Here is a 115,343-nt window from a genome sequence, read left to right as displayed (position 1 = left end):
ACCTTAGGAAAACAACTTGCTACACTTCATCAAAAAACGAATTCTTACTTCGGTTTACAAAAAGACAATTTTATTGGAAGTCTCAAACAACCTAACAAACCAACTAATTCTTGGAACACTTTTTACGTTAACAAAAGACTATTACCACAACTGCAACTAGCTCAAAAAAACGGTTTAATTTCTAAAAATGAATGTCCTCCAATTAATATTATGCTTGAAAATTTTCACCCTTTGTTTCAAAATATAAAACCTTCACTTTTACATGGTGACTTATGGGGTGGGAATTATTTAATTTCTAAAAATGGTACTCCTTTCCTTATTGATCCGGCTATATATTTTGGGCATTCAGAAGTTGATATTGCAATGACTAAACTTTTTGGTGGATTCTCTGAAAACTTCTACAATGCATATCATGATAGCATTCCTACCGATGAATTCACTTCCAATCGTATAGAAATTTATCAGTTATATTATCTCTTAATTCACCTTAATTTATTTGGACGCTCCTATTACAACTCGGTAATTACTATTCTTAAAAAATATTTCTAAGTAATGTTAAAAAGCATGTTAACAATCCTTAAGGTTTGCAAAAAAATGCCTGTTTTTATAACTTAAAAAGCGTATTTTTGCACTTTCAAAACACAACTATAACATTTACATAATGATTCATTTCTTTGGAAACACAAATAGCAAAGTTTTTGCTGTTCAAACAACAAAAGAATTATCAACGGACACCATCTCAAAGTTAGTATGGTTATTTGGCAACCAGCCTAAAATAGAGCAAGCATCATTGGATGCTTTTTTTGTTGGACCTCGTGCCGCTATGATTACGCCCTGGAGTACCAACGCGGTAGAAATCACTCAAAATATGGGGATTGAAGACATCATCAGAATTGAGGAATTCGAAGCTGTTTCTGAAGATTTCAAAGATTTTGATCCGATGATTTCTGAAAAATTCAACGGCTTAAATCAAGAATCATTCACAATAGATATCAAGCCAGAACCTATTCTGGATATTGAAGATATCGCGGCTTACAACATTCAGGAAGGACTTTCTTTAAGTGATGAAGAAGTAGCTTACTTAGAAGGTGTTTCTGAAAAAATTGGTCGCCCGTTAACCGACTCTGAAGTATTCGGTTTCTCACAAGTAAACAGTGAGCACTGTCGTCACAAAATTTTTAACGGAACATTTATTATTGATGGTGAAGAAAAACCGACATCATTATTTAAAATGATTCGTAAAACGTCTGAAACCAATCCTAACGATATCGTTTCAGCATATAAAGACAACGTTGCTTTTGTAAAGGGACCTGTTGTTGAGCAATTCGCTCCTAAAACTGCTGACAAGCCCGATTTTTACGAAACTAAAGAATTTGAATCTGTTATTTCATTAAAAGCGGAAACGCACAACTTCCCAACTACTGTAGAGCCATTTAATGGTGCTGCAACAGGATCGGGAGGTGAAATTCGTGATCGTTTAGCAGGTGGTAAAGGCTCGTTACCTTTAGCTGGTACTGCGGTTTATATGACATCTTACTCGCGTCTGGAAGAAAACCGTCCTTGGGAACAGGCTATGGACGAGCGCAAGTGGTTATACCAAACGCCAATGGATATCTTAATTAAAGCGTCTAATGGTGCTTCAGATTTTGGTAACAAATTCGGTCAGCCATTAATCTGTGGTTCTGTCCTAACATTCGAGCACGAAGAAGATGCCAGAAAATTAGGTTTCGATAAAGTCATTATGCAAGCCGGAGGTATTGGGTATGGTAAAGCTGAACAAGCTTTAAAAGACACCCCTAAAACTGGTGACAAAGTAGTTATCCTTGGTGGTGAAAACTACCGTATTGGTATGGGTGGTGCTGCGGTATCATCGGCTGATACAGGAGAATTTGAATCAGGTATCGAATTAAACGCGGTACAACGTTCGAATCCTGAAATGCAAAAACGTGCTGCCAATGCAGTTCGTGGTATGGTTGAAAGCGATGAAAACTACATTGTTTCTATTCACGATCACGGTGCGGGTGGACACTTAAACTGTTTATCTGAATTAGTTGAAGAAACTGGTGGACACATCGATTTAGATAAATTACCTGTAGGAGACCCTACACTATCTGACAAGGAAATTATCGGTAACGAATCTCAGGAACGTATGGGATTAGTTATTGCCGAAAAACATATTGAAACATTACAAAAAATTGCCGATCGTGAGCGTTCACCAATGTATACTGTTGGTGATGTAACCGGTAATCACCGTTTCACATTTGAATCTAAAACCAATGGGCATAAACCAATGGATTTAGCCATGGATGATATGTTTGGAAGTTCTCCAAAAACATTCATGTACGATAAAAAAGTAGCTCGCAATTACGCCGATGTTGCTTACAATAAAGAAAACTTCTACAATTATTTAGACCAGTTATTACAATTAGAGGCTGTCGCTTCTAAAGATTGGTTAACCAATAAAGTAGACCGTTGTGTTGGTGGAAAAGTAGCAAAACAACAATGTGTTGGTCCATTACAAATTCCATTAAACAATGTTGGTGTGATGGCCTTAGATTTTAAAGGCAAAGAAGGTATCGCAACGTCTATCGGTCACTCACCTGTTTCTGGATTAATCAATCCGGTGGCAGGAAGTAGAAACTCGATTACTGAAGCCTTAACCAACATTATTTGGGCGCCTTTAAAAGACGGATTACAAAATGTATCGTTATCGGCAAACTGGATGTGGCCTTGTAAAAATGAAGGTGAAGATGCACGTTTATACGAAGCTGTTGAAGCGGTTTCAGAATTCGCCATCGATTTAGGTATCAACGTTCCTACCGGAAAGGATTCCTTATCCATGAAGCAAAAATACCCTAACGAAGAGGTTATTGCTCCTGGTACGGTAATTATTTCGGCTGCTGCAAACTGTATCGATATTAATAAAGTGGTTGAGCCTGTATTCCAAAAAGGAGCTGGTGATGTGTATTATATCAACCTATCTCAAGACAACTTTAAATTAGGCGGAAGTTCATTTGCTCAGGTGGTTAACAAAATTGGTAATGATACGCCAAATGTTCAATCTGCTGCTTACGTTAAAAACGTATTCAACACCATTCAACAATTAATTCTTGACGGACAAATTGTTGCAGGACACGATGTAGCTTCTGGTGGTTTAATTACTACCTTATTAGAGTTATGTTTTGCTGACAACAATTTAGGTGCAGAATTAGATATTACCGCTTTAGCTGAAAACGATTCGTTTAAAGTGTTGTTTGCTGAAAATGCTGGTTTAGTGATTCAGTCGAAAGATGCTTCAATCGAAACGGCGTTATCTGCTGCCAATATTGATTTCTTCAACATTGGTAAAGTAACAGAAAGCGACACGCTAAGCGTGATTAATAATACTGATGCATTTACTATGACCATCTCTAAATTAAGAGATATGTGGTACAAAACATCATTCTTATTAGATCAAAAACAAACGGCTAACGGTTTAGCACAAGACCGTTACGACAATTATAAAAATCAGCCATTACAGTACACCTTCCCAAGTCACTTTACAGGGAAACTTCCTGTAATCGATGCAAGTAAGCCAAGACCGAAAGCAGCGATTTTACGTGAAAAAGGAAGTAACTCCGAGCGTGAAATGGCAAACGCGATGTACTTAGCTGGATTTGATGTAAAAGACGTGCACATGACCGATTTAATTTCTGGTCGTGAAACCCTTGAAGACATACAGTTCTTAGGCGCTGTTGGTGGATTCTCAAACTCAGACGTTTTAGGTTCTGCTAAAGGTTGGGCCGGAGCTATCAAATACAACGAAAAAGCGAATGAAGTGATTAAAAATTTCTTCAAACGTGAAGATACGTTATCGGTTGGTATTTGTAACGGTTGTCAGTTATGGATGGAATTAGAATTAATTAACCCTGAGCATGATGTTCATGGTAAAATGGTTCATAATGATTCTCATAAACACGAAAGTTCATTTACTTCTGTAACTATTCAGGAAAACAATTCTGCAATGTTATCAAGTTTAGCAGGAAGTACTTTAGGAGTTTGGATTTCTCACGGTGAAGGTAAATTTAACTTACCAAAATCTGAAGACCAATACAACATTGTTGGTACATACGCTTACGCGGAATACCCACACAACCCTAATGGTTCAGATTACAACACCGCTATGCTATGTGATGCAACAGGTCGTCACTTAGTAACGATGCCACACATTGAGCGTTCTACATTCCAATGGAACTGGGCACACTACCCAAGCAACAGACAAGACGAAGTTTCGCCTTGGGTTGAAGCTTTTGTGAATGCCAGAGAGTGGATTGAAAATAAAAAGTAATCTTTATATTTATAGTAAAAAATACTGAGGATTAACATAAAACACATACTTGTCTTAACCTATTTATTATTTTTCTGTGTTTCTATTCAAGCACAGAACAATTACTCTTTTGAAAGATTTAAAACAAAATTAAACCAATTACCCTCAGAAAAAGAGAAATTACAATATGTTGTTAATTATTTTGAAAAGGACTCTACTTCTATTGAAAAAGAGAGCTCTAAACTAGTTTATAGTTTTAGGAATATTGCTATTAAAAACAAAAAGTGGAATCAGGCACTTTTTCTTAACAACAAGCTAACAGAGTATTATATTTTTGAGGTATTTGATAACGACAACGCTCTAAAACTATCTAAAGAATTTTACTCTAATTTATACCATTGTAATCAACCTAAAGACATTGCTAATTTTTATATTAATTATGCAGAAGCGGCAACGTATAAACAGGAATTTAATACATCTTTAAATATTTTAAACGAATGTATTGAAGCTTTAAAAACATCTAAAGACACTAGCTTACAAGAATATGGTTATGCTTATTTAAAAGCTGGTGAAAACAGTGGTAAGGTCAATAATATTTCAGAAAGTGCGTCCTATTTTAAAAAGGCTAGTGAGATTTTTACGCAACAAAAAGACACGCTATATTTCTTATGGACTCAAAATGGATTAAGCACCTTATTTAGTAGTAATGGTTTATATGAAGAAGCTGAAAAAGCCAGAAAACCTATTTACAATTTGGGTCATAATACAAAGCATAAACCTGTTGTTGCAATGGCGCATTTAAGAGCTGCAATAGATGCCTACTTACAAGAACAAGAACCTGTAGAGCTTCATCATATAAAACAAGCCTTAGTAAACTCTAAATTATTACCCAAAACAGATATTAGCAAAATTGTTACAATACTTACAAATGCTTATGCTGTTGGTACTTTTGCTAGGCAAGATCAGTTACAAAAATCAGATCAAATTTTGGCACAACTACAAAGAGATAGTAGTTATATTAATAACACGCCTTTTTTAAAAACCTATTTCACTTTTGGTAAAGCACATAACGATTTAAAGCATTGTAATACAAAAACAGCAGAAAAAGCTATATTACAATTGCTGCCAGAATTAAAACAAGCCGAGGAAGTTTTAAATATATTACAAGCGCATCATACTTTAGCTACTATTTATGAGCAACAACAGGAAAATAAAAAAGCACTTACGTACTACAAATCTTACTTGCATATTAAGGACTCTTTAAACAAAAGTGCATCAAAAAAGAGATTTGCCTATGTGCAAACTCAATTTGAAGTCGAGAAAAAAGACTTAGAAATAGAAAAGCAACAAAAAAACATATTATTGCTTTCTGCTCAAAACAAAGTTAAAAATCAGGGGATTATTTTTGGAGCCATTTTTTTAATAGCTCTTTTTACTATTTTTTATTTATGGAGATCTCGTAAGTTTACTAAACACAAAATGAAACTCCAAAAAAACTTTGCTCAAGATTTAATAAGTAATGTTGAAGCAGAACGCAAGCGTATTTCTAGCGAATTACATGATAGTATTGGTCAAAATTTACTTCTCATTAAAAACAAAGTAATTTTAAACCCAGAATCGCCAAAAGACACAACATTAATAGACCATACTATAGATGAAGTTAGACATATGTCTCAACATTTGCATCCGTTTCAATTTGAAAAGTTAGGATTAATTGCATCGATAAAAAACACGGTTGAAAACTTTCAAAAAAACTCCAATATTTTTTATTCAGAAGATATAGATATACAAGATTTAAACATCTCAAAGGATAAAGAAATATTTATTTATCGTATGATTCAAGAATGTTTAAATAATGTTGAAAAACACTCACAAGCTAAAGCCTGTAATGTTATGGTCAAAGAAGCAGAGAAATATGTATTATTTCAAATAAAAGATAATGGTATTGGTTTCGACCTTACCGAAAACAGCCAACTTTTAAATAGTCTTGGGATGAAAACCCTAAAAGAGCGCGCACAAATTATACAAGCACAATTAAGTATAAATTCAGAAAAAGGAAAAGGTACAACCATTCAAATACAAGTTCCCAAAAAATAAGTTATGCCTACAACTATTTTATTAGCCGACGACCACCCTTTATTATTAAATGGCACCAAAGAGTTTTTAGAAAAAAAAGAATATCATGTAATCGCAACAGCTATTGATGGAAATGACGCTTATTTAAAAATCCTAAACTTAAAACCAAATATAGCCATTCTGGACTTCGATATGCCTAAACTTAATGGCCTTGAAGTTGCTATTGAAATAAAAAAAAACGAATTACCCACAAAGGTGGTTATCTTAACCTTACACAAACAAGAATCTATTTTAAACGAAATAGGCCATTGTATTCATGGATACATTACTAAAGATAGTGCCTTAGAAGAATTAGAGCTATGCCTTGAAACCCTAAAAAAAGGCAACACGTTTATCGGTAATAAATTAAAGAGCAGTATCCATTTTGATACCGATGACAAAAACAACATTGAACAATTATCGGTAACCGAAATAAAAATCTTAAAATACCTCAACAAAAACCTTAACAGCACACAAATAGCCGAGGAGTTATTTATTTCTAAACGCACCGTTGAAAAGCACCGTAGTAACATTATAAAAAAACTACAAATAGACTCTAGCAAACAAAACGCCCTAATTATTTGGTTAAAAAATCACCCAGAAGTTTTTAACTAATACTTTACACAATACGTAGGTCTACGTATTGATTTTAAGACAAAACTTTCACTCCTTTGCAGTTATAGTCTATTAAAGGCTATTAAAATAGAAGGGGTAGCTATTTAAAAAGGTCAAGTATAATACTTGGCCTTTTTTAGTTTCAATACGTAGGTCTACGTATTGATAATGGTTAGTAGCATAAGTAATTTTACACACCAAATAGAACTTAAATTATAACTTATGAAAAAATTACTACCCTTTATTCTTACACTAATGCTATGCCAAATAGGATTCTCACAAACCACCTACTACGTAGATGTCTCACGTCCTGACAATACAGGCAATGGTCTCTCTTGGGCTACAGCAAAAAAAGACTTACAAAACGCCTTAGATCTAACCGTGGATGGCGATGAGGTACGCGTAGCCTCGGGCACCTATCATCCCAATTCAGCACCAGGTACTACACTTACAAACCCTACCGAGTTTTATTTTTGGATGAACACAAACATAAATCTTAAAGGAAGTTATGACCCTAGTACCGACACCCAAGATTTCAGCAATCCTTCCATTCTCTCTGGAGATTTAGGCACTACCAACACGGTACACGTATTAGTAACTACCAACCTCAACAATACTGCACTGGTAGAGGGTTTTAACATAACAGGCGGAGCTGCCGTACATAACTCAGGGAGCGTAACCATTGGTGGGCATACATTACAATATAGAGAAGGTGGTGGTATGTATAATGCTTCGTCTTCCCCTAACTTAGTCAATGTAACTTTTTATAACAATTCTGCATTATATTATGGAGGTGGAATATATAACGCCTCATCTTCCCCAAACCTAGTCAATGTAGCCTTTTATAACAATTCTTCATCAAGTTGGGGAGGTGGAATGTTCAATGCCTCATCTTCACCTAACTTAGTCAATGTAACCTTTGTTAATAATTCTGCTAATTATGGTGGTGGGATGTATAATAATAACTCATCAAATGCATCATTATTCAACACAGTTTTATATGCTAATGGTGATGATATTTATAATGTTAGTGGCTTTAGCTTTAGCGCCAACAACTTTAGTGAAAATTTTACAGGTACAGGTTTTACCCAACTTACCACTAACCCTTTTGTAGACAGTAGCGACCCTATTGGCGCCGATGGTATTTGGAATACCGCAGATGATGGCTTATACCCTGCCAATGGTAGCGTACTTATAAATGCTGGAGACAATAGTTTTAATACAGAAGCAACCGATATTACAGGCAACCCAAGAGTTTTATTTAATACTATTGATGCTGGAGCGTATGAAGTTTTTAATCTACAACCCGATGCCAATAACATTTTATACGTTAACAAAAATGCAAGTGGAGGCGATGGTAGTGGAAATTCATGGGCAAACGCCGTAACCGAATTAGCCGAAGCTTCACTTTGGGCAAATAGCATACAAGATATGGCTTGGCAAACTACACCTTTACAAATTTGGGTCGCTACAGGTACGTACACACCAGGAACAGAACAAACAGACAGCTTTACCATTCCTAGCAACGTTATTGTTCTTGGTGGCTTTAATGGTACAGAAACCACTACAGATGAACGCAACTGGGCAGAAAACCCAACCATTTTAAGTGGTGATTTAAACAATAGCCAAACCGCGAATGAAGGTGACAGCCATACCATTGTCACCATGCTAGGAGATAATGCCGAAATAAACGGCTTTTTCATACAATGGAGCTTTGCCGATGATGGCACCGATCACTCACAACCAGATATTGGACGTTCTGGTGCTGGAGTCTATAACAATGGCGACAACCGCATTTACAATTGTACCTTAAGAAGTAACGTAGCAGATACAACAGACGACCCTGAAATTGGTACTGGTGCTGGTTTGGTATCGTTTGGTGGCACACTAGACATTATAAATTGTCTTTTTAACTCAAATACCGCTTCAGCTAATGGTGGTGCTATGTCTGCTGAAAGCGGCACTATAAATATTATTAACTGTACTATTGCCAATAATAACGCCAACAAAGGTGGTGGTGTCCATTTTTATAATGGTAATATAAACACTACTAATACAATTTTCACCAATAACAACGGAACTAATGGTAACATAAATGATGATGGTGGCGCTGGTACAGGAACCGCCAACTATTGTTTGTTCTATAATGCAACTACTGGAAATGATGGTAACCTACCACCTAATATTACTGGAAACAATAATATAGAAAACACTGATCCGATTTATACTAATGGGTACCAAATAGTATACAGCTCACTTGCTACAGATGCTGGCGATAATACCGCCAACCCCTTATCACTAGACCTAAATGCTCAAAATAGAATATCTAATACAACCATAGATATTGGCGCTTATGAGTTTCAAAACAATTTACAACCTGATGCTAATAACATTATTTACGTAAACAAAAATGTAAGTGGCGGCAATGAGATAGGCAACTCTTGGACAAATGCTGTACCAGAATTAGCCGATGCCTTACTTTGGGCAAGTAGCTTACAAGATACAGCTTGGGAAACTACGCCTTTACAAATCTGGGTAGCTGGTGGAACCTATAACCCAAAATATAGCCCAGAAGACGGTGTTAATTTTGGAACAGATCAAGGCAGAGAAAATGCTTTTTTAATGGTCGCAAATGTACAACTATACGGTGGCTTCGCAGGTAATGAAACTTCTTTAGCTGATCGCGATTTAAGCATCACTACCAATACTACAGTTTTAAGTGGCGATATTAATGGTAACGATGCGTTAATTAGCCCTGCACCTATTGCTGGTAATCCTTACACATCAACTTCTATAGCAGATAACACCTACCATGTAGTCATGGGAGCTGGTAATGTAGGTGAAGGTATTATAGATGGCTTTACGATTACTGGAGGAAATACCATAAGCAACCATGATCCTTATTATATTAATGGTTATTATTTTATTAGGAGTGCTGGAGGCGGTATTTATCTTCGAGGTTCTAACCTTAAACTTAAAAATATCATCGTATACGGAAACAATGCGGATACTTATGGTGCAGGAATAATGCTTTTAGAGAGTACCCCATCATTATTGAATGTAAACATTAATCGAAACACCTGTAATAGTCAAGGAGGAGGTTTATTCATTAATCTTAATTCTTTTCCTAATTTAACCAATGTAAGTATTACTAATAATACTGCTACGACCGGAAGCGGAGTTTATACTAGGAACTCATCACCAAGTTTTAACAACTGTATTATTTGGGGAGAGATTTACAATGATAACTCTTCACCTACCTACACAAATAGTCTTATAGAAGGAAATACCGATACTAGTAACGGTAATATTAATGCCACAGGACTAACAGAAACAGATATTTTTACCGACCCTACAAATGGTGATTTTAGTTTAATAAGTGATAGTCCTGCCGTTAATGCAGGTAACAACACAGCTTATACAAATGCTGGTGGAGATTTAATTAACGATACCGATTTAGCTGGTAACCCTAGAATTTTTGATACCACAATTGATGTTGGAGCTTACGAAGCGCAAGGTCTTTGTTCCGATTTAGGAGGAAGCGACATTGCATATGTAGATAATACGGCTACCGGAAATAATAATGGCACGAGTTGGGCCAACGCCTTTACCGATTTAGAAACCGCATTATCCTTACAAGACTGCGGCTTTACTGGTGAAATACGAGTAGCTGGTGGGCAAACGTTTAAACCATCGGCTTCACGTTTATGTACCAGTGGATGTACAAGCCCTAGAGATTATTATTTTTTAATCCACGAAGATATACAACTTAAAGGAAGTTATGATGTAAGTACAAACACTCAAGATTATAGCAACCCAACAACTTTAAGTGGCGATATTGGTAATACAGGTGATACAAGCGACAATACGTCACATGTTGTTGTAACCACCAACCTTACCAACGCTGCAAGTTTAGATGGTTTTATCATAACTAATGGAAATGCAAATTTAAATGTATATCCAACTATTAATACTATCCAAATCGAAAGTTACAGAGGTGGTGGAATGCATAATAATAATAATTCTTCCCCAACGATTACCAATACCACCTTTTTTAATAATTTTGCTAGTAGTTTAGGCGGTGGGATGTATAATAATTCTTCTTCTTCCCCTAATATTACCAATGTAAGCTTTGTTAATAATTCTTCTAGTAGTTTTGGCGGTGGGATGTATAATAATTTTTCTTCTTCCCCTAGTATTACCAATGTAAGCTTTGTTAATAATTCAGCTACTAATGGTGGTGGGATGCATAATAATAATAATTCTTCCCCAACGATTACCAATAGCACCTTTGTTAATAATTCTGCTAGTAATAGTAATGGAGGTGGCATATATAATAGTTCCTCAAATGCATCACTATTCAACACAGTTTTATATGCTAATGGCAATGATATTTATATTAATGGATCTAGCAGTCTTGATGGTTCTAGCGCCAACAATTTTAGTGAAACTTCTTATCTTCTAGGAAACCAAGGGGTAAGCTTTACCCAAATTACAGATGACCCATTTGTAGATAGCAGTAACCCTATTGGCGCCGATGGTATTTGGAATACCGCAGACGATGGTTTATATCCTGCCAATGGTAGCGTACTTATAAATGCAGGCGATAATAGTTTTAATACAGAAGCAACCGATATTACAGGAAACCTCAGAGTTTTTGATGGCACTATAGATGTTGGGGCTTATGAACAAAATCCGTGTTTGAATGTAGGTTCTATAATTTATGTAGACCAAGATGCTACTAGTGGAGCTAACGACGGTAGCTCTTGGGCAAATGCATTTACCAGTTTAGAAACCGCATTATCTTTACAAGACTGTGGCTTTACAGGCGAAATACGTGTGGCTGGTGGGCAAACGTTTAAACCATCGGCATCACGTTTGTGCAGTGACTGTAGCGACGATAGAAGTTATTATTTTTTAATACATGAAGATATTCAATTAAAAGGTAGTTTTATAGTAGGTACAGACACCCAAGACCATAGTAACTCAACCATTTTAAGTGGCGATATTGGTACTCTAAACGACAATAGCGATAACATCTACCATGTTGTTATTACCATCAACCTAACTAATGCTGCAACTATTGACGGTTTTACCATTACTAATGGGCATGCCAATTATACTAATTTTACTGTAAATGGAATTATTTTTTCAGGTAATGGTGGTGGTATGTATAACAACTACTCCTCACCTAGTATAATCAATAGCACGTTTTCTAATAATTCTTCTCCTAGAGGTGGTGGGATGTTCAATCGCTACTCATACCCTAGCATATCCAATAGCACGTTTTCTAATAATTCTGCTACCTCCAGTTTTGGTGGTGGGATGTATAACAACTACTCCTCACCTAGTATAACCAATAGCACGTTTTCTAATAATTCTTCTGTCTATTATGGTGGTGCTATGTACAATCGCTACTCAGACCCTAGCATATCCAATAGCACGTTTTCTAATAATTATGCTATCTATTTTGGTGGTGGGATGCATAACAACTACTCCTCACCTAGTATAACCAATAGCACGTTTTCTAATAATTATGCCAATGTTGGTAGTGGCATATATAATGATGGTACTTCAAACCCTGTACTTTATAATACGGTTTTGTATAATAATACTGGTAACGATATTTCTAATCACACCAATTCTTCTATTAATAACAATAGTTCCAACAACTTTAGCGAAACCTCTTATCTTTTAGGAAACCAAGGGGTAAGCTTTACCCAACTTAGCACAGACCCATTTGTAGATAGCAGCAACCCTATTGGCGCCGATGGTGTTTGGAATACCGCAGACGATGGCTTATATCCGGCTAACGGTAGTGTACTTATAAATGCAGGCGATAATAGTTTTAATACAGAAAGCACAGATATTACTGGTAACCCTAGAATTTTTGATACCACAATTGATGTTGGAGCTTATGAATTACAATCAACCTTAAGTAATAACTCTGCTAATAAAACAAATAATGAGTTCGTGGTTTACCCTAACCCAACAACCCATATGCTGTATATTCAAACTAATCTTAAACAATTTAGTTATGAATTATACAACATACAAGGGCAAAAAATTATGGCCTCTAAACAAGCTGTAAATACCATTAACACCTCACAGTTAGCTACTGGTGTTTATGTATTAAAGCTAAACAGTGGCAACAAAACACAGAGTATAAAGGTGATTAAGAAGTAAAGAAAAAATCATCAACTTAATTATCTTAAAAGGTCAAGATTGTATTCTTGGCCTTTTTTAGTTTCAATACGTAGACCTACGTATTGATAATAACTAGTAGCATAAGTAATTTAGCACTCCAAACTATTTTAATAAACACCAAAATGACTTATCTTACTCTACTAAACCGTCTTTTTTTAAAAAAGCAATACCTTTTTACATTGGTTTGTTTTGCTTTTATGCAACTCTCTTATGGGCAAGTTATTCCCTTAAACCTCAACAAACATTTTAGTCAAGCCAATGTTGTTGTCGAAGGAGAAATCACCAACTCCCAAAGCTATTGGGACACAGATAAAAAAAACATCTATACTAGTTACACACTAAGCTTAGCTCAAGTTTTAAAGGGTAATATTAACCAAGAGCAAATACAAATTGTGGTACTTGGTGGCGAAGTTAATGGGCAGTTTTTAATGGCATCACATACACTTAAACTAAATATACATGACAAAGGTGTGTTTACGTTAAAACCACTAATATCGGCAAAAGCCAACCCTAACTTTCCTGTTAATCAACAATTTCAAAGTTATGCCGGAGCGCAATCAGCATTTAAATACAGTCCTGTAAATAATAGTGTAAAAGGACTTTTTAATCAATTTCAATCAAGAGAGGCATTTTACAACACATTAAGGCAAACTTTTACACAAGCTTCTCCCCTATTACAAAGAACAACCGCTTCAACGCAAAACCAAAGCTCCAATATAACTTCTGTAACACCTAATACAGTAAGAGCTGGTGCTGGTGATATCATTACTATTTCAGGATCTAGTTTTGGCGCGACACCTGGTACGGTAACCTTTTCTAACGCCAACGATGCTGGTGCCTCACAAGTTGTCGCCTTAAGCTCACAAATAAGCTCTTGGACCGATACCTCTATAGAAGTAGAAGTTCCTTACGGTGCAGGAACTGGTAACGTATATGTAATTACAGATGGAGGCAGCAACACATTCTCAACACCATTAAACATTACATACAACTTGATGAATGTAAGCGCTGATAATAATATGGCGTATTTATTAAATCATATTGCTCAAAATAGTAGCGATGGATATGTTTGGCAAATGGAAAACAGTTTTTATAATAACTCTGCTGCTAGAGAAACTTTTATAAAATCTTTTAATTTATGGCGTTGCCAATCTGATATTAACTGGCAACTAGGAAGTACAACTACAGTAAATGAAAATGCTAATGACGATATAAACATCATTCGTTTTGCCAATTCTGGAGAAATGAATAGTACGACCTTAGGGCAATGCCTTACAAGAGGATCTTATTGCTACCCTGTTGGAGAACCAGATAATAGAAATTACTTTATTGTTGAATTAGACATTCGTTTTAATCCAGATTTCGACTGGAATTATGGCCCTGGTAACCCAACATCTAGTCAAGTTGACTTTGAAAGTGTTGCTTCTCATGAGTTGGGTCACGGTCACAACCATGGTCATGTAATAGACAATACCGCTATGATGCATTACAGTATTGCTGCAGGACAAGTAAAAAGAACTCTTAATCAAAATGATATAGATGGTGCTAATTACATGATGAGTATTAACACACAAGCAACTAGTGGTTGTTATGATACAATGATACCGTTCGGCTCTAACCCTATTGTATATGTCAACGCTAACCAAACTACTGGAAATAACGATGGTAGCTCATGGAGCAATGCCTATACTAGTCTTCAATTAGCACTACAAAATATGCCCTGTGATAACAGTCAGGAAATCTGGGTAGCTGCAGGTACTTACACACCAGGAACAGAACAAACAGACAGTTTTACCATTCCTAGCAACGTTACCGTTCTTGGAGGTTTTAATGGCACAGAAACCACTGCCGATGAACGCAACTGGGCAGAAAACCCAACCATTTTAAGTGGTGATTTAAACAATAGCCAAACCGAGAATGAAGGCGACAGCCATACCATTGTCACCATGCTTGGTGATAACGCCGAAATTAACGGCTTTTTTATACAATGGGGCTTTGCCGATGACAGCTCCGATAACTCACAACCAGCCATTGGTCGCTCTGGTGCTGGTGTATATAATAATGGCGATAACCGTATTTATAATTGTGCCATAAGAAGCAACATTGCCGATACTCCAGACGATCCTGAAATAGGTATTGGCGCTGGGTTAATATCGTTTGGTGGTACACTAGACATTATAAATTGTCTTTTTAACTCAAATACAGCTTCTGCCAATGGTGGAGCTATGTCTGCTGAAAGCGGTACCATAAATATTATTAACTGTACCATTGCCAATAATAACGCCAACAAAGGTGGTGGTGTCCATTTTTATAATGGTAGTATAAACGCTACTAATACAATTTTCACCAATAACAGCGGCACCAACGGTAATATAAATGACGATGGTGGCGCTGGTACTGGAACTGCCAGCTATTGTTTGTTCTATAATACAACTACTGGAAATGATGGTAATCTACCACCTAATATTACTGGAAACAATAATATAGAAAATACAGATCCAATCTATACTAACGGATATGAAATAAATTACGATTCACCTGCTGCCGATGCTGGCGATAACACCGCCAACCCTTTATCACTAGACCTAAACGCTCAAAATAGAATATCTAACACCACCATAGATATTGGCGCTTATGAGTTTCAAAGTTCTTGTGAAGGGCTTAATGTAAATGAAATAATCTATGTAGATGCCAATGCTACAGGCACTAATGATGGTACTGATTGGACAAACGCATTTACCGATTTAGAAGTCGCATTGTCCTTACAAGAATGTGGCCTTACTGGTGAAATTCGTGTCGCTGGCGGACAAACCTTTACACCATCAACATCTCGTTTATGTACTAATAATTGCGACAGTCCTAGAGATTATTATTTTTTAATTCATGAAAATATACAACTAAAAGGTAGTTATATAGTAGGTACAGATACTCAAGATTATAGCAACCCAACCATTTTAAGTGGTGATATAGGTAATTTAAATGATACTAGCGATAACACTTATCATGTTATTGTTACTAACCATCTAAATAGCACCAATGTTATTGATGGGTTTATAATCACAGATGGTCATGCAAATGGTAGCGACACCTTCGTTATTAATGAGCATAATATTTATAAAGACCGAGGAGCTGGCATGTATAACAACACCTCTTCTCCAACTATATATAACACAATTTTTTCTGAAAACACATCTCTATTAGAAGGAGGTGGGATATACAATTTCCTTTCAAACCCTAGTATTTATAACGCTGTTTTTTCAGAAAATGTAACCGGTATTGCTGGTGGTGGGATGTACAACAACTACTCTTATCCAAACATTTACAATGCTACCTTTTCTAAAAACTCGGCAGATTATGGTGGAGGTATCTACAATCAAAACAACTCCAACTCTACAATTTATAATACAGTATTACATAATAATACTCCTACTGATATTTACAATGATGTGACTTCTTTTATTACAGCCAGTAGTGCTAATAATTTTAGTGAAACCTCATACCTAGTTGGCAATAGCTTTACCCAACTTACAACAAGCCCTTTTGTAGATAGTAATAACCCTATTGGCGCCGATGGTATTTGGAATACCACAGACGATGGCTTATATCCAGCTAACGGTAGCGTACTTATAAATGCAGGCGACAATAGTTTTAATACAGAAAGCACAGATATTACTGGTAACCCTAGAATTTTTGATTCCACAATTGATGTTGGAGCTTACGAAGTGCAAACAATATTAAGCACAGAAAATGTTAGTACTACAGAGTTTATGGTTTATCCTAACCCAACAACCCATATGCTGTATATTCAAACTAATCTTAAACAATTTAGCTACGAGTTGTACAACATACAAGGGCAAAAAATTATGGCCTCTAAACAAACTGTAAATACTATTAACACCTCACAGTTAGCTACTGGTGTTTATGTATTAAAACTAAACAGTGGCAACAAAACACAAAGTATAAAGGTGATTAAGAAGTAAAAACGAAATCATCACATAAATTAGCTTAAAAGGTCAAGATTGTATTCTTGACCTTTTCAACATAGAAGTCTAATTAAAGTTAATCCCTTTCAAAAAATGAAAAGACTATTATTAATTACCGTATTGGGTTGTAGTGTTTACTATGGTTATTCTCAACAAAATACGTTAACATCAGGTGGCAATGCTTCTGGCACTAATGGAAAAATAAGTTATTCTATTGGAGAAATAACCTATCAACATGCTTCAACTGCCGATGGTAGTATTAACCAAGGCATGCAACAACCCTATGCTTTTGAAACGTTAGGAAAGGACGACCCAAATATAGCTTTAGAAATGGTGGCATACCCCAACCCAACAACTAACACATTACAATTAAAAACAACATACAATCCTAGCGAATTATCGTTTAAACTATTTGACCTTAACGGTAGACTACTACTAACTAAAAAGTTTACCTCACAAGCTATCACAGTAAACATGAGTACACTTACACAAGCTACGTATATTTTAAACATTTACAAAAACAACCACCAACTAGAATCTTATAAAATCATAAAAAAATAAACATCATGAAACAATTAGCTACGCTTTTTCTATTACTTACGGTGATTTCAATTCACGCGCAAACACCCGAAAAAATGAGTTACCAAACCGTTGTTTGGGATGCCGATAACACCCTATTAGCCAATACAACAGTTGGTATACAGTTAAGTATTTTACAAGGTAATGCATCTGGTACTGCTGTATATATAGAAACACATACCCCAACAACAAACCAAAACGGGTTAGTTAGTTTAGAAATTGGTACTGGGACAATAACCTCTGGAAATATAACTACTATAGATTGGAACAACGGCCCTTACTTTATAAAAACCGAAACCGATATTACAGGAGGTACAAACTATACCATTACTACAACCAACCAACTTTTAAGCGTCCCTTATGCCTTACATGCTAAAACGGCCACAACGGTAACCACACCAACCCTCATGGAACCTTATATTTTAGGTACAACTTTTCATACTGATGATGGAACATATCAGTATGGAGGACTAACAGGTTGGCAAGCAGCCAACGAAGTTTGCAAACTTGCCTATCCTAATGAGCCTTACGCAAGAGCTTTTACAGCAGAGCAAATAACACAAGCTATTATTCTTGGTAATTATTCCTCTAATACAAATTATGATAATGTCCCGTTTTGGGTTATTACATCCTCTATAACTAAAGGAGTGTTTGATGGATCTGGCTTTAATAACTCCCAAAACCTATCTGAAAATGCAGGAGATGTTTCTCGGGGGGTTAGAGGTATCATTAAATTTAACTATACAAGCATAGGAAATGGTGGAGGTCCAACCATACCACGTTTTTTTAATGTAGAACAAGATATTATGAATAATAATTCTATACCTTGTCTTTGTGGTACTTATGTACCTGCTAATTAAACGAGGTGTTCTATAAAACATAAAGGTCAAGATTGTATTCTTGGCCTTTTTTATGAATTATAAAGACATGAAACTAAAGAAACGTATAGGTAATTTTAAAAGTATGTGCATCGCCTAATGGCAGGTTATTAAAGTGCCTATATTTTTCTAAAAGATACCCCATACTAATTCTACTTTTAGTAAAGGTTTTTATCATGTAAATCCGAAATTCTCTAGAGTTTGCATAACGTTCGCCCCTAGCTGGGTCTTTTAAAAAATACCAAGTGTAACCTGTATCTACCTGCCAATGTTTTAATTTAAATATATCTAAATCGTAAAGTACCCCAAACGAATAAGTAGTACGAATATAATTTTCATTTTTTAAGCCATCGTAAATAAAATTTCGCCATTCTACTTTTCCTAATTGGTTGGCTTTTAAACCCTCTATGATTTTTGTTTTAAGACCTATACCTAACCACGGACGCAACTCTAAACCATTACTTATTTCTTCATCAAAAATATATTGAGTTGTAAAACCGCCTAATAAAGACCAAGCATTGTATTTATATGTAGCAGATCCGCTAGCATTTATACGACTCCAACTTGGGTGATCGAAAATTTGCTTATACGACACGCTTGCATCATAATTAAACCCCATGTCGTCTTTAAAAGTTTTAGCTACAGTAAGATCTAAAAAGAGATCATCCGTTTGAGAAAAACTAAGTAATGGAAAGAAAATAAAAATAATGATAAAGAGGTTTTTCCCCATAATAAAGTGGCTTGGAAATAGGTTTTAAAGTTTTCGACAAAGTACAATGCCTAGAATATAACTATCGTAAGCGTTCCATCGTAAATCGTAACTAAAAGATAAACCAACTTCCCATTTTTCGGAAATTTCTATACCATACTCGTAAGTAAATCTATTTAAAAATAGTGTTTCTTCTTTTTCAAATTCTGCTCCTGCACCCAATAAAATGGTATGATGTCCTAACCTTCTGCCTAGCATTACAGCTGGCGCAATAGGATAGCTACGTTCTATAATTTCTTCATCGCTATCTAAGTTTTCTTTTACGGCAAACTTTTCAATAATAATATCGGTATGTAAACCAACACTCCATTTTTTGGAAAACACATAATCGTAATCTAAGCTAAAACCAGGCAAGGTTATCCATTTGGAACCTGCATCTTTTACACCACTCGATATATTAACATGAGTTAAAGCAACTCCTACTTTATGAAAAGGAATGTCCTCACTGCCGTGCTCCTCATGTTCTTGGGCAACAGTTTGTGTTCCTATTAGGCACAACGTAAAAAGTAATAGGTGTTTTAATATGTTCATGGTTATACCATTTAAAAAATTCTATATTATTTAGGAAACAGAAGAATTAAAACGGCTCTAAACCCTAAATCAGCATCTTGACCATCTGGTGCATTAAGATTAAACCTTGGGCCTACTGCAAAAGAGATTTTTTGTTTGCCAAAACTTGAAAGGCCACTAAAAGTAGGGTTTAACCAAACAGTACTTGTATCGGCTTCCCAGTTTTGTGTCCATTCCATATTAAAACCTACACCGCCACCACTAGACCAGTTGTAAGTAAAAAAGGGCTGTAAGAACATTTGATTAACATCTGCTCGATCATCATCTCCAGCAAAACTCCATATTTGATTTACTAACGCTCCAAAAGTTATTCCTTTAGCTTGTTTTAAAAGAACCGACGTAGGGCCAGCACCAAATTTTTTTAGTAGTTAAAAAATCGTCCGTCCCGGTTGGAAATAATAAGGCTGGTCCAACACCCCAAGTAAGCCCATTTTTTGAAGCTTTAGGGCTAAAAAAGCCACTAACAACAGCATCACTTAAGCCACTTTCGTTAGTGCCTTGTCCTGTAATATTATATTGTGAAATAACCGGTAAAACAACACGTCCTATAAGGTTCCATTTTTCGTTAATACTAATAGGAAGTACTGGTTGAATGTTTAACGTATAACGTGTTCCATTGTTATCACCAATGCCGAAATCGATATTATTTTGAAATGGTAAACTAATTAATGAAGCTACTGGGTTTGCCAACTTTTTGGCTAATTCTTCATCAGAATGTTGTGCCTGAGCTGTTGTAGCAAATAGTACAACAAATAAAAGTAATAGTTTTTCATATTTAGGATTTTAGGTAAATGCGATTTATTTTCTATTGTTAGAAAATCAAAGATAAGTGTTTTTATAAAAAGGTTGTTTTTACTCGTACTGATTTTCACTATTTTAAATTTCAAAAAATAAAACGTTCTTCTAAAAAATAAAGGGTAAAAAAAGTCGGGATGACAGGATTCGAACCTGCGACCTCACGGCCCCCAGCCGTACGCGCTAACCGGACTGCGCTACATCCCGAAATATAGTAACTAAGAAGAAAGCAAAAATATAATTTTAATTAAAAAAGTTCCTATAAATAATTATAATTTCATTATCGCAAAAATATACGACTGATTATCAGTATAACACAAATAAACCACCGTGTTATTATTAATATTTAAAAATCTTGTGTAATTTTATGCTTTTCTTATCTACAATTTTCTTAGACATCCAAATGACAGAAATTACCAGACTTTTCGATTTTCCATATTATCAACTGGACACACACAATCTAGATAAATCTTTAGTTACAAAATATAACGGGAAGTGGGTAGCGACTTCCACCAAAGAATATATTGATAAAGCGAATGCTTTAAGCCGGGCCCTACTTAAATTAGGCGTAAAAAAGAATGATAGGATCGCTGTTATTTCGTCTACCAATCGTACGGAATGGAATATTGTTGACATAGGCGTTTTACAACTAGGAGCGCAAAATATTCCTATTTATCCTACTATTTCGGCAGAAGATTATGAATATGTATTAAATCACAGTGAATCTACATATTGCTTTGTTTCTGATGAGGAAGTTTTAGAAAAAGTTAACCAAGTTAAGGGTAAAACAAAACTAAAAGAGGTTTACTCTTTTAACCATATTGAAGGCTGCAAACACTATTCAGAATTATTCGAACTTGGTAAAGACAGCGACAACCAAAAAGACGTACAAGCTAGAATGGATGCTGTAAATCCAGATGATTTAGCAACTATTATTTATACTTCTGGAACTACAGGAAGACCTAAAGGTGTTATGTTATCTCACTGGAACATAGTCAGTAATGCTTTAGATTCTTCTGAAAGACTTCCAGACATTAGCACCGACACCAGAGTATTAAGCTTTCTACCTATATGCCATATTTTTGAGCGTATGCTTATTTATTTATATCAATACGCTGGAGCATCGGTATATTATGCCGAAGGTTTAGATAAAATTGGTGATAATGCCAAAGAAATTAAACCTCATTTAATGAGTGTTGTCCCTAGACTTTTAGAGAAAGTTTATGATAAAATTATGGCCAAAGCCGAAGAACTCTCAGGTATAAAACACAAATTATTCTTTTGGGCTGTAGAGCTTGGTGAACAATGGGAACCTTACAAGAAAAATGGACGTTGTTATAACTTCAAACTAAAAATTGCTAGAAAACTCATTTTTAGTAAATGGCAAGAAGCATTAGGCGGACAATTACACACTATGGTTTCTGGTAGTGCTCCATTACAATCAAGGCTAACTAGAATTTTCTGTGCTGCAGGTATGCAAATTATGGAAGGTTACGGACTTACAGAAACCTCGCCTGTTATATCTGTTGGCATGTATAAAAACAACATGTTTAAAGTAGGAACCGTAGGAAAACCTATTAAAAATGTTGGCGTAAAAATAGCCGATGATGGCGAAATTTTAATAAAAGGCCCTAACGTTATGATGGGCTATTATAAAGATCCTGAAAAAACGGCTAGTATTATGACTGGTGAATACTTTCATACTGGTGATAAAGGAGAAATTGATAAAGAAGGGTTCCTTAAAATTACAGGACGTAAAAAAGAAATGTTTAAAACCTCTGGTGGAAAATACGTTATTCCTACCTTGTTAGAGAACGAACTTAAACAATCGCGCTTCATAGAGCAAGTTATGGTAATTGGTGAAGGTGAAAAAATGCCAGGAGCTTTTATTCAGCCTAATTTTGAGTTTGTTAGCGAATGGATTGATCGTAAAAAGAAATCTATTGGACATACGCCAGAAGAGATTTGTGCTGCCGAGGATGTTATTAATCGTATTCAAAAAGAAGTCGACAAATGCAACGCCAAATTTGGCAAGTGGGAACAAATAAAACGTTTTGAACTTACACCTACTGTTTGGTCTATAGATAGCGGTCATCTTACGCCTACCATGAAAATGAAACGTAACGTTATTAAGTCTATTCATAAAGATCTTTACGATAAAATTTATAATTAAATAAAAAAAGCGTTTCATTTAAAATGAAACGCTTTTTTACTAACTATTACAATTAAATTATTTAACCATTAGTTTTTTAGTAGATATCTCTCCCCCATTTTGTAAAGTCACAAAATACATTCCAGATGGAATTTTATTAAGTGCTATTTCTAATTTTGTAGATGTTACGTTATTTGTTGTTTGAGTAAAAATAATTTTACCAGTAGTATCAAAAACCTTTACATCAACAGATTGGTTTACATAATTACTTAAGTTTAAAGTCACCTGACCATCAGTTGTTGGATTAGGATATATTGTCCAATCACCTAATGGCTTAGACTGTTTCTTCTTTAAAGCTGTCGTAGCCATTCTAGATGCAGTTGTTTGATCGTTTGGACATCCCCAAGACACTACATATTCCCATTGTGTACGTTGACCACTACCACAAGACACGCTAATATCTGAAGAGACATTAAACGTTACAGTATCTCCTGTACTTACCACACTTACCTCTGAAAGGTTTGTTGAGCTAGGACTATTACTGTTAAATAATACTGTTGTTCCATCAGAATCTAAAATTCTTAGCTCATCGTAATATGTCTCAATACTTCCTGCTGTAAAATCTATGTGAACAGGAGAACCATCATCACTAGTATAAGAAAATTGTGTGTTTTCATAATTTCCGTAACAGTATGTTTCAATAGATTCATTGCCACAAGGCACAAAACAGTTCACATCATAATTCAATGATACATATCCATTTGTGCTACAACTATTACTCGAGTCTGATTGAATCATTAAAGAAATGGTATCTCCTGTGCTTGTAAAGGTTAATCCTTCTAAACTTCCATAGTCTCCATAGCCATTATATAACTCGGTAACTCCATCAGAATCTAAAACTATAAATTCATCCCAATTTCTTTCTACATAACCTGAATTAACAACAACCTCTAAAGGAAGCCCATCAGAACTCGTATAGGTAAACATAGTTGTATCATTATCGGTATAACAATACTCATTTTTTACAGCAGTTCCACAGTCTACAAGTACTGGTGCTGTATCTACACAAGATACATTAAGAGTATAATTGCCTTCTGAGTTATCTCCAGTCACATAGATATAATATAACTCGCCTACTTCTGCATCAAAACTTAATTTTGAATTTAAGCCTGAACCTGAATCGTTGTCGGCGTTAACACATACCAAGGCATCACAAGTCCCTGTAAACAGTCCTAAACGTGTATCAAATCCTGAACCATCTGTATCTATAGTTACTTTAGTATATGGATCGTTGGTTTGATAAGTATACCAAACACCTCCTGATTGACCTAAGTTGTTAAAGTCGCAAATTATTCCTTCATTTACTGGTGCTCCAACAGTATTTCCTGTTATAGTTTCATCACAACTTACCATTGTTGCTTCATAACAAGGATTGGCCATTGTAGTAAAGCTGTATTCCATACAACCTTCTGCTCCTCCATTTCCATTGTATGGACTTACGGTAACATAATACGTCGTGCTATAATCAAAAGCACCACCATAGTAATTTGTGACATTACCTATATCTTGATTATCCAAAACATCGTTACCTCCAGAGGTCGTTCCAATAGATAGATAATAACCCTCTACAATACCTGTAGCTCCCAACCATGATATCTCTGTGTTTATTGAAACATCTTCTACACCATTTTCTGGCCATACGGTTGCAACACAAGACGGTGCCGTATTACAAGTTATACTATCACAAGCTCCAAGCATATCGCCATGCTCCAAATGATTGTCGACAGCATTAGCAGACACACAAAGTGTCGAATAATTTCCTTCATCATCAACATGACAAATTAAAACTTTGCCATTGTTAGCATTATTACTACAAACTGCATCTACAACTAAAACAGAAAAACTTTCATTTACAACCGTATTAGCATCTGACACTTCTACAGTATAATCTGTCTGCTCTGTAGGACATACTGTTATAGTATGGGTAGTTTCTCCTGTGCTCCACAATACATTGTACACTCCAGATCCTCCCTCTACATTTACAGCAAGTTCTACACACTCGGCTGGCTCATAACCTTGATAAACCGTATGGCAAGCCTTCGATGCAGTTACACTCAAAGGAACATAGCATAATGAGTCTTCAATATTAATTTGATGACCAGAGTCTCCAGAACCTAGAAGATTATCTCCATTATCATATATTTCATAAGATACTTCACCTGGCCAATAACCGCCTCCATTCCAAACAGTAGTTATGTTGGAGCCATCGGTTACAGGGAAATAAACAGCAAAAGAGTACCCACCACCTTGATTACCATAAAGTTGCACATTATCTAGTACAACAACACCATCAACCAAAACGTCAATAGTATTACCATTCCATCCATCTCCATAAGAGTCAATCATTACCAACTTAAAATCGCATTGATTTTGTGCAGTTGTTACAAACGAAAATGCTGTGCTTAAAATAGCAAAGCATAACAAAGTAATTTTTTTCATAAAATAAAAGTTTAGTTATTAGTTTTAACAATGTCTCACAATGGCTTAAAAAATGTATCCATCATGCTTTAAATTGCTTTCTCTTTTTTTGAAATTCCGTATTGGGGAGTTGGGAAGTTTCTGGATGTAAGTAGGGCATCCTTTGTAACGGTAAAAATAGAATGTTAGGCTAAATGCAGTAAAAATCAAACTACTGCAAAACTACTAAAACTGTTTTTTTAGCTAATTTTTTCGATAAACTAACCTCTCCTGTAATTATTATATCGTTGAAATACATATTTTTCTGATAAAAAATAATACACCTTAATAAGGTATTTTCTTCATAAAGACTCACACTTATATCAAAATCACAACAAAACACAATTCAAAAAGTTCATTTTGTAATAATAAACGTCCTTTTTTGTTAAATTATCATTATTTATTATGCGTGCATAATAAATTTTAGTATATTTGATGAGATTAAATTTTTTAAATGAAAGACAAAACCATCGACTATGTTCTGCGTACCACATGGTTAGCAGTAAATAAAATGTATAACGAGGAAGCTTCTAAGTTTGATAGCACCATGGCAACTGGATTTACCTTACTTAATATAGATCCTGAAAAAGGCACACCATCAACATCGTTAGGTCCAAAAATGGGAATGGAAGCTACATCGCTATCTAGAATTTTGAAAACCATGGAAACAAGGGGTTTAATAGAACGTAAACCCAATCCTGAAGATGGTCGCGGGGTTTTAATTCACCTCACCGAATTTGGACGTGAAAAACGCGCTTATTCTCGTGAAAAGGTACTCACGTTTAACGAAACAATTCGTGATAACATTTCAGAAGAAAAATTAAACCACTTCTATGAAGTTGCCGAACTAATAAACGAGATGATTTCAAATAAAAAAATATATAACCAAGATAAATAACAATATATATAATGAGTAAACGAATTATTAATAAAGTAGCTGTTATCGGATCTGGAATAATGGGGAGCGGTATAGCTTGTCATTTTGCCAATATTGGTGTAGAAGTATTACTGCTGGACATTGTACCACGTGAACTAACCGATACCGAAAAAGCAAAAGGGTTAACTCTAGAAGATAAAGCTGTTAGAAACCGACTGGTAAACAACGCACTACAATCAGCATTAAAATCGAAACCTTCTCCTATTTATCATCAAAAATTTGCAAATAGAATTACTACAGGGAATTTAGAAGATGATATTGCTAAAGTCGCCAAAGTGGATTGGATTATTGAAGTGGTTGTAGAACGCTTAGACATTAAAAAACAAGTCTTCGAAAACCTAGATAAACATCGTAAAGAAGGGACTTTAATTACATCGAACACATCTGGTATTCCTATTAAGTTTATGAGTGAAGGTCGAAGCAACGATTTCCAGAAGCATTTCTGTGGAACACATTTCTTCAACCCTGCACGTTACTTAAAATTATTCGAAATTATTCCTGGACCTAAAACATCTCAAGATGTTCTAGATTTCTTGAATGGCTATGGCGAACAATTCTTAGGAAAAACCTCGGTTGTTGCCAAAGACACACCAGCATTTATTGGTAACCGTATTGGTATTTTTGGTATTCAATCCTTATTTCATCAAGTAAAAGATTTAGGGTTAACCATTGAAGAAGTCGATAAATTAACTGGTCCTGTTATCGGACGACCAAAATCGGCTACTTTTAGAACAGTCGATGTCGTTGGGTTAGACACCTTGGTACATGTTGCCAATGGTATTTACGACAATTGTCCAGATGACGAAGCCCACGATTTATTTAAACTTCCAGACTTTATCAATACCATGATGGAAAACAAATGGTTAGGAAGTAAAACAGGACAAGGATTTTATAAAAAAATTAAAGGTGACAATGGTAAAAGTGAAATACTATCGCTTGACCTAGACACTCTAGAATATAGAAAGAAGAAAAAAGCCTCGTTCGCCACTTTAGAATTAACTAAAACGGTCGATAAGGTTATAGACCGCTTCCCTATTCTAGTAGGCGGAAAAGACAAGGCGGGTGATTTTTATCGTAAAAATTTCTCCGCAATGTTTGCTTATGTATCCAATAGAATCCCAGAAATAACTAATGAGCTTTACAAAATAGACGATGCCATGAAAGCTGGTTTTGGTTGGGAACACGGACCATTCCAGATTTGGGATGCCATTGGTGTTGAAAAAGGCTTGGATATTATGAAAGCCGAAGGCTACGAACCAGCAGCTTGGGTTAACGAGATGTTGGCTTCGGGTAGTAAATCTTTCTACACCGTAAAAGATGGAGCAACCTATTTCTACGATATTCCATCAAAAACACAAACCAAAGTACCAGGACAAGATGCTTTCATTATTTTAGATAACATTAGAAAATCTAAAGAAGTCTTTAAAAACTCTGGTGTTGTTATCGAAGATTTAGGCGATGGCATTTTAAACTGCGAATTCCAAAGTAAAATGAACACCATTGGCGGCGATGTGCTATCTGGATTAAACAAAGCAGTAGATTTAGCCGAAAAAGATTTTCAAGGTTTGGTTATAGGAAACCAAGCGGCAAACTTTTCGGTAGGTGCCAACATTGGTATGATTTTCATGATGGCTGTCGAGCAAGAATATGACGAACTCAATATGGCCATTAAAATGTTCCAAGACACCATGATGCGTATGCGCTACTCGGCTATTCCAACAGTAGCTGCACCACACGGTATGGCGCTTGGTGGTGGTTGCGAATTATCGCTTCACGCCGACAAAGTGGTTGCTGCTGCAGAAACTTATATTGGGCTTGTAGAATTTGGTGTTGGTGTTATTCCTGGCGGTGGCGGTTCCAAAGAAATGGCATTAAGAGCTTCAGATCAATTTCATAAAGGCGATGTAAAACTCAATGTCTTACAAGAATATTTTATGACCATTGGTATGGCAAAAGTATCGACTTCGGCTTACGAAGCCTTCGATCTTGGCCTTCTTCAAAAAGGTAAAGATATAGTTGTTGTTAATAAAGACCGACAAATAGCCACAGCAAAAGCTTATGCTAAATTAATGGCAGAACAAGGCTATACAAAACCTATAAGACGTAAAGATGTTAAAGTTTTAGGTAAACAGGCGTTAGGAATGTTCTTAGTAGGAACAGATTCTATGGAAGCTAGCCATTACATTAGTGAACACGACCAAAAAATCGCTAATAAACTAGCCTATGTTATGGCTGGTGGCGATTTAAGTGAACCAACAAATGTTAGCGAACAATATTTATTAGACCTAGAACGCGAAGCCTTTTTAAGTCTTTGTACCGAACGTAAAACGTTAGAGCGCATTCAACATATGTTGAAAACAGGAAAACCACTTCGCAACTAGTTGCGAATAGTATTAAGACATTAGTATTGAGTAGTTAGAACATTATGCATAAAATAGAAGATTTAAAAATATGGAAAAAGTCAATTAAATTGGCTAAAACTGTATACCTAATAACTTCTGAATTACCTTCTGATGAAAAATACGGATTAAATTCTCAAATAAAACGAAGTGCTATTTCCATTCCTTCAAATATTGCCGAAGGTGCAGGTAGAAATTCGAATAAAGAATTTAAATATTTTTTAAGTGTTGCAAATGGTTCTGCTTACGAACTTCAAACGCAACTTATCTTATCAATTGAATTAAATTTAATAGCTAAAGAAAAAGTAAACCCAGTAATTGAATTATGTATTGAAATACAAAAAATGAATTATTCCTTTCAACAAAAACTATAATTATAATGTCTCAATACTAAAATCTAAATACTCAATACTAAAAAAAATGAAAAACGCATATATAGTAAAAGCATACAGAACAGCTGTTGGAAAAGCTCCAAAAGGACTGTTTCGTTTTAAAAGAACCGATGAATTGGCAGCCGAAACCATCAAACACATGATGAAAGAACTGCCAAATCTTGACCCCAAACGTATAGACGACGTTATCGTGGGTAATGCCATGCCAGAAGGTGCACAAGGTCTTAATATGGGACGTTTAATCTCCCTTATGGGACTAGATATTGTAGATGTTCCTGGTGTGACCGTAAATCGTTTCTGTTCTTCTGGAATTGAAACCATAGCTATGGCTTCAGCAAAAATACAAGCAGGTATGGCCGACTGTATTATTGCTGGTGGTGCCGAAAGTATGAGTGCTGTACCCATGACAGGCTTTAAACCCGAGTTAAATTACGATACTGTAAAAGCTGGCCACGAAGATTACTATTGGGGTATGGGTAATACCGCCGAAGCTGTCGCCAACCAATTTAAAGTCTCTCGTGAAGATCAAGACGAATTTGCTTACAACTCCCATATGAAAGCCTTAAAGGCACAAGCCGAAGATCGTTTTCAAGATCAAATTGTTCCTATAGAGGTCGAACAAACCTACATAGACAACAACGGTAAAAAAGCTACAAAAACCTATACTGTAAATAAAGACGAAGGCCCACGAAAAGGCACTAATAAAGAAGCTTTAGCAAAACTGCGCCCTGTATTTGCACAAGGCGGAAGTGTTACCGCAGGAAACTCCTCACAAATGAGTGATGGTGCTGCTTTTGTAATGGTGATGAGCGAAGATATGGTAAAAGAATTAGGCCTTGAGCCTATTGCTCGCTTGGTAAGTTATGCCGCTGCTGGTGTACCGCCTCGCATTATGGGAATTGGCCCAGTAAAGGCCATACCAAAAGCCTTGGCGCAAGCCAATATAAAACAAAACGATTTAGAGCTTATCGAATTAAATGAAGCTTTTGCTTCGCAATCGTTAGCCGTTATTCGTGAGTTGGACTTAAACCCAGATATTATAAACGTAAACGGTGGTGCTATTGCACTTGGTCATCCGTTAGGCTGTACAGGAACCAAACTATCTGTACAACTGTTTGATGAGATGCGCAAACGCAATATGACGGGTAAATATGGTGCCGTAACCATGTGTGTAGGTACTGGACAAGGTGCTTGTGGAATTTTTGAATTTTTAAATTAGAATTGAGATATGAGATTTGAGTAATGAGACATCCAAAACATCTCAATACTCAATACTAACTACTAAAAACCTATTATTTATAATGGAAACAGAAAAAAAAGATATTTTGCGCGGCGGACAGTTCTTAGTAAAAGAAACCAACTGCGAAGACGTATTCACTCCTGAAGATTTTTCAGAAGAACAACAAATGATGCGCGACTCGGTTATTGAATTTAACGACCGAAAAATAATTGCCAACAGAGAGCGTTTTGAAAATAAAGACTATGCTTTTACCGAAGAATGTATGAGAGAAGCCGGAGAAATGGGCTTTTTAAGTGTCGCTGTTCCTGAAGAATATGGCGGCATGGGAATGGGCTTTGTTTCAACCATGTTGGTATGCGATTATATCTCTAGTGGAACGGGATCGTTTAGTACGGCTTTTGGTGCACACACAGGAATTGGCACAATGCCTATTACACTTTATGGTACCGAAGAGCAAAAACAAAAATACGTTCCAAAACTAGCTTCTGGCGAATGGTTTGGCGCATACTGTTTAACCGAACCTGGCGCTGGTAGCGATGCGAATTCAGGAAAAACAACAGCAAAATTATCTGATGATGGTAAACACTACCTCATCAACGGACAAAAAATGTGGATTTCCAATGCAGGTTTCTGTAATATGTTTATCGTTTTTGCGCGTATTGAAGACGATAAATACATTACTGGCTTTATTGTAGAAAACAATCCTGAAAATGGTATTACTTTAGGTGAAGAAGAACATAAATTAGGTATTCGCGCTAGTTCTACACGTCAAGTATTCTTTAACGACACCAAAGTACCTGTTGAAAATATGTTATCGGAACGCGGTAATGGTTTTAAGATTGCTATGAATGCTTTAAACGTGGGACGTATTAAATTAGCTGCAGCTTGTCTGGATTCGCAACGTCGTATTACCACAACAGGTGTGCAATATGCTAATGAGCGTAAACAGTTTAAAACCCCAATTTCAGAATTTGGTGCCATAAAATCAAAAATAGCCGAAATGGCGACCAATGCTTATGTTGGCGAATCGGCAAGTTATCGTGCTGCAAAAAATATTGAAGACCGCATTGCTATTCGTTTAGCAGAAGGTAATAGCCATCAAGAAGCCGAACTAAAAGGTGTAGAAGAATATGCTATTGAATGTTCTATTTTAAAAGTAGCTGTTTCAGAAGATGTTCAAAATTGTGCCGATGAAGGTATTCAAATTTTTGGCGGTATGGGCTTCTCTGAAGATACCCCAATGGAAGCTGCTTGGCGTGATGCTCGTATTGCAAGAATTTACGAAGGTACTAACGAAATTAACCGCATGCTTTCGGTAGGTATGCTTGTTAAAAAAGCTATGAAAGGTCACGTTGATTTACTAGGTCCAGCCATGGCTGTAAAAGATGAATTAATGGGTATTCCTTCTTTTGATATTCCAGATTATTCTGAATTGTTTACAGAAGAAAAAGACATGATTGCCAAACTTAAAAAAGTATTCTTGATGGTTGCTGGTGCTGCTGTTCAAAAATACGGTCAAGACTTAGAAGAACATCAACAATTAATGATGGCGGCTTCAAATATCTTGATAGAAATTTACATGGCTGAATCGGCTATTTTAAGAACCGAAAAGAATGCCAAACGTTTTGGTGAAGACAAGCAAAAAGAGCAAATTGCTATGGCAAAATTATATTTATTTAATGCTGTAGAAACGGTAAAAAAGAACGGTATGGAAGGCATTATTTCCTTCTCTGAAGGCGATGAGCAAAAAATGATGCTTATGGGCTTAAAGCGTTTTACAAAATATACAAATTTCCCTAATGTAGTAGACTTACGAAACACTATTGCAGAAAAAGTTAAAGCAGAAAATAAATACTGCTTTTAGTTAATTTTAAGTTTAGTTAGTTTGATAGTTAGACATCCACTTTTTAATTGTTAAAAGTGGATGTTTTTTTTATCGAATACTATGTTTAACGCGTTCTTCTTTGGTAACCTCAGAAAGATTTATAGCTGTTTCTATTAAGGCTAAATGAGAATATGCTTGAGGAAAATTACCTAGAAGGCGTTTAGTTTTAAAATCGATATCCTCGCTAAACAGTCCTAAATGATTACTGTAAGACAGGAGTTTATCAAACATTGCTTTAGCTTTTTGCACTTCACCTATTTTATACAAACTATTTATAAACCAAAACGTACAAATGGTAAACGATGATGATGGCAACCCAAAATCATCCTGATTTTTATAACGATATAATAATCCGTCGTTACAAAGTTCGCGCTCTATAGCATTAACCGTACTTATATATTTTGGGTCGCGTCCATCTATAAAACCATAGGGTTCCATGAGTAACACAGACGCATCTAAGTCTTTAGAGCCATACGATTGGGTAAATGCTTTAACCTCATCGTTCCAGGCATGTTCCATAATATCTTCTCTTATATCGCTTTCAAGACTTTTCCATTTAGTACTTTTTCTTGTTTTCCCTAAAAGATCGGCTACTTTTATAGCTTTATCTACTGCTACCCAACACAACACTTTAGAGAATGTAAAGTGTCTATCTTCTGCTCGAAATTCCCAGATACCTTTATCGGCTTCTTTCCAGTGTTTATTTACAACCCAAACAATACCTTTGGTAATAGTCCAAAGTTCTTCTGTATTTTCTACATCGAGTGTAAAGGTCTTGAATTGCTGGTGGATGACATCCATTAAAATACCATAGATATCGTTTTGCTTTTGTTTATAAGCAGCATTTCCTACGCGTACCGGGCTAGAATTTTTATAACCTTTTAAATGATCGAGTGTGTGCTCTGTTAATTTCTTTTCTTTATTAATTCCATACATAATTTGGAGTTTTTCATCCTTGTGTGGAATAAGGTCTATAATAAAATTAAGATACCGTTTAGCTATATTTTTGTGCCCTAATTGCGACACCACTTTTATAACCATAGAAGCATCTCTAATCCAACAAAAACGATAATCCCAATTACGTACTTCGCCTATAGTTTCTGGCAAAGATGTTGTTGCTGCTGCTAAAACAGCTCCCGATTTATCGTAAGTAAGTAACTTTAATGTTAAAGCGCTTCGTATAATTTCGGTATTATAAAGATTATATTTTGGGGTTCTATCTACCCAATTTAACCAATAGACTTTGGTACGTTCGTGTTCTAAAAAGATATTTTCTACGGTTGTTTCAAATACTTTTTCGTTATAACCTAACAAAAAATAGCCGTCTGATGTTAACTCGATTTCATCGCCATTTACAACACCTTGTTTATCAAAGTTAGTGTAGAGAAAAATTGTATCAAACTTATCGCCATAGGTTAAACTAACAATAAAGTTATCTTTTACATAGGTATTTGTTTCCCCTTTTGCATACTCTAATTTTGGTGAGTAGTTTATTTTAAACTTAGGATTTCCCGATATATATTTTACATATCTAATTAATTCTGGCGGTGCTTGATAGCTTCCATTAGCTTTATAGTAACGCGGCATAAAATCGTGTACTTCAAACACATCTTCACCATGACTAAATCTAGTAACAAGTATCGTGGTGTTTTCTATATAAAACTGAGAGATTTTATAAGTATCATCTACTATAAAACCAAAACTACCTCCTTTTTCTTCATCTAAAATTTTTGCAAAAACCGATGAGGAATCAAACTCTGGCAAACACGCCCACTCTATCGTACCTGTTTTAGAAACTAAAGCACAAGTTCGGCAATTACCAACAATACCATAATGTAAATTATCTATCAAATTTCTTAAGTTTTAGGGTTAGGAAATTAATTTTCATTAAATTAACAAAAATCCAAACGGTAATACAAAATATAGTATATGAATAAAACCATAATTGTTTCAAACAGACTGCCTTTACAAGTAAAATTAGAAGACGATAACCTTAATATAAAACCTAGTGTTGGTGGTTTGGCAACAGGCATGAAATCTGTACACGCAGAAGGAAATGGCATTTGGATTGGGTGGTCTGGACTTACCAAAGAGGAATTAAACGAAAACCTAACGGAACAAGTAAATAAGGCCGTTGCAAAAGAAAAGTGTGCTACGGTACCACTTACTCAAAACGATATAGATAACTATTATCTTGGTTTTAGTAATAAAACACTTTGGCCTTTATTTCATTATTTTTCTGAATATACTGTTTTTGAAAGCGAACAATGGGAAACCTATAAAAAGGTAAATCAAAAATTTGCCGATGTTGTTTTAAAACATATAAACGATGGCGATACCGTTTGGGTACACGATTACCAACTATTATTATTACCAAAGCTTATAAAAGATAAAAAGCCTAATACTACAATTGGGTTCTTTTTACATATTCCCTATCCATCTTACGAAATTTTTAGAACCTTTCCTTGGCGTGAAGAATTATTGCACGGTATGCTGGGATCGGATTTAATAGGGTTTCATACTTACGACTACGAACGGCATTTTTTAAGTTCGGTAAAGCGTATTTTAAGATTAGATGTCAAGTTTAATGAGGTTTCATACTTAGACAGAATTGTAAAGGTAGACTCCTTTCCTATGGGAATAGACTACAAAAAATTTGAAAATGCAGCACTAAAACACACTAATCAAGAAGATAATGAAAAATCCGAATTACAACGCAGGTTAGATGATCATATTCAATCTGGATCTGATGCCAAAATGATACTTTCTATAGATAGAATGGATTACACTAAAGGCATTCCTAACCGCATTCGTGCTTTCGAATATTTTTTAAATAAATACCCACAATTTAAAGAAAAAGTCCGTTTAATTATGTTAGCCGTTCCGTCGCGTTCCGACGTACCACAATACCAGAAACTAAAACGAGAAACCGACGAGCTTGTTGGGCGAATTAACGGGCAATTTGCCACCGTAAGTTGGACTCCTATTTGGTACTTTTATCGCTCGATGCCTTTTGAGAATCTTATCGATTTATATACCTCGTCTGATATTGCCTTAATTACCCCCATTAGAGACGGTATGAATTTGGTTGCCAAAGAATATGTTGCCACAAGAACCAATCAAGATGGTGTGCTTATTTTAAGTGAAATGGCTGGTGCTTCAAAAGAAATGAACGAAGCACTTTTAATAAACCCCAATAACTTTGCTGAAATAGCAGACACGGTAAAATATGCGCTAGAAATGTCTCTTGACGAGCAAAAAAATAGGTTAGAAATACTTCAAAAACGCTTAAAACGATATAGTGTTGAAAAATGGGCCGAAGAGTTTTTAAAATCGCTTAACAACACAAAACAACTAGATGCCGTAATAGTTGCCGAAAAAATGGCAGGAACTAACGAAACAAAAATGCTCTCAGATTTTAAAAAATCGAAACGTAAACTTCTTTTATTAGATTACGACGGCACGCTGTCTGGTTTTAAAAACAACCCAAAAGATGCCAAACCAGATCAAGAACTTTTTAAGTTGTTAGATAATTTAAATGCACTTGAAAATACCGATGTGGTTATTATAAGCGGAAGAGATCGTGAAACTTTTGAAACTTGGTATGGACATAAGGACTATAACCTTATTACAGACCATGGTGTGTGGTTAAAATCGAAAACATCTGATTGGGATATGCTAGAACGCCTTAAAACCGGGTGGATGGATAATATTCGTCCTATTTTAGAAACATTTGTAGATAGAACACCAGGAACATTCATTGAAAAGAAAAAATACTCGCTAGCTTGGCATTATCGTAAAGCCGATCCCGAATTAGCACAAATTCGTACCATGGAACTAAATACGGTACTTACCAGCTTAATTTCTAATAACGATTTAACAGTGTTAAAAGGCAACAAGGTTATAGAAATAAAAAGTAGTAGTGTAAATAAAGGACGTGCAGCCTCTAGATGGATGGCAAAATCTGATTACGATTTTACCTTTGCTATTGGAGACGATTGGACCGATGAGTATATGTTTGAAGAGCTTCCTAAATCAGCTTACACCATTAAAGTTGGCTTTAAAAAAACACAAGCCAAGTATTATGTTAAAAATACAGAAGCTGTTAGAGACTTATTAAGTAAATTTGTAAATGCCTAAATACCTTTAATTTTTATGAAATACATTCTTTTTCTTTCAGTAATACTTTTTAGTTCTTTTAGTCAAGCACAATTATTAGGTGAAAAAAAATCGTTCACAAAACAAGACACACTTCGTGGTACTATAACACCAGAACGAGAATGGTGGGATTTAACTTATTATCATTTAGATGTAGACGTATTTCCAGAAGAAAAAACAATTTCAGGAAAAAATACCATTACCTATAAAGTGTTAGCACCTCATCAGGTCATGCAAATAGATTTACAAGAACCTATGCAACTTACCCAAGCCATACAAAATGGCAAAGAATTACCGATTAAGCATGAAGGCAACGCCCACTTTATTACTTTAATTAAAAACCAAAAAGTAGGCGATATAAATACTATTCAAGTCACCTATAACGGATCACCTCGAGAAGCTGTTAATGCACCTTGGGACGGTGGATTTTCTTGGAAAAAAGATGAAAACGGGAATCATTTTATAGCCACATCCAATCAAGGTTTAGGTGCTAGCGTTTGGTGGCCTTGTAAAGACCACATGTACGATGAAGTTGATAGTATGGATATGAGTGTAACGGTTCCTAAAGGGCTAACCAATGTTTCTAATGGTAGATTAAAAAGCAAAATTGAACATAAAAACACGACAACATTTAATTGGACCGTAAAAAACCCTATAAATAATTATGGCGTTAACATAAATATTGGCGATTACACTAACTTTTCTGAAGTTTACAAAGGTGAAAAAGGAAAACTCGATATGGATTATTGGGTGCTAAGTTATAATTTAGACAAGGCAAAACAACAATTTAAACAAGCGCCTAAAATGATGGAAGCTTTCGAGCATTGGTTTGGGCCATATCCGTTTTACGAAGATAGTTTTAAACTTGTAGAAGTCCCTTATTTAGGCATGGAACACCAAAGCTCTGTTACTTATGGGAACAAATACCTTAATGGCTATTTAGGCCGTGATTTATCGGGAACTGGCTGGGGATTAAAATTTGACTTTCTTATTATACATGAAGCTGGTCATGAATGGTTTGCGAACAATATTACAAACATAGATATTGCCGATATGTGGGTACATGAAGGCTTTACAACTTACTCCGAAAGTCTCTTTTTAGAATATTATTATGGGAAAAAAGCGGCATCAGAATATCTTATTGGTCTAAGACAAATTATTAAAAACGATATTCCTATAATTGGCCCCTACAATGTTAACAAAGAAGGCTCTGGTGATATGTATTGCAAAGGTGCTAATATGATACATACCTTACGTCAACTTGTTGAAGATGATGATACATGGCGAGCTATTTTACGAGGTTTAAATAAAGATTTCTACCATCAAACAGTTAGTACACAACAAATTGAAGATTACTTAAGCAAAAAGACAGACATTGATTTAACCGAATTTTTTAATCAATACTTAAGAACCACCAAAATTCCAACATTAGAGTACACCATTAAGAATAACACCCTAAAATATCGTTGGACAAACATTGTAGATGGTTTTGATATGCCAATAAAGGTTACAATAGATCATAAAAAACAATGGCTATATCCTGAGGACAACTGGAAAACCACAGCTATAAAAGGTAATACTATTCTTGTTGATGACAATTTTTATGTTAAAAAGAAAGAAATTTAAATAGAAGTCTTCTATTCCATACGCTTTAAAGCGTTTATATTTTCTATTTTAACATGTTTGCCTTTGGTAGAAATTAATCCGTCTTTTTTGAATTGTGATAAAATTCTAATGGCAGACTCGGTTGCTGTTCCAACAATATTGGCATAATCTTCTCTGGATAAAACGATATTAAGTAAGCCTTCATCATCTTCTCCAAAATTATCTTGTAAATATAATAAGGTTTCTGCCAAGCGTTGTTTAACCGATTTTTGTGCCATATCAACAATCACATTATCGGCTAGTTTTAAATCATCGGCCATTTCTTTAAGCATATCCATAGAAAAGTTTACATTGTTCTTTAAGTCATGAACAATTTCACTTTTTGGAATAAAACACACCTCCATATCGTTTACAGCAATAGCGCTTAAATTGGTCGTATCATCAGAAATTAAAGAACGCTGTCCTAGTAAATCTCCTTTAGTAACCAATTTTACAATTTGGTCTTTTCCATTGGTGCTTAATTTAGATAATTTACAAACACCATCCTTAATACAATATACACCGTTTACATTTTCGCCTTCTTCAAAAATCACTTCGCCTTTCTTAATGGTTTTCGTGGTTTTACATCCCGACAACCTTACAAGATCCTCTTTATGAAGGGCTTTTAAAGAATTAAATTGTCTAATAATACATTGTTCACATTTACTCATACCTATACAAATTACCTGCTGTGTAAAAATAATTAATAGCTGACAATTATCATATTTTTTATTAACTTATATGACAAAATTTGCCATTAGGTATTTATGAGCAAATAATTATGAAGCAAACTACTTGTTTTCATTGTGGCGATTCCTGTACAACAGACCACATTATTTTTGACAACAAAGATTTTTGTTGCCACGGCTGTAAAACAGTTTATGACATTTTCTCTGAAAATGATTTAACTTGTTACTACGACTTACAACAATCGCCAGGAGCAACACCTAAAGACATTCAAGGTAAATATGATTTTCTTACCAACGAAAACATTATTGAAAAGCTTACCGAGTTTAACGATGGAAACAATCAAATTGTTACGCTTACAATACCTCATATTCATTGTAGTTCCTGTATTTGGATTTTAGAAAACCTTAATAAACTCAACCCTAACATAACAGCATCTCAAGTTAACTTTGGTAAAAAAACCTTACGAGTTACTTACAAATCCAAAGAAATATCGCTTAAAGAACTTGTACTTCTATTAAATAGAATTGGTTACGAGCCCTACATTTCGCTAGAAGACTTTAATACAGGAAAAAATAAAGTAAATCGCAGATTAATATACAAACTAGGTGTTTCAGGTTTTGCTTTTGGCAATGTTATGTTTCTGTCTTTTCCAGAATATTTCGAGGTTGAAGAGTTTTGGCTAGATCAATATAAAAATGTGTTTAGATGGCTTATGTTTGCCTTCTCCTTACCTGTGGTATTTTATGCGGCACAAGATTATTTTATTTCGGCTTACAAAGGGCTAAAATCTAAATTATTAAACATAGACATTCCTATCGCTTTAGGAATTTTAGTCTTATTTATAAGAAGTACTATTGAAATTGTTTTTGATCTTGGCACGGGCTTTTTCGACAGCCTAACAGGCTTAGTCTTTTTTCTACTTTTAGGAAAGTTTTTCCAACAACGCACCTATAATTTCTTATCGTTTGAGCGTGATTACAAATCGTATTTTCCAATTGCTGTCACCAAAATAGATTACAATAAGGAAATTCCTATTCAGGTTTACGACATAAAAAAAGGCGATCGTTTATTAATAAGAAATGAAGAACTTATCCCTGTTGATGGTATTCTTATAAACGGCAACGCCAATATTGATTATAGTTTTGTAACAGGCGAATCTGAAGCTATTAAAAAAACATCTGGTGACAAACTTTTTGCTGGTGGTAAACAAACTGCTGGCAGTATAGAAATGGAAGCTTTAAATGCTGTCGAGCAAAGTTATCTTACTCAGCTATGGAGCAACGATATTTTTAATAAAAATAAAGAAGATGGTTTTACATCGTTAACCAATGCTATTAGCAAACGATTTACAGTAGCTGTTTTAAGTATTGCTACACTTGCCACAGCATATTGGCTGGTTGTAGATGCTTCTAAAGCAATAAATGTATTTACTGCTGTGTTAATTATTGCTTGCCCTTGTGCCATTGCACTTTCTGCACCTTTTACTTTAGGCAACCTATTACGTATTTTTGGTAAGTTAAAATTTTACTTAAAAAATGCTTCGGTAATAGAACAGTTAGCTAAAATTGATACTATTATTTTTGATAAAACAGGAACGATAACCTCTAATAAAGAAAGTAAAGCAGCTTATATTGGTGAAACATTATCTACTGAAGAAGAAGCTTTATTAACAAGCACTTTAAGGCATTCTAATCATCCATTAAGTCGATCGTTATATGATATCCTTCAAAAAAATGATATCGTTTCTTTAAATCATTTCGAAGAACATTTAGGGCAAGGTATTTATGGAACCTCTAATAGCAACTCTATTAAAATTGGATCTGCTAATTATGTTGGAAAATCACAACAAGATACCGAACTACACACAGCTGTTCATATTAGTACCAACAATGCCTATAAAGGAAAGTTTACCTTTTATAACTCCTACAGAAAAGGGTTATCTAAACTATTTAAGACCTTAAAAAAAGACTTTGATTTAGCCATATTGTCTGGTGATAACGATAGTGAATTAGAAAACTTAAAAAAGTTATTACCATCTAAAACCAAGCTTATTTTTAATCAAAAGCCTAACGATAAATTAGAATATATTAAACACCACCAAAACAACGGCGCTAATGTTCTTATGGTTGGCGATGGTTTAAACGATGCAGGAGCCCTAGCACAGAGTGATGTTGGAATAGCCATTTCAGAAAACATTAATGTCTTCTCTCCTGCTTGCGATGCCATTTTAGATGCTTCAAAATTTGACCAATTACATAATTATATAAAAGCCTCAAAAACAGCTATCAAAATTATTAAATGGAGTTTTGTATGCTCATTTATTTATAATGTTATTGGACTTTACTTTGCCATTACAGGACAACTAATGCCAGTAATTGCAGCCATACTAATGCCTTTAAGCTCTATTAGCATTGTAATTTTTACAACCATAGCAACCAATGTATTAGGACGCCGATTAAAATGAAAAAAAAAAATCAAACATGACAAATATCATCTTTTAAGAAACTATCTGAAAGTATTTTTGAACTATAACTTCAATTAGGTATGAGTGTTATTTACGTATTACTTACAATAAGCATAATCATTGCTGTATTATTCTTTATTGCTTTTATAAAAGCTGTTAAATCTGGACAATACGATGATGATTACACACCTTCTGTGCGCATACTATTCGAAGACGAATTGGTTAAAACTAAACCTAACAAAACCATTAAAAAACAAAAGTCTAATTAACTATTATGGAAGTACAACAATTTTATTACGACAACAAGATTGTTAAAAAATTCTTATACGCCACCATTATTTGGGGTGTTGTAGGAATGGCTGTCGGCTTACTCTTAGCCTTTATGTTCTTGTTCCCTAACCTTACCGATGGTATTTCGTGGTTAAGCTTTGGTCGTTTAAGACCTTTACACACAAATGCCGTAATTTTTGCCTTTGTAGGTAATGCCATTTTTGCTGGAGTATATTACTCCTCCCAACGCTTATTAAAAGCTAGAATGTTTAGTGATGCGTTAAGTAACATTAACTTTTGGGGATGGCAATTAATTATTGTTGGTGCGGCTATATCGCTACCACTAGGCTTTACTACAAGTAAAGAATATGCCGAGCTAGAATGGCCTTTCGATATTGCTATAGCAGTTGTTTGGGTTGCTTTTGGGTGGAACTTAATTGGTACCATTTTAAAACGCCGTCAACGCCATATGTACGTAGCTATTTGGTTTTACTTAGCCACTTTTGTTACCGTTGCGGTACTTCATATTTTTAATAGTTTAGAGCTTCCTGTAAGCGCTATGAAAAGCTACTCGGTTTATGCTGGAGTGCAAGATGCATTAGTGCAATGGTGGTATGGCCATAATGCAGTGGCTTTCTTTTTAACCACACCTTTCTTAGGATTAATGTACTATTTTGTTCCTAAGGCAGCAGATAGACCTATTTATTCCTATAGACTATCCATTGTACACTTTTGGTCATTAATCTTTATCTATATCTGGGCTGGTCCTCACCATTTATTGTACACTGCATTACCCGAATGGGCACAAAATTTAGGGGTAGCATTCTCTGTCATGTTATTAATGCCATCTTGGGGTGGTATGATTAACGGATTGTTAACGCTTCGTGGTGCTTGGGATAAAGTACGTGTAGATCCTGTATTAAAATTTATGGTGGTTGCTATTACTGGATATGGTATGGCTACTTTTGAAGGCCCAATGCTGTCTCTTAAAAACGTCAATGCTATTGGCCATTTTACAGATTGGATTATTGCACACGTACACGTAGGGGCATTAGCATGGAATGGCTTCCTAGCTTTTGGTATGATATATTGGTTAGTACCAAGATTGTTTAAAACCAAACTGTTCTCTACTAAACTAGCCAATTTTCACTTCTGGATTGGAACATTAGGTATTATCATGTATGCGCTACCTATGTATGTTGCTGGATTTACACAAGCTAGTATGTGGAAACAATTTAACCCAGACGGAACATTGGTATATGGAAACTTCTTAGAAACGGTATCTGAAATTATTCCAATGTACTGGATGAGAGCCATTGGTGGTTCACTTTATATTGTTGGTATGTTTATCCTTGCCTACAACATTATTGTTACCATTAAAAATGGAAGCAAAGTTAATGACGAACTTGCCGAAGCTCCTGCATTACAACGTGTGTCTAAAAGACGCATTGCTGGCGAAGGGTTTCACACATGGTTAGAACGTAAACCAATACAATTAACCATATTAGCCACAATTACAATCCTTATCGGTGGAATTATTCAAATTATTCCAACTATTATAGTAAAATCTAATGTTCCAACCATAGCGAGCGTAAAACCATATACTCCTCTAGAGCTAGAAGGTCGTGATATATACATCCGCGAAGGTTGTGTAAGCTGTCACTCGCAAATGATTCGGCCTTTTAGAAGTGAGGTAGAACGTTATGGCGATTACTCTAAAGCTGGCGAATTTGTTTACGATCACCCTTTCCTTTGGGGAAGTAAACGTACGGGACCAGACTTACACCGAGTTGGTGGTAAATACTCCGACAACTGGCACTTAAATCATATGTATGATCCACAAAGTACCTCATCAGGTTCTATCATGCCTGCATACCAATGGTTAATTAGAAATGAATTAGACAAGTCTATGACAGAAGCTAAAATGGAAACCATGGTGAAGTTAGGTGTTCCTTATACTGAAGAAGACATTGCTAATGCACAACAAAGTATGTTAGAACAAGGGACTCAAATTGAGAAAAATTTATATACAGACCCAGATTTTGCTGAAAGTTACGAAGCCGATAAAAAAGCCGCTGGCAGTGAATTTGTTGAAATGCGAAATAGAGAAATTACAGCATTAATAGCTTACTTACAACGTCTTGGAACAGACATTAAAGTACAAGAATTAGAAGATCAATTAACAACACAAAACCAATAAGTCATGCTCAAATTTGTAAAAAATCATTTAGAGAGTATTACAGGTATAGAAATATATCCTTTAATCTCCTTACTTATATTCTTTCTCTTTTTTGTAGCCCTTTTTTGGTGGGTTGTAACAGCAAAAAAAGATTATATCGATACAGTAAGTAACTTACCATTAGATAATAAAAACGACTAATACTATGAGACAATATTTTCCATCCTGGCTAAGAGTTCCACTGGTGTTTTTTGCCATTGCAGCATTAGCCGAATACGTAATAGATTCTGGCGATAAACCCGCCTTTATAGAGCATCCAATGGTAGGTTTATTTTTACTACTAGTACTACTTATTTTAATTGCTATTGAAGGTATTGTAGGCGCCATGGACAATGTGCTTTACCAAAGTTTAGATGAAGAAGCTAAAGCGAGGTATGTTGCACAAAAAAACAAAACACCTAAGTTCATTAAATGGATTCAAGATACTTATAAAAAGTCTTTAGGATCCAAACCTATCGAAGAAGAACACGAAATTATTCTCGATCATAATTACGATGGTATTAAGGAACTAGATAATTCGCTTCCACCATGGTGGTTATACAGTTTCTATGCATCGATAATATTTGCAGCCGTGTATTTATTAAAATATCACGTGTTTAATGGAGATAGCCAATACGACGAATTAGAACAAGAATACGCCGAAGCTAAAATAGCTATCGAAGAATATAAAAAAACAGCTAAAGATTTAGTTGATTTTACCACTGTAGAAGTTCTTACCGATGTCTCAGACCTAAAAGCTGGTGAAGCCATTTTTACCACAAATTGTGTGGCTTGCCATAAAGCAGATGGCGGCGGTGGTATTGGTCCAAACCTAACCGACGAATATTGGATTTTAGGTGGCGGAATAAAAAATGTGTTTAAAACAGTTTCTGAAGGTGGTCGTGACGGAAAAGGTATGATTGCCTGGAAACAAAATTTAAAACCCTCTGAAATTGCGCAAGTAGCTAGTTATGTGTTAACATTTCAAGGCACTACACCTGCCGAACCAAAAGAAGCCGAAGGAGATCTTTGGGTGACAGAAAACACAACTCCTGAAGAAACAGGTACTCCAGAAAACGCTACAGAAGCAACTGTTGAAACAGACTCAACAACTGTAAATTAGCCCTCTTTAAATGAGCAAACAGACCGAAAATAACGAAAACTTTAGAGATTCTATTGGTACAATTACCGATGAAGGTAAACGTGCATGGATATTTCCTAAAAAACCAAGTGGTAAATATTACGAACGTCGAAAAATAGTAAGCTACTTTTTATTGGCATTCTTATTTGCTGCACCCTTCATTAAAATTAATGGTAATCAGTTTTTAATGTTTAACGTGCTAGAGCGCCGTTTCAATATTTTTGGGTTTCCGTTTTGGCCACAAGATTTTCATCTGTTTGTCATTTCAATGATTATTGGGGTTGTTTTTATTACGTTATTCACTGTTGGTTTTGGTCGTATTTTCTGCGGTTGGATTTGTCCACAAACCATTTTTATGGAAATGGTTTTTAGACGTATTGAATACTGGATAGATGGCGATAGAAACAAACAACGTAAATTAGCACGCCAAAAATGGGATGCCGAAAAAATAAGAAAACGCCTTTTAAAATGGTTTATCTTTTTGGTTATTTCGTTTCTCATTGCTAATATATTTTTAGCCTACTTAATTGGTAGCGATAAGTTAATCCAATATATAACCGATGGTCCAGCAAATCATTTAAGTACGCTTTTTCCGTTGCTAATTTTCACAGGTGTTTTCTACTTTATATTTGCTTGGTTTAGAGAGCAAGTTTGTATTATCGCATGTCCTTACGGAAGGTTACAAGGGGTGCTTTTAGATAATAAATCGGTTATTGTAGCATACGACCATAAACGCGGTGAAGGCAAAAATGGACGAAAAAAATTCCGTAAAAATGAAGATCGCGAAGCACTAGGACACGGCGATTGTATAGACTGCCTACAATGTGTACACGTTTGCCCTACAGGAATAGATATTCGTAACGGAACGCAACTAGAGTGTGTAAACTGTACAGCCTGTATAGATGAGTGCGATCATATTATGGAAAGCATTAATTTACCAAAAGGATTAATTAGATATGCTAGCGAAAACGAAATAGAAAAGAAAGAAAAATTCAAGCTTACCGCTAGAATGAAAGGTTATATTGCTGTTCTTACTATTTTAATAGGCATTTTAACCGGCATGTTACTATTAAGAAATGATGTTGAAGCTAGAGTTTTACGACTACCTGGCCAACTTTACGAACGTAAAGACAACAATATGATTAGCAATGTATTCACCTACAAATTAGTTAATAAAACAACTAAAGAAATAGATAACGTAAGCTTTAAACTTAGAAATTTTGATGGGGAGATTAAACTTGTTTCTACAATAGACGACTTTATAGTACCAAAGCAAGGTATTGCTGAAGGCACCTTATTTATAGAAATAAAGAAAACCGATTTAAAAGGCGATAAAAACAAGCTAACCATCGATGTGTATAGCCACGACAAAATTATTGAAACCACAACCGTTAACTTTTTAGGCCCAAGAAGTTACCATTAAAAACAAAATGCTATGAAATTTAATTGGGGAACAGGAATTGTATTGGCTTTTATAGGCTTTATAAGCTTTATCATGTACTTTGTTATAACCATGAGTACAAACGAAAAATACAATCACGATTTAGTAACCGAAGATTATTACAAACAAGAACTTCAGTTGCAAAATAACATTGATAGCGAACAAAACTCAAAAAAGTTAAAAGAAGATATTACTTGGGAAAAATCTGAAGAAGGAATTACCATAACTTTCCCTAAAGACCTTGATATTTCAAACATAACAGGAAAAGTGTTCCTATATAGACCATCTAACAAACAATTTGACTTCGAAACACCTATTTCTTTGTCAAACCACAATTTGCTCATACCTGACAACCGTTTGTTGGATGGTCGTTGGAACATTATTATAGATTGGCAATATAATAAAATACCCTACCGCTACAAAAAAGAAATTATATACTAAACATGCTTTGGTCTGCATTCATATTAGGTCTATTAGGCAGTTTTCATTGTGTTGGTATGTGCGGACCAATTGCTTTTATGCTTCCTGTAGATAGAAGCAACTCCATAAAAAAAGTCAGTCAAATTACAACTTACCACATAGGAAGGCTTTTGGCTTACAGCACTATTGGTTTATTTTTTGGACTTATTGGCAGAAACCTTTACATTTTTGGATTACAACAACAACTATCCATAATAATAGGTGTTTTAATGATTATTATTGCAGTGCTTCCCTATAAAACTATAAGTAAGTACAACGCTTCAAAACCATTACACAAACTTATATCTAAAGTAAAGAGTAAACTAGGTATGGCTTTAAAAAGAAAAACGGCCGACACCTTTTTTACTATTGGTTTTCTTAATGGATTTTTACCTTGCGGCTTAGTTTATATGGCTGTTTTTGGCAGTTTAGTAAGTAGTACGGTTACCGAAGGCGTTTTATATATGACACTTTTTGGCATAGGCACAATTCCTTTAATGACATCGGCTATTTACTTAGGTAAATTTTTAAACTCCAAAATAAAACAACGCATACAAAAGGCCATTCCCGTTTTTGTTGTTATTATAGGAATTCTATTTATTTTACGAGGCTTAGGATTAGGCATTCCTTACCTCTCTCCTGCTCCAGCTGTTGAAATGGTTTCAGGCAATGTAAATTGCCATTAAAAATTAATCTAATAATCTGTAGAAACAAATCTGTTTTGGGCTTAAAATAATATCTTTGTTACTATAGGTTATTTTAAATATGAAACACATTTTACTACTTACCGATTTTTCTAAAAGTGCAACTAATGCTATGGATTATGCATTGGCTTTTTTTAAAGCTGAAAAATGCCATTTTCATGTAATGTACGTTCATAAATCCAATAGTTTTACAATGGACGACTTAATGAGTAGCTCTAAAAAAAATGTATACGATGCTATTCTAAAAGATGAAAAACAACAATTAGAAGCTTATAAAACCCAATTACAAAACACTTATAATCAACATCAATTTTCAACAATAATTGATTACGATAACCTATTAAGCGCTATTAAACAAACGATAGATAGTAAATCTATTGATTTAATTATTGCAGGCTACGATGGTGCCACCAGCCTTTTTGAAGTCGTTTTTGGTTCCAATACACTTCAAATTATAAGAAACATATCATGTCCTACACTTATTATTCCTGAAGATTTTTCTTTTAATAACTTTAAAGATGTTTTATTGCCTTTAGATGAATACGATGCGCTTGACACCAATGAATTTGATAGAATTTTAAAATTCTTGGATATTAACAAAACGCATTTTCACGTTTTAAGAATTGGACATGACGATGCTTTAATGGAAACTGATAAGTTACAATTAAACACCAAGGTAAAATCGTACGATTATCATATTATTAAAAATGTTGCGCTTGCCGATGCGGTTTCAACTTACCAACAATTAAATAACATAGATATTATTGGACTTATGGTTGAAAAAGAAAGCTTTTTAAAGCGTTTAATTGCCGAGTCTTCAACAACAAAAATCAGTAAGAGCTTAAGTTTACCCTTACTGATTGTGCATCATTAATATTTATTTAGAATAAAACATACGACGCATTCACGTAAAAATTACGCCCTTGCCTTGGGATATTATTCCAATCGGCATAGGTTGAATACTGAGCATCTAGAATATTCTCCACACCGTATTTAAACACCATTTTACTACTTTTTAAAGTTATAACATGGCCTAAATTTAAATTTAGCACACCATAAGCAGGCGTTTCATCCTCACCATAAAAGCTACTAAATCGACTTTGGTTACCATTACCTTCTAATTGTAAACTCGCATTAAATGTTGACGTGGAATAAGTCACCTCAGCTAAATATGAAAATGGCTTTATTAGAGGCAACGATTCGTCATTACTACCTTGACCATAATTATAACCTAACGAGGCGTTAAGCAATAGTTTTTTTGATATGCTATACGATGTATTTAAATAAACATCGAAGATAGATGCATGATTTAATCCGGTGTATGTTTTAACTCCCGAAGCACCAATAGTCATGGCACTTAAAGTAGGATCTATCTCGCCAATAATGTAATCTAGAATATAAAAATACGAGCTTTCAATACCAATTTTAAAACGCTTTAGGTTGTAATTGGTCTTTACATTAGTTTGAATAGATTTTTCATTGTTTAAATATGGGTTTCCTATGTAATCAAAATTGTCAAAACTATTGAATAAGAAAAATCCATAACCTTCACTAACCGATGGTGCCCGCTCGCCGTATCCTAATCCAAAAGTAACATCAAATGCCGTTTTTTTAAATTGATAATCAGCAGCTATAGTTTTTAAAAATCTATGTTTTGAATCGCTTAATGTTGGGTAGAAAATTTGTAAACTTTCCAAACCAGCCTTTTCTCCAATAGAATTGTTATGTACACCAAATCGTACCGAAGCCGACACATTTGATGTTTTATTTAAAGCATAAGTATCTTTAGCATAAACCCCAGAATACCAAGTTCTAATATCTGGCCAAGTGTACATAAACATAAGTGGTTGGTTGGCATTGTTAGGATACATGGTCATTTCTGCAAGAGAACGATTGTAAAAGCCATTTACATTGAAAAGTAAATTATGTTTATGCTCGCTAATTTTCACTTTACTATAAAACCCATACGTATCGCTCCATCCTGGCATATCCATACGAATAGGCACATCTGGACGTTGTGAATCGTCCATAATGTGTGTAATGGTATTGAAATATAGCTTAGTTTCCCATGAGTTAATAAATGTAGAATCGTTTTTAAAAGTATGTGTTAACGATGTAATTAAAGCCTCTGCTAGCGACACATCCATAGGTAATGCGGGGTAACCAACATTGGTAGCTTTATCATAAATAATATTTGCATCCAACTCATGATTCTCTGATAGTTTATAACCACTTTGCAACGAAACATTATATTTTTGAAATTGTGAGTATAATACTTCTTGGTTGTTGCCAGCATCATAATTATCAGATTTTCTAAAAATACCATCGACATTTATATAAAACTTGTTTCCAGAATATTCCAAATCTAGCCCAGCTGTTTTATAATTACCATTGGTTTCATAGCCTAAATCGACACTCGATTTTAATCCAAAATTATAATATTTAGATTCTGGTAATTGCAAATCGATAGCGCCGCCAACACAATGACCATCTTCTGTGCCTTCTTGTCCTGAGGCAACAGAGACTTTTTTTAAGTTAGACACATCAACATACGAGGTAATGGGATCCATTTTATCGGTACATGCACCAAATATTTGCATACCATCTATGGTAACGTTTAAACGTTCGCTAGTCATGTTACTCAATGTGGGTTCCCAGGCATAATTTCCGCGCTTTATCATGGTAACACGATTAGATTTTTCTAAATAATCATCTACACTTGATAAGGTTTTTTCTTGGCGGTAATTACTAAGTTTACGTTGTGATATTACAATAACCTCATCTAACTGTGTAGTATCTTTTTCCATTGAAGGCACAATGTCTTGACTAAAAGAAAACGCACTATAAAATAGACCGAGTATTATTAAGAGCTTTTTCATAATTATGTGCTTTTATGAATTAAAACTCTATTTCTAAGTATAGGCTACTTTGCTCGTTCGTTTCGGTAACGTCTTCCCCCTTTACAACAACATTATTATCGTTAATAAGCTTTAAGTTTAACACCCAATAGCCTGTCATGGTTAGCGATAAATTAGCATGGTACATATTATCGGTTTGATTAAATGTTAAATTGGTATTGTTTGGCGAGCTATGGTTACCCATACCTGGCATACGTGGATCTAGAGTCAACATAAAATTTTCAACAACTGGAAAAGACATCATCGTTTCCATTTTATAAACACCAACTACTAAATCATTATTTCCAATTATGGGGTTTTTAGGCTCAATCATGGCAACGATGTAACGATTATCGTCATTTCCCATAAAACTGGCTACGTTTTGATTGGTATGTTGTAAAACGGTTATGTTACTTGTAGCCACATAATCTACGTTATTTATTGTATAATTGAGTATTAAAGACCATCCTGAACCATCGGTATTAGTCATTTGATAAATAATGGCGCCTTCATAAATTGTATTCTTTCCATTAACTTTAACCGGGTTTGAATTTGGACACGAATGCTGCATCGTTGGCATTTGCATTAGTGGCATCCAAGTAAGCGATGCGTTTTCGATGTAGGTATTTGTGGCTTTATCTTTTATTCGTACACTAACCTCGTTGTATCCTGTATAGAAAAACCCTGATTTATTATACAATTCGACTGTATGCGTGTCGTTTTCTAATTCTTGAATTAAGTTTAAACCTTGTGTTTCGTTTGTTGATGGTGCAAATTCATCGTTATCATCTGTAGAGCAAGCTACGTTGAACAATGCCAAAACAAAAATTGGCAATATATATTTAAGTTTCATTTTTATTTAATTTATACGCATACCTATAGCATGTCGTTTTATAAAAACCACATCTTTTTAGGTATATTTTTTTTGAAATATTTGTATATAATTCTCCTTACCCAACTTATTATAATAAGCTAGAAATGAAGATATGTTAAGAAGGCATCATATAATATTTGGTGGAGGCGTATCTACTAAAAGTAGCGTTTCATGAGGAATTGGCATATAATAAAACGCTTCGTTTTTGTTTGAAAAAGTTGAAATAAATTGCGGTGTAACGGAATTTACACCTGACACAAAAAATACATCTAACACTAAGCGTTTACTCTCTTGAACTGGAGCTTTATTATCGGTTCCTGTTTCATTTTTTGCTAATTGCTTTTTTAAATGGCATTTCCCATTACATCCTTGTTGATTGTCTTTTTGAATACACAAGGTTTTGGCTATAAACTCTTGATTGGCTAAAAAGTCGCCCACAATAACTAACGTATTAATATTATGAGCTAGTAGGATTACCACCAGAACATAGGCCGTTATTTTTTGGGTTAGACTTTTAATCATGATACAAATTTAAGTGTTGTCTCGTAGTTTTTATGTGATAAAAGTTACTTTTTAGAGTTTAAAATAGTTGTAATATGTTTTAATAAGCTGGCTTAAATTATCTAAAGCTTTTTTTGAGACGGTTTCATTTTCATTATCACGCAAAATAGATATTTGGTCTAACATTGGTACTAACACAACATGTAGTTGATCGTGTGATTCACCTTTCATGGTGCAATTTTTTATAATATAATTTGTTTGCTTAGAAAGATTATCTCCCAAGGTTTTATATGTTTTGCTTTTAGATTTGTTAAACGCTAAAATTAATGTATTCATTTTTGCAATACCTTCATGAGTTTCATTATTAGCTATCCATTTCTCATTGCCATTTAATTTTAAGCTTAAAGTATCTGTAATTAAAACGTCAATATTTGTGTTGTGGTTGTTGTGGTTGTTGTTTTTCTCTTTACAACTTGCCGTAAAAAGAACTAAAACAATAAGTAAAAGGTTGAATGTTTTCATAATTAAAAATCTTTTTTTCTAGATTTAAACATTATTCGCATTACAGGAAGAATTACCCATATAATAAGCATAATAAACGATATAATTAATCCAAAACTGGTTCCGAAAAATTGTTTAAATATGGCTCCTGTATAACCTAATAATGCTGAAATATCTAATTTTAACAGGATTAAAGTTCTCGATAAATCTATAGGATTTAACATGGTGCCAATAAGAGAGAGTTTATCTAAAGGGTAATCTTCGAAAAAGATTAAGCTCATAAGAAATACCCCATCGTAAATAATCGCTAAAAGCAACCATAGTAAAATAGCATAGCCAAATCCTTTTATTTTATTGTCGTTGGATAATGCTATGTTAAATGCTAAAGCAGTAAAAATAAAGGTTAAAAAGGTACCTGTTATAAGTAATAATGAAAAGTCCCAGATAGCATTACTTTTAAATAAACCATAAAAAACAAACGGAATTCCTAACCCCAAAATTAAACTCATGGATAGCGACATAGCCACACCTAAATATTGTCCTAAAAAAATAGACGATCGTTTTAAAGGTTGTGCCAAAAGTAACTCTGTAAACTCTTTAGAATTGTAATAATACATAACGCCAAAAATGGTTCCTATAAGGGGTACTAAAACAATAATAACATTCATAAGTGTAATAACAGCTTTGGACAAATCGTTGTTTAAAAACAGTAAAACAACACCCAATAACAAGTAAAATGCAAAGTACACATAACTCCAACGGCTGCGTATTAAATCGAAAAAACTATATTTTAATATTTTAAGCATGATTTTCTGATAAAATAGACGCAATAGCGTGTTCAAAATCTTGCTGATTGGTCTTGTTTTTTAATTCGGTTATAGTTCCTTTAAAATAAATTTTGCCTTCCAGAAGAAAGACAATTTCATCTGAAATTTCTTCAACAAAACTCATAATATGCGAGGTTATTAAAATGGTTTTTCCTTTGGCTTTTTCTTCTTGAATAAGATTTTTTAATCGTATTAAGGAAATAGGATCTAGACCTGTTGTTGGTTCGTCTAAAATAATTAGCGGACTATCAAACATAAAGGTTAGAAAAATGTTTACTTTTTGTTTTGTTCCGCCAGAAAGATTGCCTAGTTTTTTATCTAAAAAAGGCTGCAGTTTAAAAAGCTCTATTAAGTGTTGATCATTGTTTGTGTTTTTTCGCAAATCCTTAATCATTTTAATAAGTTCTTTCACTTTTAGATTACTAGGAAAGTTTGCTATTTGTGGTAAATAATCTATGTAATGTCTGTAATTTGAGTTTTTCTTTACATTTTCGCCTTGCACTTTTATGGTTCCTTTATTAGGTATAACCATACCAAGCACCGACTTAATTAAGGTAGTTTTACCCGAACCATTAGGGCCTAAAACGGCAATAATACCACCATTCTTAATACTTAAATCAACGCCTTTTAGCACTTGATTTTTACCAAAACTTTTATGTAGATTTTCTATACTTACCATGTTATGCGTTTTGTTTGTGGATTGTTATCTAATAAATTATCTGGTGTAAAAACAGGCGATACTTTTTCAGAAAAATCGATAATATCTATAAACATACTTCGTAACAATATTATGGTTTCTGGTGTACGGTTTACAATGTAAGAATAGAGTTTAACAGGCCTATAAGGTATATCGCCAATACCGTCTTTATTTAAATCGTAACCGGTGTAATTACTCCAATAGTTTTTATCAAAAACATTGTCGTTTACTTTGCTGTTATAAGCAATATCAAATGAATTATATAAAAAGTTGTTCTCAGTAAACGTGTTGGTATAACAAGCACCACGCACTTTAATAGCCCAGCCATTTTTTACAAAATCGTTGTTCCTGTATGTTATTCTATTAGAGCCTTCTATATTAATGCCTATGGTATTTTCTTCAAAAGTATTTCCTATAATTTCCGAATCGTTTATTTCTTTAAGTAACATCCCATAAGATGCTGTTCCCCAATTTTCTTTAAAGGTATTATTAAACATTTTTATATGCTTGGAAAACATTACAGCCACACCTGCACCATTATTCTCGAAGGTATTATCTTGATAAGTATCGGTATTGGAAAACATAAAATGCAATCCATACCTTACATTATTAGCACTTACATTATTCTTAATTAAACAATTATCTGAAAACTCTAAATAAATGCCATCTCGCACTCGTTCTACATAATTATGTTCTATTTCAATATGATTACTATACCATAATTGAATACCATTTCCAGAATTGTACTCTTCTACGGCGTTTCCTATTATTTTGTTATGATATACCTTACCGTAATTAGATTTTTCTAAATAGATGCCGAAGAATAATTTCTCTAAAACGAGATTTTGTATTACAAAATACTTGCTATTTTTAACCCTTAAAGCAGCATAATCTTCTGTATAACTTGTACCTACATTAATAATAAATAACCCATCAACAGTTACCGAATCGGAAACAATAGTAAACACCTCTCCTTTAAGCTCACCATCTATAACAGGGTAGTTTTCCCCTTTAATGATTAATGGTTTATCAACTATAATATTATGCTCTTTATAAGTGCCTGGTTTTACAGTTATAGTATCAAAACGCTGTGCGTTATTAATAGCTTCTTTTAATGTAGATATAGTACACGTACTACACACCTCTATATGTTGAGCATGAGTTGTCATAGCTAAAAAAATAGCACATATAATAACGCCCCATTTTTTCATAACTATTTATTATTTAAATACTCTTGTAAGCTTGACCAATTATACAGTGTACCGCCTTTATTAGACTGAACAGATTCTGCCTCTGCTTTTGTTTTAAAAGCTGACAGATAAGCTCCCATAGGACTAGGAATATTTTCACTAATTAGAAAAGTAGCTTGAGTAGCATCGATTAAAGTTTCTGGTTCTAAATAATTATTAGATAAGTACAAGGCAATTTCGTTAGTCTCAAAATCATCTATAAAATTTACCATACACTCTGTTGCATCAAATTTATAGACCTTTCCTTTTTTAGTTACAATCTCGGCTGCGTGAACTTTGTCAACAATAGTCATTTTACAAAAATGGCAACCATCCTCACCATAGTTTATAGGTTTAGGTGCTACATTGCATGCAAATAACAACAACAATAATATGTATATTGAATAGTGTTTTAGTGATTTCATGTTTAGTGTTTTTATATTCTCCTTATTGCTCTGTTGTTTTACTATTCTTCCTTCCTACAAGATAAGCAATTAATGATGTAGCAATACCTAAGCCTAAAAATAAAGCGCCTAATCGCGGGTAAGAATGGGCTCTAAAGTTTAAAATATTCTTGCTACCAAATAATGGTGGTTGAAACCCCATTTGTGTTCCATCTGGATTAGTAAATTTCATAATAGCTTTAGGATCTAGATTATGCCCATAGTCATGCTCCCAAAGGTAAAAATCATATAATCCAGCACTACTTAATACAACCATGAGTATAAACCAATACAAGAACCATTTGTAATTTCCTTTAAAAGCTATAATAAGTCCTATTAAAGATGTAATTAAAATACCTGCTGGAAAAATTTTAAACTCTGGGATAGCTTCTGGAATATATTTCATACCCACATAATGATTCATTAAATTAATGTTTTTAATGTCGTGTGGATTAGCATCTGCAAAGTCATTAATGTGAATATACATTCCTAATGGTGTAGGATATTGTGGCGCTTCTAATGTAATTTTCCACAAGGGAAATAGAAACAGTCCTAACGGTAAAATAACCGCTATAAGCATTATAATATTCGACTTTTTCATGAATGTTGTTGTTTGTGTTTCTTTAGTGTTTTTTTAAAAGAAAGGCGAGAGCGAAAAGACAACTCTCGCCTTAAATAGGAAAATAAACACTAAAACAAAATTCTCCTAAAAGCTTCTTATTCTATGTCTTCACCCATAGACCATTTTATAGGTGTATCAGCGTTTTTTGGAGACACACGAATATATCCTTGCATTTCTTGGTGTAAAGCTGAACAGAAATCGGTACAATAAAAAGGCCATACCCCTACTTTTGTGGGCTCCCAAACAGATGTTTTTGTTTGTCCTGGCATGATTAATAATTCTGAGGTATTTTGCCCTAACACAGCAAAACCATGAGGTACATCAAAATCTTGTTCTAAATTAGTTACATGGAAAAACACTTTGTCACCAACTTTTATACCTTCTATGTTATCTGGTGAGAAGTGACTTCTTATAGTTGTCATATAAATATGAACTTCGTTTCCATCCCTTACGACTTTAGTCTCTGCATCGGATTTAGCAGCATAAGGGTGGTTATTTTCGTCCAAATTATAGATTTTTCTAGAACGCTCTTTTATTAAATCTGCGCGCATTGCCGCTGCATAGTGAGGTTCTCCATGCGTTGGAAAGTCTAAAAGCAATTCCATTTTATCACCAGATATATCATACAATTGTGCAGAATGCTCCATTTCTGGCCCTGTTGGTAAATATCTATCTTTTGTAATTTTATTCATTGCAAACATATATTTACCTTGTGGTTTTCTCGAGTTTCCTCCAGGAATAGTTAAGTGTCCAACAGAATAATACGTTGGTTTTCTATCTATTACTTCCCAAGTTCCTACTTTCCATTTTACAACTTCTGATGAGATAAAGAAGGTTGTATAAGCATTTCCTTGATCATCAAATTCGGTATGTAAAGGGCCTAATCCTGGTTGTTCAACAGTACCAGCTAACACATCTTCAAAATTTAAAATTGGAATACCATAAGCCTCTCCATCAAACTTTTCATTTTCAATGGCATCAAGCATTTTTGTAAATGAGTGTACGGTTAAGTTAGCCGATAATTTACCATTACCTACAATATACTCTCCAGTTGGATCTACATCGCAGCCATGAGGTGATTTTGGCGTTGGTAAGAAAAATACAGCTCCAGGAACATCTGTAGGATTAACTACACGCACTTCTTTTTTTATAGTTGAAGTTGCTGTATGTGTATGCTCATCATAAACATTATGGGCGTATTCTGCTGGCATCATTTTACCACCACCGTTATTTACATATTCTTCAATTTTTTTCCAATTTACTGCTGCAATAAAATCTTTATCATTTTGTGAAGCATTAACTTCTAATAATGTGTTGGCTTCTTCTGTATTATACGTCGTAAAAAAGAACCAACCGTGAGATTTACCACGTCCTGGGTGCGATAAGTCGTAATTAAAACCAGGCATTAACACTTGAAATTTTATATCCATATCGCCTGTTTCTGGTGCAACACTAATAAATGATAAGGCGCCCTGAAAATTACCTTTGTAATCTTTTATTGGCATATCACGTTGTGGAATAGGCACCGAAAAACGTGTTCCTGCTACTACATATTCTGTATTTTCTGTTACAAATGAAGAACTATGATTTCCGGCACTATTAGGTACTTCTATAATTTCTGTTGTTTCAAACGATTGTAAATCTATCTTTGCTATTCTTGGCGTATTATTCTCATTTATAAAAATAAAGCGGCCATCAATTTCTCCATTAGTTTGAGAAATATCTGGATGATGAGAATCTCCCCAAGGTATAAAACCATGAGAGGTATTTAACATAGGTTTCGTCTCTTCTGAGTATCCATATCCAGAAGTAGGAAACTGTGAAAACACAGGTATTTCCTTAAACATTCTTCCTGATGGTAGTCCGTAAACTGTTAAGTTCCCGCTATATCCTCCTGAAATAAAGGCATAAAATTCGTCGTGCTCTCCAGGTGCTACAAAAACTTTCTCTGCAACATTAGAAGATAATGCGCCAGAATTAGAACCTGATTTTTTGGTGTTATTACAACTTGTAAATGTTACAAGAACAATTACAAGTGATGCAATTGGTTTTAAAATATGTTTCATTGTATTCATTATTAATTGAGTTAGTGATTTACTATTCTTTAGATGGTGGTAATAATACCTTATCGATTACATGTACAACACCATTTCCAGCTGGCACGCTAGCTATAATTTTTGCGCCACCAATAATGGGCTCACCATTCTCTACTGTTACAGGCACATAACCGTTATTAGCTTGTCCCAACTTTTTAAATTTGGTTAAAAAGTCTTTAGAGTAGTTTCCTGGTGTAACATGATATTTTAAAATGTTTGCTAGATCTGCTTTATTTTCTGGCTTTAATAAATTATCGACAGTACCTTCTGGTAAAGCCGCAAAAGCATCATCTGTAGGGGCAAAAACAGTTAATGGCCCAACATTTACTAAGGCATTTTCTACTTGAGCAGCTTGTACGGCTGCAACTAGTGTTTTATGGTTTGGTGACGCTATAGCAATTTGAAGACAATTAGGTTTTGAAGCATCATCTTTTATAAACGCTTGCCCTGTTTTTTCGACAGGTTTATTGCTTACTTCTGTATTGTTGTCTGACGTTGTTGTTTGTTGATTTTCATTTTTACAGGCAAACAGAGTTCCTATAAAAATAACAACCAAGCAAAATTGTTTAAATAACTTCATAAATATTAATTTTTAATTATTTTAAAGTTCTAAAGTATTCTAGCACTGCTCTTGCCTCCTCTTCGGTAAGATTTTGGTTTGCCATTGGTGAGCCGTTAAACTCAATAAGTAAATCTTTTGCTAAAGGATCTTTCTTAACCATTTCCTCTGGATTTAAAATCATATTCATAATCCATTCTGGACTTCTACGTTCTAGAATTCCTGTTGGTGCTGGACCTATAAACTTTTTTTCGGCTCTGTGACAAGCTGTACACATTTTTTTGTAAACTTCCTGCCCATGAGCTACCATAGACTGATCTATATCTGCAGGTAAATTAATTGAAGTAATGGGTCCTACTCCTTTATTATCTAAATCTACTCGTTGAGATGCTGGCAATGGTTTCTCGGCATTGTCCTTTTTTGTAGTTACCTGCTCTGTATTGGTACTTTTCTTTTGATAGGAGAATGTTTCTTTTTTCTTTTCTTCTTTGCCGCCACAGCCTATGATTAGAACGGCAAATAAAATCGCGATAATTGATGTTTTAGTTTTCATATATAAATTAATTATTAACTACTCAAAAGTAATTGTTGTATAGAAGACAAAATATGATTTTTATCATAAAACAGGACTTTTTTATCCTATTTAAAAACAAATCAAACTATATAGTAGCCCCTTGAAAATCAGTGACAAAAAAAGCCTAAAGATTTCTCTTTAGGCTTAAAACACAAATAAATGGTTATTATTTTAGATTTTAAATGTCATTACTGGTAATATGGAATGGTTCGCAATATCTTCAGATATACTACCTTCAAAAAAGTGTGCAATACCAGTTCTACCGTGGGTTGCTACGGCAACTAAATCGGCATTTATACTATTCGCATGATTTAAAACACCTGCCTCGACTGTATAGTCAGACACAAAACTAGTATCTTCCATTCCATCTGTATTTCCATTGGCTTCGGCTAAGAAATTAGATACTTTCTGGCGCATTTCGGTTGAATTTAAAAAGCTCCCTGGCGTATTTACATACACTAAATGTACCTTAGCTCCCATACCTTCTAATTTACTTGACGCTTTTTTGTATATATCGATAGATTCTTCAGAAAAATCGGTTGCAAATAAAACGTTTTTAAAAGCTGTTGACTCTAGTTTGTTTTTTAACACTAGTACAGGAGTTTCTGAATGCCTTACAACTTTCTCTGTATTTGATCCAACAAATATTTCGGCTAAACCGCTGGTACCTTGAGACCCCATAACGATTAAATCGGCATCGTGTTCTTTGGCTACATCATTAACCTCGCTAAACACTTTAAAATGCTTAACTATTGGTGTTACGTTAACATCGTTTAAATAATCACGATCTAAAAACTCTTCAAATCGTTTTTCTGCTAGTTTAAGGTAAAAAATTGCTTCTTCACTTTGTGCTGCGCTTCCCTTGGTTAAAACAGCTTCAGAAAGCTCTAACATGTGTAAAGCTAATACTTCACCATCGTTTTGCTTGGCCATTACAGCGGCAGCTTCTAAGGCGTATTCTGAATATTTAGAGAAATCTATAGGAACAATAATTTTTTTCATTTTTTTTGATTTTAGGATTTTTTAGTATTGTTTTTTGTAGGGCTTAAATTACGATTTTTTGTGTTACCCTACAAAGAAGGTTTTAGTTTATTAAATTGTCATAGAAAACAATGGCTTATCAGGTTGTTTTCGTTGTAACAAAACATCAAATGCCATAGATACATTTCTAACAAAAGGGCGTCCTTTTGTTGTGATTTTTAAACGTTCAGACTCTATAACAAGTAATCCGTCTTTTACCATTTCATCTAATTTACTTAATGTCTCGTTTAAAGCTTCAAATTTTAAATGCTCAGATTTCCATGAGGTTTTATTATGACACATTACATTTAAAATGTGCTGCCTGATTACTAAATCTTCATTATTTAAAATATGGCCTCTAAAAACTGGTATAATCTGTTCTTCTATTAAATGATAATATTCTTCTAAACCTTTTACATTTTGGGCAAAACCATACCAACTATCACTTATAGATGAGACACCTAAGCCTATCATCATTTGTGTTTTTGATGCGGTATATCCCATAAAATTTCGGTGTAAACTTTCTTTAGCCATAGCTTCGTATAACGAATCGGTTGGCAAGGCAAAGTGGTCCATGCCTATTTCGGTATAACCCGCTTCTATAAGTAATGTTTTACCTATATCGTATTGCAGTCGTTTTTGTTCTGGTTTAGGTAAATCTTGATCGTTAAAACCACGTTGTCCATTACCTTTTATCCAAGGTGTATGCGCATAACTGTAAAAGGCAATGCGATCTGGCATTAACTGCTTTGTTTTTGCTATAGTTTCTTTTATATGATCCACTGTTTGAAACGGTAAGCCAAAAATAATATCGTGTCCAACACTTGTATAGCCTATTTCTCTGGCTGTTTCTGTAACATATTTTACGTGTTCGAAAGGTTGAATTCTATGAATAGCTTTCTGCACGGTTTCGTTATAATCTTGTACTCCAAAACTTACGCGTCTAAATCCTAAATCGAAAAGCGTTTGAAGGTGTTCTTTTGTGGTATTATTTGGGTGACCTTCAAAGCTAAACTCGTAATTATTGGCTAATTCGGCTCTATTAACCAAGCCTTTAATTAATCGTTTTAAATTTTCTGATGAGAAGAATGTTGGTGTACCGCCACCTAAATGTAACTCTTTAATTTTTGGTTTGGCATCAAATAAATCGCAATACATTTGCCATTCTTTTAAAAGCGCTGTTATATAAGGCGATTCGACTTCATGACGTTTTGTAATACGTTTATTACAACCACAAAAAGTGCAAAGGCTTTCGCAAAATGGTAAATGTATATATATGCTTATACCTTCTTTAGCATTACTTTCAATAAAAGATTGCTTTAAAGAGGCTTTCCAGGCTTTTAATGAAAAAGTGTCCATATTCCAAAAAGGCACTGTTGGATAGCTTGTATATCTAGGACCAGGAACATTATATTTCCTAATTAATTCTTGTTGACTCATACCAAATAATTTATAGCCAAAATTAGCGGTACTCCTAACTTCAAACTATGATATTTGTCATATAAACCTTTGTTAATAATTTTATTATTTATGTGATAATCCTTAATTTTATTCAAAACTTGAAAAACCACAAAAAATGAAGAAAATAAGTTACTTTTTAATAGTACTTACATTAAGCTTATTGTCCTGTAAAGACAATAAAAAAGAGACAAAAACAGAAACAGGTACAGAAACAACCACTGAGGTAACTACTACAGAAAAATTTGTAGTAAAGCCAGAAGCGACTTCGGTAAAATGGACAGCTTACAAAACAACTGAAAAAACACCTGTAGGTGGCGAATTTACCGTTTTAAAGTTTGACGAAAAATCTGGAAACTCACCAGAAGAAGCCTTAAATAATTTAACGTTTTCTATTCCTGTAAGTAGTTTATTTACGAATGACGACGTACGTGATGGCAAATTAAAGGAGTCCTTTTTTGGTGCGATGTTAGACACAGAACTTATAAGCGGTACTATTACATCTAGTAATGGTAATTATGTTGCCTCTATTACCATGAATGGGGTTACAGAAAATCTTCCTTTAGATATTAACATTACTGATGAAAGACGCGTTACACTTACTGGAACTATGGACCTTAAAACATGGAATGCTCTTGATGCTTTAGAAAGTTTAAACAAAGTTTGTTTTGATTTACACAAAGGCCCAGATGGCGTAAGTAAAACATGGGAAGATGTTGCTATTGAGGTAAGTACTTACCTAAGAAAGAGCTAACGACACAATATAATTTATATTAAAAGCTGCTTATTACATGTAAGTAGCTTTTTTTATACCCAAACTTCTGTCCCTAAATTAAATAATTAACTTTAAAGTGACTTTATAAATAAAACGGTGTCTTAATAATGAACCCCAAATTAATAATGATGCCGTTAACCCTTATAAATCTTATTGCTATCATACAAATTATCACACTTTGTATATTGGTTTTTTTAAACTTAAAAATGTGGCGAAAATATATAAAAGCTAAAAAAGGCTATATAAAACATAAAAACGATTAAAAAGGCTTACTAATTAGTAAGCCTTTTCTTTTTATAAGCTAATTGTATACTTCTTTATTAGAATTTATAACTTATATAACCTTTAGCAAAAAAAGGTGTTCCTGGTGTAAAATGAATTTCTTCAACAGGATTTATTTCATTTTGAAGTCTTGATTCTGTAGCAAATTGTGTTTCGTTCCAATCAACATCAAATAGATTTTCTATATTAACTCCAAAAGTTATTTTTTTTAAGGTATAAGATACATTTACATCGGTAACAAAATAGCCTTCGGCTACAATAGAGTTACTTTCATTTGCCGGTCTATCATCAATATATCTGTAACGCAAGCCAGCATTAAATCCTTTTAAATTATGTATTGCTAAACCACCTGTTAATGTAAAGTCTGGAGCTAATGGTATGTAATCTTCTCCATCTAGTGCTTCTGTACTTCGTGCATGCGTAAGTGTAGCATCGGTATCAAAATATAACCAATCTGTAAATTGATAACGCAACCCAACATCTAATCCGTAGCGTTGCGACTCGCCACTAGGTTCTACAATTCCAGCATCACCTACATAAACAAACTCTTGTTCTGAAAGTAAATACCAAACGGCAGTGTTAAAGAACATTTTAGGAAATGGTTTCCAAATAGAGCCAACATCTACACCATAAGCTCTAGGTAATATATCTTTTTCTTGCTGAAGCACCACACGAGTATCATTAGAGTGAAACCCAATGCCTGATTTTACAAACCATTGTAAATTATCCGATTGATTATAAAACACATTTAACTTAGGGCTTAAAGCTACCTTATAATTACTTAGCGTTTTGTAATTTGCTGCTAAAGCATCGTTATACATAAACTTAAAGTAATCTAACCGAAGTCCTGGCACTACTTTAAAATCGCCCATTAAAAACTCCGAATTTAAGTAGGCAAACATATTGGTTTGGTTAACATCGCCTAACTGTAAATATGCTAAAGTTTCTTTTCTATTTAATGTATGTGATAATTCTACATCGTTAACAATATCATGTCGTAAACCAGCCCCAACACTAAAATTTGCTGCAACTTCTCCAAAGTTATGATGCTTTTCAATTTCGGTATTGAATCCTAAAATATGTCGGTCTTCCTTTTGCTTGATTTGATCTCCATTTACAGGATCTTCTAAAAAGAACGTGAAATTAGAATACAGCTCAAAATCGTAATGAGAATAGTAAGCGTTTGAAGTCATTTTTATATCATCGTCTAGAAACTTAAAGTACGACACATTAACATTAGATCTTGATGTATTTCCACCTTCGGTATCATCTATAGCACCAAACCTTGAAATTAAACCACTATCAACTGCTCGTTGTGGAATTTGCCCTGAGGCATCCCAACGACTAGTAAAATGCGATGCCGATAATGACAGTTTACCGCCATTGTTTAATAAGGTATTATATTTTCCAAAAACATTTAATCTATTAAAGTTTTGAGGGGAATTGTAAGGGCCATCAGTAGCAATATACTCCATGGCTAAGTAAGCATTTTGCGTTTTGTTATTTCTATCTAATAGATCAAACATTCCTAACGTTCTTAATGAATTAAATTGCCCGTAAGAAAATGTAATATTATTATCGTTAAGTCTATCTTTAGTTTGAAACCCAACATAAGCCGCAGTAGCAAAATCGCCTTTATTAGCATAATAAGGTCCTTTTCCAAATTCTATATTTTTTATAGTTTCAGGAATAAGAAAATGTAAATCGCTATAACCTTGACCATGAGCATGAGATACCATGTTTACAGGCATTCCATCGACAGTTAAAGCAACATCGGTTCCATGATCAATATCAAAACCACGTAAAAACATTTGTTCTGCTTTTCCCCCTCCAGCATGCTGCCCTATAATCATTCCTGGAACTTTTCTTAAAATCTCTTGAGAGGAATTTACTGGGTTTGTTTCTAAGTCTAATTTAACTATTGAATTCATGGCATTTACCTTATTGGTTAACACCAACTCATCTAGTAAAAAAGCTTTACTTTTTAAACCAATAACCATGCCTTCTTTAAAATGAAATGGTTTAACAGTAATGATAATTTTTTCATAACCTAACAGCCCAATTGTAACAGAATCGTTTGTCTTGGTATTATTTAAAATAAAGGCTCCTTTTTCATTACTATGCGCATGACTTTTTGATGTTACATTATAAATATATGCACCATGTAATGGTTGATTATCTAGATTAGTTATTGTTCCTTGAATAGTTTGTGAAAAACTTGCCTTTACAATGATAATTAAAAGTAAAACTGTTATTAACTTTTGCATGTTAGTTGGTTAAAATTAAAACCCACAAAAATAGTATTGGACTATATTTTTTTATACGGCTTTAACATGGCTTTAACTTTACATATATGATATAACGCGAAAATTAATTTACCTATATTTACATTTTATTAAAACACTTATGAATCCTTCGGCAAACGGTTGGGTAAAAAAACTTTTAAAGCTTGACAATGAAACCTCGGTATGGCTAAATACTGACTTAGAAAGGTTTTATTATAAGTTGAGAGATGTTGGTTTTATTTATGGTAGCAACATAAAAACTATAAAAGATGGTTTAAGTGAAGAAAAACTTACCGAAGAAGAGATTTGTAAGATTAATTTCCTCCTTGCCTTAAAATTTTGCTATAACAATGCCTTAAATACAAACAATGGTTTTGTAGAAAGTGTTATCGATTTTTACACACAAATAAATGCCCACAAACCATCTGTTTTTTCTGAATTTTTAGGCGAACGAAAAACTTCATCACTTTTAGAGACTATTATTCATAAACGTATTCAAATAGATGATAATATTATCGAGCGAAGCTTTAATTACTTTATCACAAATGCCTTACTTTTTATTGATGTTTTAGCCTATCAAAGATTTTTACAACACGATTATATTTCTGAAGACTATATAAAAACCCTTGAATTAGCTATAGAAACAACCGTTATAGAGGTTTTAAATATTAAAGAACAGAAAACTAAATACGATAAAAGTTTAATTGAACTTGTAGAGCAATCGTTACGTTATAATATAGATGAAAAAGTGAGTCTTAAGGAAGCCTTAACACCTATATCGTTTAAGCTTGAAAAATATTACATCGTGGATATTGCTTGTATGGCTACTTGGAGTGATTTAAATATTGATAAAAATGAAGAAAGCATTTTACAAGACATTGGTCTACTTTTGGAATTAGACAATGCTATTATTACCAATTCCATAAACAATATTAAGTTATTTTACAGTTCGCATAAAGAAAAGATTGCCCTTTTAAGCTCAAAAAACATTGTAAAAACCTTTTACTCTAATTCCAGTAAAATGGTGAGTAAGCTTATTTCTAGAAACAGTAAACGGTTACAAAAAGAATTAAAAGAAAGTCAGGAATTAGTTAAGTTATTAAGCCAGTCTACCGTTAGAGAATTAAGTGAAGACGAACAAAAAAAAGTACAAGACCAGTTACTAGATATTTTTAAATCTATTCCTAGTCTTGCTATTTTTATGCTTCCTGGTGGCGCGTTACTTTTACCTTTGGTTATTAAGTTTATTCCTAAGTTATTGCCATCGTCGTTTGATGATAATAGAATTGATGATGACTAACTTTACGCTAACCAGCTTTTAAAATCTTTTACACGTTCTCTGGCCACAATAATATCCTGCTCGTTATAATTATTTAACTTTATTTGAAGCCTAGAATTGGTATAGCTTACCATATCACTTATTGCATGAATGTTTACATAAAATGTACGATTTACACGATAAAACTCATCGGGTTCTAATTGAGATTCTAACTCTTCCAACGTATCGTCTATTAAATAATTTCTACCGTCAACAGTGTGTAAATAAGTTCCTTTATTTTGACTAAAAACACACTCTATATCACTAACATTTATAAGTTTTAAGTGTTGCCCAACTTTTACCGAAAACCTTTTTTTATACTCTCGTTCTATAGGATTTACTAAAAGCTTTTTAATGTCTTCGAAATCTAAAGAAATGGGAGATCTGCTATCAAAATTAGATTTAAATTTGGTAATCGCTTGTTCCAATTCTTCTTCATCTATTGGTTTTAATAAATAATCTATGCTATTCAACTTAAAGGCTTGCAAGGCATACTCATCGTAAGCCGTTGTAAAAATAATTGACGACTTTATATTAACGGTTTCAAAAATTTCAAAAGATAGTCCATCACTCAATTGAATATCTAAAAAAATAAGTTCTGGATGCGTATTATTTTGAAACCAATTAATAGCCTCTTCTACTGAGTGCAACATGGTTTCAACCTCTAAAGCTTGTTTTTCTAACATACGTTGCAACCGTCTTGCTGATGGTTTTTCGTCTTCAATAATGATAACTTTCATGGTCTGTTAATTGAATTCATTTTTTAATATAACACTCAAAATAACTATTCCCAACGGTTATGGTGCTTTTCCTGTTCCATAAACTGCTTTATTTTGCGTTCTTCCCAGTCTTTTCCCATTATAAATTTTGGCATAAATACTGTTAATCCATGAGCTAAGAGCCCTATTCCCCAAAAAAACATAGTACTAAAATTACTCCATTGAAAAAACGACTCGCCAGGATTTACGTAAATAACGTTAATTATCAAGAGTAAAGCATTAATAACAATGTAAATCGTTAAGTGAGAGTAAAAGCCTTTTAACTTTTTTACACGTCTTCTGGCATTATCTATACGTTGTTGTTCGTTAAAATTCGATTTCATAATTATTGCCATTTTGAGTTGTTCTCCTTTTCTTTATCTAGAATTTCTTGAATTTTTCGTTCCTCCCAAGTTTTTCCATATCCAAATACTCCAAAGGCGTGAAATATTAATCCTATTCCCCAACCTATTGCGGGAAACCAAAACCATTGAAACTCCCAATAGGTTTTATAATTAATAAACATTAAAAAAGGGATGACGCAACAATAGGAAATCAAGTTCCCATAAAATCCTTTTATTTCTTCTACACGTTTTTTTGCTCTGTAGTAAGCATTTTCTTGTTTTGTTGATTGTGTTTCCATGATTAAAACTTGTTTTGTAAGCATAGGTATTGCCACAGCAAAACTGTCTGCTCTTTGATTGATGATTACTTTTCTATTGGTTAGTAAACCATAGCGTTGTTTAATATTACTTAAACCAACCCCGCTACTCTTTTTTACTATTTGTTTGGGTTGAAGATTATTTTCTACTATTAAATGACCATTTTCTTCATAAATATGAATATTAAGTGGCTTTTTTTCGGTAACCATATTGTGTTTAACGGCATTCTCTAGCAATAGCTGCAAGGATAGTGGCACTACTTTACTTTCTGGGTTTTTAGCTTGTTCTGGAATATTAAAAACAATACTATCTTCAAACCGCATTTTTAATAAAGACATGTATATTTTGGCAAACTTTAATTCCTCATCAACAGCTACTAAATCCTTATTTTTTTGCTCTAAAACATACCTATAAACCTTAGATAATCCTGTGGTAAATTTTTGGGCGCTTTCGGGATTTTCTTCAATTAAACTGGTAAGAACATTTAAGCTATTAAATAAAAAGTGCGGGTCTAATTGATTTTTTAAAGCATCAAACTTAGCGCTTGCCGTTCCTGCTATAACTTTTTGCTCCTTAATTCTATTTTGCTGATATTCATTATAAAAATAAATTAAATGAAATACCATAACAATGGTTAATGTAATCCATAAACCAAAGGTATAGTTGCTAAAACTTTCGCTTGAAATAAACTCTTTAAACGTATTTCCATTATAATAAACAGCGGTTAATGCTCTTAGAATAAACAACCCTATTAATGTTATAACAACAGACCCTACAACACCAATAACAATACGTTTAATACTACTATTTGGAGGCCATTTTTTTTGATTTAAAAACTGAAAATAAAAGATATTACTGTAGCCTAGCAAAAAAGCATAAGCTTGATAAAACACGAAGTTGATTAAAAAATCATTTACCGAATTAAAATGAAATCCATTTCTAGAAAGCGAGTTACCAATTACAAAAACTATCGTTCCTATAATAAATACAATAATGCTATTTTTTAAATGTTTTTTCATGCGTCGCGGTTATAGAAACCTAAATTTAACAACTATTTTAGTTGATGTAATAAAACTGTTCGTTTTTTATTGATGATACAAATGTTTTAAAGTTTTAAATAATTTAAAAAACCTATTGTCCCAACTGTAAAAATTACGGGACGAACTGTATAAAAGCAAAAAAGCCTGGAAAATTCCAGGCTTTTAAAATCTTATTAGGAGAATATTTATTTAATCTCGATTAACTCTAATTCGAAAGTTAAATCTTGTCCTGCTAATGGGTGGTTCCCATCAACAATAATATTATCGTCATTAACCTCAGCAATTCTAAATTGGTATTCTCTACCATCTTCTGCTCTAGAAGTTAATCCCATCCCAACTTGCGGCTCAATATTATCTGGTAATTGCTCTTTTTTAACTTCGTGAAATAACTCTTTATTTACCTCGCCATAAGCATCCTCTTTAGGAATACTTACTGTTTTCTTTTCGTTAACTTTCATATCGATAATGGCTTTTTCAAAACCAGGAATCAACATACCTTGTCCTAAGGTAGCTTCTAGAGGTTCTCTTTCTAATGAACTATCAAAAACTTGACCGTTACTTAATTTTCCTGTGTAATGAACTTTTACCGTATCGTTTTCTTTTACTTGACTCATAAATTATTATGTCTATTTTAATTTTGTGCGAAACTAATATTTATATATTGAATACCAATAAATTAAACCTATTAATCCTAATTAATTAAGAAAAACTTAACGCAAAGGCATAAAAAAAGGTCAAACTTAGTAAGTTTAACCTTTTTTGTCGGGGTGGCAGGATTCGAACCTGCGACCTCCGCGTCCCAAACGCGGCGCGATAACCGGGCTACGCTACACCCCGAAAATTTCAGAGTGCAAATATATAGCTTTTCTTTAATTAGAAAACTATTTTATTTATATTTTTAATCAAAAAAAGTAAGTTAACTACCAAATTTATTAAATCTAATGAAAAAACACCCCATACTTTTAAGTGTTATTTTTTTAATTATAGCTTGTAAAAATACCGCTTCAAATAACTCATTAGAAGAAAAACCAGACTTTAAAACAAGCCTAGAAAATGGAAAGATAGTATACAACAATTACTGTATTACTTGCCACATGGCAAATGGCGAAGGTGTTCCTAAGGCATTTCCACCTCTTGCTAAATCCGATTATCTTATGATAGATATTCCTAGAGCGATTAAAATAGTAAAATACGGACAGCAAGGAGAGATTACCGTAAACGGTAAAACCTACAATGGTAGTATGACTCCATTAGGTTTAAGTGACAAACAAATTGCTGATGTTTTAAATTATATTACCAACTCATGGGGCAATACTAACGATAACTTAATTACAGTAAACGAAGTTTCAAGCATGGAACGATAAAATTACCCTTGAAATAATTAAATTTGCAATAAATGTAAATAACTCTCTATGCTAATCATAGGTATCGCAGGTGGAACTGGATGCGGGAAAACAACCGTGGTAAATCAAATTTTAGATCAACTTCCAGAAGGACAAGTTGGTATACTATCTCAAGATTCTTACTATAAAGACACGTCTCATTTAAATTATGACGAACGTGTTAAAATAAACTTTGATCATCCCAGATCTATAGATTTTGAACTATTAGAGGAACACTTAAAAGAATTAAAAAAAGGAAACAACATTAAACAACCTGTATATTCTTTTGTAAAACATAATAGAACAGGCGACAGCATTATAACCAAACCTAGAAAAGTTATGATTGTTGAAGGGATTTTAATTTTAACTAATCCCGAATTGAGAGATATGTTCGATATCAAGATTTTTGTTCATGCAGATAGTGACGAGCGCTTAATAAGACGACTAAAACGTGATATTGCAGAACGTGGCAGAGATATAAACGAAGTGCTTTCACGTTATCAAAACACATTAAAACCTATGCACCAACAGTTTATTGAACCCATGAAAGAATATGCCGATATTATTATACCTAACAATAAATATAATACTGTTGCTATAGATATTGTAAAAACCATTATTAACGAACGCTTAGTTTAATATGGTTAAAAACAAAACAAAATACCTTAAACCATTTAAAAATATATTTCTTATTATCCTTATCGGATTTGGTATATGGATGATTTTTTTAGATGCTAATTCTTGGTTAATTCATCGCGAATTAAATTCAGATATAGAACAACTAGAAGAAGAAAAAAAATACTACCAAAAAGAAATTATTAAAGACCAAAAAGCTATTAAAAAGCTAAAAACAGAAAATGGCATAGAAAAATTAGCTCGAGAAAAATACTACATGAAAAAAGAAAATGAAGAGATTTTTATTATAGAGTATGAAGATAGCATAGCAAAAACAGAAAACCATGAGTAAACTATTATTTAGTGATTTTCAAGACGTTTCCTCAAAGGAGTGGAAACAAAAAATACAAGTTGATTTAAAAGGTGCCGATTATAACGACACCTTAATATGGCAAAGCCCAGAAGGCATCGATGTTAAACCTTTTTATCATGCCGATGAATTTTCTTCGCTCCCAGAAACATCAACTACAAAAGCCACCACATGGAATGTTTTAGAAACGTTTTATGTCTCAAACCCAGAAAGTACAAACAAAAAAGCTCTAGAAGCGCTTACAAAAGGAACCGAAGCCTTCCATTTTGTTATTCCTAATAAAGATATTGCTATAGAGGTTTTATTAAAAGATATTTCTAAAGACGTTCCGTTATACTTTAGCTTAAAGTTTTTAGACGCTGCATACGTTAATCAACTTCTTAAACACGCACCTAATAAAGATCTTACTTTTATTAATTGCGATATTATAAACAACCTTGCAAAAACAGGAAATTGGTTTAATAATCTTAATGACGACCATACTGCTTTTAAAAATAGTGTAAAAAATAGCGGTTGTTTAAGTGTTGATTTATCGCTTTATCAAAATGCAGGAGCAAACATAACACAGCAATTAGCTTACAGTCTAGCACATTTAAATGAATATTTTAATTATTTAAATGATGAACTTTCTGTTTCAGAAAAAGAAAAGCTAAAAGTTATTTTTCACGTATCGGTTGGCACAAATTACTTCTTCGAAATCGCCAAATTAAGAGCGTTACGCGATTTATATGTTTCGTTAGCTAGTGAGTATGGTTTCAATCAAAATTGCCATATTATTGCCTTTCCTACAAAGCGCAACAAAACTATTTACGATTATAACACCAACATGTTGCGTACCACAACAGAATGTATGAGTGCTATTTTAGGTGGGGCAAACGCTGTTAACAATACGCCTTACGATGCTATTTACCATAAAACAAATCCATTTGGTGAGCGTATTTCAAGAAATCAATTATTAGTATTAAAGCACGAAAGTTATTTCGATAAAGTTGATAACCCAACAGATGGTACATATTACATAGAAACTATTAGTAATCAACTTTCCGAAAAAGCTTTAGAGGTTTTTAAAAGCATCGAGTCTTCCGGCGGCTTTTTAAACCAGTTAAAAGAAGGTGTCATTCAGCGAAAAATTAAGGAATCAGCATCTAAAGAAGAAGACGCTTTTGAAAAAGGAGAAAACACTCTATTAGGAACAAATAAACATCCTAACCCAGACGATAAAATGAAAAATGAGTTAGAACTCAATCCGTTTGTAGAAACAAACCCTAGAAAAACCTTAATAGAACCTATTATTGAAAGACGACTTGCTGAAAAATTAGATAAAAACCGATTAGAAAACGAATAATTAAACACTTTAAAACACCATTTTATTTATGAAATCTTTACTTAAAATCACATTATGTTTATTATTACTTAACGTACTAAGTTGTAAAAATGAACCAAGTGTAACTTTGGACTATAAGTATTCAGATAAAGAAAACCCTTTAAAATGTGATGGTTTAGACACAAAAATTTATAACGAAGCCTTATTATCTTTTGAAGAAGACATTATTAGCTTTTACGATAAAGAGAATAAAAACCTAACCAGAGCTTACTCAATGTTCTTTAGAAACGCTTCAACAAACCGCATCAAGTTTCAGGACGTTGCATCACTACATAGTGTAAATATTTTAAAAGTTCTGAAAAACGAAAAAGGCTTGTGGAAAGAAGGTTATACACTTAATTTTAATCATAAACTATTTAATTGTCTAGGGGACAACTTTAAAGACAAAGATCTCCAAACAACTTTCAACGCATTAATTAGCGCTAACAGTTTAACTCCTGAACTTTTTGGTGCTCCTTTAAGATATAAAGTTTCTTCTGTTAGTCGAGATAGATATTTAGCTGCTTTTTTTGCTTTAGAATATTATTATTCATACCTATCACAAGTAGATCCATTAAAAATAGATGAAACCAAAACACACAACAATTCTTCTGATGAAGCTACTCGTTTAAAAGAGCTTAAGAAAACCCAAAAAAGTGTCGATCCACACGCGGGCCATAACCATTAATAACTTACATGTTTAAAAAAACACCATTCATATTACTTTACTTCATTTGTTGCTTTTCTTGTGTTCAACTAGCGAGCGAAGTTAAAAGTTGGGTTGAGTTAAACGAAAACGATGAGGTGTTTGGTAAATATCATCATTTAAGTGAAGATAATATCAAGCTCTTTTTACCAGAAGTTTTCAAAAAATATTCTTTATCTGCTTATCAAGAAGAGTTAGATTCTCTTTTAGATGAAAAAGAATATAAACATGAACTTCATAGATTAAATATGATGAAATCTATGAAAGGGAACTTTCATATTTTTTTCGATAAGGAAACAAAATCAACCTACACTTTAAATTCGCTTCCTTACACCCCTCTATACAAAAGAGATGCACAATTTATCTTAGGTATGATAAGAAAGCGTTACGAAGCAGAAACCCGAAATATGAATGCTTCTTTTGAAAAAGTAACCGCAAAGTATAACAGCAGCAATGGTGTACAACTTTTTAAAGTTATTTATAAAATTAGATATGAAAATTATCCTGTTGATGCTTATAATACATCCTATATTATATCATCAAACAAAAAAACAGTGATGATAAATCTAACCACACCTTTCGATGTGTATTTCGACCCTTTTATTCAAAAAACGATTTTATAATGTCTAGAAAGAACCTCCAACATATTACATTAAAAAAGGCTACTTCCAATAGTAATAATACTCAACAGCAATTTACCACTGCAGAAGGAATAAGTTTAAAACCTTTTTACTCTAAAAACGACATAAAAAATGTAGAACACCTCAACTTTGTTGCAGGAATCTCTCCTAATTTACGTGGTCCTTACAGCACCATGTATGTTAGAAGACCATGGACAATTAGGCAATATGCTGGGTTTTCTACAGCCGAAGAAAGTAATGCTTTTTACAGAAGAAATCTTGCTGCTGGACAAAAAGGTTTATCTGTGGCCTTCGATTTAGCTACACATCGCGGTTACGATAGCGACCACGAACGCGTGGTTGGTGATGTTGGAAAAGCTGGTGTAGCCATAGATTCGGTTGAAGATATGAAAGTACTTTTCAATCAAATTCCGTTAGATAAAATGTCGGTTTCTATGACCATGAATGGCGCCGTTTTGCCTATTATGGCTTTTTATATTGTAGCAGCCGAGGAACAAGGTGTAAAACCAGAACAATTAGCAGGTACCATACAAAATGATATTTTAAAGGAGTTTATGGTTAGAAACACATACATCTACCCGCCTACTCCTTCTATGAAAATTATTTCAGATATTTTTGAATTTACTAGTAAAAATATGCCCCGATTTAACAGTATTAGTATTTCGGGCTACCACATGCAAGAAGCTGGAGCTACATGCGATATAGAACTAGCTTACACCCTTGCCGATGGATTAGAATACATTAAAACAGGGCTTAAAGCAGGAATGGATATCGATTCGTTTGCGCCTCGTCTATCCTTTTTCTGGGCTATTGGCATGAATCATTTTATGGAAATTGCTAAAATGAGAGCTGGTAGAATGCTTTGGGCAAAACTAGTTAAGCAGTTTAATCCTAAAAACCCTAAATCTTTAGCCTTAAGAACACATTGTCAAACTAGTGGTTGGAGTTTAACGGAACAAGATCCATTTAACAATGTGGCTAGAACATGTATCGAAGCTGCTGCTGCTGCTTTTGGTGGCACACAAAGCTTACATACTAATGCTTTGGACGAAGCCATTGCATTACCAACCGATTTTTCAGCAAGAATAGCTAGAAATACTCAAATTTATCTACAAGAAGAAACACAAATTACCAAAACTGTCGATCCTTGGGCTGGTAGCTACTATGTTGAAAAATTAACACACGATATCGCCCAAAAAGCATGGACACTTATTGAAGAAGTTGAAGAATTAGGTGGCATGACAAAGGCTATCGAAGCTGGAATACCAAAACTAAGAATAGAAGAAGCTGCCGCTAGAAAACAAGCCCGCATAGACTCTGGAAAAGATGTTATTGTTGGAGTAAACAAATACCGTTTAGACGAAGAAGATCCGCTACAAATATTAGAGGTAGATAACCAAACTGTAAGACGCCAACAAATAGAGCGCTTAAACAAGTTAAAAGTTGAAAGAAGTTCAGAAAAAGTAACGTCTTCACTTAAAAAATTAACCGAAGCTGCTAAAAGTGGACAAGAAAATTTATTAGCTTTAGCTGTAGATGCAGCAAGAAATAGAGCTACATTAGGAGAAATAAGTAGTGCTTTAGAAACCGTTTTTGGTCGTTATAAAGCACAAATAAAATCATTTTCAGGTGTGTACAGTAAAGAAGTAAAAGACGACGATTCCTTTAAAAAAGCAAAAGAATTAGCCGATAAATTTGCAGAACAAGATGGTAGAAGACCACGTATTATGATTGCTAAAATGGGGCAAGATGGTCACGACCGTGGTGCAAAAGTTGTCGCTACTGGTTATGCCGATGTAGGTTTTGATGTTGATATTGGTCCTTTATTTCAAACACCTCAAGAGGCTGCCAAACAAGCGGTGGAAAATGATGTACATATTTTAGGCGTATCATCGTTGGCTGCTGGTCATAAAACCTTAGTTCCTCAAGTTATTGAAGAATTAAAAAAATATGGACGTGAGGATATTATGGTTATTGTTGGTGGGGTAATTCCAAAACAAGATTATCAATATTTATTTGATGCTGGTGCTGTAGCTGTTTTTGGTCCTGGCACTAAAATTAGTGATGCGGCAATTAAAATTTTGGAAATTTTAATTGATTAACTGCTTTTTAAGTTTTTAAAACGCTGCAATAATGTAGGGTGTGAGTAATGCACAAACACATAAGCTGGATGTGGCGTTAAATTACTTAAACTATTCTTGTTAAGTTTTTTTAGCGCAGATATTAGCGGTTCATCTTTGTAGGTTTGCTTGGCATAAGCATCGGCTTGGTATTCAAACTTTCGTGAAAACCAATTCATAATCAATCCTGTAATTTCAGAAATTGGCGCGTACAACATTCCAAAAGCAATTAACCCTACGTGAAAACTTGGTTGCTCTACACCTATGGCTTGCGATAATAATGGGTTTGATATAAAAATGGATAACACATAAAGCATTATTCCTGTCAATAAGATTGAAGTTATTAAATTAAAAATGATATGTTTTTTCTTATAATGACCAACTTCATGTGCTAAAACAGCAACAATTTCCTCATCATTTAAATCATGGATTAAAGTGTCATAAAGTGTCACGCGCTTTTCGTGTCCAAAACCAGAGAAATACGCATTGGCTTTTGAGCTTCTTTTGGAGCCATCAATAACAAAAATTTTGTTTAACTGAAATCCAACGGATTCTGCATACTTAGATATTTTATCTCGCAAATCGCCTTCTTCAAGAGGAGTTTGTTTATTAAATAATGGTACGATTAATCGTGAATAGAACATATTCATAAACACCGTAAAAACGGTAATGAGACCCCAAGCATATAACCAAAAATGAGCTTTTGTTAGTTGAAAAAACCAAATAATCAATGCTAAAATACCACCTCCTAAAATAGCCATCATAAACAATCCTTTAAATTTATCGATTACGAATGTTTTAATGGTGGTTTTATTAAAGCCAAAGCGCTCTTCAATAATAAAAGTCTTGTAATACGAAAACGGTGTTGTTAGAATATCGCTGCCCAACATAATAACACCAAAAAAGATTAGGGCGATTACAATGGCATTATCACTATAACTTCTAGCAAAATTGTCAACAAATTCAAACCCATCAAACACTAAAAACAACACCATTAACACTAACGAAAATGTTGATGTGATAAGCCCAAACTTATAATTAACACGTTTGTATGCTTGCGATTTTTTGTATTCGGTTTCATCAAAAACATCTTGAAGGTCTTCGGGAATAGCATCATTAAAATGTTTGGCATTTAAAGCATCTAGAGTTTTATCCTTTATGAAGTTGACAATGATAATGCCGATGATGATATAGAATAGGGTTTGAGCTGTCATTTCTTTAATTAATGATTAGTAATGAATAATTAATCAATTATTACTCTTTTGAAGATTGGATGATTTTGAATAATATCTTTAGAATACTTGAGAGTTCCTTCTCCAACTTTTCAAATTCTGAATCTGTAATATAGTCTGTATCTTTAAGAATTCTCAACCAATAATGTGTTTCTCTAGCTTCTTTGTAGGAAATAGACATTTTGGCTCTAAAATCTTTCTTTGAAATTCCACCAATGGCTTCTTCTACATTGGCACCAATCGAAGTGTCTGATTTTAGAATCTGTCTTGATAATACGTATTCATTTTCAGCAATAAGTTTTTTGCTCAACAAAACTATTTTTACAGCAAAATCATAACTTTTAGTTGCAATGATATTTTCCTTCATTATTAATTACAAATTGTTCATTACTTATTGATTCGTCTTTGGCGAACTGCTTCAAAAATAAGAATTCCTGCGGCTACCGAAACATTCATGGAGTCGATATTGCCTTGCATAGGAATAATAATATTTTGTGTAGAATGTTGCAACCAATCGTCGCTTAAACCTGTGGCTTCTGTACCAACTACTATAGCTGTTGGGTTGGTATAATCCTGCTTGTGATAATCTTGAGATGCCTGCAAAGCTGCGCAAAAAATATGAATACCATTTTGTTTTAAAAACGATAATATCTCGGAAGTTGTTCCTGTTGCAATAGGTTTTGTAAACACACAACCTACACTAGACCTAATAATATTGGGGTTGTACAAATCGGTTTTGGGATTTGCAATAATTACGGCATCAACATTGGCCGCATCGGCAGTTCGTAATAAGGCACCAATGTTTCCTGGCTTTTCAGGGGCTTCTGCAACCAAAATTAGTGGGGTTGTATTGTTTAATATAATATCATGTAACTGATGGGATTTTGTCTTTGCTACAGCAATCACACCTTCTGTAGTACTTCTATGTGCTAATTTTTGAAACACGTCTTGAGAGATTTCAATAATCTCAATACCATTACGTTCCAATGATTTGGCTTCGCTTTCAGAAAACAAATCTGGGTAAAACAATACTGTTTCTATTGTGTATCCGCCTTTAATGGCTAATGATAATTCGCGTTTGCCCTCTATCAAGAATTGTCCAGATTTCCGACGCTGTCTAGATTTTTCTTTCAGTTGATATAGCGACTTAATTAATGCGTTTTGCGTACTATATATAGTTTTGTGCATAGATGCAAAGGTATAATTTCTACCAGAAAAAAAAGCGAGTTCAAAAATAAACTCGCTCATCTTCTCTATTGATTTTTATACTTATTGGAATACCGTTTCCAAAGCTCGGTCTGATGACTTTCCAAGCTAATATCTCGTCCGTCGATAAAGGCTTTATCAAGAACATTGGTACGCATATCTAAAGCATCACCCTCACTAATAAATAGTGTTGCACTTTTTCCTACTTCCAAAGAACCATAATCTTTATCAATTCCTAATATTTTGGCAGCGTTAAGCGTAATAAGCTGAAGCGCTTCTTCTTTACTTAAACCATAAGCAGCAGCGGTTCCTGCTAAAAACGGTAAATTTCTAGCATTCATTCGTTCCATATCACCACTGTTTTGCAAGGCTACTAACACACCAACATCTGTAAGCTGTTTCGCCAATTTAAAGGGCTGGTCATAATCATCATCTGTATTATCAGGTGTGGAATGCACACGCTTGATAAGCACTGGAATATTATGTTTTTTCAACAAATCGGCGACTTGTAGTGCTTGATAGCCTCCCACAACAACCATTTCCGAAATATCATTTTGTACTTTAAAATTAATAGCATCGGTAATGCCTTTGGCGTCATCAACATGTACAAATAGTTTTTTACTCCCATCAAACAAACCTTGAACGGCTTCGAACGGTAAATGCTTGGCAGATTTATCGCCACTCTGATAAGCTTTGCTTTCTTTTAAAAAAACAGTAACTTCTTTAACTTGTTTTGAATAGTTTTTATTTGGTTTTAAACCTGGATCTTCACCACGCCACCAACGACCACGCGAAAAACTATTTGGCCAATTTAAATGAATTCCATCATCTACTTTTATGGCAGCATCTTCCCAATTCCAAGCATCAAATTGTACCACGGAAGATGTTCCTGAAATTCTTCCACCACGCGGTGTTATTTGTCCAATTAGCACACCATTAGGACGCATTGATTCTACAACTTTCGATTCGGCATTATAGGCAATTAAGCTTCTAATATGCGGATTTAAACTTCCTATTTCGTCATCATCGTCAGAAGCTCTTACGGCATCAATTTCTACCAATCCCAATGTTGAATTCGGGATGATAAACCCTGGGTAAACGTGTTTGTCATTAGCGTTTATAACTCGCATATTACTTACATCAATTCTTACAACTCTAGCATCGGCTACAGTGGTTAGTTTACCTTCTTTGAAGATAATCAAGCTATTTTCAATGATTTCGCCATTACCAATATGTGCTGTTGCTCCCATTATGGCAATAGATTGCGATTGCTTTGGTGCTGGTGTTTGTTGTGCCATTACAAGTGAAGCACACAACAGAAATACGATTATTATGTTTTGTTTTAAATGTTTCATTTGTAGTGGATTTTAAAAATGGTTATCCATTGTGTCGCAATGGAAATGTTGTTGCTCTTCTTTCTTTACAGGCTGTGTTTTTAAGCCCTTATTTTTAGCTTGCATCATCATATTAATGAGTTCGCTTTTTTCTTTTTTAATGGCGTCGCGTTTTCTTTTGTCGTTTTCTATATCAAAATACACAGCACCTTCTATTAACGTTTTCTCAGCCTTGGCATAAACCGAAAGTGGATGATGGGACCACAACACCACATCGGCATCCTTGCCAACTTTTATACTACCAACACGATCGTCGATATGTAACAGTTTTGCAGGGTTTAAGGTGACGAATTTCCAAGCCTCTTCTTCGCTTACACCACCGTATTTTATTGCTTTTGCCGCTTCTTGGTTTAGGCGCCTGGACATTTCGGCATCGTCGCTATTTATAGCCACCGTAATGCCTTGATTATGCATAATAGCAGCATTGTAAGGTATGGCATCGTTAACTTCAAACTTGTATGCCCACCAATCACTAAAAGTCGATCCACCAACGCCGTGTGCTTTCATCTTGTCGGCAACCTTGTAGCCTTCTAAAATATGGGTAAATGTATTTATATTAAAGTTGAAACGTTCGGCTACTTTCATAAGCATATTGATTTCACTTTGTACATAAGAGTGACATGAAATAAAACGCTCTTTGTTTAAGATCTCGGCTAAAACTTCAAGTTCTATATCTTTTCTGTATGGTTTTCCACTTTTTTTAAGCGCATCGTATTCCTTGGCTCTAGTAAAATAATCCATATAAACTTGCTCAACTCCCATTCTGGTTTGTGGAAAACGATCGCGACTTCCCCAATTAGATTGCTTTACGTTTTCACCAAGAGCAAATTTGATAAACTTGGGTGTGTCTTTATAAATTAAATTATCAGCTGTTTCGCCCCATTTTAATTTTATAATCGCCGAACGCCCGCCAATAGGGTTAGCAGAACCGTGTAAGATTTGTATAGAAGTTACGCCGCCTGCCAGGTTTCTGTAAATATTGATATCACTCGGGTTTAACACATCTTCTATAGATACTTCAGCAGAAGAATTTTGACCACCTTCATTTATTGATGATGCAGCGATGTGTGAGTGTTCATCTACAATTCCAGATGTTAAATGTTTACCCGTAGCATCAACAACCGTTGCACGACCTGCAGAGAGGTTTTTGCCTATTTTAGAAATTTTACCGTCTTTGATTAAAACATCGGTTTGCTTTAAAATACCATCGGCTTCGTTGGTCCAAACGGTAGCATTCTTAAACAATATGGTTTCTTGTTCTGGAAGTGTATTAAAACCATAGGCATTATTTGGAAATGTTACAGGAACAATAACTTTTTCCTCCTTGTCTTTCTCTTTTTTGTCTTTTTCTTTCGCCTCAACGGATTTATAGGCTGCATAAAACGGTACGGTAGTTCCGTTGGGTAATGTGGCTTCTCCTTTTAGGTTTTTTGAAGCATCTACATTAGCAACAACCCTTATGAATTCTTGATTTGTAGTATCTTTTGATGTTATGGAAAGTGTTACCCAATCGTTATTATAAGACAGTTTTGAACCACGTTTTAAATCGTCTGTTTTAACGTCTGCTTTCAGCTTTTCTAAACTCCCTTTTACGCTCATAGAATAATCTTCGTCAGCTAATTTAAAGGTATAGTCTCCACGAATATCCAAACGGTCTTTTTCTGAAAACACCAAAGCATCTCCTTGAATCCAGTGTTCGTAAATTGTGGCATCATCTTCAAAAATATCTCCAGAGACAATCATAAAATTGGCCCAAGCGCCTTGATTAAGGTTTCCTAAATATTCAGCTTGTCCCAAAATAGTTGCTGGTATGGTTGTAAGTGCTTCCAAGGCTTTTTCTTTTGGTAATCCGTGAGCAATGGCTTTTTTAAGATTACCCATAAATTCCTTTGGCGATTTTAACCCATTGGTAGTAAATGTAAATGGCACGTCATTTTCTGCTAAAATTTTGGCGTTAGCTGGTTTTTGATTCCACTGGCGCATATCACTTAATGATAATTGTGATGCCATAAATGGGTTTTCTACATTATAAGCATCAGGAAATTTTAATGGAAGAATAAACGTCGCGTTGGTGTTTTTTATTTCGTTTATACGCTCGTACTCATCTCCGCCACCAACTAAAACATATTGAACACCTGACTCGTCTCCTACTTTATCAGCACGAAGCGCATTTAACCTACTGCCAGCTGCAAAAATTTGTGGCTGTTTCTTGTTTTTATTTAAAGCTTCCAAAGATAAATCTGTAGTTTCTACATGACCTTTAGCATACCAATCGGCATCAATATAAAGCTGTCTTAACAACGCCATACTTCCCATGATGGAAGATGGATACGACTGTCTTGACGTGACACTTTTACTAAAAGATAAATATTGTACCGACTGATCATTTAAAACTCTATTGGCATTATCGCCTTTGTTGTTTAAAGCTACCAAAGTTCCTGTACCCCGAACAATGCCGTCTTGAATATGTGCATTTACAGTCCCAAAACCTGCTTTGAGAAATTCGGTGGCTTTTTTCTCATCATAATTAAAATAATCTATGGCTTTGTTTTCTGGCATTACGTGGTCGTTCCAGTAATATCCTGTTCTATTCGAATTGTACTGCGAACTTCTACCATTACCGTCTGCTCTAGTTGGTTTTTTAACACCAAAATCGGCATACACATCGATAAAAGAAGGGTAAATGGTTTTTCCTTTTAAATCTATAATGGTACTATTCTTTGGAATAGTTACCGATTTACCACTAGCTACAACTTTGCCATCCCTAATAAGTAGTGTTGCATTATTAATAACATTATTGTGAGAGACATAAATTTTGGCGTTGGTTAACGCTTTATAATTGGTGTTTTTGGTTTTTACACCATCGTTTTTTGGAAAATAATCTTGTGCATAAAACGTAAAACTGCACAACAATGCAAGAAGCAGTGTAATGGATTTGTTCATTTTTAGTTAGTTAAATGAGATTAGAACCTTAAAGATATACATTTAAGGGCGTTTTTAAGAGAAACTAATTTGCTTTAACATTTTGGTTTTCGAAATAATTAACCAATAATGCCACCACATAACTGTAACTTTTCATACCATCAGTTTGATTATTGGCTTTTAAAAAGCCATCATAAGTGGTTTTAAAAATAGATTCAAAAGGATTTTCATAGCTATCCCAAAACTCTTGAAGCTCTTGATAGTTCTTTAATATTCCAACGTTTACTTGAGTTTTTAAAACTTCATACATATCAGGATCTCTACGATAAACTTCAACCAAACAATGTTTCAAGGCGAAAATAGCTCCAGAATACTTAAAGTATTTATCAGGATGCTTTGTGGCTGCTAGAATACCAATAAAGTTGGCCTCGTTCTCGGCTGCAAACCCTAATTGATGTGCCACTTCGTGAGAGGAAATCATTGGAATTTTAAAACTAGGTACTAAATAATCGACATGCGCTTCACCAGTTAACGGATTCAAATAACCACTAAATCCCATATACGTTAATGGCAAACTAAACAACGCATTTTTTATACTCTTTGGATAATAATCTAAACTTGGAAACTCGGCTTTTAATTGGTGAAACCCTTCAGGTACCATTTTAAAAACTTCCTTATTTGCATAAGGAGAGACTACTTTTTGAGTACTATCCTGCGTAATACTTACATGAATAGTATTAGCTTCTGCTATAAATTTCTCAGTCGTTGAAATTAGCTCATCGGTAGTATAATCGGCATTAAGATTTAAATTTTTGTGTAATGGCAAACGGTGATAATTTAATCCCCATAATACATGAAATGCTAAGTAAATAACTGAAATAGCACAAAACACATCAATAAAAAACCCCTTAAAATTATATTTTACCCGTTTAATATTTAGCATTAACCACCTAAGCATATAAATAATAGCAAAAGCATAAAACACATCGCCAAAAGAAAACGGTAACCAGCCAAATACATATCTAAACAATTTAGAAATATAGGGGTAGATTCCTTCACTGTAATAAGACTCCACAAAATTAGGATAAGTAGATAGCCATTTCATCAATAAAATTTGAGGTAGAATGGATAAGGCTACTAGTAGTTTTTTGTTTTTCGGCATAGTTCCAAAATTAATGAAATCTTTATAATACTCCTTAAGTTATTTTTACCTTTGCACAACTAAAATTAACAAATATGAATTCAGAAATAAGAGCCTTAGAACCCAAAGCCCTTTGGAATAAATTTGCCGATCTTAATGCCGTACCAAGACCTTCAAAAAAAGAAGAACGTGTGATCGCCTTTATGAAAAAGTTTGGCGAAGACTTAGGTTTAGAAACCCTAGTAGATAAAGTTGGTAACGTTATTATTAGAAAACCCGCTACTACAGGTATGGAGGACCGACAAACCGTTGTTATGCAATCGCATTTAGATATGGTTTGCCAAAAAAATAACGATACCCAATTTGATTTTGATACGCAAGGCATAGACATGTTTGTTGAAGGTGATTGGGTAAAAGCCAAAGGAACCACACTAGGCGCCGACAACGGACTTGGCGTAGCAACTATTATGGCTATTTTAGAAAGTAACGATATTGAACATCCAGCCATTGAAGCTTTGTTTACTATTGATGAAGAAACTGGTATGACTGGAGCAATGGGACTTGAAGGCGGTATTTTAACAGGCGACATTTTATTAAACCTCGATACCGAAGAGGATGACGAAATTGGTGTTGGTTGCGCCGGTGGTGTTGATGTTACTGCCACTAGAACATACAAAATTGAAGATACTCCTGAAACTAAAACAGGATTTGAAGTGATTGTTAAAGGATTACAAGGTGGACACTCTGGAATGCAAATTCACGAAGGTTTAGGAAATGCCAATAAAATAATGAATCGTTTATTATTTGATGGGTTTGAAAACTTTGGTTTGCGTATTTCTGAAATTAATGGTGGTGGATTACGTAATGCTATTCCTCGTGAGAGTAAAGCCATAGTTGCCATTGACACCATCCATGAGAATGCTTTTATCATGGAACTTGCCCAATTAGCTCAAACCATAAAATCTGAATACAAAACTATGGAGCCAGATTTAGATGTTATTGTATCTAAATGCGATACTCCAGAAACTATTATGGAACTAGGTGTTCAAGAAGGCTTTACTAGAGCTATTTATGCTGCCATAAATGGTGTTTATAGAATGAGTGCAGACATTCCTAATTTAGTAGAAACTTCCAATAACATTGCAAATGTAACTGTTAAAAACGGTGAAATAAAAGTTGGTTGCTTAACACGGTCTTCTGTAGAAAGCTCTAAATGGGACTTGGCAAATACCTTACGCGCTACCTTTGAACTTACGGGGTGCGAAGTGGAGTTTTCTGGCGATTATCCAGGTTGGAAACCTAATATGGACTCACCAATATTAAAGGTTTTGGAAAGCTTATATATTGAAATGAATAATGAAAAGCCTCACGTAGCTGCTTGTCATGCAGGTTTAGAGTGTGGTATTTTAGGTCAAAATTACCCTGAAATGGATATGATAAGTTTTGGACCTAATATAAAAGGAGCACATTCACCAGATGAGCGTGCTCAAATTTCATCAGCACAAAAGTACTGGAAATATGTATTGGAAATCTTGAAAAACATTCCAAAGAAATAATTTAAACACTATAAAAAAAAGCCGCTTTATGCAAAGCGGCTTTTTTTATTTATAATAGTGTAACCTATTTGTCTATACCTACTAAAATAATATCAAATACTAAGTTGGTATTTGGCGGAATTGGTCCTGTTCCGTTTTCGCCATATCCTAAAAACGACGGAATGAAAACTTTTGCTTCATCTCCTACTTTCATATTTAACATAGCCTCTCTAAAGCCAGGTATTAAACCAGCACTTTCATTATAAATTTTAGAAAAAGGCTTGTATGCACCTTGTTTGTCGGCTCCTTCGTTATACATATTGTTTTCTTGAGCCACCTCTTTAATTGTAGTGTAAAAAAGCTTTCCGTTTGCAAAATATCCAGCGCAATCAATCAATACATATTGCGTGTGGTTAGGCTTCTCACCATTACCTTTTTTAGTGTAAATCATAACAACACCTGTGTCCAACTTTTTAACTTCTCCTAGGTCTTTATTCGTTTCTAAAAAAGTCTCTGCTGCTTTACTTGCTTCTTCTTTTATTTTTCTTTGTGCTTCTTCTTTTAAGGCGCGTTGTTTCTCTTCTAATTTAGGTGCGTCTTCTGTAAATATTTTTACAGCATCAAAAGCTTTAGCATCATTACCTTTTCTGATAATGTTTAATTGTTGAATAACAACATCTTGTTCAGGTTTATCTCTAGCTGCTGTTTTTACGTTTGAAATGGTGTCCTGCACATCTAAACCTAAAACTAACTCACCAAAAACAGCATGACAACCGCCACCTGGAAAAGTACCACAACGTTTTAGGCTTCCATCTTGTTTAAAAGCATCTAGATTTGGTGTGGGTTTTTCAGTAATAAAAAACTGACTTCCATTAGTGTTTGGACCAGCATTTGCCATAGATAAAATACCTGGTTTATCATGTTTTAAATCTGGGTGAAATTCATCTGGAAAACTATATCCTGGACCGCCAGCTCCTGTTGCTGTTGGATCGCCAGCTTGTATCATAAAATTATCAATAACACGGTGGAATATAATACCATTATAATAAGGTTTACCTTTAAGCGAGTCGGTTACTTCTGGATGAGTTCCTTCAGCTAAAGCCACAAAATTGGCTACTGTTACAGGTGCCTTTTTATAAAAAAGTTTGGCAACCATGGTGCCTTTATTAGTTACAAATTCGGCATAAAGTCCATCTTCTAGATCGGGGTATTGTTGTCCACAAGACGTAAAACTTACTAATAGTGCTAATACTAAAAGTTTCATAATCTGGTTTAATTTCTTCATTCTTTTTGGGTTAATTTATTTGTTTTGAATCGGTTATTGCATTTACGGTAACTTCACAAATTAAGGGTACATTCATTCCTATTCTATTTTCATCGCCATAGTAACCATAAGCTTTTTGGGATGGAAACATAAAGGTTACTGTTTCGCCAGCTTTCATGAGTTTTAAGCCTTCACGAAGTCCTGAAAATAGCTCTTGCTTATCCATGACGTAGTTTTGGGTTTTTATGTCTTCTTTAGAATAAATGGTTTGCCCGTTGAGTGTTTTTAAGTTATAATTAAAATTAACGACATCACCAAAATCTGGTTTTATTAACGTATCGTTTTCTATTTTCGTATTGTAATAATACCAAAAGCCGTTTTGCGAGGCCATATACTCATTTTCAGGATTCGCTTTCATTATTTTTTCAAAACTGGCTTTTTCTCTAGCATAAAGTTTTTTATTTCTAGCGACAGATTGATCTATAAAAGAGCCTGTTTTAGATGATATTGGTCTTCTTGCTTCTGGCGATTTACAAGAACACAAAATGGCTAAAGTACTTATTAACAAAACTATATTACGCATGATTAAGGGCTTTAGAATATTGTGGTAATATAGTAATAAATTTTTCAATTGTATTTTTTAGGTCTAAATCGCTTCGTCCTCCTGCGGCATTTGTATGACCACCTCCATTAAAATGCGCTCTTGCAAATTCATTAACAGAAAAGTCGCCCTTCGACCTAAAAGAGATTTTGATAATATTGTTTCCTTGATCTTCAATAAATATAACTGCAAATACAATACCTTCTAGAGATAACGCGTAATTTACAAACCCTTCGGTGTCGCCTTTTTTATAATTGTGTTTATTTAACTCTGCTTGCGACAATGTTATATACGCTGTTTTATACGCTTTAAGAACTTTTAAATTGCTTAATGCTCTACCCAAAAGCTGCATTCTGTCGTAACTGTTTGTATCGAATATACTATTATGTATCTCAGAATGGTTTGCGCCTTGATCTATTAAAAAAGCGGCTATTCTATGTGTTGTACTTGTAGAAGATGGAAACTTAAACGAGCCTGTATCGGTTAAAATACCTGTATACAAACATATCGCAATATTTTCATCGATTAAGGCTGTGTCCCCTAACCTATCTATAAAATTATATACCATTTCGCAAGTAGAGCTAATAGCCACATCGGAATACATATATGTTGCATAATTATCTGGTTGCTGATGGTGATCTATCATAATTTTTAGGCTCTCATTTTGTGAAAGCACTTCTGTCATTTGCCCTGTTCTATTTAAAGCATTAAAATCTAAAGTAAAAATAATATCGGCAGCATTAATTAATTCATCTGCTTTACTTTTTTCTGACTCATAGATTACAACGGCATTATTTCCCGGTATCCATTTTAAAAAATCTGGGTACTCATTAGGTGCTATAACAACAGCATCATGGTTGTATTTATTTAAATAATGATAAAGCCCCAGAGTAGAACCAAGCGCATCGCCATCAGGATTTTTGTGGGGGACAATAACAATTTTTTTAGGTGTGCTTAAAAGCGTTTTTATGTTTGAAATATCGCTATTCGTCATAGTGAGCGAATATACATTTTTTAAAATTGATTAGACTTGTTTTTATTAATAAATCCATTACTTTTGCACCAAATTTAAACGAATAAAATGGCAACAAACAGAACATTTACAATGCTTAAGCCAGATGCTGTAGAAAAAGGGCATATTGGTGCAATATTAGAAAAAATTACTGCTTCAGGATTTAGAATTGTGGCAATGAAATTAACACAAATGACTACGGCTGATGCTGAAACATTTTACGCTATTCATAAAGAGCGTCCGTTTTTTGGCGAACTAGTTGAATATATGACACGAGGTCCTATTGTTGCAGCTATTTTAGAAAAAGACAATGCTGTTGAAGACTTTAGAACGTTAATTGGTGCTACAAACCCAGCCGAAGCTGCAGAAGGAACTATTAGAAAAATGTATGCTGCTTCTATTGGTGAAAATGCTGTACACGGTAGCGATAGCGATGAAAATGCTGCTATTGAAGGTGCTTTTCACTTTTCTGGAAGAGACATGTTTTAATTAACATAAAAACGTATAAAAAAAGCGCCTACAAGGGCGCTTTTTTATTTTAAAATCACTTTTTTTATAAGGTCTTTGCCTAAGTTTTCATTAAGCATAGTTACTATTTTTTCCTTACCATAACTTAGTTCTTCACGCAAAACACTAGAGCTTAAACTTATATACAATACATCTTGCTTTAAAGAAATAGCGGTTGTATAATTACTAATTCCTGGCCCCATCATATCATGCCAAACATTCTTAATATTAACTTTGTCTAAGCCACTTTCTAGATTGTTGGTTTCCACAAATTCTTTTAAAACTTCTGATAAACTTAAATGTTCTGTATGACGTTTTGACATTATTCTATTTTTATGGGTTGATAAGGTTTATACGTGTAAATAATCTGGTTTTTATTAATGACTTGTAACGCTTCTTCATCAAGTAAAAGTATCGTCTCTTTCCAACTACTATAAGGTGTTTTATAATAAAGGTTTAAACTATCGTTTTCTTTTTTTACAACGAATGTTTCTTCAATAACTACATTCGATGTTTCGTAAGTACCATTAAAATTAGGTTTTAATTTCTTCCTAAATCCTGTGGAATCACTAGTTAACTCTATAAAATCTACAGTAGTATTAAAATTATAAGCCTTTTTAGTGCCATCTGGCATAATAACTTCTTCTATTTCCCAATACCCGTTTAAATCTTGAATATTCTTGTTCTGGGAACAGGACATTACAAATAAACATGATAATAAGGCTATAAAATATTTCATTTAAGATAGTTTAAAAATTTCGTACGACTGGTGAACTTGTTTAACCACTTGCTCTGTTCTCTCGGCATGCGTATCGCTTATAAATAATTGACCAAAATTCTCATTATCTACCAATTTTATTATTTGCGCTACACGTGTTTCATCTAATTTATCGAAAATATCGTCTAATAACAAAATAGGATTAACACCACTTTGTTCCTTAATAAAATCGAATTGCGCCAACTTTAAAGCTATTAAAAATGATTTTTGCTGCCCTTGACTTCCAAATTTTTTCACAGGATAATCGCCAATATTAAAAATTAAATCATCTTTATGAACACCTACACTTGTATATTGTAACGCTTTATCTTTGTTTAAGTTTTGCTTTAATAACGATTTTAAATCATCGTCAAACAAATTACTTTTATAATCTAACCTAACAATTTCATTACCGCCACTTATAGCTTGATAACGCTTTTGAAAAATGGTTGAAAACGTTTCTAAAAATTGTTGTCGTTTCTCAAAAATATGCGTTCCATACTCGTTTAATTGCTCGTCATAAACATCTAAAGTATCTTGATTAAAAGTATTGTTTAATGCAAAATACTTTAACAGTGAGTTTCGTTGCGCTAAAATTTTATTATAGTTAATTAACTGCGCTAAGTAATTTTTATCGCCTTGAGAAATAACGCTATCTATAAACTTTCTTCTTGTGGCACTTCCTTCAATAATTAAATCTCTATCGGCAGGCGAAATAATAACTAATGGTAAAAAACCAATGTGATCGCTAAGCTTGTCGTAAGCTTTCCCGTTACGTTTAATTGTTTTCTTTTGACCTTTTTTTAAACTAACAACCACCTTTTCTGTTTCACCTTCTTTATTGTAATCGCCATTAACTACAAAAAAGGATTCGCCATGTTTAATATTTTGAGACGAGACAGGATTAAAGTAACTTTTACCAAAAGATAACAGGTAAATAGCATCTAAAACATTCGTCTTCCCAACACCATTATTACCTACAAAACAATTTATCTTATCGTTAAAAACGTAAGACTGGCTTTCAAAATTTTTATAATTCAATAAGGATAAAGATTTTAAAACCATAAAGTCGTTTCGCTCGTTTTTTGCAAAATTACATTAAAAAAGTTGTGCAAATTATTGAAAAATAACAAATAATTTCACTTTTATTTATGAAGAAAAATTATATTTTTGCGGCGCATTAATATACAATATATGGCAACTTACAAGAAAAGAGGATATAAACCTAAAGTAAACAAGGAAAAAGAAGTTGAAGACGTTGTAGTAGACGAACAAGACTCTACAACTGCAGAAGTGTTTAATACCTTAGATGAAACCGCTTCTAAAACAGAAGATTGGGTTATTAAAAACCAAAAATATATTTTTATAATTATTGCTGTTGTTGCAGCCGTAGTTTTAGGATACTTAGGATACAACCAATTTATTGCTAAGCCTAAACAAGCCGAAGCAATGAACGAAATTTTCCAAGCAAAAAAATACTTTAACGAGGCTGTAACAGGAACAGCTAAAGATTCGCTTTACACATTAGCCCTTAATGGTGGTGAAGGAAAATTAGGCATGGTTGATATTGCCTCTGAATACAGCGGAACAAAAGCTGGAAATCTTGCTAGTTATTATGCTGGCATGGCTTATTTAAACTTAAAAGATTACAAAAACGCCGTAACTTACTTAGGTGATTTTAATAGCGAAGATGAAGTATTAGCTCCTATGGCAAAAGGTGGCATTGGCGACGCTTTTGTACAACTTAATCAACCAGAAGATGCTTTAAGCTATTACGAAGAAGCGGCTAAAATGCGTGCTAACGAGTTTACAACACCATTATACTTATATAAAGCTGGTGTAACAGCGTTAGACCTAAAGCAAGCTGATAAAGCTTTAACATTTTTCAACAAAATAAAAGAAGAATATCCATCATCAACACAAGCAACAAATATTGATGTGTTTATAGGTAAAGCACAAGGGTTGACCAATTAATAATTATGGCAACAGCAAATAAAAACTTATCAGAATACGATAAAAACACCATCCCAAACGCGAAAAACTTTCGGTTTGGGATTGTTGTTTCTGAATGGAATGGTACCATAACAGAAGGGCTTTTTAAAGGCGCATACCAAACATTGCTAGATAACGGCGCTCAAGAAAGCAATATTATAAGATACAATGTTCCAGGAAGTTTCGAACTTATTTATGGCTGTAAAAAAATGCAACAAAATAAGGTGGATGCTGTTATAGCCATAGGAAGTGTTATTCAAGGAGAAACCAAACATTTCGATTTTGTTTGCAAAGGCGTTACCCAAGGCATTAAAGATTTAAACATTTTACACAATGTTCCTGTTATTTTTTGTGTATTAACCGATAATACTATGCAACAAGCCATAGACCGATCTGGTGGAAAACATGGTAATAAAGGAACAGAAGCTGCTGTTGCCGCCATTAAAATGGCAACTCTAGAAAAGCAATCCCATAGTTAAGACCTAACTGTTAACAATTTTTGGCATTTCAAATCTTAAAATTCCTAGTATTTTAAGTACTTTTGAAATAGTAACCAAGTACCGCGTCATTTTGATTTTCAAACAACGCAAAAACAAACAATTCAACTACAAAACAAGATTTAACGAAGATGGTGAACTAAAAAAAGACACCGCTTCTAAATTTGATTTTAACTGGGTTGAAGAAAGTAAAGCTAGACAAAAACGAACTAGCAAGCTATTTTCGTTGCCTTTTTTAATCCTATTTTTAATTATGATTGTTGTACTTTGGGTACTTTTAGGACGTTACGAGTAATTGATTTATGGGAGTTTTTAAAACCAGAAAAAATAAAAAATTTAGTTATACACCACGCCACTATAAAGGCGATAGCAATCCTTATGAAATAAAGCATAAGTTTGATGAATACAGAAAAACTGTAGATGCTTCTGGTGGCTTAAAAGGTAAAATAAACAATGCTTGGGATGACTATAAAAACAATACCGATGAAAAAGCCAATAAACGTGTTTTAATTATAGTTCTTGTTCTCATTTTAATATTTCTTTTTATTATCGACTTCGATTTGTCAATATTCTTTAAAAGCTAATGGCAGATATTATTCAGTTATTACCAGATCATGTAGCTAACCAAATTGCTGCTGGAGAGGTTGTACAAAGACCTGCTTCGGTAGTTAAAGAACTTTTGGAAAACGCTATTGATGCTAAGGCTACAAACATAAAACTTCTAGTAAAAGATGCTGGAAAAACCTTAATTCAAGTCATTGATAATGGTTGTGGCATGAGTGTTACCGATGCGCGTTTAAGTTTCGAGCGTCATGCTACATCAAAAATACGGTCTGCTGATGATCTTTTTCAATTAAATACCAAGGGGTTTCGTGGCGAAGCTCTTGCTAGTATTGCCGCCATTGCCCACGTTGAGTTAAAAAGTAAACAAGAAGTAGATGACGTAGGCACACATTTGGTTATTGAAGGAAGCGACGTGATATCTCAAGAAGTTACGGTTACGCCAGTTGGCACATCTATTGCCGTTAAAAACTTATTTTTCAATATTCCTGCTAGACGTAATTTTTTAAAATCCAATCAAGTAGAATTCCGCCATATTACAGACGAGTTTCAGCGTGTTGCTATGGCGCATCCTAATGTTTCATTTTTATTAATCCATAACGGTAGTGAGCTTTTTAATTTACCCGTCAGTAATTTTAGGCAACGTATTGTAAATATTTTTGGTAGTAAAACCAATGAAAGATTAGTTCCTGTAAACGAAGACACCGAAGTGCTTAAGATTTCTGGCTTTGTAGGAAAACCTGAATTCGCTAAAAAAACACGTGGCGAGCAGTTTTTCTTTGTAAACAATCGCTTTATTAAAAGTGGGTATTTAAATCATGCTATTAATGCTGCTTTTGAAGGACTTTTAAAAGATGGCACACATGCCAGCTATTTTTTAAATCTTGACGTTCCTCCAGAAACTATCGATATTAATATTCATCCTACAAAAACCGAAATAAAGTTTGATGACGAGCATACGCTTTACGCTATAATTCGTTCGGCTGTAAAACATAGTTTGGGGCAATTTAATATTGCGCCTATTTTAGATTTTGAAAGAGATGCCAATTTAGACACACCCTACGGATATAAAAACAAACACGCCGAAACGCCAAAAATTGAAGTAGACAGAACCTTTAATCCGTTTCAAGATAAACCAAGTTCTGGAACACAACAATCGGCTTCTTTTAAGTCTAAATCCTCTGGAAATTGGGAAGGACTTTATGTAGACTTAGAATCTAAAGGCAATAAAAAACAAGACCTTTCAAATTTTGAGGATATTCCGTTTGAAAGTACTACAAAAACATCTTCTTTATTTGAAGAAAGTACTGTAGAAAAAAGTAAAACAACATTTCAGTTACATAACAAATATGTTATTAGTACAATTAAATCTGGCATGTTGGTTTTAGATCAAAATAAAGCACATCAACGTGTACTTTACGAAAACTACTTACAACAACTAACGCTAAAAGAAAGTGTTAGCCAACAATTACTATTTCCTGTGTTATTACATTTTTCAGCGCATGAAATTGATATTATTAAACAAGTAAAAGGCGATTTAGAACATACTGGGTTTATTTTTTCTAAGTTTGAAACAGATGCGGTAGAAATTTCTGGTGTACCAATTAATGTTCCTGAAAGTGAAGTTAACGATGTTTTAGAACAAGTTATAAGCGACATTCAAAATGATGTTCCCGATAGTCATTTTAGTGCTATGGATTTATTAGCCAAATCTATGGCTAAAAGTTTGGCTATTAAAACAGGGCAACTATTATCAAACTCTGAGCAAGAACACTTAGTAAATAGCTTATTTGCTTGTAAAGAACCCAACATGTCGCCCAACAACAAGACAACATTTATTACGTTATCTGTTGATGAGCTAGATAAAAAGTTTAATTAAATTTATGATAAACAATATTACCGATACAGTAAAACATTTACTAATCATTAATGTGATTATGTTTGTTGGTACACTTGCTATAGGAAATAATGGTGTTTTATTTTACGATTGGTTTGCATTACACTTTCCTAAAAACGACACCTTTCAATTATGGCAAATTTTTACGCATATGTTTATGCATGGCGGTTTTATGCATTTGTTTTTTAACATGTTTGCGTTGTGGATGTTTGGTACCGCTGTAGAGCAACGCTTTGGGAGTAAGAAATTTTTGTTTTTTTATATTTCTTCTGGGCTTGGAGCTGCTTTAATTATGATTGGTTATTATTTTTTTCAATATTACAGTGGTTTAACAACATTAAATGAAGCTGGTTTTGATACAGCTCAAGTTATAGAGGTTTTAAAATCTGGATATAACCGATACGACACTCGCTGGGAAAGTATATTAAGCCAAGACCAATTAGGAAACTTTGTTGGCGTGTTTAATAGTACTATGGTCGGTGCTTCTGGAGCAATCATGGGAGTTTTAGTTGCCTTTGGAATGTTATATCCTGAATCGAAATTAATGTTGATTTTCTTACCCATTCCAATAAAAGCTAAATATTTTATTCCTGGAATCATTATTTTAGATTTAATTTCAGCTATAACAGGGCAATCTTTTTTCAGTCCAAGTAATACAGCTTATGTGGCCCATGTTGGTGGCGCCTTAACAGGCTTTTTAATTATGTGGTATTGGAAAAAAACACAGTTTAATAAAAATCGTTGGGATTAACGTGACCTCGCTAAATCAAGACATACAAAACAAACTAAATAACCTAAATGTTTTCGAAAAACTTATAGGTGTCAATCTATTACTGTTTTTAATTGGCCTTATTTTACGGCCTATTCTAAGTATTCAAAACAGTTTAAGTTGGTTAGAGTTACCTAGCGATTTCATGGCTTTTTTAATGCAACCATGGAGTATTATTACCTATGCTTTTGCGCATTACGATTTTTGGCATATTATTTTTAATATGCTTTGGCTATACTTTATTGGTCGTATGTTTTTAAATTTATTTAATGTAAAACTAGGCTTAAATATTTACTTTTTAGGCGCTATTTGTGGCGGCCTTTTATTTTTGGCTGGTTACAATTTACTTCCAGACTTTTTTAACACAAATACTAGACTAGTAGGAGCATCGGCTGCTGTTAGAGCGTTACTTATTTTCATGTGTGCTTACATGCCTAGAATGGCTGTTAGGTTTTTTACGTTTAATATTAAATTATGGCATATTGGTGCTGTTATTGTTATTTTTGATGTTATTGGCTTATTTGGTTTAAATGCTGGTGGTAATCTTGCCCATATTGGTGGTGCAATTTTAGGTTACTTTTATGCCATTCAATTGCAAAAAGGAACAGATATAGGCAAAGGCTTTGAAAAATTTATGAATAGCATTATTGGGCTTTTTAAGGGATCTAAAAATTCTCCATTAAAAACGGTTCACCGCAAAAAGACATCTTCTAAAAAAAATATGGGTGGATATTCTAAAGAAGAGTTTGATGAATTTAACAAGCAAAAACGTATCGACATTATTTTAGATAAAATAAGTAAAAGCGGTTACGATAGCTTAACTAAAGAAGAAAAAGAATTCTTATTTAGAGCTGGAAAATAATACCCTAATTATATGAAAAAACTAAAGCTTTTAGATAAACTTATTTACCTAATTAATGCTTTAGTGGCTACATTACTCCTACTATCCTACCTTTTACCTTTTGTACCTCCAAAAAACTTTGCCTTACTTTCGGTATTAAGTTTAAGTGTTCCTTTTTTAACATTAGTTAATGTTTTGTTTTTTATTTATTGGTTAGTTAAGGTAAAAAAACAAATGCTTTTATCGCTTTTTGTTCTTATTATAGGCTATGTAAGTTTTGGATCTGTTTATAAGTTTTCATCATCATCTGGAAAAACACAATTCCCGGAAACAACACTCTCTGTAATGAATTACAATGTGAGACTGTTTAATTTATACGAATGGATAAAAGAAAAACATATTGAAGACAGTATAACGTCGTTTATAAAACGAAAATCACCAGACGTATTATGTGTTCAAGAATATCATCCGCATAAAAGTGTTAACCTCTCTTTTTTTAAGTATAAATATGAAAAACTTTCAGGTAAGAAAACAAAATACGGACAAGCCATTTTTTCAAAATATCCTATTATAAATTCGGGTTCTGTGGCGTTTCCAAACACATCAAACAATGCCATTTTTGCCGATATTGTTAAAGAGAAAGATACCATAAGAGTTTATAATACTCATTTACAATCGCTACGAATAGACACTAATGTAGACAAACTTAAGCAAGAAAATTCTGAACGCTTATTTAAACGCGTAGGAGAAACCTTTAAAATGCAGCAACTTCAAACCGAGTTATTTTTGAAACACAAAGAGCAATGTAACTACAAAATGATTATTTCTGGCGATTTTAATAACACCGCTTTTTCATACGTTTATAAAAAGATTAAAGGAGACTTAACAGACAGTTTTGAGGAAGCTGGAAACGGTTTTGGAAGGACTTATGATTTTAAATTTTTCCCAGTTAGAATAGATTTTATTCTAGCCGACCCAACTTTTAAAGTGGAACGCTTTAAAACATTTGATGAGAAGTTTTCCGATCACTACCCTATTATGACGCATTTATCATTACATTAATAAGCAATCTAAACTATCTGCTAGTATATGTAGCAATAAGCCAACACCTATAACTCTGGTTGCTTTAGGGAATAACAACACAACATAAAAACCCATGGCATAATATGAATGTAGCGGATGAAATCCTATGCTACATCTATTAGAATCGAAAATTGGAGTTGCGAGTAAATGATCTAAATCTATAAATATCGCTGCAAGCATTATTAAAGCAGCTTGTTTCCATTTAGATTTAAAAAATAAAAGTACTATTACTATGGGTAAAATAAAATGGCATCCATAATGCACAAAAAACCGCATCATAAATCAAGATGTTGAGCTTGTAAGTAATTTAACGTATTAGGACCTTCGTTAAACAGTAAATCTAAAATACTCAAGTTATTAATGTAACCGTGTTTTTCAGAAAACACCTGTGTATAAGGTTCAAATGGTTTAACGTCTGTTCCTTTAGCTTTAACTAAATGTCTAAAGTCTGTTTTATTGGTGACCTTTTTTTCAAAACTAAAGGTCTTTTCTGTATTTAATTCAAGTTGAAGACACTCGCAAATTACATGAATCGTTTCAAAATTTAAATCGATAAGAGAGCTAAATGATTTTTTAAAAATAGGCTCCAAATCATCTCTATAGAACTCAAAAAAAGGCGATGTACTATAAGCTGACAATAAAGATTTCCAATGGTTGCTTTGCCAGTTTTCTTCATTAAATATCTTTACCTCACGGTATTTTTGTCGGTTTTTTTGGGTAAAAGAAACAGGTACGTTTAGCAATAATTTACCATTGGCTGCATAAATATAGGTTCGGTTTCTATAGGTTTGTTTTTGAAAATTATCTTCCATTTCAAAAACGACATTATCTGCCTTAACCATAGCCACAAAATGCGATACCGATGGAAAATATGTTGGATGAATAAGTATATCCATAAAAGTGTTATGCTGCTTTTTTCTTCTTACGCCATTGGTTAAATCCAAACCAAATAGCTAGCAATACTAAAAATGGAATTAAGTAAGATACTGGTTTGCCATTACCGCCAACAGTTGTAAACCAACGTTCCCAGCGTGGTTTGCCATCGCCCCAGCTCATCCAAATAAATACGGGTTTACCAACAACATGATCAAATGGTACAAAACCCCATGAACGTGCATCTTGTGAATTATGGCGATTATCCCCCATTAGCCAATAATAATCTTTAGAAAACGTATACGTATTGGCTACTTGGTCATTAATAAAAATTTGATTGCCTTTAACTTGAAGATCGTTACCTTCATAAGCCGTAATAACACGTTTGTATAATGGTAAATTTTCTAGAGTTAAATCAATCGTTTTTCCTGCTTCAGGCAAGTATAATGGTCCAAAAAAGTCGTTATTCCAATCGTAATTAGGGTCGTGAGGAAATACACTAGCGTCTCTTGTTTTAGAACTATTCTTTACAATAGAAATCACTTCTGGGTCTTGTTTCATTTGTGTTGCTAGCTCTAACGTGGCATTAGCACTAATTTTATTGCTTACCGTAGTAAACTTTAGCTTTTCGTAGGCTGTTCTACTCATTTGCCCTATGACATGTACATTTGTACTATCTCTATGAACAACATCTAAGTGCGTATTATTATTTCTTAAAAAATCTTGAACCCTGGTATCGTCCCAAACCTTGGTTCCTAAAGAAAATACATTGGTATATTCTGTAATACCGTATTTATTAAGAAAACGCATATCAACATTACCCTTGGTTTCTATAGTATGGAAGAACTGTAACTTTGCACGATCTGGCAACACATTTTGTTTACCATTCACGTAAACAAAACCATCTTTAACTTCTATAGTATCGCCTGGTAATCCAACACATCTTTTTACATAATTTGTACGCTTATCAATAGGTTTAAAATAGGTTCTATCGGCTGTTTTATACATATTGTATAACGTATCTACAGGCCAATTAAATACAACAATGTCGTTGTGTTTAATGTTTTGAAATCCTGGTAATCTTAAATACGGTAATTGGAAAAAGTTTTTCCATGACGTGCTTTTTTCTCCTTTTTTATCGTCGTACAAGTACGATTTTTTCTTAAGTCCAGGAATAGTATCATGAACCATAGGTGCGGCCACAGTTGTCATAGGTACTCTGGCACCATAATGAAATTTACTCACAAAAAGGAAATCACCTACAAGTAACGATTTCTCTAATGATGATGTAGGAATAGTAAACGGTTGTATAACATAAGTATGTACGATTGTTGCGGCAACAATAGCAAATAAAATGGAGCTTACCCAATCGCCTAAAGACGTTCTTGGTTTTAAGCTTCTGTCGTTTATATAGTCAACATCTGCAGTATAATTTAAATAGTAATTATAAAATCCTAGCGTTATTATAGCTAATAACGTATCGGTTGCTGAGTTTTTTCCAAAGCTTCTTGCTGTTTCTACCCAAACTACTGGAAACATAATAAGGTTAACTATGGGTAAGAATAATAAAACCGTCCAATACCATGGGCGATTAATTACTTTCATTAAAACAACAGCATTATATACTGGAATAAAAGCTTGCCAAGCTTGTTTACCTGCTTTCACATACAGTTTCCATGTTCCTAAGCCATGAATTACTTGAATTACTAGAATGAAAATTAACCACTGCGTCCAAGTCATATTTTAAAGAGTTTCTTTTTTAGTATTGTATAATTTGAGAAAGTTACAAGATGTTATTACATTAACCAATATTTAACACATCTTTCATAGTAAAAACGCCTGTTTTTCCTAGCAACCATTCTGCTGCTACAACAGCGCCAAGGGCAAAACCTTGTCTGCTGTGCGCTGTGTGCGTTATGTTTATAGTATCAACTTCACTTTTGTAATCTATACTATGCGTACCTGGTACATTTTCTATGCGTTTTGCAGTAATAGGGATTATACCTTCTCTACCTGTTTCTAGTTTCCACTCGGTATAATTAGCATGTTCAGAAATAATATCTTCCGCTAGCGTAATAGCTGTTCCACTAGGAGCATCTAATTTCTGTGTATGATGAACTTCTTCCATAGAGACATCGTAATCTCGTAATTGACTCATCATACGTGCTAAGTTTTTATTAAGCTCGAAAAAAATATTAACCCCTAAACTAAAATTAGACGCATAAATAAAAGCACCATTATTTTCTTTACAAAGCTCTACAGCCTTATCATAATTTTGTAGCCAACCTGTGGTACCCGATATAACTGGCACGTTATGTTTAAAACAATTTACTATATTATAAAAAGCAGCATTTGGCACACTAAAATCTATCGCTACATCGGCCTGAGAAATATCGTAACCACCTTCGTCTGATGTTTTTATAACAATATCGTGCCCTCTACTTAAGGCTATTTTTTCAATGGCTTTTCCCATTTTACCATATCCTAGTAGTGCTATTTTCATAAATTAAAATTTGAAATTAAGAGTTACACCTAAATCGCCCGTATTATCAAACTCATTAAGCTTATAATGTGGTCGTAACGACAGGTTATCATCTACATTATACTGTAATAAGTGAGCGTCTACATTGGCATCGATAATATTTAAAGCATAAATACCAATTGTAACCAAAAGGGAAATTTCTTTGTTTCTACGTAATGTTTTTTGGGCTTCTCGTAAGCCATCATCTGTAACAACGCCATAAAACTCATCGTCTTGAAAACCGGCTAATCGTCTTTTATAGGCATCGCGATAACGTTGGTATTCTTTTTGATTATCCAAATAAAAATACATCCCTATTCCTAATCCAGCATATACAATTGGGATTTTCCAATACTTTTTATTGTAAGCTTGACCTAGTCCTGGCAATACTGCCGAATAAAAAGCCGCTCTTGCTGGTGCAAGTGGATCTATAGGTTTTTTATCTATAGCTGCCTGCTCAACAACCAATTCTTCGGTTGGAGTAAGTTTACTTTTGTCTTCTTTTTTATTTTCTTCATCCTTACCTTCTTGAGCTAAAGCTGAAAATGAAAAAACAAATAGTAAAAAAAACGCGAGTATATATTTACTTGGCACTTTTTACGAGTTTGATGATGCGATTAAAGTCTTCTTCTGAATGAAAAGGAATACTAATGTTACCCTTTCCTTTGTTATTAACCTTAACGTTTATTTTATGGCCAAAGTATTCTGAAAACTCTTTGGCGCCTTTTTTAATATACTTAGGAAGTTCTTGCGATTTAGATTTTGAAGAAGGTTTTGGGGCTTCTTCTCCTTGTTGAAACGCTCTAACAATGGCTTCGGTATCTCGTACCGATAATTTTTTAGAGATAATTTGTTCGTAAATATCTAATTGGTGGCTTTGGTCTTCTATATTAATTATGGCACGCCCATGTCCCATAGAAATAAAGCCGTCGCGCATACCTGTTTGAATAATAGGATCGAGTTTTAACAAGCGTAAATAGTTAGCTATAGTAGAACGTTTTTTCCCTACACGCTCGCTCATTTGCTCTTGTGTAAGGCTAATTTCATCTATTAAACGTTGGTACGACAAGGCAATTTCTATTGGATCTAAATCTTGACGCTGAATATTTTCTACCAAGGCCATTTCTAGCGACTCTTGGTCGTTTGCTATTCTTATGTAAGCAGGAATGGTTTCTAGACCTATTAATTTAGAGGCACGAAAACGTCTTTCACCAGAAACTAACTGATATTTATTAAAATCTAATTTTCTTACAGTTATTGGTTGAATAACGCCTAATTCTTTAATAGATGACGCTAATTCGCGTAAAGTCTCTTCGTTAAAGTTTGTTCGCGGTTGAAACGGATTAATATCTATCGTCTCAATATCTAAATCTACTATATTTCCTATAACCTTATCGGCATTTTCGTCTTGTACAGAGTTAATGTCGTTACTAGGGTCTTTTAATAATGCTGACAATCCTCTTCCTAAAGCCTGTTTCTTTGTTGCCTTCGCCATAAATTAGGAGTTTTTATTAATAATTTCTTTCGCTAGACTTAAATAATTACTAGCGCCTTTACTTGCAGCATCGTAATTAATAATGCTTTCACCATAACTAGGTGCCTCACTAAGTCTTACATTTCGTTGAATAATAGTTTGAAAAACCATATCGTTAAAATGCTTTTGCACTTCTTCTACTACTTGATTTGATAGTCTTAAACGCGAATCGTACATGGTTAACAACATGCCTTCAATATCCAGTTTATTGTTATGTATTTTTTGTACGCTTTTTATCGTATTTAATAACTTTCCTAAACCTTCTAATGCAAAATATTCGCATTGAATAGGAATAATCACCGAGTCGGATGCTGTTAAAGCGTTTAATGTTAGTAATCCTAAAGATGGCGCACAATCAATTAATATAAAATCATAATCATCTTTTATCTCTTGTATGGCTTGTTGAAGCATATACTCGCGCCTATCCTTATCTACTAATTCAATCTCTATAGCAACCAAATCAATATGCGCTGGAATAATATCCAGATTTGGTGTTTCGGTTTTTATAATCGCTTCTTTTGCGGTATTAGTATGTTCTAGCAACTGATAAGTTCCTAATTCGACTTCTTCAACATCAATACCTAATCCTGACGTAGCATTCGCCTGCGGATCGGCATCAATAAGAAGTACTTTTTTTTCTAATACCCCTAGCGAAGCAGCAAGGTTTACAGAAGTGGTTGTTTTTCCTACACCACCTTTTTGATTGGCAATGGCTATAATTTTACCCATTAATTGATTTGGTTTTTTCTCCCGTAAAAATACAATTATTTACGACTTTATAAAATGGAAGTTGTTAACACTTATCATGCCATTCACCATAAAAAATAATAACCTCTTTTTTATAGCAATATTTATTAGCTTTTTAGCTCATAAATTATGCCATTAGCTCTTAAAATTTGTCCTTATATTTGTAGATGTTAGACCAAAAAAAACAAACTACAATTGACAGAAAACGATAAACTTTTTATGACACGTGCCATTAGCTTGGCAGAAGAAGGCATGAACAAAAACGCTGGAGGGCCTTTTGGGTGCGTTATAGTAAAAAACGGTAACATTGTTGCCGAAGGACATAATTGTGTAACCTCTACAAACGATCCCACAGCACATGCCGAAGTTGTTGCTATTAGAAAAGCTTGCGAAACGCTAGGCACGTTTCAGTTAGACGATTGCACTATTTACACCTCTTGCGAACCTTGTCCCATGTGTTTAGGAGCTATTTACTGGGCTAGGCCTCAAAAAGTGTTTTATGCTTGCGATAAAAAAGATGCTGCCAATATAGATTTTGATGACCACTTTATTTACGAAGAAATTGATAAACCTATATCTGTACGAAGCATATCTTTTCAGCAAATATTACAAAAAGAAGGTGTTTCTGTTTTTAATAAGTGGACTAATAAAGTTGATAAAACCGAATACTAAAACTGCAACCGTTTATTAAAATAATTCTTAAGCCATGTTAATTGCACTAATAGCATAATTCCAAAAAATAGTATGGCGTAAACCAAACTAGAAGGTAACTGATTACTAGGGAAAATGTTTCCTAACCTAGAAACTATACTAAAATCTAAAAATGTTAGCCAAGATGATTGGGTAAATGTTGCATTACCAAAAACGACAGATAAAAAAGTTACAAAAATCACTCCTAAGGCAATCCATACAGGCCTTGAAATTAACGGCTTGTAAGTTGTTGTGTTTGTAGAATTAATAGCTTGTATTTTAGACATAACTTGTATTGAAAAATCCACTGAAGGTGACTCTAAATTTGAATTTTCAAAAACGTTATCTATAAATTCCTCTAGCTGTTTATCTATTTGATTTTTCATAACTTGCTATTAATTCAGGTTCTAAATTTTGTTTTAAAATAGTGGCTAGTTTTTTTCGGCTTCTAAACAATTTAACTTTTACATTATTCTGGGTTACCCCCATTATTTTTGATATTTCGTTTAAAGACTTCTCTTCAAAATAATATAATGTTAGTAAAAACCCTTCGTCATTAGGTAGTTTACCCAAACAGTTTTTAATAGCTTCTTGCCGTTCTGCAACTACTAAAGCATTAAAAGCGTTATCTAAACTTTTCACCTGCCGTTCTGTAAAACTATCAATTGGTACTTCATTAAAATGTGTTCTATTTTTTTTAATTCTGTCTAAACAATTGTTATAAGTAATTTTATATATCCACGTTGATAGTTTGGAATCGCCTTTAAACTTTTCTAGCGATTTATACACTTTAACAAACGTATCTTGCGCAACCTCTTCGGCTTCTTCGCGATGCTTTAACATTTGTAACGCTAAACTAAACACCAAATTTTTATACGTATCTACCAAGGTTACAAAAGCAGCTGTGTTGCCTTGCAATACTTGATTGATGATTTTTTGGTCGTTAGTGTCTTTCATTTTAGCATAAGACGATGGGATTTCCTGTTTGGTTACATCTGTAAAGAAAAAATATTTTGAAAAAGTTGTAACCATAATTAAAAAACTGTCGTCATAAGCTATGAACTCACTAAAAATAATCAATTAAAAACAAACAGTTATGGGATCAGAAGTTATTATTTTACCTGTTATTTTCGGCGCCGTTTTTGGCATCTTTTATTTGTACTTTTCAACAAGAAACAAAGAACGTCTTGCTTTAATTGAAAAGGGTGCCGACGCTAGTATTTTTGTTAAAGGAAAACAAAAAACAGCACCTATTTGGAAAGTTTTAATTTTAAACTTAGCCTTATTATTAACTGGTATAGGCTTAGGCTCTTTTATCGCATTATTACTTGAGAGTTATACAACTATTAACGATAATGCCATTTACCCATCGTGTATTTTTACAATGGCTGGTTTGGGGCTTTTTGCAGGTTTTAATATGACTAAAAATTTAGACAAAGAATAACAGCTACTACGCAATAAAAATCATCAAAACGGTTTCCATACTTTGGAAGCCGTTTTTTTATTTGGTATCTTCACTTTATGAATAAATTACACATACAAATATTATTTTTTTTAGCATGGCTTCCTGTTTTATCACAGACATACATTATTGATAATACCACAAAAGAAGCCGTTCCTTATGCCACGGTATCGTTTGGAAATGGACAAGGTATTTTTGCCGATGAAGATGGGATGTTTCTTTTTACTAAAAAATTATATTCTGATGTAGATTCGCTCTTTATATCATCGCTTGGTTACAAAAATATAGAGCTACATTCTAGTAAACTTCCCGATACTATTTATATGCCTCAAAAAGTAGACAAACTGGATGAAGTTTTTATTTATGCTGTAAAAAATCGTGATTATGATGTTGAAACCTTAAAACCTTATCTTGACGACGATTATTACAAATGTTGGTTACCAACAATAGAGTCAGAAATTGCTGTGTTTTTCCCTAACAAGGACAAATTAGACAAACAGCTTAGCCAAGTACATTTCCCTATAGCTTTAGAATCGCAAGATTGGAGCAAACGAAAACGAAAAAACGCTGAAAAAAAAACATTCTCAACCCTATTTAAAGTTAATTTTTACAGCAATAATGACGGCTTTCCTGGCAATCCATTACTCTTTGAAAATGTGGTGTTTCGTGTTACCGAAAAAGATGGCGACCAATACGACTTAGATGTTTCAAATCATAACATCTTTATCCCCAAAACAGGTATTTTTATTTCTATACAAGTTCTTGGGTACACAGATGATAATGGTAAATTACTCCCTAATAAAAAGTACAAAGAAATAAAAGGTAGACAAGGTTTAGTGAAAATCCCCACCAATTTTAGACCGCTATTACCTTTTACAGATGAAATTTCGTATAACAAAACTTATACAAAAAGGGTGTTTCTTCATAACAACAAATGGATACAGTTTAATAAAGCAAGTGCACCAAATTCAAGCTTAATAAGGCAAAACGCTAATAACTATGGTATGGGCATAAGTTTTAAACAGTTTGAAGATGAGTAACCTTTGGCACTTGTACGTTATGGCTATAATTTACATTTTAGCAGGCATTATGCATTTTGTAAAACCTAAAGTATATATGCGAATTATGCCGAAGTATTTACCCAATCATAGGTTTTTAGTGTATTTAAGTGGCTTTTTCGAAATTCTTTTGGGCGTTTTATTATGTTTTAATACCACAAGAAACTTAGCTGTTTATGGTATTATTTTAATGCTTACTGTGTTTTTACTTGTTCATTTTTATATGCTTTCAAGTAAAAAAGCAAGTGCTGGCTTTCCTAAATGGCTTTTAATTTTAAGACTCCCATTACAGTTCGTTTTAATGTATTGGGCTTATTTATATCTTACTTAAAAAACTCGGTGTATTGCATCACTCTAAAATCTAACGTATTAAAATTTGGGTTACGTTGTTTTAATTGTTTATAAAGCGCCATACTCCCTACGGCTCTATTGGCACTCCCCGAAGGCGCAGTTAAAGACACTGTTTTTATAATACGTGACGTATTAGGTAATAAAAATTGATGTATACGTGGCACTTCTTTAGAAACAACTTTAAGTTTAATTTCATGAGGTTTTATATGCCTTCTAAAAAAATATTCGGGACCATTTTTACTATTACCACCCATAAAAAGCATTGTTTTAATGGTGGTATGTTGCTGCAAAATATTAATCATATCTCGCAATTCTACATGTTGCATTCCTAAATCTGACGCATCAATTTTATCACGTTTAGCTCTCTCAACCATATCGCAAACGCCTATATTTTGTGCTTTTAAAAAAGATTTTCTGTGTGCAACAGCCTCTTCTGTATTTTCAAACTTTAGGTTTAAATCAAATATTCTGTTTAGAATTTTCCATAATTGTCCATCGCGACTGCCGTAACAAAAATTAACATCGTCTGGTTTTAAATCGCCTGTTGTAAATCTAGGCGGCGGTAACGTACCAACAATTAATTTTGACGTGTCTTTTGGAATAAACGGTTTATAAGGATGTTGATGTATAAACACTAACTTTTTTTTGAATTTATTTTTCGTTTTTGTAAATTATAATGAACTCAAAATTGATTAATTATGGGAAAAGGTGATAAAAAAACAAAACGCGGAAAAATACACAGAGGGACTTACGGCGTAAGACGACCGCGAATAAAAAAGAAACCGCGCCCAGAAAACAAAATTGATGTTAACAAAAAAGCTAAATAACTACCTGGTAAACACAAGTTTTTTATCTGTTGATAAAGCTTCGCTAAAACGGTAATTTTCTACATCGAATCCTTTAACATCTTCAATGGTTTTTGCATCATTATCTACAATATATCGTGCCATTAAACCACGTGCTAGTTTAGCGTAAATGGCAATGGTTTTATATTTTCCATTTTTTAGTTCTTTAAAATCAATATCAATCACAGGAACTTTTAACGCTTTTCTATCTATAGCTTTGGCGTATTCGTTACTTGCTAAGTTTAAAAACACCTCATCATCATTCAATTCATCATTAAGAGATTTTGTCACTTTATTTCTCCAAAACTCATATAAGTTTTTATTTTTTCCTACAGGCATTTTAGTTCCCATTTCTAAGCGATAAGGCTGTATTAAATCTAAAGGTTTTAAAACTCCATAAAGTCCAGAAATGACTCTTACTGTATCTTGAAGCTTTTCAAGTTTATTTTCTGAAATGGTATAAGCATCTAAACCTCTGTAAACATCGCCGTTAAAAGCATAGACGGCTTGCCTGGCATTGTTTGATGTAAATGGCAATTCCCATTCTTGATTGCGCTGGTAATTTAATTGTGCTAGATTATCTGAAATTCCCATAAGCTTAGACAGACTTTTGGGCGACTTTTTCTTTAGTAATTTATTTAAACGTTCGGCTTCTTTTAAAAAACAAGCTTCCGTTGTTTTTGAAGTTGGTAGTTTACTTTCGTAATCTAATGATTTTGCTGGAGATAAGACGAGTTTCATAAATCATGATATTTTTTATAAAATTACAATGGTATTCATGTTTTATCAAACAATTTTGTCATATTCTCGTTATTACTTTATAAGTTTTTTCGATGACATTATTTTAAATGCATCATAGGTGTGAAAATATCTAAAGAAACCAAGGATGTAAACATTTCTTTAAACTGTTCGGGCATATTTTTGGTGATGATAAACTCTCCATTAAAAGCACTAGAAAAATAACGCTGACTTTCCTCATCTGAAAACTCTAACAAATATTCATTATCTAGATTTTTAAAAACATAACTATTATTTTTTTCATTCTTTAGCAAAAACTCAGCATTGTAGTAATACGTTTCTTGGCTTGTAAAACCTAATTTCCCCAATAACTTTTGTAATCTATAAAAAAGTCTATTGGGTAAAACATTATTTAAACAAACTCTATCTTCACAATTAATAATAACATTATAGTTACACGTTAAATTACAATGCCCTTTTTTACCCCATATTAGCTCTACATTTTCTGAATATGCCCCCCAAGATCCAGGTCCAGTTGGTCCATAAACAGTTAAAATAGGACAGTTAAAGGCTCCTGCTAAATGAGTAATACCAGAATCGTTACCTATATGAAACATGGCTCCAGAGACAGCTTTGGCAACATCTTCTATACCGCCATCTATTATTTTAAAAGGGAACTTCTTATTTAAATAAGGTGAAATATCTGGGTCTTTGGGACCTTGTATAACTTGCACTTCTAATTCTGGGTAATAGTTATGTATTTGCTCGATTAATTGTGCAAAGTATGTAATTGGCCAAGCTTTTAAAATAAATCCAGCTCCAGGATGAACTGTGAAGTATTGTTTTGATTCCAACCCTGTTTCATATCTTTTAAAATAAGGAAAGCCAGAATAATTATTCTCAATATTTGCATGTAAACGGGCAACTCCATCAATATAATGTTTAATGGAATGCTGTTTAACTTTCTTGCCTGTTATGTATTCAATTTGATTAACCTCATGGTTAAATTTAGGATGGTTTCCTAACTCTATAATGGTGTCGTATTTTTTAGTTTCAATTTCTTTACTACTTATAACCACAACATCTTTTAAATGGGCTTTAAAAAAGTTAACCAACCTAGGCTCTAAAGCATAGGTTACTTTTTTGGATACTGCTTTTAGCTTATAAACTGCTGGAATAGTAAAAAATATGTCTCCTAAACCTCCATAAGATTTCTTTACAAGTACATTACCTAAACTTTTGTTTTGTTCTTTATCTAATTCTTGATTCTGTATTAAATTAATGTTGTTCCAAAATTCTGGTATCGTCTCCTTTATGGCTTTTAAAGCTTTTGCCTTACCCTCTGGATAAAAATTAAAAGACCACGTTCCCACTCTATCATTAGTGATAATCTCACAATCAGACAAAAAAGCTTCTGCAGCTAAACGTCCTGAGGGTTCTGGCCAAACAGGTTTTATTATAATGGTTTTTGTTTTACCAAGTATCTTTAAAACCTCTTTGTTTTCTATGGGAGATTTAAACGCAATGTTTTTGGGGATCTCTACTTGTAGTTTGTTTTCACCATAAACAACAAATTGCTTGTCTGGATGGTTAACAGCATACGCCACAAATTCATAACCGCCTTTAAGATAATTAAGGGTTCCAAAAAATGGAATTTTGTCTTGCTTATCTTCTAAAACCTGAAGATTATCAACATCTACAGTTGGGGGCATTATTAAATATTCGCCTATTGCTTCTCCAAAAAAATCGTAATGATATTGATAATGTTTTGGTGATTGAAATACATTTAATCTTGCGTTAGCAAACAGGTTTCTGTAAAGATGATATTTTTCATTATTACAGCAATTCTTAACGTTCTTTTCACTTAAACACAATAGGTTTCGCCTAACACAAAAATTATAATCGTACTCTAGCTTAACATATGGTTTATTACTGTTTATTATATATTGGAGCAATTCTATTTCAAATTGACAACGCGATGTGCTACTTACAACAATGATACTTGATTGAGCTACCTTTTTTTTGGTAGTTTCAAAGTTTTCAAGAAGGTCTAGTTCAACTAAAAACCCCAACTCGTTTCCAAAGGAAATAAGCTGGGTTAATGTTAATTCGGCACCACGCTTTAAGGTTAAGCCTGTATCGTGAAGGAATAAAATTCTATTCAATACTACATGTTGTATTAACCACTGTAATATCCATCGTCATAATAGCCGTCATCGTAGTATCCATCATCGTAATAGCCATCACTATAATAACTATCGTCATAGTATCCATCATTATAAGAATCGTCATCATAGTAACCATCTCCATAATAACCATCGTAAAATGATCCATCATCATCACTACTACAAGACGCTAATGAAACGCCTACTAAAGACGCCGCAGAAGTAACTAATAAGGTTTGGCCTGTTTTTTTAAGAAAATCTCTTCTATTCATAATAGCAAAATTAAGTTTCTTGAATTTTTTAAGAAAAACTCTATTAAATATACAACTTTTTTTTAACTATCAATATGTTTGGCATAATTTCGCCATTTTTCAATGCAAAGGGTCATGTCTTCGGGCAACTCTGACGTAAAGCTCATCCATTTACCTGTTTTAGGGTGCTCGAAACCTAACGTTTTGGCATGAAGTGCTTGTCTTGGTAAGATTTTAAAGCAATTTTCTACAAACTGCTTGTATTTACTAAATGTGGTTCCTTTTAATATTTTTTCGCCACCATAACGCTCGTCATTAAATAAGGTATGGCCAATGTGTTTCATATGAACACGTATTTGGTGTGTTCTTCCTGTTTCTAACTTACAGGATACTAAAGTTACATAACCTAAACGTTCTAAAACTTTATAATGTGTTACAGCTGGTTTTCCTTTCTCTGCTTGATCTCCTAAGAAGACGGTGTTTTGCAATCGGTTTTTAGGATGACGTCCAATATTACCTTCAATAGTACCTTGATCTTCTTCAACATTTCCCCACACTATAGCAATATACTCACGTTCACTAGTTTTATTAAAAAACTGCTTGGTTAAATGTGCCATAGCTATCTCGGTTTTTGCCACGACTAGAAGACCGCTCGTATCTTTGTCTATACGATGAACTAACCCTGGTCTATCACTGGAATTGTTTGGGAGATTTTCAAAATGATAAATTAGGGCATTTATTAACGTTCCAGAATAATTACCATGTCCAGGATGCACAACCATTCCTGCAGGTTTATTTACAACTAAAAGTTCGTCATCTTCGTAAACAATATCTAGCGGAATGTTTTCTGGAGTAAGTAAATATTCAAATGGAGGGTGCTCGAAAAGCACCTGAATTTTATCAAAAGGTTTTACTTTATAGTTTTGCTTAACGGCAGCACCGTTTACATGTATATTCCCACTTTTGGCTGCTGCTTGAATTTTATTTCGGGTAGCATTTTCAATAAAATTCATTAAATATTTATCTATGCGAAGTGGTTGTTGCCCCTTTTCGGCTGTAAAAGAATAGTGCTCATAGAGATCGTCATCATTTTTCTCTATATCATCTTGGTTGTCTTCAATCATGTGTTTCTTATTGTGGTCGGTTTCCATTACCTAAAACCAAGTCTATTTTTGATGTTTTTGGCAGCTTATCGCCAATTTTAAGTTCCGAACCTTCAAAAGTTACTTTTACAACCTCATCTTTCCCTAAGTAGTCTACATAAGTCGTTTTTCCTACTTTAAATCCTAAAGCTTCTAGTGTTGGTTTGGCTTGTCTAAAGGTTTTACCAACTAAATCTGGAACATTTACTTTTCGATACCCTGAAGGATTTAAAGTTAAGTATATTTTACGATCTTCTTTTACTTTTTTTCCTGCTTTAGGGTCTTGGTCTATAACCGCAAATTTTGGATAGTCGGGATTAAAGTTTGAAGAATCTTGTATTTCCATGACTAAGTGGTTTTCATCTAGTTCTATTTTTGCTACTTCTACAGACTTTCCTGTCAAATCTGGCACGGTTTCAAACTCGTTATGATTGGTGGAAACATTTAACCATTTTAATAGTAAAAAACACAATACAAACACTCCTACAACAGCAAGAATAACTTGCTTTAAAAATGCTTTACTAGTAACAAACTTTATAAGGCTCATGAAATTTTATTTATCAAACAAATATATAAAAACAGAACTGTTTTTTCTTTCGGTTATTATGTGATATTTTAGCTTAACCAATATTATTTACGACAAATAAGTCGTTTTTGGATTATTATTTTAAATGTCGCCTACACTATAGGTATAAAAAATGAAAAAAAACATTGCCATTATTATGGGAGGATATTCCAGTGAGTTTGAAATATCCTTAAAAAGCGGTAACGTGGTTTACCAATCGTTAAACCAGGATAAATACAACCTATACCGTATACATATTTTAGAACATAAATGGGTATATGTTAATGATGATAATGTTGAATTTCCTGTAGATAAAAATGATTTTTCTGTTATTATACACGATCAAAAAATTGTATTCGATTGTGTATTTAATGCCATTCATGGTACCCCAGGAGAAGATGGCTACATGCAAGGTTATTTAGAGCTTTTAAGTATTCCACATACAAGTTGCGGCATGTATCAAGCAGCTTTAACCTTTAATAAACGGGACTGTTTAAGTGTTTTAAAACCACACGGTATAAAAACGGCTCAATCGTATTATGTAAATTTAGGCGACACTTTTAACGAAACAGCCATTATAGAAAAAGTTGGACTACCTTGTTTTGTAAAAGCCAATAAAGCTGGAAGTAGTTATGGTATTACCAAAGTTTATAAGCAAGAAGACTTACAAGCTGCTATCGACTTTGCTTTTAAAGAAGATGATGAAATAATTATTGAAGCGTTTTTAGATGGTACCGAAGTATCGGTTGGTGTTATAAGTTATAAAGGGGATATTAAAGTTTTGCCCATCACCGAAATTGTTAGTGAAAACGATTTTTTCGATTTTGAAGCCAAGTATTTAGGAAAATCACAAGAAATAACCCCTGCTAGAATTAGTGAAGCTCAAGCTGAAAAAGTACGCACTTTAGCCAAAAAAGTGTATACTATATTAAAAATGACAGGCTTTAGCCGTAGTGAATACATTTTTAAAGACGACGAACCACATTTATTAGAAATAAACACTGTTCCAGGGCTTACTGCCGAAAGCATTTTGCCACAACAAGCCGCCCAAGCAAATATTTCGTTACAGGATTTGTTTGATAATGCCATTGAAGAAGCTTTAAAAGCATAACCCATTTATTATACGTAACTTTAAAAAATTAATAGCTTAAAAAAATGAGACGAGCCATATTTCCAGGATCTTTTGATCCCATAACATTAGGACATTACGACATTATTAAACGTGGCGTTAAACTTTTTGACGAAGTTGTTGTGGCTATTGGGGTAAATGCCGAAAAAAAATATATGTTCTCTCTTGAAGAAAGAAAAGCGTTTATTGAAGCTTCTTTTAAAAATGAAAAAAAAGTAAAAGTAGTAACTTATGAAGGCTTAACGGTTGACTTTTGCAAAGAAATCGATGCGCAATTTATTTTACGTGGCTTAAGAAATCCCGCCGATTTTGAATTTGAAAAAGCCATTGCTCATACCAACAGAAAACTCTCTAAAATAGAAACTGTCTTTTTATTAACTGCTGCAAAAACATCCTATATTTCCTCATCTATTGTAAGAGATGTTATAAGAAATAACGGTGATTACAGCAAACTTGTCCCTGATAGTGTTGTTGTTAACTAGCTTAAAATTTATATTCTGAAAGCGACTTTGGAAATTCTTCCGGGTTGGCCGCTAGGTGATATCTTGGGTCGTCAATATCTTCTATAATAACTTCTTTAAACTTTGGACTGGCTTTATACAATAACGCTTTACAGTCTTCACTTAAATGTTTTAGGGTAATTTTTTTACCTGCAGCTTCGTACTTTTCAACCAAATTAAAAATGGCTTCTAAAGCTGAATGATCACTTACACGAGATTCTACAAAGTCAATTTCAACTGTATCTGGGTCATTTTTAACATCAAACTTATCATTAAATGCTTTTATAGAACCAAAAAATAAAGGCCCCCAAATTTCGTAAACTTTTGTTCCGTTATCTTTTATGCGCTTTCTAGCTCTAATTCTTTTAGCATTTTCCCAAGAAAACACTAAAGCGCTCACAATAACTCCCGCAATTACTGCTATGGCTAAATCGAAAATTACAGTTAAACCAGAAACTAATAATAATACAAATAAATCACTTCTTGGAATTTTACCAGCTATTCTAAAACTACTCCAGGCAAACGTACCAATAACAACCATAAACATAACACCTACAAGAGCAGCAATTGGCACTTGCTCTATTAATCCAGAAGCAAATAATATAAAAAATAGTAGTCCTAAAGCTGCCACAATTCCTGATAAGCGTGTTCTTCCGCCACCTTTAATATTTATTATAGATTGCCCTATCATAGCACAACCACCCATGCCTCCAAATAGTCCTGTAACAATATTGGCGCCACCTTGTGCTAAACATTCTCTATTGGTGTTCCCTCTAGTTTCGGTTAACTCATCTATTAAGTTTAGCGTCATTAAAGATTCTATTAAACCTACTGCTGCTAAAATTAACGCATACGGTCCAATAAATTTAAGTGTTTCCCAGGTCATTGGTACTTTATTAAAAATATCTGTTTGGAATGTTGGCAAACCACCTTTTAAACCTTCACCTCCACCATCTCTAATAAAGCTTCCTACGGTTGCTACATCTAAATTTCCAAAAATCACTATAGCTGAGACTACTAAAATGGCAATTAAAGCCTCTGGTAGTTTTTTATTTAGTTTTGGAAGTCCGTACATAATTCCCATTGTTAAGGCAACTAAAGCAATCATAATCCATAATTTTGGCCCTTGCATCCAAACCACTTCACCGTTAACAAACTCCTTAAACAACCCTAATTGCGACAAGAAAATAACAATAGCCAATCCGTTAACAAACCCCATCATTACGGGATGAGGAATTAATCTCACAAACTTTCCTAGTTTAAATACTCCAGCAAGCATTTGAATAATTCCCATTAGAATTACGGTCGCAAATAAATAATATAACCCTAAGTTTTCACCTTCTGCTCCCATAGCATTTCCTTCGGCAACTAGACTTACCATAACTACTGCCAAAGCACCAGTTGCACCACTAATCATC

At 33.8% G+C, this 115,343-nt stretch carries 105 protein-coding genes and 2 tRNA genes (2 of these 107 running past the window's edge); 51 read left to right on the top strand and 56 right to left on the bottom strand.

Going from position 1 to position 115,343, the window contains the following annotated elements; genetic code table 11:
* The 8 genes from EJA19_RS10325 to EJA19_RS10290 form a co-directional block, all read left to right on the top strand.
* On the top strand, window positions 1–549 hold the 3' portion of the coding sequence (locus tag EJA19_RS10325; RefSeq protein ID WP_125468289.1) for a fructosamine kinase family protein. The gene continues 312 nt to the left of window position 1, outside the view; the window shows 549 of its 861 coding nt (coding positions 313–861); its start codon lies off the left edge, out of view; its stop codon occupies window positions 547–549.
* A 112-nt stretch (window positions 550–661) separates the two neighbouring features.
* Window positions 662–4,327, top strand: a complete 3,666-nt coding sequence (gene purL, locus EJA19_RS10320) for a phosphoribosylformylglycinamidine synthase (protein WP_125468288.1) — start codon at window positions 662–664, stop codon at window positions 4,325–4,327.
* A 768-nt stretch (window positions 4,328–5,095) separates the two neighbouring features.
* Window positions 5,096–6,403, top strand: coding sequence for a sensor histidine kinase (locus EJA19_RS10315; protein ID WP_125468287.1), 1,308 nt, complete (start codon window positions 5,096–5,098; stop codon window positions 6,401–6,403).
* Between the two features lie 3 nt (window positions 6,404–6,406).
* On the top strand, window positions 6,407–7,036 hold the full coding sequence (locus tag EJA19_RS10310) for a response regulator transcription factor (protein WP_125468286.1): 630 nt from the start codon (window positions 6,407–6,409) through the stop codon (window positions 7,034–7,036).
* Between the two features lie 222 nt (window positions 7,037–7,258).
* Complete coding sequence (locus EJA19_RS10305; RefSeq protein WP_125468285.1) at window positions 7,259–13,222, top strand: T9SS type A sorting domain-containing protein; 5,964 nt, start codon at window positions 7,259–7,261, stop codon at window positions 13,220–13,222.
* Between the two features lie 143 nt (window positions 13,223–13,365).
* Window positions 13,366–17,223 (top strand): choice-of-anchor Q domain-containing protein, encoded by a 3,858-nt coding sequence (locus tag EJA19_RS10300; RefSeq protein ID WP_125468284.1) that lies wholly within the window; start codon window positions 13,366–13,368, stop codon window positions 17,221–17,223.
* Window positions 17,224–17,319: 96 nt separating this feature from the next.
* Window positions 17,320–17,787, top strand: a complete 468-nt coding sequence (locus EJA19_RS10295) for a T9SS type A sorting domain-containing protein (protein ID WP_125468283.1) — start codon at window positions 17,320–17,322, stop codon at window positions 17,785–17,787.
* A gap of 5 nt (window positions 17,788–17,792) precedes the next feature.
* Window positions 17,793–18,665 (top strand): hypothetical protein, encoded by an 873-nt coding sequence (locus EJA19_RS10290; RefSeq protein ID WP_125468282.1) that lies wholly within the window; start codon window positions 17,793–17,795, stop codon window positions 18,663–18,665.
* A gap of 73 nt (window positions 18,666–18,738) precedes the next feature.
* Here the strand turns inward: EJA19_RS10290 and EJA19_RS10285 are convergent, their stop codons facing one another.
* The 5 genes from EJA19_RS10285 to EJA19_RS10265 all read right to left on the bottom strand — a co-directional run bounded on the left by EJA19_RS10285 (window position 18,739) and on the right by EJA19_RS10265 (window position 21,024).
* Complete coding sequence (locus EJA19_RS10285; protein WP_125468281.1) at window positions 18,739–19,413, bottom strand: hypothetical protein; 675 nt, start codon at window positions 19,411–19,413, stop codon at window positions 18,739–18,741.
* Between the two features lie 24 nt (window positions 19,414–19,437).
* Window positions 19,438–19,983 (bottom strand): hypothetical protein, encoded by a 546-nt coding sequence (locus tag EJA19_RS10280; protein ID WP_125468280.1) that lies wholly within the window; start codon window positions 19,981–19,983, stop codon window positions 19,438–19,440.
* Window positions 19,984–20,009: 26 nt separating this feature from the next.
* The gene (locus EJA19_RS10275) at window positions 20,010–20,261 is read right to left on the bottom strand and encodes a hypothetical protein (protein ID WP_125468279.1); all 252 of its coding nucleotides are present in this window, start codon (window positions 20,259–20,261) and stop codon (window positions 20,010–20,012) included.
* 76 nt (window positions 20,262–20,337) lie between these two features.
* Entirely contained in the window at window positions 20,338–20,712 is a 375-nt protein-coding gene (locus EJA19_RS10270; protein WP_125468278.1) for a hypothetical protein, read from the bottom strand.
* 237 nt (window positions 20,713–20,949) lie between these two features.
* Window positions 20,950–21,024: transfer RNA gene (locus EJA19_RS10265), tRNA-Pro, on the bottom strand.
* A gap of 196 nt (window positions 21,025–21,220) precedes the next feature.
* Here EJA19_RS10265 and EJA19_RS10260 point away from each other — a divergent pair.
* A complete protein-coding gene (locus EJA19_RS10260; protein ID WP_125468363.1) occupies window positions 21,221–22,990 on the top strand; it encodes an AMP-dependent synthetase/ligase in 1,770 nt (589 codons plus the stop codon).
* A 57-nt stretch (window positions 22,991–23,047) separates the two neighbouring features.
* Here EJA19_RS10260 and EJA19_RS10255 read toward each other — a convergent pair whose 3' ends face one another.
* Window positions 23,048–25,468 (bottom strand): T9SS type A sorting domain-containing protein, encoded by a 2,421-nt coding sequence (locus EJA19_RS10255; protein ID WP_125468277.1) that lies wholly within the window; start codon window positions 25,466–25,468, stop codon window positions 23,048–23,050.
* A 472-nt stretch (window positions 25,469–25,940) separates the two neighbouring features.
* On the opposite strand from EJA19_RS10255, the gene EJA19_RS10250 reads away from it, so the two are divergent.
* The 5 genes from EJA19_RS10250 to EJA19_RS10230 all read left to right on the top strand — a co-directional run bounded on the left by EJA19_RS10250 (window position 25,941) and on the right by EJA19_RS10230 (window position 32,318).
* Window positions 25,941–26,384, top strand: coding sequence for a MarR family winged helix-turn-helix transcriptional regulator (locus tag EJA19_RS10250; RefSeq protein ID WP_125468276.1), 444 nt, complete (start codon window positions 25,941–25,943; stop codon window positions 26,382–26,384).
* Between the two features lie 11 nt (window positions 26,385–26,395).
* Window positions 26,396–28,804: a 3-hydroxyacyl-CoA dehydrogenase/enoyl-CoA hydratase family protein gene (locus EJA19_RS10245; RefSeq protein WP_125468275.1), complete on the top strand. Its 2,409-nt coding sequence runs from the start codon at window positions 26,396–26,398 to the stop codon at window positions 28,802–28,804.
* 44 nt (window positions 28,805–28,848) lie between these two features.
* Window positions 28,849–29,196 (top strand): four helix bundle protein, encoded by a 348-nt coding sequence (locus EJA19_RS10240; RefSeq protein ID WP_125468274.1) that lies wholly within the window; start codon window positions 28,849–28,851, stop codon window positions 29,194–29,196.
* A 46-nt stretch (window positions 29,197–29,242) separates the two neighbouring features.
* Window positions 29,243–30,433 (top strand): acetyl-CoA C-acyltransferase, encoded by a 1,191-nt coding sequence (locus EJA19_RS10235; RefSeq protein WP_125468273.1) that lies wholly within the window; start codon window positions 29,243–29,245, stop codon window positions 30,431–30,433.
* An 82-nt stretch (window positions 30,434–30,515) separates the two neighbouring features.
* Window positions 30,516–32,318, top strand: coding sequence for an acyl-CoA dehydrogenase family protein (locus EJA19_RS10230; protein WP_125468272.1), 1,803 nt, complete (start codon window positions 30,516–30,518; stop codon window positions 32,316–32,318).
* A gap of 69 nt (window positions 32,319–32,387) precedes the next feature.
* Here the strand turns inward: EJA19_RS10230 and EJA19_RS10225 are convergent, their stop codons facing one another.
* Entirely contained in the window at window positions 32,388–34,187 is a 1,800-nt protein-coding gene (locus tag EJA19_RS10225; protein WP_125468362.1) for a glycoside hydrolase family 15 protein, read from the bottom strand.
* 81 nt (window positions 34,188–34,268) lie between these two features.
* Between EJA19_RS10225 and EJA19_RS10220 the strand changes: the two genes are divergently transcribed.
* Complete coding sequence (locus EJA19_RS10220; RefSeq protein WP_125468271.1) at window positions 34,269–36,479, top strand: bifunctional alpha,alpha-trehalose-phosphate synthase (UDP-forming)/trehalose-phosphatase; 2,211 nt, start codon at window positions 34,269–34,271, stop codon at window positions 36,477–36,479.
* A gap of 15 nt (window positions 36,480–36,494) precedes the next feature.
* A complete protein-coding gene (locus EJA19_RS10215) occupies window positions 36,495–38,123 on the top strand; it encodes a M1 family metallopeptidase (RefSeq protein WP_125468270.1) in 1,629 nt (542 codons plus the stop codon).
* Between the two features lie 11 nt (window positions 38,124–38,134).
* Here EJA19_RS10215 and EJA19_RS10210 read toward each other — a convergent pair whose 3' ends face one another.
* Window positions 38,135–38,812 (bottom strand): Crp/Fnr family transcriptional regulator, encoded by a 678-nt coding sequence (locus tag EJA19_RS10210; RefSeq protein WP_125468269.1) that lies wholly within the window; start codon window positions 38,810–38,812, stop codon window positions 38,135–38,137.
* 110 nt (window positions 38,813–38,922) lie between these two features.
* On the opposite strand from EJA19_RS10210, the gene EJA19_RS10205 reads away from it, so the two are divergent.
* The 9 genes from EJA19_RS10205 (at window position 38,923) to EJA19_RS10165 (ending at window position 48,402) form a co-directional block, all read left to right on the top strand.
* Entirely contained in the window at window positions 38,923–41,295 is a 2,373-nt protein-coding gene (locus tag EJA19_RS10205; protein WP_125468268.1) for a heavy metal translocating P-type ATPase, read from the top strand.
* Between the two features lie 80 nt (window positions 41,296–41,375).
* Window positions 41,376–41,564 carry a cbb3-type cytochrome oxidase assembly protein CcoS gene (ccoS, locus tag EJA19_RS10200; RefSeq protein ID WP_125468267.1) on the top strand — a complete coding sequence of 63 codons (189 nt, stop codon included), beginning with the start codon at window positions 41,376–41,378 and terminating at the stop codon, window positions 41,562–41,564.
* Window positions 41,565–41,569: 5 nt separating this feature from the next.
* Window positions 41,570–43,765, top strand: a complete 2,196-nt coding sequence (ccoN, locus tag EJA19_RS10195) for a cytochrome-c oxidase, cbb3-type subunit I (protein WP_125468266.1) — start codon at window positions 41,570–41,572, stop codon at window positions 43,763–43,765.
* A gap of 3 nt (window positions 43,766–43,768) precedes the next feature.
* Complete coding sequence (locus EJA19_RS10190; protein ID WP_125468265.1) at window positions 43,769–43,945, top strand: CcoQ/FixQ family Cbb3-type cytochrome c oxidase assembly chaperone; 177 nt, start codon at window positions 43,769–43,771, stop codon at window positions 43,943–43,945.
* Between the two features lie 4 nt (window positions 43,946–43,949).
* The gene (locus EJA19_RS10185; protein WP_125468264.1) at window positions 43,950–44,906 is read left to right on the top strand and encodes a cbb3-type cytochrome c oxidase N-terminal domain-containing protein; all 957 of its coding nucleotides are present in this window, start codon (window positions 43,950–43,952) and stop codon (window positions 44,904–44,906) included.
* Between the two features lie 10 nt (window positions 44,907–44,916).
* The gene (gene ccoG, locus EJA19_RS10180) at window positions 44,917–46,347 is read left to right on the top strand and encodes a cytochrome c oxidase accessory protein CcoG (protein ID WP_125468263.1); all 1,431 of its coding nucleotides are present in this window, start codon (window positions 44,917–44,919) and stop codon (window positions 46,345–46,347) included.
* 12 nt (window positions 46,348–46,359) lie between these two features.
* Window positions 46,360–46,806: a FixH family protein gene (locus EJA19_RS10175; protein ID WP_125468262.1), complete on the top strand. Its 447-nt coding sequence runs from the start codon at window positions 46,360–46,362 to the stop codon at window positions 46,804–46,806.
* Between the two features lie 2 nt (window positions 46,807–46,808).
* Window positions 46,809–47,510: a sulfite exporter TauE/SafE family protein gene (locus EJA19_RS10170; protein ID WP_125468261.1), complete on the top strand. Its 702-nt coding sequence runs from the start codon at window positions 46,809–46,811 to the stop codon at window positions 47,508–47,510.
* A 79-nt stretch (window positions 47,511–47,589) separates the two neighbouring features.
* Window positions 47,590–48,402, top strand: a complete 813-nt coding sequence (locus tag EJA19_RS10165; RefSeq protein ID WP_125468260.1) for a universal stress protein — start codon at window positions 47,590–47,592, stop codon at window positions 48,400–48,402.
* 7 nt (window positions 48,403–48,409) lie between these two features.
* Here EJA19_RS10165 and EJA19_RS10160 read toward each other — a convergent pair whose 3' ends face one another.
* The 14 genes from EJA19_RS10160 to hemN all read right to left on the bottom strand — a co-directional run bounded on the left by EJA19_RS10160 (window position 48,410) and on the right by hemN (window position 61,808).
* Complete coding sequence (locus EJA19_RS10160) at window positions 48,410–50,407, bottom strand: TonB-copper family protein (RefSeq protein WP_125468259.1); 1,998 nt, start codon at window positions 50,405–50,407, stop codon at window positions 48,410–48,412.
* A 19-nt stretch (window positions 50,408–50,426) separates the two neighbouring features.
* A complete protein-coding gene (locus EJA19_RS10155; protein WP_125468258.1) occupies window positions 50,427–51,278 on the bottom strand; it encodes a hypothetical protein in 852 nt (283 codons plus the stop codon).
* 147 nt (window positions 51,279–51,425) lie between these two features.
* Window positions 51,426–51,821 (bottom strand): hypothetical protein, encoded by a 396-nt coding sequence (locus tag EJA19_RS10150; protein ID WP_125468257.1) that lies wholly within the window; start codon window positions 51,819–51,821, stop codon window positions 51,426–51,428.
* 51 nt (window positions 51,822–51,872) lie between these two features.
* Window positions 51,873–52,322, bottom strand: a complete 450-nt coding sequence (locus EJA19_RS10145) for a hypothetical protein (protein WP_125468256.1) — start codon at window positions 52,320–52,322, stop codon at window positions 51,873–51,875.
* Window positions 52,323–52,324: 2 nt separating this feature from the next.
* Window positions 52,325–53,107, bottom strand: a complete 783-nt coding sequence (locus EJA19_RS10140) for an ABC transporter permease (RefSeq protein WP_125468255.1) — start codon at window positions 53,105–53,107, stop codon at window positions 52,325–52,327.
* The gene (locus tag EJA19_RS10135; protein ID WP_125468254.1) at window positions 53,100–53,807 is read right to left on the bottom strand and encodes an ABC transporter ATP-binding protein; all 708 of its coding nucleotides are present in this window, start codon (window positions 53,805–53,807) and stop codon (window positions 53,100–53,102) included. The genes EJA19_RS10140 and EJA19_RS10135 overlap by 8 nt, the downstream gene beginning before the upstream one ends.
* The gene (locus EJA19_RS10130; protein ID WP_125468253.1) at window positions 53,801–55,036 is read right to left on the bottom strand and encodes a nitrous oxide reductase family maturation protein NosD; all 1,236 of its coding nucleotides are present in this window, start codon (window positions 55,034–55,036) and stop codon (window positions 53,801–53,803) included. Before EJA19_RS10130 ends, EJA19_RS10135 begins: the two co-directional genes overlap by 7 nt.
* Before the next feature lie 2 nt (window positions 55,037–55,038).
* Window positions 55,039–55,479, bottom strand: coding sequence for a nitrous oxide reductase accessory protein NosL (locus tag EJA19_RS10125; RefSeq protein ID WP_125468252.1), 441 nt, complete (start codon window positions 55,477–55,479; stop codon window positions 55,039–55,041).
* A gap of 22 nt (window positions 55,480–55,501) precedes the next feature.
* Complete coding sequence (locus EJA19_RS10120) at window positions 55,502–56,098, bottom strand: hypothetical protein (RefSeq protein WP_170160054.1); 597 nt, start codon at window positions 56,096–56,098, stop codon at window positions 55,502–55,504.
* A gap of 116 nt (window positions 56,099–56,214) precedes the next feature.
* Entirely contained in the window at window positions 56,215–58,185 is a 1,971-nt protein-coding gene (gene nosZ / locus EJA19_RS10115; protein WP_125468251.1) for a Sec-dependent nitrous-oxide reductase, read from the bottom strand.
* 31 nt (window positions 58,186–58,216) lie between these two features.
* Complete coding sequence (locus EJA19_RS10110; protein WP_125468250.1) at window positions 58,217–58,795, bottom strand: fasciclin domain-containing protein; 579 nt, start codon at window positions 58,793–58,795, stop codon at window positions 58,217–58,219.
* A 16-nt stretch (window positions 58,796–58,811) separates the two neighbouring features.
* On the bottom strand, window positions 58,812–59,327 hold the full coding sequence (locus EJA19_RS10105) for a c-type cytochrome (RefSeq protein ID WP_125468249.1): 516 nt from the start codon (window positions 59,325–59,327) through the stop codon (window positions 58,812–58,814).
* Between the two features lie 192 nt (window positions 59,328–59,519).
* Window positions 59,520–60,350, bottom strand: a complete 831-nt coding sequence (locus EJA19_RS10100) for a universal stress protein (RefSeq protein ID WP_125468248.1) — start codon at window positions 60,348–60,350, stop codon at window positions 59,520–59,522.
* Between the two features lie 90 nt (window positions 60,351–60,440).
* Window positions 60,441–61,808 (bottom strand): oxygen-independent coproporphyrinogen III oxidase, encoded by a 1,368-nt coding sequence (gene hemN, locus EJA19_RS10095; RefSeq protein WP_125468247.1) that lies wholly within the window; start codon window positions 61,806–61,808, stop codon window positions 60,441–60,443.
* A gap of 136 nt (window positions 61,809–61,944) precedes the next feature.
* Between hemN and EJA19_RS10090 the strand changes: the two genes are divergently transcribed.
* Window positions 61,945–62,580: a YceI family protein gene (locus EJA19_RS10090; RefSeq protein ID WP_125468246.1), complete on the top strand. Its 636-nt coding sequence runs from the start codon at window positions 61,945–61,947 to the stop codon at window positions 62,578–62,580.
* A 341-nt stretch (window positions 62,581–62,921) separates the two neighbouring features.
* Here the strand turns inward: EJA19_RS10090 and EJA19_RS10085 are convergent, their stop codons facing one another.
* Window positions 62,922–65,150 carry a TonB-dependent receptor gene (locus EJA19_RS10085; RefSeq protein WP_125468245.1) on the bottom strand — a complete coding sequence of 743 codons (2,229 nt, stop codon included), beginning with the start codon at window positions 65,148–65,150 and terminating at the stop codon, window positions 62,922–62,924.
* 139 nt (window positions 65,151–65,289) lie between these two features.
* Here EJA19_RS10085 and EJA19_RS10080 point away from each other — a divergent pair, with 139 nt between their 5' ends.
* Complete coding sequence (locus tag EJA19_RS10080) at window positions 65,290–66,468, top strand: LETM1-related biofilm-associated protein (RefSeq protein WP_125468244.1); 1,179 nt, start codon at window positions 65,290–65,292, stop codon at window positions 66,466–66,468.
* 2 nt (window positions 66,469–66,470) lie between these two features.
* On the opposite strand, the gene EJA19_RS10075 is transcribed toward EJA19_RS10080, so the two are convergent.
* The 5 genes from EJA19_RS10075 to EJA19_RS10055 form a co-directional block, all read right to left on the bottom strand.
* Window positions 66,471–67,226: a LytR/AlgR family response regulator transcription factor gene (locus EJA19_RS10075; protein ID WP_125468243.1), complete on the bottom strand. Its 756-nt coding sequence runs from the start codon at window positions 67,224–67,226 to the stop codon at window positions 66,471–66,473.
* A gap of 44 nt (window positions 67,227–67,270) precedes the next feature.
* Window positions 67,271–67,588: a 2TM domain-containing protein gene (locus tag EJA19_RS10070; protein WP_125468242.1), complete on the bottom strand. Its 318-nt coding sequence runs from the start codon at window positions 67,586–67,588 to the stop codon at window positions 67,271–67,273.
* A 2-nt stretch (window positions 67,589–67,590) separates the two neighbouring features.
* Window positions 67,591–68,925, bottom strand: coding sequence for a 2TM domain-containing protein (locus EJA19_RS10065; RefSeq protein WP_125468241.1), 1,335 nt, complete (start codon window positions 68,923–68,925; stop codon window positions 67,591–67,593).
* Window positions 68,926–69,131: 206 nt separating this feature from the next.
* Window positions 69,132–69,560 (bottom strand): FKBP-type peptidyl-prolyl cis-trans isomerase, encoded by a 429-nt coding sequence (locus tag EJA19_RS10060; RefSeq protein WP_125468240.1) that lies wholly within the window; start codon window positions 69,558–69,560, stop codon window positions 69,132–69,134.
* Window positions 69,561–69,708: 148 nt separating this feature from the next.
* Window positions 69,709–69,783 (bottom strand) — tRNA-Pro (locus EJA19_RS10055).
* A gap of 104 nt (window positions 69,784–69,887) precedes the next feature.
* Between EJA19_RS10055 and EJA19_RS10050 the strand changes: the two genes are divergently transcribed.
* Genes EJA19_RS10050 through scpA form a run of 7 tightly spaced genes read left to right on the top strand, consistent with a single transcriptional unit; the run spans window position 69,888 to window position 76,125 of the window.
* Window positions 69,888–70,310: a c-type cytochrome gene (locus EJA19_RS10050; protein WP_125468239.1), complete on the top strand. Its 423-nt coding sequence runs from the start codon at window positions 69,888–69,890 to the stop codon at window positions 70,308–70,310.
* Window positions 70,311–70,358: 48 nt separating this feature from the next.
* Window positions 70,359–70,967, top strand: a complete 609-nt coding sequence (gene udk / locus EJA19_RS10045; RefSeq protein WP_125468238.1) for a uridine kinase — start codon at window positions 70,359–70,361, stop codon at window positions 70,965–70,967.
* A 1-nt stretch (window position 70,968) separates the two neighbouring features.
* A complete protein-coding gene (locus EJA19_RS10040) occupies window positions 70,969–71,295 on the top strand; it encodes an FtsB family cell division protein (protein ID WP_125468237.1) in 327 nt (108 codons plus the stop codon).
* Window positions 71,288–72,658 carry a methylmalonyl-CoA mutase subunit beta gene (locus EJA19_RS10035; protein ID WP_125468236.1) on the top strand — a complete coding sequence of 457 codons (1,371 nt, stop codon included), beginning with the start codon at window positions 71,288–71,290 and terminating at the stop codon, window positions 72,656–72,658. Before EJA19_RS10040 ends, EJA19_RS10035 begins: the two co-directional genes overlap by 8 nt.
* Window positions 72,659–72,686: 28 nt before the next feature.
* The gene (locus EJA19_RS10030; protein WP_125468235.1) at window positions 72,687–73,364 is read left to right on the top strand and encodes a hypothetical protein; all 678 of its coding nucleotides are present in this window, start codon (window positions 72,687–72,689) and stop codon (window positions 73,362–73,364) included.
* Between the two features lie 8 nt (window positions 73,365–73,372).
* Window positions 73,373–74,005 (top strand): hypothetical protein, encoded by a 633-nt coding sequence (locus EJA19_RS10025; RefSeq protein WP_125468234.1) that lies wholly within the window; start codon window positions 73,373–73,375, stop codon window positions 74,003–74,005.
* On the top strand, window positions 74,005–76,125 hold the full coding sequence (gene scpA / locus EJA19_RS10020) for a methylmalonyl-CoA mutase (protein ID WP_125468233.1): 2,121 nt from the start codon (window positions 74,005–74,007) through the stop codon (window positions 76,123–76,125). Before EJA19_RS10025 ends, scpA begins: the two co-directional genes overlap by 1 nt.
* Here the strand turns inward: scpA and EJA19_RS10015 are convergent.
* The 6 genes from EJA19_RS10015 to EJA19_RS09990 all read right to left on the bottom strand — a co-directional run bounded on the left by EJA19_RS10015 (window position 76,122) and on the right by EJA19_RS09990 (window position 84,059).
* The gene (locus tag EJA19_RS10015; protein WP_125468232.1) at window positions 76,122–77,357 is read right to left on the bottom strand and encodes a M48 family metallopeptidase; all 1,236 of its coding nucleotides are present in this window, start codon (window positions 77,355–77,357) and stop codon (window positions 76,122–76,124) included. The genes scpA and EJA19_RS10015 overlap by 4 nt on opposite strands.
* A gap of 40 nt (window positions 77,358–77,397) precedes the next feature.
* Complete coding sequence (locus tag EJA19_RS10010; protein WP_206075168.1) at window positions 77,398–77,742, bottom strand: four helix bundle protein; 345 nt, start codon at window positions 77,740–77,742, stop codon at window positions 77,398–77,400.
* A 20-nt stretch (window positions 77,743–77,762) separates the two neighbouring features.
* On the bottom strand, window positions 77,763–78,563 hold the full coding sequence (locus EJA19_RS10005; protein ID WP_125468360.1) for a TrmH family RNA methyltransferase: 801 nt from the start codon (window positions 78,561–78,563) through the stop codon (window positions 77,763–77,765).
* A 65-nt stretch (window positions 78,564–78,628) separates the two neighbouring features.
* A complete protein-coding gene (locus tag EJA19_RS10000) occupies window positions 78,629–79,936 on the bottom strand; it encodes an amidohydrolase family protein (RefSeq protein ID WP_125468230.1) in 1,308 nt (435 codons plus the stop codon).
* 12 nt (window positions 79,937–79,948) lie between these two features.
* Entirely contained in the window at window positions 79,949–82,918 is a 2,970-nt protein-coding gene (locus EJA19_RS09995; protein ID WP_125468229.1) for an amidohydrolase family protein, read from the bottom strand.
* 64 nt (window positions 82,919–82,982) lie between these two features.
* The gene (locus tag EJA19_RS09990; protein ID WP_125468228.1) at window positions 82,983–84,059 is read right to left on the bottom strand and encodes a DUF3810 domain-containing protein; all 1,077 of its coding nucleotides are present in this window, start codon (window positions 84,057–84,059) and stop codon (window positions 82,983–82,985) included.
* Between the two features lie 74 nt (window positions 84,060–84,133).
* On the opposite strand from EJA19_RS09990, the gene EJA19_RS09985 reads away from it, so the two are divergent.
* Complete coding sequence (locus EJA19_RS09985; RefSeq protein ID WP_125468227.1) at window positions 84,134–85,594, top strand: aminoacyl-histidine dipeptidase; 1,461 nt, start codon at window positions 84,134–84,136, stop codon at window positions 85,592–85,594.
* A 64-nt stretch (window positions 85,595–85,658) separates the two neighbouring features.
* Here the strand turns inward: EJA19_RS09985 and EJA19_RS09980 are convergent, their stop codons facing one another.
* From EJA19_RS09980 to EJA19_RS09970, 3 genes are read right to left on the bottom strand one after another with little or no spacing between them, the layout of a single operon-like run.
* A complete protein-coding gene (locus tag EJA19_RS09980) occupies window positions 85,659–86,858 on the bottom strand; it encodes a peptidylprolyl isomerase (RefSeq protein WP_125468226.1) in 1,200 nt (399 codons plus the stop codon).
* A gap of 10 nt (window positions 86,859–86,868) precedes the next feature.
* Window positions 86,869–87,420, bottom strand: coding sequence for a gliding motility-associated peptidyl-prolyl isomerase GldI (gene gldI / locus EJA19_RS09975; protein ID WP_125468225.1), 552 nt, complete (start codon window positions 87,418–87,420; stop codon window positions 86,869–86,871).
* Window positions 87,413–88,432, bottom strand: a complete 1,020-nt coding sequence (locus EJA19_RS09970; protein WP_125468224.1) for a DHH family phosphoesterase — start codon at window positions 88,430–88,432, stop codon at window positions 87,413–87,415. The genes gldI and EJA19_RS09970 overlap by 8 nt, the downstream gene beginning before the upstream one ends.
* Before the next feature lie 87 nt (window positions 88,433–88,519).
* Between EJA19_RS09970 and EJA19_RS09965 the strand changes: the two genes are divergently transcribed.
* Window positions 88,520–88,939 (top strand): nucleoside-diphosphate kinase, encoded by a 420-nt coding sequence (locus tag EJA19_RS09965; RefSeq protein WP_125468223.1) that lies wholly within the window; start codon window positions 88,520–88,522, stop codon window positions 88,937–88,939.
* A 44-nt stretch (window positions 88,940–88,983) separates the two neighbouring features.
* Here the strand turns inward: EJA19_RS09965 and EJA19_RS09960 are convergent, their stop codons facing one another.
* The 3 genes from EJA19_RS09960 to recF are packed head-to-tail and all read right to left on the bottom strand — an operon-like array spanning window position 88,984 to window position 90,779.
* Entirely contained in the window at window positions 88,984–89,280 is a 297-nt protein-coding gene (locus EJA19_RS09960; RefSeq protein WP_125468222.1) for a DUF721 domain-containing protein, read from the bottom strand.
* Window positions 89,280–89,696 (bottom strand): hypothetical protein, encoded by a 417-nt coding sequence (locus tag EJA19_RS09955; RefSeq protein WP_125468221.1) that lies wholly within the window; start codon window positions 89,694–89,696, stop codon window positions 89,280–89,282. Before EJA19_RS09955 ends, EJA19_RS09960 begins: the two co-directional genes overlap by 1 nt.
* Complete coding sequence (gene recF / locus EJA19_RS09950; RefSeq protein ID WP_125468220.1) at window positions 89,697–90,779, bottom strand: DNA replication/repair protein RecF; 1,083 nt, start codon at window positions 90,777–90,779, stop codon at window positions 89,697–89,699.
* A gap of 129 nt (window positions 90,780–90,908) precedes the next feature.
* Here recF and EJA19_RS09945 point away from each other — a divergent pair, with 129 nt between their 5' ends.
* The 8 genes from EJA19_RS09945 (at window position 90,909) to EJA19_RS09910 (ending at window position 97,333) form a co-directional block, all read left to right on the top strand.
* Window positions 90,909–91,688, top strand: coding sequence for a tetratricopeptide repeat protein (locus EJA19_RS09945; protein ID WP_125468219.1), 780 nt, complete (start codon window positions 90,909–90,911; stop codon window positions 91,686–91,688).
* 5 nt (window positions 91,689–91,693) lie between these two features.
* Window positions 91,694–92,185, top strand: a complete 492-nt coding sequence (ribH, locus tag EJA19_RS09940) for a 6,7-dimethyl-8-ribityllumazine synthase (protein ID WP_125468218.1) — start codon at window positions 91,694–91,696, stop codon at window positions 92,183–92,185.
* Window positions 92,186–92,276: 91 nt separating this feature from the next.
* Window positions 92,277–92,498, top strand: a complete 222-nt coding sequence (locus EJA19_RS09935) for a hypothetical protein (protein ID WP_125468217.1) — start codon at window positions 92,277–92,279, stop codon at window positions 92,496–92,498.
* Between the two features lie 7 nt (window positions 92,499–92,505).
* Window positions 92,506–92,787: a riboflavin synthase subunit beta gene (locus tag EJA19_RS09930; RefSeq protein WP_125468216.1), complete on the top strand. Its 282-nt coding sequence runs from the start codon at window positions 92,506–92,508 to the stop codon at window positions 92,785–92,787.
* The gene (mutL, locus tag EJA19_RS09925; protein ID WP_125468215.1) at window positions 92,787–94,643 is read left to right on the top strand and encodes a DNA mismatch repair endonuclease MutL; all 1,857 of its coding nucleotides are present in this window, start codon (window positions 92,787–92,789) and stop codon (window positions 94,641–94,643) included. The genes EJA19_RS09930 and mutL overlap by 1 nt, the downstream gene beginning before the upstream one ends.
* A gap of 7 nt (window positions 94,644–94,650) precedes the next feature.
* On the top strand, window positions 94,651–95,412 hold the full coding sequence (locus tag EJA19_RS09920; RefSeq protein ID WP_125468359.1) for a rhomboid family intramembrane serine protease: 762 nt from the start codon (window positions 94,651–94,653) through the stop codon (window positions 95,410–95,412).
* A 1-nt stretch (window position 95,413) separates the two neighbouring features.
* Window positions 95,414–96,292, top strand: a complete 879-nt coding sequence (locus tag EJA19_RS09915; RefSeq protein WP_125468214.1) for a rhomboid family protein — start codon at window positions 95,414–95,416, stop codon at window positions 96,290–96,292.
* 12 nt (window positions 96,293–96,304) lie between these two features.
* Complete coding sequence (locus EJA19_RS09910) at window positions 96,305–97,333, top strand: endonuclease/exonuclease/phosphatase family protein (RefSeq protein ID WP_125468213.1); 1,029 nt, start codon at window positions 96,305–96,307, stop codon at window positions 97,331–97,333.
* Here the strand turns inward: EJA19_RS09910 and EJA19_RS09905 are convergent.
* From EJA19_RS09905 to EJA19_RS09875, 7 genes are all read right to left on the bottom strand, one after another.
* Window positions 97,325–97,633 carry a DUF6122 family protein gene (locus EJA19_RS09905; protein ID WP_125468212.1) on the bottom strand — a complete coding sequence of 103 codons (309 nt, stop codon included), beginning with the start codon at window positions 97,631–97,633 and terminating at the stop codon, window positions 97,325–97,327. The two genes, EJA19_RS09910 and EJA19_RS09905, sit on opposite strands and share 9 nt — an antisense overlap.
* A complete protein-coding gene (locus EJA19_RS09900; protein WP_125468211.1) occupies window positions 97,630–98,250 on the bottom strand; it encodes a WbqC family protein in 621 nt (206 codons plus the stop codon). The genes EJA19_RS09905 and EJA19_RS09900 overlap by 4 nt, the downstream gene beginning before the upstream one ends.
* Window positions 98,251–98,257: 7 nt before the next feature.
* Complete coding sequence (lepB, locus tag EJA19_RS09895; protein ID WP_125468210.1) at window positions 98,258–99,967, bottom strand: signal peptidase I; 1,710 nt, start codon at window positions 99,965–99,967, stop codon at window positions 98,258–98,260.
* A 61-nt stretch (window positions 99,968–100,028) separates the two neighbouring features.
* Window positions 100,029–100,730, bottom strand: a complete 702-nt coding sequence (dapB, locus tag EJA19_RS09890) for a 4-hydroxy-tetrahydrodipicolinate reductase (RefSeq protein WP_125468209.1) — start codon at window positions 100,728–100,730, stop codon at window positions 100,029–100,031.
* 3 nt (window positions 100,731–100,733) lie between these two features.
* Complete coding sequence (locus EJA19_RS09885; protein WP_125468208.1) at window positions 100,734–101,342, bottom strand: DUF5683 domain-containing protein; 609 nt, start codon at window positions 101,340–101,342, stop codon at window positions 100,734–100,736.
* Complete coding sequence (locus EJA19_RS09880; protein ID WP_125468207.1) at window positions 101,332–102,243, bottom strand: ParB/RepB/Spo0J family partition protein; 912 nt, start codon at window positions 102,241–102,243, stop codon at window positions 101,332–101,334. The genes EJA19_RS09885 and EJA19_RS09880 overlap by 11 nt, the downstream gene beginning before the upstream one ends.
* Window positions 102,244–102,246: 3 nt before the next feature.
* Complete coding sequence (locus tag EJA19_RS09875) at window positions 102,247–103,011, bottom strand: ParA family protein (protein WP_125468206.1); 765 nt, start codon at window positions 103,009–103,011, stop codon at window positions 102,247–102,249.
* A gap of 213 nt (window positions 103,012–103,224) precedes the next feature.
* Between EJA19_RS09875 and EJA19_RS09870 the strand changes: the two genes are divergently transcribed.
* Entirely contained in the window at window positions 103,225–103,701 is a 477-nt protein-coding gene (locus EJA19_RS09870; RefSeq protein ID WP_125468205.1) for a nucleoside deaminase, read from the top strand.
* Here EJA19_RS09870 and EJA19_RS09865 read toward each other — a convergent pair.
* Both EJA19_RS09865 and EJA19_RS09860 read right to left on the bottom strand, forming a co-directional pair.
* Window positions 103,698–104,105 carry a hypothetical protein gene (locus EJA19_RS09865; RefSeq protein WP_125468204.1) on the bottom strand — a complete coding sequence of 136 codons (408 nt, stop codon included), beginning with the start codon at window positions 104,103–104,105 and terminating at the stop codon, window positions 103,698–103,700. The genes EJA19_RS09870 and EJA19_RS09865 overlap by 4 nt on opposite strands.
* Window positions 104,086–104,751 (bottom strand): RNA polymerase sigma factor, encoded by a 666-nt coding sequence (locus EJA19_RS09860; protein ID WP_317124825.1) that lies wholly within the window; start codon window positions 104,749–104,751, stop codon window positions 104,086–104,088. The genes EJA19_RS09865 and EJA19_RS09860 overlap by 20 nt, the downstream gene beginning before the upstream one ends.
* Window positions 104,752–104,815: 64 nt before the next feature.
* Here EJA19_RS09860 and EJA19_RS09855 point away from each other — a divergent pair, with 64 nt between their 5' ends.
* The 3 genes from EJA19_RS09855 (at window position 104,816) to EJA19_RS09845 (ending at window position 106,570) form a co-directional block, all read left to right on the top strand.
* Window positions 104,816–105,163 (top strand): DUF6249 domain-containing protein, encoded by a 348-nt coding sequence (locus EJA19_RS09855; RefSeq protein WP_125468203.1) that lies wholly within the window; start codon window positions 104,816–104,818, stop codon window positions 105,161–105,163.
* A gap of 77 nt (window positions 105,164–105,240) precedes the next feature.
* Window positions 105,241–106,221, top strand: a complete 981-nt coding sequence (locus EJA19_RS09850; RefSeq protein WP_125468202.1) for a peptidase associated/transthyretin-like domain-containing protein — start codon at window positions 105,241–105,243, stop codon at window positions 106,219–106,221.
* The gene (locus EJA19_RS09845; protein WP_125468201.1) at window positions 106,214–106,570 is read left to right on the top strand and encodes a DoxX family protein; all 357 of its coding nucleotides are present in this window, start codon (window positions 106,214–106,216) and stop codon (window positions 106,568–106,570) included. Before EJA19_RS09850 ends, EJA19_RS09845 begins: the two co-directional genes overlap by 8 nt.
* Here the strand turns inward: EJA19_RS09845 and EJA19_RS09840 are convergent.
* Entirely contained in the window at window positions 106,563–107,225 is a 663-nt protein-coding gene (locus EJA19_RS09840) for a uracil-DNA glycosylase family protein (protein ID WP_125468200.1), read from the bottom strand. The genes EJA19_RS09845 and EJA19_RS09840 overlap by 8 nt on opposite strands.
* A 63-nt stretch (window positions 107,226–107,288) precedes the next feature.
* On the opposite strand from EJA19_RS09840, the gene EJA19_RS09835 reads away from it, so the two are divergent.
* Window positions 107,289–107,417, top strand: a complete 129-nt coding sequence (locus tag EJA19_RS09835) for a 30S ribosomal protein THX (RefSeq protein WP_125468199.1) — start codon at window positions 107,289–107,291, stop codon at window positions 107,415–107,417.
* Here EJA19_RS09835 and yaaA read toward each other — a convergent pair whose 3' ends face one another.
* The 5 genes from yaaA to EJA19_RS09810 all read right to left on the bottom strand — a co-directional run bounded on the left by yaaA (window position 107,418) and on the right by EJA19_RS09810 (window position 112,278).
* Complete coding sequence (gene yaaA / locus EJA19_RS09830; RefSeq protein WP_125468198.1) at window positions 107,418–108,176, bottom strand: peroxide stress protein YaaA; 759 nt, start codon at window positions 108,174–108,176, stop codon at window positions 107,418–107,420.
* Between the two features lie 98 nt (window positions 108,177–108,274).
* On the bottom strand, window positions 108,275–110,338 hold the full coding sequence (locus EJA19_RS09825; protein WP_125468197.1) for a glycosyltransferase family 9 protein: 2,064 nt from the start codon (window positions 110,336–110,338) through the stop codon (window positions 108,275–108,277).
* A gap of 14 nt (window positions 110,339–110,352) precedes the next feature.
* Window positions 110,353–110,610 (bottom strand): hypothetical protein, encoded by a 258-nt coding sequence (locus EJA19_RS09820; RefSeq protein ID WP_125468196.1) that lies wholly within the window; start codon window positions 110,608–110,610, stop codon window positions 110,353–110,355.
* Window positions 110,611–110,672: 62 nt separating this feature from the next.
* Window positions 110,673–111,713, bottom strand: a complete 1,041-nt coding sequence (locus EJA19_RS09815) for an RluA family pseudouridine synthase (protein WP_125468357.1) — start codon at window positions 111,711–111,713, stop codon at window positions 110,673–110,675.
* Between the two features lie 7 nt (window positions 111,714–111,720).
* Complete coding sequence (locus EJA19_RS09810) at window positions 111,721–112,278, bottom strand: PASTA domain-containing protein (RefSeq protein ID WP_125468195.1); 558 nt, start codon at window positions 112,276–112,278, stop codon at window positions 111,721–111,723.
* Between the two features lie 151 nt (window positions 112,279–112,429).
* Between EJA19_RS09810 and EJA19_RS09805 the strand changes: the two genes are divergently transcribed.
* Window positions 112,430–113,407, top strand: a complete 978-nt coding sequence (locus tag EJA19_RS09805; protein ID WP_125468194.1) for a D-alanine--D-alanine ligase — start codon at window positions 112,430–112,432, stop codon at window positions 113,405–113,407.
* A gap of 44 nt (window positions 113,408–113,451) precedes the next feature.
* On the top strand, window positions 113,452–113,907 hold the full coding sequence (gene coaD, locus EJA19_RS09800; protein WP_125468193.1) for a pantetheine-phosphate adenylyltransferase: 456 nt from the start codon (window positions 113,452–113,454) through the stop codon (window positions 113,905–113,907).
* Window position 113,908: 1 nt separating this feature from the next.
* Here the strand turns inward: coaD and EJA19_RS09795 are convergent, their stop codons facing one another.
* Window positions 113,909–115,343: the 3' portion of a SulP family inorganic anion transporter gene (locus EJA19_RS09795; protein WP_125468192.1), read on the bottom strand. The gene runs 188 nt beyond the window's last position; only the last 1,435 of its 1,623 coding nucleotides appear in the window; its start codon lies beyond the right edge, outside the window; its stop codon occupies window positions 113,909–113,911.

Source organism: Mangrovimonas spongiae, from assembly GCF_003944795.1.
Taxonomy (GTDB): Bacteria; Bacteroidota; Bacteroidia; order Flavobacteriales; family Flavobacteriaceae; genus Mangrovimonas; species Mangrovimonas spongiae.
This window is presented reverse-complemented; position numbering and strand designations above follow the sequence as displayed.

Bases quoted from the DNA above. Each gene is read 5' to 3' on its own strand.
- purL (WP_125468288.1), top strand. From the start codon at position 662: ATGATTCATTTCTTTGGAAACACAAATAGCAAAGTTTTTGCTGTTCAA.
- EJA19_RS10315 (WP_125468287.1), top strand. From the start codon at position 5,096: ATGGCGCATTTAAGAGCTGCAATAGATGCCTACTTACAAGAACAAGAA.
- EJA19_RS10310 (WP_125468286.1), top strand. From the start codon at position 6,407: ATGCCTACAACTATTTTATTAGCCGACGACCACCCTTTATTATTAAAT.
- EJA19_RS10305 (WP_125468285.1), top strand. From the start codon at position 7,259: ATGAAAAAATTACTACCCTTTATTCTTACACTAATGCTATGCCAAATA.
- EJA19_RS10300 (WP_125468284.1), top strand. From the start codon at position 13,366: ATGACTTATCTTACTCTACTAAACCGTCTTTTTTTAAAAAAGCAATAC.
- EJA19_RS10295 (WP_125468283.1), top strand. From the start codon at position 17,320: ATGAAAAGACTATTATTAATTACCGTATTGGGTTGTAGTGTTTACTAT.
- EJA19_RS10290 (WP_125468282.1), top strand. From the start codon at position 17,793: ATGAAACAATTAGCTACGCTTTTTCTATTACTTACGGTGATTTCAATT.
- EJA19_RS10285 (WP_125468281.1), bottom strand. From the start codon at position 19,413: ATGGGGAAAAACCTCTTTATCATTATTTTTATTTTCTTTCCATTACTT.
- EJA19_RS10280 (WP_125468280.1), bottom strand. From the start codon at position 19,983: ATGAACATATTAAAACACCTATTACTTTTTACGTTGTGCCTAATAGGA.
- EJA19_RS10275 (WP_125468279.1), bottom strand. From the start codon at position 20,261: ATGTTCTTACAGCCCTTTTTTACTTACAACTGGTCTAGTGGTGGCGGT.
- EJA19_RS10260 (WP_125468363.1), top strand. From the start codon at position 21,221: ATGACAGAAATTACCAGACTTTTCGATTTTCCATATTATCAACTGGAC.
- EJA19_RS10255 (WP_125468277.1), bottom strand. From the start codon at position 25,468: ATGAAAAAAATTACTTTGTTATGCTTTGCTATTTTAAGCACAGCATTT.
- EJA19_RS10250 (WP_125468276.1), top strand. From the start codon at position 25,941: ATGAAAGACAAAACCATCGACTATGTTCTGCGTACCACATGGTTAGCA.
- EJA19_RS10245 (WP_125468275.1), top strand. From the start codon at position 26,396: ATGAGTAAACGAATTATTAATAAAGTAGCTGTTATCGGATCTGGAATA.
- EJA19_RS10240 (WP_125468274.1), top strand. From the start codon at position 28,849: ATGCATAAAATAGAAGATTTAAAAATATGGAAAAAGTCAATTAAATTG.
- EJA19_RS10235 (WP_125468273.1), top strand. From the start codon at position 29,243: ATGAAAAACGCATATATAGTAAAAGCATACAGAACAGCTGTTGGAAAA.
- EJA19_RS10230 (WP_125468272.1), top strand. From the start codon at position 30,516: ATGGAAACAGAAAAAAAAGATATTTTGCGCGGCGGACAGTTCTTAGTA.
- EJA19_RS10220 (WP_125468271.1), top strand. From the start codon at position 34,269: ATGAATAAAACCATAATTGTTTCAAACAGACTGCCTTTACAAGTAAAA.
- EJA19_RS10215 (WP_125468270.1), top strand. From the start codon at position 36,495: ATGAAATACATTCTTTTTCTTTCAGTAATACTTTTTAGTTCTTTTAGT.
- EJA19_RS10210 (WP_125468269.1), bottom strand. From the start codon at position 38,812: ATGAGTAAATGTGAACAATGTATTATTAGACAATTTAATTCTTTAAAA.
- EJA19_RS10205 (WP_125468268.1), top strand. From the start codon at position 38,923: ATGAAGCAAACTACTTGTTTTCATTGTGGCGATTCCTGTACAACAGAC.
- ccoS (WP_125468267.1), top strand. From the start codon at position 41,376: ATGAGTGTTATTTACGTATTACTTACAATAAGCATAATCATTGCTGTA.
- ccoN (WP_125468266.1), top strand. From the start codon at position 41,570: ATGGAAGTACAACAATTTTATTACGACAACAAGATTGTTAAAAAATTC.
- EJA19_RS10190 (WP_125468265.1), top strand. From the start codon at position 43,769: ATGCTCAAATTTGTAAAAAATCATTTAGAGAGTATTACAGGTATAGAA.
- EJA19_RS10185 (WP_125468264.1), top strand. From the start codon at position 43,950: ATGAGACAATATTTTCCATCCTGGCTAAGAGTTCCACTGGTGTTTTTT.
- ccoG (WP_125468263.1), top strand. From the start codon at position 44,917: ATGAGCAAACAGACCGAAAATAACGAAAACTTTAGAGATTCTATTGGT.
- EJA19_RS10175 (WP_125468262.1), top strand. From the start codon at position 46,360: ATGAAATTTAATTGGGGAACAGGAATTGTATTGGCTTTTATAGGCTTT.
- EJA19_RS10170 (WP_125468261.1), top strand. From the start codon at position 46,809: ATGCTTTGGTCTGCATTCATATTAGGTCTATTAGGCAGTTTTCATTGT.
- EJA19_RS10165 (WP_125468260.1), top strand. From the start codon at position 47,590: ATGAAACACATTTTACTACTTACCGATTTTTCTAAAAGTGCAACTAAT.
- EJA19_RS10160 (WP_125468259.1), bottom strand. From the start codon at position 50,407: ATGAAAAAGCTCTTAATAATACTCGGTCTATTTTATAGTGCGTTTTCT.
- EJA19_RS10155 (WP_125468258.1), bottom strand. From the start codon at position 51,278: ATGAAACTTAAATATATATTGCCAATTTTTGTTTTGGCATTGTTCAAC.
- EJA19_RS10150 (WP_125468257.1), bottom strand. From the start codon at position 51,821: ATGATTAAAAGTCTAACCCAAAAAATAACGGCCTATGTTCTGGTGGTA.
- EJA19_RS10145 (WP_125468256.1), bottom strand. From the start codon at position 52,322: ATGAAAACATTCAACCTTTTACTTATTGTTTTAGTTCTTTTTACGGCA.
- EJA19_RS10140 (WP_125468255.1), bottom strand. From the start codon at position 53,107: ATGCTTAAAATATTAAAATATAGTTTTTTCGATTTAATACGCAGCCGT.
- EJA19_RS10135 (WP_125468254.1), bottom strand. From the start codon at position 53,807: ATGGTAAGTATAGAAAATCTACATAAAAGTTTTGGTAAAAATCAAGTG.
- EJA19_RS10130 (WP_125468253.1), bottom strand. From the start codon at position 55,036: ATGAAAAAATGGGGCGTTATTATATGTGCTATTTTTTTAGCTATGACA.
- EJA19_RS10125 (WP_125468252.1), bottom strand. From the start codon at position 55,479: ATGAAATCACTAAAACACTATTCAATATACATATTATTGTTGTTGTTA.
- EJA19_RS10120 (WP_170160054.1), bottom strand. From the start codon at position 56,098: ATGAAAAAGTCGAATATTATAATGCTTATAGCGGTTATTTTACCGTTA.
- nosZ (WP_125468251.1), bottom strand. From the start codon at position 58,185: ATGAAACATATTTTAAAACCAATTGCATCACTTGTAATTGTTCTTGTA.
- EJA19_RS10110 (WP_125468250.1), bottom strand. From the start codon at position 58,795: ATGAAGTTATTTAAACAATTTTGCTTGGTTGTTATTTTTATAGGAACT.
- EJA19_RS10105 (WP_125468249.1), bottom strand. From the start codon at position 59,327: ATGAAAACTAAAACATCAATTATCGCGATTTTATTTGCCGTTCTAATC.
- EJA19_RS10100 (WP_125468248.1), bottom strand. From the start codon at position 60,350: ATGAAAAAAATTATTGTTCCTATAGATTTCTCTAAATATTCAGAATAC.
- hemN (WP_125468247.1), bottom strand. From the start codon at position 61,808: ATGAGTCAACAAGAATTAATTAGGAAATATAATGTTCCTGGTCCTAGA.
- EJA19_RS10090 (WP_125468246.1), top strand. From the start codon at position 61,945: ATGAAGAAAATAAGTTACTTTTTAATAGTACTTACATTAAGCTTATTG.
- EJA19_RS10085 (WP_125468245.1), bottom strand. From the start codon at position 65,150: ATGCAAAAGTTAATAACAGTTTTACTTTTAATTATCATTGTAAAGGCA.
- EJA19_RS10080 (WP_125468244.1), top strand. From the start codon at position 65,290: ATGAATCCTTCGGCAAACGGTTGGGTAAAAAAACTTTTAAAGCTTGAC.
- EJA19_RS10075 (WP_125468243.1), bottom strand. From the start codon at position 67,226: ATGAAAGTTATCATTATTGAAGACGAAAAACCATCAGCAAGACGGTTG.
- EJA19_RS10070 (WP_125468242.1), bottom strand. From the start codon at position 67,588: ATGAAATCGAATTTTAACGAACAACAACGTATAGATAATGCCAGAAGA.
- EJA19_RS10065 (WP_125468241.1), bottom strand. From the start codon at position 68,925: ATGAAAAAACATTTAAAAAATAGCATTATTGTATTTATTATAGGAACG.
- EJA19_RS10060 (WP_125468240.1), bottom strand. From the start codon at position 69,560: ATGAGTCAAGTAAAAGAAAACGATACGGTAAAAGTTCATTACACAGGA.
- EJA19_RS10050 (WP_125468239.1), top strand. From the start codon at position 69,888: ATGAAAAAACACCCCATACTTTTAAGTGTTATTTTTTTAATTATAGCT.
- udk (WP_125468238.1), top strand. From the start codon at position 70,359: ATGCTAATCATAGGTATCGCAGGTGGAACTGGATGCGGGAAAACAACC.
- EJA19_RS10040 (WP_125468237.1), top strand. From the start codon at position 70,969: ATGGTTAAAAACAAAACAAAATACCTTAAACCATTTAAAAATATATTT.
- EJA19_RS10035 (WP_125468236.1), top strand. From the start codon at position 71,288: ATGAGTAAACTATTATTTAGTGATTTTCAAGACGTTTCCTCAAAGGAG.
- EJA19_RS10030 (WP_125468235.1), top strand. From the start codon at position 72,687: ATGAAATCTTTACTTAAAATCACATTATGTTTATTATTACTTAACGTA.
- EJA19_RS10025 (WP_125468234.1), top strand. From the start codon at position 73,373: ATGTTTAAAAAAACACCATTCATATTACTTTACTTCATTTGTTGCTTT.
- scpA (WP_125468233.1), top strand. From the start codon at position 74,005: ATGTCTAGAAAGAACCTCCAACATATTACATTAAAAAAGGCTACTTCC.
- EJA19_RS10015 (WP_125468232.1), bottom strand. From the start codon at position 77,357: ATGACAGCTCAAACCCTATTCTATATCATCATCGGCATTATCATTGTC.
- EJA19_RS10010 (WP_206075168.1), bottom strand. From the start codon at position 77,742: ATGAAGGAAAATATCATTGCAACTAAAAGTTATGATTTTGCTGTAAAA.
- EJA19_RS10005 (WP_125468360.1), bottom strand. From the start codon at position 78,563: ATGCACAAAACTATATATAGTACGCAAAACGCATTAATTAAGTCGCTA.
- EJA19_RS10000 (WP_125468230.1), bottom strand. From the start codon at position 79,936: ATGAAACATTTAAAACAAAACATAATAATCGTATTTCTGTTGTGTGCT.
- EJA19_RS09995 (WP_125468229.1), bottom strand. From the start codon at position 82,918: ATGAACAAATCCATTACACTGCTTCTTGCATTGTTGTGCAGTTTTACG.
- EJA19_RS09990 (WP_125468228.1), bottom strand. From the start codon at position 84,059: ATGCCGAAAAACAAAAAACTACTAGTAGCCTTATCCATTCTACCTCAA.
- EJA19_RS09985 (WP_125468227.1), top strand. From the start codon at position 84,134: ATGAATTCAGAAATAAGAGCCTTAGAACCCAAAGCCCTTTGGAATAAA.
- EJA19_RS09980 (WP_125468226.1), bottom strand. From the start codon at position 86,858: ATGAAGAAATTAAACCAGATTATGAAACTTTTAGTATTAGCACTATTA.
- gldI (WP_125468225.1), bottom strand. From the start codon at position 87,420: ATGCGTAATATAGTTTTGTTAATAAGTACTTTAGCCATTTTGTGTTCT.
- EJA19_RS09970 (WP_125468224.1), bottom strand. From the start codon at position 88,432: ATGACGAATAGCGATATTTCAAACATAAAAACGCTTTTAAGCACACCT.
- EJA19_RS09965 (WP_125468223.1), top strand. From the start codon at position 88,520: ATGGCAACAAACAGAACATTTACAATGCTTAAGCCAGATGCTGTAGAA.
- EJA19_RS09960 (WP_125468222.1), bottom strand. From the start codon at position 89,280: ATGTCAAAACGTCATACAGAACATTTAAGTTTATCAGAAGTTTTAAAA.
- EJA19_RS09955 (WP_125468221.1), bottom strand. From the start codon at position 89,696: ATGAAATATTTTATAGCCTTATTATCATGTTTATTTGTAATGTCCTGT.
- recF (WP_125468220.1), bottom strand. From the start codon at position 90,779: ATGGTTTTAAAATCTTTATCCTTATTGAATTATAAAAATTTTGAAAGC.
- EJA19_RS09945 (WP_125468219.1), top strand. From the start codon at position 90,909: ATGGCAACTTACAAGAAAAGAGGATATAAACCTAAAGTAAACAAGGAA.
- ribH (WP_125468218.1), top strand. From the start codon at position 91,694: ATGGCAACAGCAAATAAAAACTTATCAGAATACGATAAAAACACCATC.
- EJA19_RS09930 (WP_125468216.1), top strand. From the start codon at position 92,506: ATGGGAGTTTTTAAAACCAGAAAAAATAAAAAATTTAGTTATACACCA.
- mutL (WP_125468215.1), top strand. From the start codon at position 92,787: ATGGCAGATATTATTCAGTTATTACCAGATCATGTAGCTAACCAAATT.
- EJA19_RS09910 (WP_125468213.1), top strand. From the start codon at position 96,305: ATGAAAAAACTAAAGCTTTTAGATAAACTTATTTACCTAATTAATGCT.
- EJA19_RS09905 (WP_125468212.1), bottom strand. From the start codon at position 97,633: ATGATGCGGTTTTTTGTGCATTATGGATGCCATTTTATTTTACCCATA.
- EJA19_RS09900 (WP_125468211.1), bottom strand. From the start codon at position 98,250: ATGGATATACTTATTCATCCAACATATTTTCCATCGGTATCGCATTTT.
- lepB (WP_125468210.1), bottom strand. From the start codon at position 99,967: ATGACTTGGACGCAGTGGTTAATTTTCATTCTAGTAATTCAAGTAATT.
- dapB (WP_125468209.1), bottom strand. From the start codon at position 100,730: ATGAAAATAGCACTACTAGGATATGGTAAAATGGGAAAAGCCATTGAA.
- EJA19_RS09880 (WP_125468207.1), bottom strand. From the start codon at position 102,243: ATGGCGAAGGCAACAAAGAAACAGGCTTTAGGAAGAGGATTGTCAGCA.
- EJA19_RS09875 (WP_125468206.1), bottom strand. From the start codon at position 103,011: ATGGGTAAAATTATAGCCATTGCCAATCAAAAAGGTGGTGTAGGAAAA.
- EJA19_RS09865 (WP_125468204.1), bottom strand. From the start codon at position 104,105: ATGAAAAATCAAATAGATAAACAGCTAGAGGAATTTATAGATAACGTT.
- EJA19_RS09860 (WP_317124825.1), bottom strand. From the start codon at position 104,751: ATGGTTACAACTTTTTCAAAATATTTTTTCTTTACAGATGTAACCAAA.
- EJA19_RS09855 (WP_125468203.1), top strand. From the start codon at position 104,816: ATGGGATCAGAAGTTATTATTTTACCTGTTATTTTCGGCGCCGTTTTT.
- EJA19_RS09850 (WP_125468202.1), top strand. From the start codon at position 105,241: ATGAATAAATTACACATACAAATATTATTTTTTTTAGCATGGCTTCCT.
- EJA19_RS09845 (WP_125468201.1), top strand. From the start codon at position 106,214: ATGAGTAACCTTTGGCACTTGTACGTTATGGCTATAATTTACATTTTA.
- EJA19_RS09835 (WP_125468199.1), top strand. From the start codon at position 107,289: ATGGGAAAAGGTGATAAAAAAACAAAACGCGGAAAAATACACAGAGGG.
- yaaA (WP_125468198.1), bottom strand. From the start codon at position 108,176: ATGAAACTCGTCTTATCTCCAGCAAAATCATTAGATTACGAAAGTAAA.
- EJA19_RS09820 (WP_125468196.1), bottom strand. From the start codon at position 110,610: ATGAATAGAAGAGATTTTCTTAAAAAAACAGGCCAAACCTTATTAGTT.
- EJA19_RS09815 (WP_125468357.1), bottom strand. From the start codon at position 111,713: ATGATTGAAGACAACCAAGATGATATAGAGAAAAATGATGACGATCTC.
- EJA19_RS09810 (WP_125468195.1), bottom strand. From the start codon at position 112,278: ATGAGCCTTATAAAGTTTGTTACTAGTAAAGCATTTTTAAAGCAAGTT.
- EJA19_RS09805 (WP_125468194.1), top strand. From the start codon at position 112,430: ATGAAAAAAAACATTGCCATTATTATGGGAGGATATTCCAGTGAGTTT.
- coaD (WP_125468193.1), top strand. From the start codon at position 113,452: ATGAGACGAGCCATATTTCCAGGATCTTTTGATCCCATAACATTAGGA.